Source organism: Mesorhizobium hawassense, from assembly GCF_003289945.1.
GTDB classification, from domain to species: Bacteria; Pseudomonadota; Alphaproteobacteria; order Rhizobiales; family Rhizobiaceae; genus Mesorhizobium; species Mesorhizobium hawassense.
This window is the reverse complement of record NZ_QMBP01000009.1, coordinates 173,015-284,406: the sequence shown is the minus strand read 5'-3', so window position 1 is coordinate 284,406 and position 111,392 is coordinate 173,015. Positions and strand designations below refer to the sequence as shown.

The 111,392-nt window shown below is 64.4% G+C and carries 109 protein-coding genes and 2 pseudogenes (2 of these 111 running past the window's edge); 43 read left to right on the top strand and 68 right to left on the bottom strand.

Going from position 1 to position 111,392, the window contains the following annotated elements:
- Positions 1–297, bottom strand: the beginning of a protein-coding gene (locus DPM33_RS20115) for an alpha/beta hydrolase (protein WP_112099169.1). 666 nt of this gene lie to the left of the window's left edge; only the first 297 of its 963 coding nucleotides appear in the window; it begins with the start codon at positions 295–297; its stop codon lies beyond the left edge, outside the window.
- Positions 298–530: 233 nt separating this feature from the next.
- Positions 531–716, bottom strand: a complete 186-nt coding sequence (locus DPM33_RS20110; RefSeq protein WP_112099168.1) for a hypothetical protein — start codon at positions 714–716, stop codon at positions 531–533.
- A gap of 291 nt (positions 717–1,007) precedes the next feature.
- Between DPM33_RS20110 and DPM33_RS20105 the strand changes: the two genes are divergently transcribed.
- A complete protein-coding gene (locus DPM33_RS20105; RefSeq protein ID WP_245442268.1) occupies positions 1,008–2,030 on the top strand; it encodes an acyltransferase family protein in 1,023 nt (340 codons plus the stop codon).
- Between the two features lie 23 nt (positions 2,031–2,053).
- Here DPM33_RS20105 and DPM33_RS20100 read toward each other — a convergent pair whose 3' ends face one another.
- The gene (locus DPM33_RS20100) at positions 2,054–4,123 is read right to left on the bottom strand and encodes an ASKHA domain-containing protein (RefSeq protein ID WP_112099167.1); all 2,070 of its coding nucleotides are present in this window, start codon (positions 4,121–4,123) and stop codon (positions 2,054–2,056) included.
- Between the two features lie 89 nt (positions 4,124–4,212).
- Here DPM33_RS20100 and DPM33_RS20095 point away from each other — a divergent pair, with 89 nt between their 5' ends.
- Positions 4,213–4,455 (top strand): hypothetical protein, encoded by a 243-nt coding sequence (locus DPM33_RS20095; RefSeq protein ID WP_245442266.1) that lies wholly within the window; start codon positions 4,213–4,215, stop codon positions 4,453–4,455.
- A gap of 79 nt (positions 4,456–4,534) precedes the next feature.
- Here the strand turns inward: DPM33_RS20095 and DPM33_RS20090 are convergent, their stop codons facing one another.
- From DPM33_RS20090 to DPM33_RS20065, 6 genes are all read right to left on the bottom strand, one after another.
- Positions 4,535–5,509 (bottom strand): methyltetrahydrofolate cobalamin methyltransferase, encoded by a 975-nt coding sequence (locus tag DPM33_RS20090; protein ID WP_112099166.1) that lies wholly within the window; start codon positions 5,507–5,509, stop codon positions 4,535–4,537.
- Positions 5,510–5,589: 80 nt separating this feature from the next.
- Entirely contained in the window at positions 5,590–6,681 is a 1,092-nt protein-coding gene (locus DPM33_RS20085; protein WP_112099165.1) for a methylenetetrahydrofolate reductase, read from the bottom strand.
- Positions 6,678–7,268 (bottom strand): methylenetetrahydrofolate reductase C-terminal domain-containing protein, encoded by a 591-nt coding sequence (locus DPM33_RS20080; protein WP_112099164.1) that lies wholly within the window; start codon positions 7,266–7,268, stop codon positions 6,678–6,680. Before DPM33_RS20080 ends, DPM33_RS20085 begins: the two co-directional genes overlap by 4 nt.
- Positions 7,261–7,563 carry a virulence factor gene (locus DPM33_RS20075; protein WP_112099163.1) on the bottom strand — a complete coding sequence of 101 codons (303 nt, stop codon included), beginning with the start codon at positions 7,561–7,563 and terminating at the stop codon, positions 7,261–7,263. Before DPM33_RS20075 ends, DPM33_RS20080 begins: the two co-directional genes overlap by 8 nt.
- Before the next feature lie 135 nt (positions 7,564–7,698).
- On the bottom strand, positions 7,699–8,481 hold the full coding sequence (locus DPM33_RS20070) for a formyl transferase (protein WP_112099162.1): 783 nt from the start codon (positions 8,479–8,481) through the stop codon (positions 7,699–7,701).
- Between the two features lie 94 nt (positions 8,482–8,575).
- Positions 8,576–9,151 (bottom strand): DUF4893 domain-containing protein, encoded by a 576-nt coding sequence (locus tag DPM33_RS20065; RefSeq protein WP_112099161.1) that lies wholly within the window; start codon positions 9,149–9,151, stop codon positions 8,576–8,578.
- A 125-nt stretch (positions 9,152–9,276) separates the two neighbouring features.
- Between DPM33_RS20065 and DPM33_RS20060 the strand changes: the two genes are divergently transcribed.
- Positions 9,277–10,191 carry an NAD-dependent epimerase/dehydratase family protein gene (locus DPM33_RS20060; protein WP_112099160.1) on the top strand — a complete coding sequence of 305 codons (915 nt, stop codon included), beginning with the start codon at positions 9,277–9,279 and terminating at the stop codon, positions 10,189–10,191.
- Between the two features lie 5 nt (positions 10,192–10,196).
- On the opposite strand, the gene DPM33_RS20055 is transcribed toward DPM33_RS20060, so the two are convergent.
- The gene (locus DPM33_RS20055) at positions 10,197–10,826 is read right to left on the bottom strand and encodes a DUF1638 domain-containing protein (RefSeq protein WP_112099159.1); all 630 of its coding nucleotides are present in this window, start codon (positions 10,824–10,826) and stop codon (positions 10,197–10,199) included.
- Between the two features lie 52 nt (positions 10,827–10,878).
- Here DPM33_RS20055 and DPM33_RS20050 point away from each other — a divergent pair, with 52 nt between their 5' ends.
- Positions 10,879–11,013, top strand: a complete 135-nt coding sequence (locus DPM33_RS20050; RefSeq protein ID WP_036258641.1) for an entericidin A/B family lipoprotein — start codon at positions 10,879–10,881, stop codon at positions 11,011–11,013.
- A gap of 82 nt (positions 11,014–11,095) precedes the next feature.
- Here the strand turns inward: DPM33_RS20050 and DPM33_RS20045 are convergent, their stop codons facing one another.
- Positions 11,096–11,794 carry a corrinoid protein gene (locus tag DPM33_RS20045; RefSeq protein ID WP_112099158.1) on the bottom strand — a complete coding sequence of 233 codons (699 nt, stop codon included), beginning with the start codon at positions 11,792–11,794 and terminating at the stop codon, positions 11,096–11,098.
- A gap of 270 nt (positions 11,795–12,064) precedes the next feature.
- Between DPM33_RS20045 and DPM33_RS20040 the strand changes: the two genes are divergently transcribed.
- The 6 genes from DPM33_RS20040 (at position 12,065) to DPM33_RS20015 (ending at position 18,662) form a co-directional block, all read left to right on the top strand.
- On the top strand, positions 12,065–13,639 hold the full coding sequence (locus DPM33_RS20040) for a trimethylamine methyltransferase family protein (RefSeq protein WP_112099157.1): 1,575 nt from the start codon (positions 12,065–12,067) through the stop codon (positions 13,637–13,639).
- A gap of 92 nt (positions 13,640–13,731) precedes the next feature.
- The gene (locus tag DPM33_RS20035; protein ID WP_167449145.1) at positions 13,732–14,418 is read left to right on the top strand and encodes a 4Fe-4S dicluster domain-containing protein; all 687 of its coding nucleotides are present in this window, start codon (positions 13,732–13,734) and stop codon (positions 14,416–14,418) included.
- A 105-nt stretch (positions 14,419–14,523) separates the two neighbouring features.
- Positions 14,524–15,255 carry a dienelactone hydrolase family protein gene (locus DPM33_RS20030; protein ID WP_112099155.1) on the top strand — a complete coding sequence of 244 codons (732 nt, stop codon included), beginning with the start codon at positions 14,524–14,526 and terminating at the stop codon, positions 15,253–15,255.
- Positions 15,256–15,491: 236 nt separating this feature from the next.
- Positions 15,492–16,052, top strand: a complete 561-nt coding sequence (locus DPM33_RS20025; protein WP_112099154.1) for an RNA polymerase sigma factor — start codon at positions 15,492–15,494, stop codon at positions 16,050–16,052.
- Positions 16,053–16,054: 2 nt separating this feature from the next.
- Positions 16,055–18,244 carry a vWA domain-containing protein gene (locus DPM33_RS20020; RefSeq protein WP_112099153.1) on the top strand — a complete coding sequence of 730 codons (2,190 nt, stop codon included), beginning with the start codon at positions 16,055–16,057 and terminating at the stop codon, positions 18,242–18,244.
- Between the two features lie 121 nt (positions 18,245–18,365).
- Positions 18,366–18,662, top strand: a complete 297-nt coding sequence (locus tag DPM33_RS20015; RefSeq protein ID WP_245442265.1) for a hypothetical protein — start codon at positions 18,366–18,368, stop codon at positions 18,660–18,662.
- 10 nt (positions 18,663–18,672) lie between these two features.
- Here the strand turns inward: DPM33_RS20015 and bmt are convergent, their stop codons facing one another.
- The 3 genes from bmt to DPM33_RS20000 all read right to left on the bottom strand — a co-directional run bounded on the left by bmt (position 18,673) and on the right by DPM33_RS20000 (position 21,318).
- Positions 18,673–19,695 (bottom strand): betaine--homocysteine S-methyltransferase, encoded by a 1,023-nt coding sequence (gene bmt, locus DPM33_RS20010; protein ID WP_112099151.1) that lies wholly within the window; start codon positions 19,693–19,695, stop codon positions 18,673–18,675.
- 101 nt (positions 19,696–19,796) lie between these two features.
- Positions 19,797–20,399 carry a DUF1989 domain-containing protein gene (locus DPM33_RS20005; RefSeq protein ID WP_112099150.1) on the bottom strand — a complete coding sequence of 201 codons (603 nt, stop codon included), beginning with the start codon at positions 20,397–20,399 and terminating at the stop codon, positions 19,797–19,799.
- Positions 20,400–20,460: 61 nt separating this feature from the next.
- Positions 20,461–21,318 (bottom strand): helix-turn-helix domain-containing protein, encoded by an 858-nt coding sequence (locus tag DPM33_RS20000; protein WP_112099149.1) that lies wholly within the window; start codon positions 21,316–21,318, stop codon positions 20,461–20,463.
- Between the two features lie 249 nt (positions 21,319–21,567).
- Here DPM33_RS20000 and DPM33_RS19995 point away from each other — a divergent pair, with 249 nt between their 5' ends.
- Entirely contained in the window at positions 21,568–22,569 is a 1,002-nt protein-coding gene (locus DPM33_RS19995) for a fatty acid desaturase (RefSeq protein ID WP_208648429.1), read from the top strand.
- Between the two features lie 77 nt (positions 22,570–22,646).
- Entirely contained in the window at positions 22,647–23,486 is an 840-nt protein-coding gene (locus DPM33_RS19990) for a phosphate/phosphite/phosphonate ABC transporter substrate-binding protein (RefSeq protein WP_112099148.1), read from the top strand.
- Here DPM33_RS19990 and DPM33_RS19985 read toward each other — a convergent pair.
- From DPM33_RS19985 to DPM33_RS19965, 5 genes are all read right to left on the bottom strand, one after another.
- Entirely contained in the window at positions 23,454–24,791 is a 1,338-nt protein-coding gene (locus DPM33_RS19985) for a M24 family metallopeptidase (RefSeq protein WP_112099147.1), read from the bottom strand. The genes DPM33_RS19990 and DPM33_RS19985 overlap by 33 nt on opposite strands.
- 16 nt (positions 24,792–24,807) lie before the next feature.
- Positions 24,808–26,370, bottom strand: coding sequence for an ArnT family glycosyltransferase (locus DPM33_RS19980; RefSeq protein ID WP_112099146.1), 1,563 nt, complete (start codon positions 26,368–26,370; stop codon positions 24,808–24,810).
- Positions 26,371–26,403: 33 nt separating this feature from the next.
- A complete protein-coding gene (locus tag DPM33_RS19975) occupies positions 26,404–28,974 on the bottom strand; it encodes a GcvT family protein (RefSeq protein WP_112099145.1) in 2,571 nt (856 codons plus the stop codon).
- Entirely contained in the window at positions 28,971–29,456 is a 486-nt protein-coding gene (locus DPM33_RS19970; protein ID WP_112099144.1) for an endonuclease domain-containing protein, read from the bottom strand. The genes DPM33_RS19975 and DPM33_RS19970 overlap by 4 nt, the downstream gene beginning before the upstream one ends.
- Before the next feature lie 78 nt (positions 29,457–29,534).
- Positions 29,535–31,112, bottom strand: a complete 1,578-nt coding sequence (locus tag DPM33_RS19965; RefSeq protein ID WP_112099143.1) for a trimethylamine methyltransferase family protein — start codon at positions 31,110–31,112, stop codon at positions 29,535–29,537.
- 230 nt (positions 31,113–31,342) lie between these two features.
- On the opposite strand from DPM33_RS19965, the pseudogene DPM33_RS19960 reads away from it, so the two are divergent.
- Together DPM33_RS19960 and DPM33_RS19955 are read left to right on the top strand one after the other, a co-directional pair.
- Positions 31,343–31,646 (top strand): annotated as a pseudogene (locus DPM33_RS19960) (MFS transporter); the annotation flags it as partial.
- Between the two features lie 16 nt (positions 31,647–31,662).
- Complete coding sequence (locus tag DPM33_RS19955) at positions 31,663–31,806, top strand: hypothetical protein (protein WP_245442277.1); 144 nt, start codon at positions 31,663–31,665, stop codon at positions 31,804–31,806.
- Positions 31,807–31,820: 14 nt separating this feature from the next.
- Here the strand turns inward: DPM33_RS19955 and DPM33_RS19950 are convergent, their stop codons facing one another.
- On the bottom strand, positions 31,821–32,447 hold the full coding sequence (locus tag DPM33_RS19950) for a hypothetical protein (RefSeq protein ID WP_245442264.1): 627 nt from the start codon (positions 32,445–32,447) through the stop codon (positions 31,821–31,823).
- 26 nt (positions 32,448–32,473) lie between these two features.
- Here DPM33_RS19950 and DPM33_RS19945 point away from each other — a divergent pair, with 26 nt between their 5' ends.
- Entirely contained in the window at positions 32,474–34,549 is a 2,076-nt protein-coding gene (locus tag DPM33_RS19945) for a prolyl oligopeptidase family serine peptidase (protein WP_112099236.1), read from the top strand.
- A gap of 214 nt (positions 34,550–34,763) precedes the next feature.
- Complete coding sequence (locus DPM33_RS19935; protein ID WP_112099140.1) at positions 34,764–36,143, top strand: aspartate aminotransferase family protein; 1,380 nt, start codon at positions 34,764–34,766, stop codon at positions 36,141–36,143.
- A gap of 337 nt (positions 36,144–36,480) precedes the next feature.
- On the opposite strand, the gene mmsB is transcribed toward DPM33_RS19935, so the two are convergent.
- From mmsB to DPM33_RS19920, 3 genes are all read right to left on the bottom strand, one after another.
- Positions 36,481–37,371, bottom strand: a complete 891-nt coding sequence (gene mmsB, locus DPM33_RS19930) for a 3-hydroxyisobutyrate dehydrogenase (protein WP_281004801.1) — start codon at positions 37,369–37,371, stop codon at positions 36,481–36,483.
- A 103-nt stretch (positions 37,372–37,474) separates the two neighbouring features.
- Positions 37,475–37,837 (bottom strand): four helix bundle protein, encoded by a 363-nt coding sequence (locus tag DPM33_RS19925; protein WP_112099138.1) that lies wholly within the window; start codon positions 37,835–37,837, stop codon positions 37,475–37,477.
- 77 nt (positions 37,838–37,914) lie between these two features.
- A complete protein-coding gene (locus DPM33_RS19920) occupies positions 37,915–39,084 on the bottom strand; it encodes an isobutyryl-CoA dehydrogenase (protein ID WP_112099137.1) in 1,170 nt (389 codons plus the stop codon).
- 139 nt (positions 39,085–39,223) lie between these two features.
- Here DPM33_RS19920 and DPM33_RS19915 point away from each other — a divergent pair, with 139 nt between their 5' ends.
- Together DPM33_RS19915 and DPM33_RS19910 are read left to right on the top strand one after the other, a co-directional pair.
- Complete coding sequence (locus DPM33_RS19915; RefSeq protein WP_112099136.1) at positions 39,224–39,829, top strand: dimethylsulfonioproprionate lyase family protein; 606 nt, start codon at positions 39,224–39,226, stop codon at positions 39,827–39,829.
- Positions 39,829–41,304 (top strand): cobyric acid synthase, encoded by a 1,476-nt coding sequence (locus DPM33_RS19910; protein WP_112099135.1) that lies wholly within the window; start codon positions 39,829–39,831, stop codon positions 41,302–41,304. The genes DPM33_RS19915 and DPM33_RS19910 overlap by 1 nt, the downstream gene beginning before the upstream one ends.
- A gap of 3 nt (positions 41,305–41,307) precedes the next feature.
- On the opposite strand, the gene DPM33_RS19905 is transcribed toward DPM33_RS19910, so the two are convergent.
- The 4 genes from DPM33_RS19905 to DPM33_RS19890 form a co-directional block, all read right to left on the bottom strand.
- Positions 41,308–41,721, bottom strand: coding sequence for a VOC family protein (locus DPM33_RS19905; protein ID WP_112099235.1), 414 nt, complete (start codon positions 41,719–41,721; stop codon positions 41,308–41,310).
- Positions 41,722–41,805: 84 nt separating this feature from the next.
- Entirely contained in the window at positions 41,806–42,639 is an 834-nt protein-coding gene (locus DPM33_RS19900; RefSeq protein ID WP_112099134.1) for a helix-turn-helix domain-containing protein, read from the bottom strand.
- Between the two features lie 138 nt (positions 42,640–42,777).
- The gene (locus tag DPM33_RS19895) at positions 42,778–42,948 is read right to left on the bottom strand and encodes a hypothetical protein (RefSeq protein WP_112099133.1); all 171 of its coding nucleotides are present in this window, start codon (positions 42,946–42,948) and stop codon (positions 42,778–42,780) included.
- Positions 42,949–42,999: 51 nt separating this feature from the next.
- Positions 43,000–43,785, bottom strand: a complete 786-nt coding sequence (locus DPM33_RS19890) for a TSUP family transporter (protein ID WP_112099132.1) — start codon at positions 43,783–43,785, stop codon at positions 43,000–43,002.
- Between the two features lie 197 nt (positions 43,786–43,982).
- On the opposite strand from DPM33_RS19890, the gene DPM33_RS19885 reads away from it, so the two are divergent.
- Positions 43,983–44,414, top strand: coding sequence for a TerB family tellurite resistance protein (locus DPM33_RS19885; protein ID WP_112099131.1), 432 nt, complete (start codon positions 43,983–43,985; stop codon positions 44,412–44,414).
- A gap of 26 nt (positions 44,415–44,440) precedes the next feature.
- On the opposite strand, the gene DPM33_RS19880 is transcribed toward DPM33_RS19885, so the two are convergent.
- The 5 genes from DPM33_RS19880 to DPM33_RS19860 all read right to left on the bottom strand — a co-directional run bounded on the left by DPM33_RS19880 (position 44,441) and on the right by DPM33_RS19860 (position 50,787).
- Complete coding sequence (locus DPM33_RS19880; protein WP_112099130.1) at positions 44,441–46,063, bottom strand: ABC transporter ATP-binding protein; 1,623 nt, start codon at positions 46,061–46,063, stop codon at positions 44,441–44,443.
- Positions 46,060–46,929 (bottom strand): ABC transporter permease, encoded by an 870-nt coding sequence (locus tag DPM33_RS19875; RefSeq protein ID WP_112099129.1) that lies wholly within the window; start codon positions 46,927–46,929, stop codon positions 46,060–46,062. The genes DPM33_RS19880 and DPM33_RS19875 overlap by 4 nt, the downstream gene beginning before the upstream one ends.
- A complete protein-coding gene (locus DPM33_RS19870) occupies positions 46,926–47,873 on the bottom strand; it encodes an ABC transporter permease (RefSeq protein ID WP_112099128.1) in 948 nt (315 codons plus the stop codon). Before DPM33_RS19870 ends, DPM33_RS19875 begins: the two co-directional genes overlap by 4 nt.
- Positions 47,874–47,901: 28 nt before the next feature.
- Positions 47,902–49,383: an ABC transporter substrate-binding protein gene (locus tag DPM33_RS19865; protein ID WP_112099127.1), complete on the bottom strand. Its 1,482-nt coding sequence runs from the start codon at positions 49,381–49,383 to the stop codon at positions 47,902–47,904.
- A gap of 126 nt (positions 49,384–49,509) precedes the next feature.
- Positions 49,510–50,787: an acetylornithine deacetylase/succinyl-diaminopimelate desuccinylase family protein gene (locus DPM33_RS19860; protein ID WP_112099126.1), complete on the bottom strand. Its 1,278-nt coding sequence runs from the start codon at positions 50,785–50,787 to the stop codon at positions 49,510–49,512.
- A 263-nt stretch (positions 50,788–51,050) separates the two neighbouring features.
- Between DPM33_RS19860 and DPM33_RS19855 the strand changes: the two genes are divergently transcribed.
- Positions 51,051–51,482, top strand: coding sequence for a L,D-transpeptidase (locus DPM33_RS19855; RefSeq protein WP_112099125.1), 432 nt, complete (start codon positions 51,051–51,053; stop codon positions 51,480–51,482).
- Between the two features lie 22 nt (positions 51,483–51,504).
- Here the strand turns inward: DPM33_RS19855 and DPM33_RS19850 are convergent, their stop codons facing one another.
- The 6 genes from DPM33_RS19850 to DPM33_RS19825 form a co-directional block, all read right to left on the bottom strand.
- Entirely contained in the window at positions 51,505–52,497 is a 993-nt protein-coding gene (locus DPM33_RS19850) for a lipid A biosynthesis lauroyl acyltransferase (protein ID WP_112099124.1), read from the bottom strand.
- A 19-nt stretch (positions 52,498–52,516) separates the two neighbouring features.
- Positions 52,517–53,545, bottom strand: a complete 1,029-nt coding sequence (locus DPM33_RS19845; RefSeq protein WP_112099123.1) for a zinc-binding dehydrogenase — start codon at positions 53,543–53,545, stop codon at positions 52,517–52,519.
- 36 nt (positions 53,546–53,581) lie between these two features.
- The gene (locus DPM33_RS19840; protein ID WP_112099122.1) at positions 53,582–54,853 is read right to left on the bottom strand and encodes a beta-ketoacyl-ACP synthase; all 1,272 of its coding nucleotides are present in this window, start codon (positions 54,851–54,853) and stop codon (positions 53,582–53,584) included.
- A 78-nt stretch (positions 54,854–54,931) separates the two neighbouring features.
- Positions 54,932–56,119, bottom strand: a complete 1,188-nt coding sequence (locus DPM33_RS19835) for a beta-ketoacyl-ACP synthase (protein WP_112099121.1) — start codon at positions 56,117–56,119, stop codon at positions 54,932–54,934.
- Between the two features lie 115 nt (positions 56,120–56,234).
- A complete protein-coding gene (locus DPM33_RS19830) occupies positions 56,235–56,516 on the bottom strand; it encodes an acyl carrier protein (RefSeq protein WP_040981809.1) in 282 nt (93 codons plus the stop codon).
- 223 nt (positions 56,517–56,739) lie between these two features.
- Entirely contained in the window at positions 56,740–57,288 is a 549-nt protein-coding gene (locus DPM33_RS19825) for a histidine phosphatase family protein (RefSeq protein WP_112099120.1), read from the bottom strand.
- 162 nt (positions 57,289–57,450) lie between these two features.
- Here DPM33_RS19825 and DPM33_RS19820 point away from each other — a divergent pair, with 162 nt between their 5' ends.
- From DPM33_RS19820 to DPM33_RS19810, 3 genes are all read left to right on the top strand, one after another.
- Positions 57,451–58,401 carry an AEC family transporter gene (locus tag DPM33_RS19820; protein ID WP_112099119.1) on the top strand — a complete coding sequence of 317 codons (951 nt, stop codon included), beginning with the start codon at positions 57,451–57,453 and terminating at the stop codon, positions 58,399–58,401.
- Between the two features lie 179 nt (positions 58,402–58,580).
- Complete coding sequence (locus DPM33_RS19815; protein ID WP_112099118.1) at positions 58,581–60,038, top strand: NAD-dependent succinate-semialdehyde dehydrogenase; 1,458 nt, start codon at positions 58,581–58,583, stop codon at positions 60,036–60,038.
- A gap of 187 nt (positions 60,039–60,225) precedes the next feature.
- Positions 60,226–61,251, top strand: a complete 1,026-nt coding sequence (locus tag DPM33_RS19810) for an aldose epimerase family protein (RefSeq protein ID WP_112099117.1) — start codon at positions 60,226–60,228, stop codon at positions 61,249–61,251.
- 45 nt (positions 61,252–61,296) lie between these two features.
- Here the strand turns inward: DPM33_RS19810 and DPM33_RS19805 are convergent, their stop codons facing one another.
- Positions 61,297–62,217, bottom strand: coding sequence for a sugar kinase (locus DPM33_RS19805; RefSeq protein ID WP_112099116.1), 921 nt, complete (start codon positions 62,215–62,217; stop codon positions 61,297–61,299).
- Between the two features lie 215 nt (positions 62,218–62,432).
- Between DPM33_RS19805 and DPM33_RS19800 the strand changes: the two genes are divergently transcribed.
- Both DPM33_RS19800 and DPM33_RS19795 read left to right on the top strand, forming a co-directional pair.
- Positions 62,433–62,876 carry a FixH family protein gene (locus DPM33_RS19800; RefSeq protein WP_112099115.1) on the top strand — a complete coding sequence of 148 codons (444 nt, stop codon included), beginning with the start codon at positions 62,433–62,435 and terminating at the stop codon, positions 62,874–62,876.
- A gap of 109 nt (positions 62,877–62,985) precedes the next feature.
- Complete coding sequence (locus tag DPM33_RS19795) at positions 62,986–64,194, top strand: cytochrome-c peroxidase (protein WP_112099114.1); 1,209 nt, start codon at positions 62,986–62,988, stop codon at positions 64,192–64,194.
- Here DPM33_RS19795 and DPM33_RS19790 read toward each other — a convergent pair.
- Complete coding sequence (locus tag DPM33_RS19790; protein ID WP_112099113.1) at positions 64,191–64,643, bottom strand: Lrp/AsnC family transcriptional regulator; 453 nt, start codon at positions 64,641–64,643, stop codon at positions 64,191–64,193. The genes DPM33_RS19795 and DPM33_RS19790 overlap by 4 nt on opposite strands.
- 164 nt (positions 64,644–64,807) lie before the next feature.
- Here DPM33_RS19790 and putA point away from each other — a divergent pair, with 164 nt between their 5' ends.
- Positions 64,808–68,416: a bifunctional proline dehydrogenase/L-glutamate gamma-semialdehyde dehydrogenase PutA gene (gene putA, locus DPM33_RS19785; RefSeq protein WP_112099112.1), complete on the top strand. Its 3,609-nt coding sequence runs from the start codon at positions 64,808–64,810 to the stop codon at positions 68,414–68,416.
- Between the two features lie 35 nt (positions 68,417–68,451).
- On the opposite strand, the pseudogene hmuQ reads toward putA, so the two are convergent.
- The 4 genes and pseudogenes from hmuQ to DPM33_RS19765 form a co-directional block, all read right to left on the bottom strand.
- Positions 68,452–68,765 (bottom strand): annotated as a pseudogene (gene hmuQ / locus DPM33_RS19780) (heme-degrading protein HmuQ).
- A 54-nt stretch (positions 68,766–68,819) separates the two neighbouring features.
- Positions 68,820–69,899 (bottom strand): energy transducer TonB family protein, encoded by a 1,080-nt coding sequence (locus DPM33_RS19775; RefSeq protein WP_245442261.1) that lies wholly within the window; start codon positions 69,897–69,899, stop codon positions 68,820–68,822.
- Positions 69,900–69,968: 69 nt separating this feature from the next.
- Positions 69,969–70,433 carry a hypothetical protein gene (locus DPM33_RS19770; RefSeq protein ID WP_112099111.1) on the bottom strand — a complete coding sequence of 155 codons (465 nt, stop codon included), beginning with the start codon at positions 70,431–70,433 and terminating at the stop codon, positions 69,969–69,971.
- Positions 70,434–70,440: 7 nt separating this feature from the next.
- A complete protein-coding gene (locus DPM33_RS19765; RefSeq protein ID WP_167449144.1) occupies positions 70,441–72,654 on the bottom strand; it encodes a TonB-dependent hemoglobin/transferrin/lactoferrin family receptor in 2,214 nt (737 codons plus the stop codon).
- A gap of 199 nt (positions 72,655–72,853) precedes the next feature.
- Here DPM33_RS19765 and hemP point away from each other — a divergent pair, with 199 nt between their 5' ends.
- From hemP to DPM33_RS19740, 5 genes are read left to right on the top strand one after another with little or no spacing between them, the layout of a single operon-like run.
- Positions 72,854–73,060, top strand: a complete 207-nt coding sequence (gene hemP, locus DPM33_RS19760; RefSeq protein ID WP_112099110.1) for a hemin uptake protein HemP — start codon at positions 72,854–72,856, stop codon at positions 73,058–73,060.
- A gap of 46 nt (positions 73,061–73,106) precedes the next feature.
- Positions 73,107–74,168 (top strand): hemin-degrading factor, encoded by a 1,062-nt coding sequence (locus tag DPM33_RS19755; protein ID WP_112099109.1) that lies wholly within the window; start codon positions 73,107–73,109, stop codon positions 74,166–74,168.
- Between the two features lie 11 nt (positions 74,169–74,179).
- The gene (locus DPM33_RS19750) at positions 74,180–75,073 is read left to right on the top strand and encodes a heme/hemin ABC transporter substrate-binding protein (RefSeq protein WP_112099108.1); all 894 of its coding nucleotides are present in this window, start codon (positions 74,180–74,182) and stop codon (positions 75,071–75,073) included.
- 8 nt (positions 75,074–75,081) lie between these two features.
- The gene (locus DPM33_RS19745) at positions 75,082–76,182 is read left to right on the top strand and encodes a FecCD family ABC transporter permease (RefSeq protein WP_112099107.1); all 1,101 of its coding nucleotides are present in this window, start codon (positions 75,082–75,084) and stop codon (positions 76,180–76,182) included.
- A gap of 7 nt (positions 76,183–76,189) precedes the next feature.
- Positions 76,190–76,978: a heme ABC transporter ATP-binding protein gene (locus DPM33_RS19740; protein WP_112099106.1), complete on the top strand. Its 789-nt coding sequence runs from the start codon at positions 76,190–76,192 to the stop codon at positions 76,976–76,978.
- Positions 76,979–77,012: 34 nt separating this feature from the next.
- Here the strand turns inward: DPM33_RS19740 and rirA are convergent, their stop codons facing one another.
- Complete coding sequence (rirA, locus tag DPM33_RS19735; RefSeq protein ID WP_112099105.1) at positions 77,013–77,474, bottom strand: iron-responsive transcriptional regulator RirA; 462 nt, start codon at positions 77,472–77,474, stop codon at positions 77,013–77,015.
- Positions 77,475–77,686: 212 nt separating this feature from the next.
- On the opposite strand from rirA, the gene DPM33_RS19730 reads away from it, so the two are divergent.
- The 3 genes from DPM33_RS19730 to DPM33_RS19720 all read left to right on the top strand — a co-directional run bounded on the left by DPM33_RS19730 (position 77,687) and on the right by DPM33_RS19720 (position 80,254).
- On the top strand, positions 77,687–78,982 hold the full coding sequence (locus DPM33_RS19730; protein WP_112099104.1) for a DUF445 domain-containing protein: 1,296 nt from the start codon (positions 77,687–77,689) through the stop codon (positions 78,980–78,982).
- Between the two features lie 166 nt (positions 78,983–79,148).
- Positions 79,149–79,577, top strand: a complete 429-nt coding sequence (locus DPM33_RS19725; protein ID WP_112099103.1) for a phasin family protein — start codon at positions 79,149–79,151, stop codon at positions 79,575–79,577.
- Between the two features lie 179 nt (positions 79,578–79,756).
- On the top strand, positions 79,757–80,254 hold the full coding sequence (locus tag DPM33_RS19720) for a MaoC family dehydratase (protein WP_112099102.1): 498 nt from the start codon (positions 79,757–79,759) through the stop codon (positions 80,252–80,254).
- Positions 80,255–80,405: 151 nt separating this feature from the next.
- Here the strand turns inward: DPM33_RS19720 and DPM33_RS19715 are convergent, their stop codons facing one another.
- The 3 genes from DPM33_RS19715 to DPM33_RS19705 form a co-directional block, all read right to left on the bottom strand.
- Positions 80,406–81,242: an EamA family transporter gene (locus DPM33_RS19715; RefSeq protein ID WP_112099101.1), complete on the bottom strand. Its 837-nt coding sequence runs from the start codon at positions 81,240–81,242 to the stop codon at positions 80,406–80,408.
- Positions 81,239–81,820, bottom strand: coding sequence for a TetR/AcrR family transcriptional regulator (locus DPM33_RS19710; RefSeq protein ID WP_112099100.1), 582 nt, complete (start codon positions 81,818–81,820; stop codon positions 81,239–81,241). The genes DPM33_RS19715 and DPM33_RS19710 overlap by 4 nt, the downstream gene beginning before the upstream one ends.
- Before the next feature lie 115 nt (positions 81,821–81,935).
- Positions 81,936–83,357 carry an aminotransferase-like domain-containing protein gene (locus tag DPM33_RS19705; RefSeq protein WP_112099099.1) on the bottom strand — a complete coding sequence of 474 codons (1,422 nt, stop codon included), beginning with the start codon at positions 83,355–83,357 and terminating at the stop codon, positions 81,936–81,938.
- A gap of 105 nt (positions 83,358–83,462) precedes the next feature.
- Here DPM33_RS19705 and DPM33_RS19700 point away from each other — a divergent pair, with 105 nt between their 5' ends.
- Positions 83,463–84,326 carry a DMT family transporter gene (locus tag DPM33_RS19700; protein WP_112099098.1) on the top strand — a complete coding sequence of 288 codons (864 nt, stop codon included), beginning with the start codon at positions 83,463–83,465 and terminating at the stop codon, positions 84,324–84,326.
- 65 nt (positions 84,327–84,391) lie between these two features.
- Here DPM33_RS19700 and DPM33_RS19695 read toward each other — a convergent pair whose 3' ends face one another.
- From DPM33_RS19695 to DPM33_RS19685, 3 genes are all read right to left on the bottom strand, one after another.
- Positions 84,392–85,432: a zinc-dependent alcohol dehydrogenase family protein gene (locus tag DPM33_RS19695; protein WP_112099097.1), complete on the bottom strand. Its 1,041-nt coding sequence runs from the start codon at positions 85,430–85,432 to the stop codon at positions 84,392–84,394.
- Positions 85,433–85,570: 138 nt separating this feature from the next.
- Positions 85,571–86,221 carry a maleylacetoacetate isomerase gene (gene maiA / locus DPM33_RS19690; protein WP_112099096.1) on the bottom strand — a complete coding sequence of 217 codons (651 nt, stop codon included), beginning with the start codon at positions 86,219–86,221 and terminating at the stop codon, positions 85,571–85,573.
- Positions 86,218–86,916 carry a fumarylacetoacetate hydrolase family protein gene (locus DPM33_RS19685; RefSeq protein WP_112099095.1) on the bottom strand — a complete coding sequence of 233 codons (699 nt, stop codon included), beginning with the start codon at positions 86,914–86,916 and terminating at the stop codon, positions 86,218–86,220. Before DPM33_RS19685 ends, maiA begins: the two co-directional genes overlap by 4 nt.
- 209 nt (positions 86,917–87,125) lie before the next feature.
- On the opposite strand from DPM33_RS19685, the gene DPM33_RS19680 reads away from it, so the two are divergent.
- Positions 87,126–87,809, top strand: a complete 684-nt coding sequence (locus DPM33_RS19680; RefSeq protein ID WP_112099094.1) for a response regulator — start codon at positions 87,126–87,128, stop codon at positions 87,807–87,809.
- A 21-nt stretch (positions 87,810–87,830) separates the two neighbouring features.
- On the opposite strand, the gene DPM33_RS19675 is transcribed toward DPM33_RS19680, so the two are convergent.
- From DPM33_RS19675 to DPM33_RS19665, 3 genes are read right to left on the bottom strand one after another with little or no spacing between them, the layout of a single operon-like run.
- A complete protein-coding gene (locus DPM33_RS19675) occupies positions 87,831–88,256 on the bottom strand; it encodes a hypothetical protein (RefSeq protein WP_146770291.1) in 426 nt (141 codons plus the stop codon).
- Positions 88,257–88,266: 10 nt separating this feature from the next.
- Positions 88,267–89,604 (bottom strand): ATP-binding response regulator, encoded by a 1,338-nt coding sequence (locus DPM33_RS19670; protein ID WP_112099092.1) that lies wholly within the window; start codon positions 89,602–89,604, stop codon positions 88,267–88,269.
- Positions 89,605–89,609: 5 nt separating this feature from the next.
- Positions 89,610–90,794 (bottom strand): FIST signal transduction protein, encoded by a 1,185-nt coding sequence (locus DPM33_RS19665; protein ID WP_245442258.1) that lies wholly within the window; start codon positions 90,792–90,794, stop codon positions 89,610–89,612.
- A 280-nt stretch (positions 90,795–91,074) separates the two neighbouring features.
- Between DPM33_RS19665 and DPM33_RS19660 the strand changes: the two genes are divergently transcribed.
- The 4 genes from DPM33_RS19660 to DPM33_RS19645 all read left to right on the top strand — a co-directional run bounded on the left by DPM33_RS19660 (position 91,075) and on the right by DPM33_RS19645 (position 96,113).
- Positions 91,075–91,575, top strand: coding sequence for a (2Fe-2S)-binding protein (locus DPM33_RS19660; RefSeq protein WP_112099091.1), 501 nt, complete (start codon positions 91,075–91,077; stop codon positions 91,573–91,575).
- Positions 91,576–91,687: 112 nt separating this feature from the next.
- Entirely contained in the window at positions 91,688–94,036 is a 2,349-nt protein-coding gene (locus DPM33_RS19655) for a xanthine dehydrogenase family protein molybdopterin-binding subunit (RefSeq protein WP_112099090.1), read from the top strand.
- A 12-nt stretch (positions 94,037–94,048) separates the two neighbouring features.
- On the top strand, positions 94,049–94,846 hold the full coding sequence (locus DPM33_RS19650) for an FAD binding domain-containing protein (protein ID WP_112099089.1): 798 nt from the start codon (positions 94,049–94,051) through the stop codon (positions 94,844–94,846).
- Between the two features lie 244 nt (positions 94,847–95,090).
- Entirely contained in the window at positions 95,091–96,113 is a 1,023-nt protein-coding gene (locus DPM33_RS19645) for an acyltransferase family protein (RefSeq protein ID WP_112099088.1), read from the top strand.
- Positions 96,114–96,120: 7 nt separating this feature from the next.
- On the opposite strand, the gene DPM33_RS19640 is transcribed toward DPM33_RS19645, so the two are convergent.
- The 3 genes from DPM33_RS19640 to DPM33_RS19630 form a co-directional block, all read right to left on the bottom strand.
- The gene (locus DPM33_RS19640; protein ID WP_112099231.1) at positions 96,121–96,606 is read right to left on the bottom strand and encodes an SRPBCC family protein; all 486 of its coding nucleotides are present in this window, start codon (positions 96,604–96,606) and stop codon (positions 96,121–96,123) included.
- A 77-nt stretch (positions 96,607–96,683) separates the two neighbouring features.
- The gene (locus DPM33_RS19635) at positions 96,684–97,193 is read right to left on the bottom strand and encodes a GNAT family N-acetyltransferase (RefSeq protein WP_425373543.1); all 510 of its coding nucleotides are present in this window, start codon (positions 97,191–97,193) and stop codon (positions 96,684–96,686) included.
- Positions 97,193–97,948, bottom strand: a complete 756-nt coding sequence (locus DPM33_RS19630) for a copper homeostasis protein CutC (RefSeq protein WP_112099087.1) — start codon at positions 97,946–97,948, stop codon at positions 97,193–97,195. The genes DPM33_RS19635 and DPM33_RS19630 overlap by 1 nt, the downstream gene beginning before the upstream one ends.
- 191 nt (positions 97,949–98,139) lie before the next feature.
- Here DPM33_RS19630 and DPM33_RS19625 point away from each other — a divergent pair, with 191 nt between their 5' ends.
- Positions 98,140–98,595 carry a carboxymuconolactone decarboxylase family protein gene (locus DPM33_RS19625; protein ID WP_112099086.1) on the top strand — a complete coding sequence of 152 codons (456 nt, stop codon included), beginning with the start codon at positions 98,140–98,142 and terminating at the stop codon, positions 98,593–98,595.
- 38 nt (positions 98,596–98,633) lie between these two features.
- Here the strand turns inward: DPM33_RS19625 and DPM33_RS19620 are convergent, their stop codons facing one another.
- The 5 genes from DPM33_RS19620 to DPM33_RS19600 all read right to left on the bottom strand — a co-directional run bounded on the left by DPM33_RS19620 (position 98,634) and on the right by DPM33_RS19600 (position 103,290).
- On the bottom strand, positions 98,634–99,065 hold the full coding sequence (locus DPM33_RS19620) for a cupin domain-containing protein (protein WP_112099085.1): 432 nt from the start codon (positions 99,063–99,065) through the stop codon (positions 98,634–98,636).
- A 68-nt stretch (positions 99,066–99,133) separates the two neighbouring features.
- Positions 99,134–99,325: a hypothetical protein gene (locus DPM33_RS19615; protein ID WP_208648428.1), complete on the bottom strand. Its 192-nt coding sequence runs from the start codon at positions 99,323–99,325 to the stop codon at positions 99,134–99,136.
- Positions 99,322–100,554 carry a Zn-dependent hydrolase gene (locus DPM33_RS19610; RefSeq protein ID WP_112099084.1) on the bottom strand — a complete coding sequence of 411 codons (1,233 nt, stop codon included), beginning with the start codon at positions 100,552–100,554 and terminating at the stop codon, positions 99,322–99,324. Before DPM33_RS19610 ends, DPM33_RS19615 begins: the two co-directional genes overlap by 4 nt.
- Entirely contained in the window at positions 100,555–101,961 is a 1,407-nt protein-coding gene (locus tag DPM33_RS19605; protein WP_112099083.1) for a dihydroorotase, read from the bottom strand.
- Positions 101,962–102,099: 138 nt separating this feature from the next.
- Positions 102,100–103,290, bottom strand: a complete 1,191-nt coding sequence (locus DPM33_RS19600) for a LysR family transcriptional regulator (protein WP_112099082.1) — start codon at positions 103,288–103,290, stop codon at positions 102,100–102,102.
- A 110-nt stretch (positions 103,291–103,400) separates the two neighbouring features.
- Here DPM33_RS19600 and DPM33_RS19595 point away from each other — a divergent pair, with 110 nt between their 5' ends.
- Both DPM33_RS19595 and DPM33_RS19590 read left to right on the top strand, forming a co-directional pair.
- A complete protein-coding gene (locus DPM33_RS19595) occupies positions 103,401–104,768 on the top strand; it encodes a UbiD family decarboxylase (RefSeq protein WP_112099081.1) in 1,368 nt (455 codons plus the stop codon).
- On the top strand, positions 104,768–105,352 hold the full coding sequence (locus DPM33_RS19590; protein ID WP_112099080.1) for a UbiX family flavin prenyltransferase: 585 nt from the start codon (positions 104,768–104,770) through the stop codon (positions 105,350–105,352). The genes DPM33_RS19595 and DPM33_RS19590 overlap by 1 nt, the downstream gene beginning before the upstream one ends.
- Before the next feature lie 66 nt (positions 105,353–105,418).
- Here the strand turns inward: DPM33_RS19590 and DPM33_RS19585 are convergent, their stop codons facing one another.
- The 6 genes in view from DPM33_RS19585 to DPM33_RS19560 are tightly spaced (at most 30 nt apart) and all read right to left on the bottom strand, a layout consistent with a single transcriptional unit that may run on beyond the window.
- Positions 105,419–106,192 (bottom strand): SDR family NAD(P)-dependent oxidoreductase, encoded by a 774-nt coding sequence (locus DPM33_RS19585; RefSeq protein WP_112099079.1) that lies wholly within the window; start codon positions 106,190–106,192, stop codon positions 105,419–105,421.
- Positions 106,193–106,197: 5 nt separating this feature from the next.
- Positions 106,198–107,532 (bottom strand): dihydroorotase, encoded by a 1,335-nt coding sequence (locus DPM33_RS19580; protein ID WP_112099078.1) that lies wholly within the window; start codon positions 107,530–107,532, stop codon positions 106,198–106,200.
- A gap of 14 nt (positions 107,533–107,546) precedes the next feature.
- Positions 107,547–108,479 carry a polysaccharide deacetylase family protein gene (locus tag DPM33_RS19575; protein WP_112099077.1) on the bottom strand — a complete coding sequence of 311 codons (933 nt, stop codon included), beginning with the start codon at positions 108,477–108,479 and terminating at the stop codon, positions 107,547–107,549.
- Between the two features lie 28 nt (positions 108,480–108,507).
- Entirely contained in the window at positions 108,508–109,530 is a 1,023-nt protein-coding gene (locus DPM33_RS19570; protein ID WP_112099076.1) for an NAD-dependent epimerase/dehydratase family protein, read from the bottom strand.
- Positions 109,531–109,560: 30 nt separating this feature from the next.
- Positions 109,561–110,325, bottom strand: coding sequence for an SDR family NAD(P)-dependent oxidoreductase (locus DPM33_RS19565; protein WP_112099075.1), 765 nt, complete (start codon positions 110,323–110,325; stop codon positions 109,561–109,563).
- A protein-coding gene (locus tag DPM33_RS19560) for an MFS transporter (RefSeq protein ID WP_167449143.1) crosses the window boundary here: on the bottom strand, positions 110,325–111,392 show its 3' portion. Its footprint extends 186 nt past the window's final position; only the last 1,068 of its 1,254 coding nucleotides appear in the window; its start codon lies off the right edge, out of view; it ends in the stop codon at positions 110,325–110,327. The genes DPM33_RS19565 and DPM33_RS19560 overlap by 1 nt, the downstream gene beginning before the upstream one ends.

The window sequence follows — 111,392 nt, the reverse complement described above, 5'->3', positions numbered from 1 at the left end:
GGCCATCTCGGCGATCAGCCCCCAATGGTAGGACGTGATCTGAAAGACATAGGCGCCGCCATGCATGTAGAGGATGCGCCGGCGCTCGCCCGCTTTCGGGGCGATCTCATAGACGGGAAAGCCGTCGATTTCCGTCTCGGTGATGGCCAACCGCGCCTTGAGCAAGGCAGGCGGATGATGGTCCTCGGTCTTGCGGGCGTAAGCGATCCAGCGCTGCAGGTTTTCGGGACTGGAAAAGGCCTTCTTGCGGCTGTGCCGCAGAACGAATGAAACGAGATGGCTTTTCAAACTGGGCATACGGATACACGGATCTCGGCGGAGCCGACTAAGAGAAATCCCCTGCTATCCGAAGATTGTATGTCAGTTAAAAATTTCAAGATTTTGCCGCTGGCACATCGGCGTGATCCGATGGGGCCAGCGTCAGCGCCGCTTCGGCAGCAGCGCTGAGCGCAATTTGTTGTCGGCGGTTGCCGAGGCCGCGTTCTGGCTCCGGCGCTTGCCGAGCAACTTGCATTTGTCGGCGAAGGTCATCAGCGCGGCATGCCCAGAAGCAGCTTGTGAAGGGCTGCCTGCGGGTCGCTCGGCGGCGAGGCCGGCCAACCGATGTCCTTCTGGACATGCGCCGGCAGGCTGTTCAACTGACGGATCGCCTTGTTATTGGCATGCGCATGCCTGATGGTCACACCGAAGCGGCTGAGATTATCGAACATCGACATTTTCATCTCCCTTTGAGAGCAGCGGCGGCCGAGCTATCCCGGCCGCCATGCGATGTCCGTTAAATGCGTCACGCATGTATCGGATCGATTTCACGAAAACAGTGTTTCGGTTTCCGGATCGCGCGATTCCGGAAACATTTGCATACAAACGAATTCGACCATTGGGCATTCCGGCTCTATCCAGATAGTTGCCTCGAGCGGGGTTGACAGCAACGGACAGCTGCATTGTTATTGTGCAATGCGATATCGACTGCATGCAATGCAGCGTAGCTCGGTTTGGACCCGAGCATCGTGACCAGCATCCACAGTATTCAATATCTGCGGGCGCTCGCCGCATGCGCGGTGGTTTTCTTTCACGTCAGCGAGCAGTTCGGCGGACCGTTCGACGTCGGAGCAGCCGGCGTCGACATCTTTTTCGTCATCAGCGGCTTCATCATGTGGGTGACGACGGCGGGCCGGCCGGCCGATCCCTGGCGTTTCATGAGCCGCCGCATCACCCGCATCGTGCCTTTGTACTGGATCGTCACGCTGCTGACCGCGGCGGGCGTCCTCATCAAGCCGCAGTTCTTCTACGGCCATTTCCTCAGTGCCGCGAATTTCGCCGGCTCGCTGTTCTTCGTGCCGGTTCTGCAGGACGACGCGCTGCATCCCGTCGTCATACAGGGTTGGACGCTCTGCTATGAAATGATGTTCTATGTCGTCTTCAGCCTGGTCCTGTTCCTTGGCGAGCGCTGGCGGTTCGGCGTTCTGGTGGGCGCCCTGGTGGCCATCGTCGTGCTGCATTTCGCGTTCCCCCCGGGGCGTGCGCGTGCCTTTACGGATCCTGTCGTGCTCGAGTTCGCGGCCGGCGTCGTCGTCGGTCGTTGGTGGCTCCAGGGCGCCAGGCTTCCGTTCGGAGCGGCGCTTGCGATGGCCGGCGCGGGATTTCTTATGCTTGCGGCCAGCCCGCTGGTCGAAGCCGACATGCCTCGAGTCCTGTGCTGGGGGCTTCCGGCCACACTGATCGTGGCGAGCGCGGTCTTTGCCGAGCAGGCTCGGCCATTCAGGCCAGCTGCCTTGCCCAGCTTTCTCGGCGATGCGTCCTATTCGATCTATCTATGGCATGTCGTGGTCGGCGTCCTGACGACGGGTGTCGTCTTGCGGATCGGACTCCCGGTGGTCTTCCAGCCGGCGACGATCCTGGTCGGCACGATTGCGTTCTCGGCGGTGCTTTATCTGGTCGTCGAAAAGCCGCTGGTCGCGCTGCTGCACCCGCAACGCCCCAAGGGCGTTGTGAAAACAAGAAGCGCCGCAGCCGCAGGGGCCGCGGAATGAGCTCGCTGTTCGTTTGACCTGCCTTAGTCGCGGCCGCGCCTTGCCGCGCGTTCCTCGCGCGAGCGCCGGCGCGGGGTCGCGTCGCCGGCAGTGCCGTCCTCGCTCATTGCCTTGCGCGGCGGCAGCTTCACCGCAGCCGCCAGCTTCGGGAAGGGGTCGACCTTGTTCGGCAGCGCCATGGCGTAGACGAAATGCTCCTGGAATTTCGGTTCTAGCGCCGTCTCGATCTTCTCGATCCTGCTCACGGTCTCCTCGATCTCACGCCGGTAGCCGCGATTGAGCAGCGCCATACGGGCGCCGGCGCCGGCGGCGTTGCCCACGGCCGAGACCTTGTCGAGGTCGCAGTCGGGGATCAGGCCGAGCACCATGGCATATTTCGGATCGATGAAGGAGCCGAACGCGCCGGCGAAATGGATGCGGTCGACATGGTCGGTGTGCTGCTTTTCCATCAACAGCTTGGTGCCGGCATAGAGAGCCGCCTTGGCGAGCTGGATGGCGCGCACGTCGTTCTGGGTGATGGTGATCTTCGGCTCGCCTTCCTTCAGCACGTAGGAGAAGGTGCGGCCGTTGGGCACGATGCGCGGCGAGCGCATGCCGAGCGATCCGTCGACGACGCCGTCTTCGGAAATGATGCCGGCGAGATACATCTCCGCCACCACCTCGATGATGCCGGAGCCGCAGATACCGGTGACGCCGGTCGCCTGCACGCTCTCGATGAAGCCCGGCTGGTCTGACCACAGCTCCGAACCGATGACGCGGTATTTCGGCTCCAGAGTATTCGGGTCGATGCGCACGCGCTCGATGGCGCCTGGCGCGGCGCGTTGGCCGCCGGAGATTTCAGCGCCTTCGAAGGCCGGGCCGGTGGGGGAGGAGGCCGCGACCACACGCATCGAGTTACCGAGCACGATCTCGGCATTGGTGCCGACGTCGACGATCAGCATCATCTCGTCCTGGCGATGCGGGCCTTCCGACAGGGTGACGGCAGCGGCATCGGCGCCGACATGGCCGGCGATGCAGGGCAGCATATACAGGCGGGCGCCCTGGTTGAGCTTCAGGCCGATGTCGGAGGCCTTGATACGCACGGCGCCGGACACGGCGAGGGCGAAGGGCGCGCCGCCGAGCTCGGTCGGATCGATGCCGAGGAACAAATGATGCATGATCGGATTGCCGACAAAGACGGAATCCAGGATGTCGTTGCGCTGGACGTTGCCTTCCACGCAGACCTTGTCGACGAGGCCGGATATGGCCTCGCGCACGGCAACGGTCATGCCTTCGCGGCCGTCCGGGTTCATCATCACATAGGAGACACGGCTCATCAGATCCTCGCCGAAGCGGATCTGCGGATTTGACGTGCCTGAGGATGCCGCGACGCGGCCCGACAGCAGCGACACCAGATGCATGGCGATGGTGGTCGAGCCGATGTCGCAGGCAAGGCCGTAGGCCTCGTTCTTCAGGCCGGGCCACAGCGCGATGACGCGCGCGATATCGCTGTCGGCATCCTTGTGGATAGCGGCCGTGGCTGCCCAGTTGCCCTTGCGCAGGATGCCCTGCACCTGCGGCATCAGGTAGAAGTCGAATTCGAGATTCTTGAGGCCCCAATCCTTCATCAGGGCGATCTTGAGCCGGTCGAGATCGCCGAGCGGCTTGTGCATGTCGGGCTCTTCGATCTCGACATAGCACATGCGGATCGCCGTATCGCGGGCGATCACCCTGGTGTCGGCGTCCTTGCGGATGGTCTGGGCGTTGATGACCGTGTCCTGCGGCACGTCGATGACGAGATCGCCGAGGATCTGGGCCGAACAGGAGAGGCGACGGCGCTCAGGCAGGCCGCGCACGCGTTCATAGCGCTCCTCCTTGGCGCCCTTGGGCGAGATGTGGTCGTTGGAGGAGACGATCTTGTGCTTGGCGAAATTGCCTTCCTGCACCTCGATCTGGCAGCGGCCGCAGGTGGCGCGGCCGCCGCAAACGCTTTCGACATAGACGCCGAGCTGGCGCGCGGCATCGAGCACCGGCGTTCCGACCGGAAAGCGCCCGCGCTTGCCGGACGGCATGAACAGCACGAGCGGATCGGTGATGTTGGGCGGAGGATTCATGCTGGCACGCGTCTCGATGGCAATTGCCGATGCCGTTTAACGGATCGTTTTACAGTTGGGTGGAGAGTCTGCTGGTCCAGGGGCCAACCATGTCGGATCTGCTGCTCTCCGCCGTCCTCACCGCGTTCACCATGGTGCGCGTGATCAAGGGCTCGTGGCTGCGCAATCCGCAATACCTTGCCACCGGGATTCTCGGCGCGATCGTCGGCGCGCTGGTGCTGCACGCCTACTGGCCCGCGTATGACGATGATTTCATCATCGGTGGCGTGACCGGCATCTTCGGATCGTGGGCGGGCATGGCGCTGTTCGACGCCATACTGGGCGCGGCCTGAACGCAAAGCAGAGCTGTCCGACCGCATCCACGATGCGATCGGACCCGCGCTGTTTGCGATGCGGCTCACGATTGCGCGCTTATCCCCTGGCCATGCGGGCTTCACGACCACCGCGGCGGCGGCCGCCGGCGGCAGCGCCGTCACCAGGCGCGGTCACCGCGACCGGAGCGGCAACGGGATGGCCGCCTTCGGCCGGCTTGTAATCCTTGTAGGTGCGGATCCAGTTGGTGCAGTTCTCGTCGGTGCCGTTCAGCACATTGGCGCCGCGCACGGCTTCCATTTCCTGCGGACGCACCGGGTTCATGATGGCCGAGGTCATGCCGGCGCCGATCACCATCGGGATGAAGGCGGCGTTGATGCCGTGGCGGTGCGGCAGGCCGAAGGAGATGTTGGAGAGGCCGCAGGTGGTGTTGACCTTGAGCTCTTCGCGCAGGCGACGCAGCAGCGCGAACACCTGGCGGCCGGCATCGCCCAGCGCGCCGATCGGCATAACCAGCGGGTCGACGACGACGTCGTGCGCCGGGATGCCATGGTCGGCGCAACGCTCGACGATCTTCTTGGCGACGGCGAAGCGGACGTCCGGGTCCATCGAGATGCCGGTCTCGTCGTTCGAGATGGCGACGACCGGGACGTTGTATTTCTTGACCAGCGGCAGGATGGCCTCGAGCTTCTCCTCCTCGCCGGTTACGGAGTTGACCAGCGGGCGGCCTTTGGCAACCCTCAGACCGGCCTCGATCGCGGCGGTGACGGAAGAGTCGATCGACAGCGGCAGGTCGACCAGTCCCTGCACGATCTCCAGCGTCTGAACCAGCAGGCCCGGCTCCGTCTCATTCGGGTTGACCGAGGTGACGCCGGCATTGACGTCGAGCATGGTGGCGCCGCAGGCGGCCTGCTCCAGCGCGTCCTTGATGACGGTCTCGAAATTGCCGGCCACCATTTCGGCGGCGAGCTTCTTGCGGCCGGTCGGGTTGATGCGTTCGCCGATCACGCAGAAGGGCTGATCGAAGCCGATGACGATTTCTCGGGTCGCCGAGGCGACGATGGTGCGGGTCATGCGATCTCTCCGTCGGGGATATAAAGAGTTCTTTATATCGTTATCTGATTTCGTTCAAGCAGATCGTGCCGACCGCGCTGTCAATGCGCGGTCTTCACCATGTCCACCTGGGTTTCGGTAATCTCGTCGTGCAGAATATGGTCGAGCCGCTCGGCGACGATCTGGTCGTCGCGGCGGATCTCACGTTGCCAGGGCTGGCGGCCTTTCAGCACGCCTGATTCATCGACGATCTCGGCGACATACTCCTCCTGGCGGTAGGCCATCACATGGATGCCCGCCACGCCCGGGATTTCCTTCACCTCGTTGATGATGTCGATGCAGAGCTGCTTGCCTTCCTTCTTCTGATCCTGCGCGCCTTCCAGCCGCTTGATCACCGCATCGGGGATATGGATGCCCGGCACGTTGGAGCGGATCCATTTCGCCGTCTTGGCGGAAGCGAGCGGACCGACGCCGCAGAGCAGGAAAAGCTTTTCGGTGTGGCCGAGATCGCGGGCCTTCTGCATGAAAGTCCTGAACATCGGCACGTCGAAACAGTACTGCGTCTGCGCGAACTGCGCGCCGGCGGCGATCTTCTTGCCGAGATGGATCGGGCGGAAGTCGTAAGGCGGCGCGAAAGGATTGACCGCGCAACCGAGGAAAACCTGCGGCGGCGTCGTCAGCTTGCGGCCGGACAGGAACTTGCCGTTGTCGCGCATGATGCGGATGGTTTCGAGCAGCGACATGGAATCGAGGTCGAATACCGGCTTGGCGCCCGGCTGGTCGCCGGCCTGCACGCCGTCGCCGGTGAGGCACAGCATGTTGGCGACGCCCATCGCGGCGCCGCCCAGCACGTCGCCCTGGATGGCGATGCGGTTCTTGTCGCGGCAGGCGATCTGCATGATTGGCGCATAGCCCATGCGGGTGAGCAGGGCGCAGATGCCGACCGACGACATGTGGCAGTTGGCGCCCGAGGCGTCGACCGCGTTTATGGCGTCGACCCAGCCGTCGAAGATTTTGGCGCGGTTGTAGACGTCTTCCGGGTCGGCGCTGTCGGGCGGGTTGAGCTCGGTCGTCACCGCGAACTCGCCGCGGCGCAGCACGCGCTCCAGCCGGCCTCGCGAAGTATGGCCGGGCAGGGAATCGAGCGGCAGGTGGATGCCGGCGGGGTTCTCGTCGCGCTGGCGAGCGGTCATGCCGAAGCTCCGGGGTTCTGGGCCGTCTCGCGCGCCGCGGCGGACTGCGCGGTCACCCGCAGCCAGGCCGAGGTTTCGCGCAGCGACTGATCGACCGGCTTCTGCACGGTCAGGATTTTGTCGCCATGCACCATGTTGCGCGAGCCTTCCCAGGCCTTGACCCAGACGCAGGGCATGTCCGGCTCGACCTCGCAATTGCCGTTGGCGCGGACGCCGCCGCACGGGCCGTTGCGCAACTGCTTGGGGCAGTTCATCGGGCACGACATGCCGGTGGAGGAGAGCACGCACTGGCCGCACATGCGGCAGTCGAACATGAAGCCCTTGACGCGCTTCTCGACGAATTTCACCGGAGCTTCGACGCGACCGTAGCCGATGCCTTTCCACAGTGGGTGCAAGAGCAGGAAGGCGTCGGCGAACCTGCTGTAGAACCATTCGAGCAGTCGCGAGTGCCGGATAGACCAGAGTCTCACGGCAAACGTGCGCTGGACGCGGCGCTGCGGCGACACGTCGGCGGGCTTGTAATCGGATTTCGGCGCCGCCTTCTTGACCAAAGTGGCCTGGGTAACAGTCGGCTGCTTGTCAGACATTTTCTTTCCCGCCAGCCTTGACCAGAGCGACCAGCCGCTCGCGGTCGTATTTCGCGTCGAGTTCCTGAAAAGCCTTCTCGACCTCGGCCTCGATGTCGTCGCCGACAGGGATCGGGTCGGCCTTGCGCCATTCCGCCAGATAGTCGTCGGTGCCGCCGGCGCCGGTGCGCATGGCGCACATGTCGATCGCCTCGGTGAAGCGCAGCGGCAGTTCGCGCTTGGCGTTCTGCCGGCCCTTCTTGACGATGACCTGGGCGGGTATGTCGCGCCAATAGACGACGATCAGATCGGCCATGAATTCTCAACTCCTCGAAGTTCTGGAGCATTGCCGCAAGCGCCGTTGGACCGCTTGTTATGGGACGACGCGCGCGCCTTCAAAAGCGACGCTGTCGATGACGCAAAGCGAATGCTGAAATCCGTTGCCGGCTGATCACCAAACGCGCTTGGTCAGGCCGGTCCAGAGGTAGAACCAGATCGTCGGGTGGTACCATTGCTTGGACGGCAGCCCGGGATCGATCGTTTCCAGCCTGCCGGCCAGCGCGTTGCCGACCGCCTCGACGCAGATATCGCGAGAAAAGGCTGCCTGCCGCAGCGCGTAGCTGGCGATGGTGTCGCCCGTCTTGGGTTTGCCGCGCGCCTGCTTCAGCACGCCGCCGGTGTCGACGCCGGCATCGACCAGATGCACCGTGGTGCCGAAGTTCTGCGCGTCTCCGGAGGCCAGCGCCCAGTAGCCGCCATTCATGCCGCGATATTTCGGGGCGATGCCGGCATGATAGTTGAGCACCGGCCAAGGCATCTTTGCCAGCATGCCCTTCGACAGCAGCCTGCAGCCGGCGAGCAGGACGACGCCCGGTTCGATGTCCGTGATTTCCTTCAGGCATTCCGGCCCGTTGGCCGAGGGCACAGGGATGATCGACTGGCCTTGCCGCGGTTCGGTCGCGAGCTTCTCCTCGCCGATCAGCCGCTCGGCGTGGCCGGCAAGGAAGCGCTTGCCGAGCCTGGTCAGCACCATGGTGCCGACCTGGCCGATGGCCGAGACCCAGCCCTGGCGCCGCGCGCGGCCCATGAGCAGGCGCTTTTTGGACTCGGGGGCTTCGAGAATGACGCTCACCGGGCCGACGCGATCGGCAAGCGCATTGACGATGGCCCAGATATGCGGACCACCTTCGGTGACGACCACGATCGGTCGCGTACTCGATTCCGACGCCGCCATGGCAAGCACCCGCTCTTGAGACCGGCGGATGCTATTCGGCGCGGGTTAATCCTTGGTGTGCCGAAGGCTTTCCGTCAGGCGCCAAAGGTTCGGCTCAGCGCTTGAACTCCATGATGTCGAGTTTCGATTCGTAATAGGGCGAGGGGAATTCGATCCGCCATTCGGTGGCGCTGTTGCGGAAGGCGTAGCCGACCTGGTCGCTTTCGGGGCCGCTGCCATAGGGCTTGGCCTTGTCGTCATTGACCGAGAACGAGCCGAGATAGATGGCGCGCTTCTCGCCGTCGTCGAAGAAGCGGCCGGCGGTGCGCTGCGAGCCGCTGATCTTCGCAAGCCGCCAGCCGGAGCCGTCGTCGGTCACCTTGCATTTGAACCAGCCATAGATGATCAGCGGGCTTAACCCACCCGCCTTGATGGTGCGGCACTTCCAGTTGCCGGTGAGATCCTTGTCGGAGAAGGCGACGAGCGGCTTGAGAAGGAGCGCATCCAGTTGCTTGACCTCCGCCGGATCGCCAGCCTTGGCTTCGTCGAGGGCCGCCTTGCGCGTCTCGCCATACCTGTTCAGCCGCGTCTTGTCGGCTGATGTGATCAGCTTCTGCACCTCGCCGTCGGCATGGGCTGGCAAGGTGAGGGCGACGAGGCCGAGGGCGGCAAAGAGCAGGCGCGGGGTCATAAAATCTGTTTCCTCAATCAATGGCTGGAACAGTTCTTTCCATCACTGCCGCACAACTTACCGGTTCGCCACCGCCTGTCATCCATGCTTAACAACGGCAGCTCGGAAAAATGGAGGTTCGATCGATGCGGATCTTGCTCACGGGGTCGTCCGGGTGGCTGGGCAGCGGGCTTGAGCCAAGGCTAAAGGCGCTCGGCCATGAAATCATCGGCCTCGATCCGGTTGCCTCGGCTCGCACGCAGATCGTCGGCTCGATCGCGGATCGCGACCTTGTCCTGAAGACCGTTCGGGAGAATCGCATCGAGGCCATCATCCACAGCGGGGCGCTGCACAAGCCGAACATCGAGCATTACGAGAACGGCGTCTTCGTCGCCACGAACGTGCAAGGTACGCTCAACCTGCTCGATGCCGCCGTGGCCTGTGGCGTGCAGCGCTTCGTCTTCACTTCGACGACATCGCTGATGATCTCGCAGACGATCCGCGCCGGTTTTGAGGGCGGCGCGCGCAAGGCGGCCTGGCTGACCGAGGAGATGTCGCCGGAGCCGCGCAACATCTACGGCGTGACGAAGCTCTCGGCCGAGCATCTGTGCCGCTTCTATCATATCGAGCATGGGCTGCCGGTGGTGGTGCTGCGCACTGCGCGCTTCTTTCCCGAAGCGGACGACATGGCGCACGCGATCGAGCAATCCGACGCCAACACCAAGGCGAACGAGTTGCTGTTCCGGCGGCTGACGGTGGAGGATGCGGCCGCGGCGCATGTCGCCGCGTTGGAGAAGGCTCCGCGGCTCGGATTCGACACCTTCATCATCTCGGCGCCGACACCGTTCCGGCCGCAGGATTGCGCCGAGTTGATCGCCGACGCGCCGTCCGTCGTCGCGCGCTATTTCCCGAACTATCCGCGCCTCTATGTCAGGAAGGGCTGGACGATGTTCTCGTCGATCGACCGCGTCTACGATTCGTCGCGGGCGAGGGAGCGCCTCGGCTTCGTCTGCAAGACGAGTTTTGCCGACGTGTTGGCGGCGCTCGAAGCGGAGGCGTGAAACCGTCAGGCGCGGGCCGCCGCCCGGGCCAGTTCGCTCGTCAGATCGCCATAGCCGGTCGCTCGCCGCTCATAGGCAAGGCCGAGCATAACAGCGGCTTTCTCAGCGACCTTGTCGAGCTCCGGATCATCGGTCTGGGCGAGATAGATCAGCTTCTCGTAGTTACCGAAATAATCCTTGATCAGCTCGGGGTGTCGGTCGAGGCCGAGCGGCTTGATGAAGAAGGCATCGAACTGGCGGCAGAGGAAATCGGTCATATAGAACGACATCATGTCGTCGTCGGCGACCTTCGCATAGGCGTCCATGCCCTGGTAGAAGGCAAAGCAGTGCGGGCCGGCCATGCGCTCGACGCCGTGCTTCTCGATGACGCGGTCGAGCAGGCCGCCGGTGCCGCAATCGGCATAGCCGACGAAAATCTGGTGGTAGCCTTCGGCCTTGGCCTTCTCGATCGCCTTTTCCATCGCCGGCGCAATGCGGTCCGGATAGAAATGGAACTCGGCCGGCAGGCAGGTCAGTTCGAGATGGTCGAGCCTTAGCTGTTGCTTGACGGCCAAAACTTCGCGCGCAATCATCCCGCAGGCGATGACGAGTAGCCTGTCTGTTTGATTCGGTTCCGTTTTTTGCGTCTTGACCAAGTCGGGCCGGCTTTCGCTGCGGGGCTAAAATCTGTCGAGGGAGACACCGTTCATGAAACTGCTACGCATCGCGCCGATGGCCATCCTTGCCTGCGCGCTTGCACTCACCGCCTGCGCCAACACCATTCGGGGCGTCGGCAAGGACGTCAAATCGACGGCAAGGGCGGTCAAGGACACCGTCAACTGATCTTCAGCCTCTTCCATCATCTGTGAACAAAAAAGCCGCGCTGCAAGGCGCGGCTTTTTTCGGTCCATCCTGATGCCTTGGGTCAGGCGGAAGCGCGAACGTTGTGCTTGCGCTTCATGTAGTCCTTGGCGGTCTCGACCGCCACCGCCGCGTCGCGGCAATAGGCGTCGGCGCCGACGGCCTTGCCGAATTCCTCGTTGAGCGGCGCGCCGCCGACCAGCACGACATAGTCGTCGCGGATGCCCTTTTCCTTCATCGTGTCGATGACGACCTTCATGTAGGGCATGGTGGTGGTGAGCAACGCCGACATGCCGATGATGTCGGGCTGGTGCTGTTCGATCGCATCGAGATACTTCTCGACGGCATTGTTGATGCCGAGATCGATGACGTCGAAGCCGGCGCCTTCCATCATCATGCCGACGAGGTTCTTGCCGATGTCGTGGATGTCGCCCTTGACGGTGCCGATCACCATCTTGCCCTGCTTCGGCGCGCCGGTGGCGGCGAGCAGCGGGCGCAGGATCGCCATGCCGGCCTTCATGGCGTTGGCCGACAGCAGCACTTCCGGCACGAACAGGATGCCGTCTCGGAAATCCTCGCCGACGATGCGCATGCCTTCGACCAGCGCCTCGGTCAGCACCTTGTAAGGCACCCAGCCGCGCTCGAGAAGGATATGCGTGCCTTCCTCGATTTCTTCCTTCAGACCGTCATAGAGGTCGTCGTGCATCTGCTGCACGAGCTCCTCGTCGGAAAGCTCGGAAAGGATGATCTCGTCGTCGGACATTTTTCCTCGGGCTCCTTGCTGCTCGGAATGACTGCGGCAGCCTAAAAACGATGCGCCAATACCTAACCCGCGAGGGCGAGCTAGCCATAGCTGATTTGCGACTTCCCGCAAAAGGAAAGCGACTGAAAAGTTGGCGCTTTTCTTGTCGATTTTGCGACAGGCGTTGGCGCTGGCTGGCCGTTTCCAATAGGGTGCATGGCTACGATCCGGCAAGAAGCGGCGACGATGGGCCGCCCCAGCCAATTCAGGCCAGTTATAGGAAGAACGATCATGAGCGATAACGCGGCAGTCGAGCAGGAAGCGTCGGGTGGACGACGCGGACGTGGCGCCGGCAGTGGCGCGGCGGCACGCCGTGCGGCCCGTTCGGGCGGCGGTCCGGGTACCCAGCTCACCTACATCAAGCGCAAGATCAACGTTTATGAGGTCCTCAACGAGGAAGGCCTTGCGCTGATCGAGAAGAACACCGACACCGTGCTGGAAGAGATCGGCATCATCTTCCGTGATGATGCCGAGGCGCTGGCGCTGTGGAAAGAGGCGGGCGCCGACGTCAAGGGCGAGCGCGTGCATTTCCCCAAGGGGCTCTGCCGCTCGTTGCTGAAGACCGCGCCTTCGATCTACACCCAGCATGCGCGCAATCCGGACCGTTCAGTGCAGATCGGCGGCAATGCGACGGTGTTCGCGCCGGTCTACGGTCCGCCCTTCGTGCGCGACCTCGACGGCAACCGCCGTTATGCCACGATCGAGGATTTCCAGAATTTCGTGAAGCTCGCCTATATGGCGCCGTCGATCCACCATTCGGGCGGCACGGTGTGCGAGCCGGTCGACGTGCCGGTCAACAAGCGCCATCTCGACATGGTCTACAGCCACATCAAATATTCCGACAAGCCGTTCATGGGCTCTGTCACCGCGCCGGAGCGCGCGGAAGACACGGTGGCGATGGCGAAGCTGGTGTTCGGCGACGACTTCGTCGAGAACAACACGGTGCTTACCAGCCTGATCAACGCCAATTCGCCCATGGTATTCGACGAGACCATGCTCGGCGCGCTGAAGGTCTATTCGCGTCACAACCAGGCCTGCATCGTCACGCCGTTCATCCTGGCCGGCGCGATGAGCCCGGTGACGGTTGCCGGCACGCTGACGCAGGTGCTGGCTGAAGTGCTGGCCGGCGCCTCGTTCACGCAGCTGATCCGGCCCGGCGCGCCGGTGCTCTTCGGCACATTCGCCTCGTCGATCTCGATGCAGTCCGGCGCGCCGACCTTTGGCACGCCGGAGCCGTCGCTGGTTTCCTATGGCGCGGCGCAGCTGGCCCGCCGGCTCGGTCTGCCGTTCCGCACCGGCGGCTCGCTCTGCGCCTCGAAGGTCCCCGATGCGCAAGCGGCTTATGAGAGCGCCAACACGCTCAACTCGACGATCCTTGCCGGCACCAATTTCGTCCTGCATTCGGCCGGCTGGCTCGAGGGCGGTCTCGCCTCCTGCTATGAAAAATTCATGATGGACATCGACCAGCTCGGCATGCAGCAGAAGTTTGCCGAGGGCGTCGACCTCTCGGAAAACGGCCAGGCGATGGATGCCATCCGCCAGGTCGGCCCGGGCAGCCATTATCTCGGCTGCGATCACACCCAGGCGAATTTCCAGACCGCCTTCTACCGCTCCAACATCGCCGACAACAATTCCTACGAGCAGTGGCTGGCCGAAGGCGAGAAGACCGCGCCGCAGCGCGCCAACGAGCTCGCGCGGCGCTGGCTGGACAGCTACGAGGCGCCGCATCTCGATCCGGCGATCGACGAGGCGCTAAAGGAGTTCATCGCCAAGAAGAAGGGCTCGATGCCCGACGCCTTCACTTGAAAGGAGCCCGATTCAGGCCGGGCTAAAGTGGCCAACATCATCCACAAGGAAGTCTGGCGGAGCGCATTCTCCGACCCGGACCGGAAGGGATGATGGTTGCGCGCGGCTTGGTCGAGGAGATCGCGGCCGCGCTTGCTGCCCAAGGCCTGATCCCTCGCGGCGGTTTCCGCTTTGCCGGCGACGAGGCCGCGCCTACCGGAGCTTCCGGCGGCGCCGCCATATCTGTCCTACTTGTCGGACAGGCTGGCGTTGCACCCTGGTCGCATTTCCAGCATTGGCTCGAGAGGCAGCACCTCCCCATTGTCAATCCGCTCGACACCTGGTCGCGGGAAGTGATCGGTACCGTCGCGAAGAATTTCGGCGCACGCGCCGTGTCGCCCTCCGATCGGCCCTATCTACCCTTCCAGCAATGGGCAATGCGGGCGGAAGGGCTGAAGCCGTCGCCGCTCGGCATCCTGATGCATCCGAAGTATGGGCTGTGGCACGCCTATCGTGCCGCACTGCTGTTCGAGGACGAGATCGCGCTTCCGGTCGCTGATGCAGCGATTCACCTTTGCGACGCATGCGTCGAAAAACCTTGCCTGAAATCCTGTCCGGTCGACGCTTATTCCGGGCAGGGTTTTGCACACGAAGCCTGCCTCGACCATGTACGCGGGCCTCACGGCTCGCCTTGCCGCATCGGCGGCTGCCTTGACCGCAACGCCTGTCCGTATGGCACGAGCTACCGCTATCCGCCGGAGGCGCAGGCCTTTCACATGGCGGCCTTCGCGAAACTCTAGAAAGCAGACCGCCGCACGAAATCTTGAACGAGTCGCTCCGGGATTGTCTTGCCGGAGCGGCCCAGCCCGATATCTATCGCGCGACAAGGCAACGGAGACACAGGCATGGCGGGAAAACAGATCGAGATCGAAACCCGGGACGGCAAGGCAAAGGCTGGATTGTTCCGAGCGTCCACCAAGGCCAGGGCCGGCGTCATCCTCTATATGGACGCGTTCGGGCCGCGGCCGGCGCTTGACGAGATGGCCGAGCGGCTTGCCGGCGAGGGCTATGCCGTGCTGGTGCCCGATCTCTTCTACCGCAATGCTCCCTACGGGCCGTTCGACGCCAAGACCGCCTTCACGGTGGAAGAAACCAAGACCAGACTGATGGCCTTGGTCACCGGCACGACGCAGGAGATGACCATCCGTGACGGCGCGTCCTTCCTCGATGCGCTCAAGGCCGAAGTCATTGATGGGTCGATCGGCGTCGTCGGCTATTGCATGGGCGGCGCGCGGGCACTCAATGCGGCCGCGACCTATCCCGATCGCATCGTCGCCGCCGCGAGTTTTCATGGCGGCAATCTCGCCAGCGACGCGCCCGACAGCCCGCACCGCAAGGCGATGTCGATCAAGGCGCGCGTCTATGTCGGCGTCGCCGGCGTCGACCGCAGCTTCCCGCCCGAGCAGTCGGCGCGGCTGGCGGAAGCGCTGCGCGTGGCCGAGGTCGACCATGTCATCGAGAACTATGTCGGGGTAGGGCATGGTTGGTGCGTCAAGGACCACAGCGTTTATGACGAGGTGGGCGCTGAGAGGCACTGGAAGCGGCTGACGACGTTTTTCGCTGAAACGCTGGGATAGGCGTCTGTCGCAGATTGCCGGGGGCAACTCGCAGCGCGAGCCTTCAAAGGTTCGCGCCGCCCCTCATCTGCCCTTTGGGCGTTCGTCATTCGAAAAGCCAAGCAATTGGCTTTTCGTCCGCTACGCGGACCACTCCTCACCTCCCCGTGAGACGGGGAGAAGGAAAAAGGGTGCCACAAAAAAATCTTTCCATCGCCCCAAGGATTGGCCATTAGCCTTCGTCCAACAGGCAAATGATGGCGATGATGCTGGACGACAGCGAAGCCTCCGATGCCGAATTGATCGGGCGGGCGAAGGGCGGAGACAGGGGGGCTTTCGGCAAACTGCTCGAAAGGCACTATGGCTTCGTCTATCGCGCCGCCTATCGCTGGTGTGGCAGGAAGGCGGATGCCGAGGACATCGCCCAGGACGTCTGCGTGCGGCTCGGCCGCGCCATCCGCGACTATCAGGGCAGCGGCGCCTTCACGACATGGCTCTATGCCATGACGCTGAACGCGGCGCGCGACATGATGCGCAAGCGCGCCCGCGACACCGCCAAGACCGATGCCTATGGCGCCTATGCGTCGATCGCGGGCGAAGCGCCTACGGAGGCCGACGATCCGGCCGAGGCGCTGTGGGCGGCGGTGCGGATGTTGCCGGACAAGCAGCGCGACGCGGTGCTCCTGGTTTATGGCGAAGGATTGAACCACGCGGCGGCGGCGGAGGTGATGGCGATCTCGGAGACGACGGTTTCCTGGCACATCCATGAAGCGAGGAAACGGCTGAAGGTGCTGATGCGCTCAGCCGGGGAAGTGTGACCATGGTCGACGACAACGAACTCGAAAGGCTGCGCAATCTCGCAGTGCCGGCGCCTGACGATGAGGCGAAGGCGCGCGCGCTCGCCGCCGCCATGCAGGCCTTCGACCTCGACGAAAAAATTTCGGTAGTCCCCCAAGGAACGTTCGCAGGCCTTCGTCTCACGGAGCGAGCAAGAAAGCTCTGGAGAGAAATCATGCAACGGAAACTCATTGCCACGCCGGCCATCACCGCGCTGGTCGCGCTGCCTATCGCCGGCTATGCCGCTTTTGAGATGTTGAAGGAGCAGCCCCCCGTCATCGGCGGCAAAGGCACGGTCACCGAGACGGTTGCCGACAAGCCGGCGGCGCAGAAGCCTCTGCCGGAACAGCCCGCGATCAACGAACCGCTGGCAGCGGCGCCTGCCAAGGAGAAGAAGGCGGACGCGGACGCCGAGACCCGGGCCAATTCACAAGTCGCGCCTGCAGCACCGAAATCGGCGACCGAGGTCGACAGCTTGCTCAAGCAGGAGGTGGCCCCGGAGACAACGCCTGCCCTGCAGCCTGCACCCGCCGAGAGCGGTCAACTCGCTGCCGGCGGCAAGGATGGGGCCGGGGCAATTGCGGGTTATTCGCCGAGGCAGAGCGCTGACGAGTCGGCGCGGGCTGACAAGGCGCCGGAAGGCAACGCCGCGGCCGTTCCGGCGTCTCCTCCGGCAATGGCCGATTCCAAGCTGATGGTTCAGCCTTCGCCCATGCCTTCCGACCAGATGCAGCCGCAGGAAGAGAATCGCGACCGCATCGAGACCTTCAAGACCAATCCGGTGCATGAGACCGCGCATGACCCGGTGTCGACCTTCTCGATCGATGTCGACACGGCCTCTTATTCCTTTGTGCGGCGCTCGCTGAAGGAAGGTGCGCTGCCTCAGGCCGACACGGTCCGCGTCGAGGAGATGATCAACTACTTCCCCTATGACTGGAAGGGGCCGGATTCGGCTGCGACGCCGTTCAACTCGACCGTCACCGTGATGCCGACGCCGTGGAACGAGCACACCAAGCTGATGCATGTCGCGATCAAGGGCTTCGACGTGAAGCCGGCCGAGCAGCCGAAGGCCAATCTGGTCTTCCTCATCGACGTCTCAGGTTCGATGGACGAGCCGGACAAGCTGCCGCTGCTCAAATCCGCGTTCCGCTTGCTGATCAGCAAGCTCAAGGCCGACGACACCGTCTCGATCGTCACCTATGCCGGCAATGCCGGCACGGTGCTGATGCCGACCAAGGCGGCGGAAAAGCAGAAGATCCTCGCGGCCATCGACAATCTCGAGCCCGGCGGCTCGACAGCCGGCGAGGCAGGCATCCGCGAAGCCTACAAGCTGGCGCAGCAATCCTTCGTCAAGGACGGCGTCAACCGGGTAATGCTTGCCACCGACGGCGACTTCAATGTCGGCCAGACCGATGACGACGACCTCAAGCGGCTGATCGAGACAGAGCGCAAGACCGGCGTGTTCCTGTCGGTGTTCGGCTTCGGCCACGACAATCTGAACGACCAGATGATGCAGACCATCGCCCAGAACGGTAACGGCACCGCCGCCTATATCGACACGCTTGCCGAGGCGCAGAAGGTACTGGTCGACGACGCGTCCTCGACGCTGTTCACCATCGCCAAGGACGTCAAGATCCAGGTCGAGTTCAACCCGGCGACCGTGTCGGAATATCGACTGGTCGGCTACGAGACCCGGGCGCTCAAGCGCGAGGATTTCAACAACGACCGCGTCGATGCGGGCGATATCGGCTCCGGCCATGCAGTGACGGCGGTCTACGAGATCACGCCGAAGGGCAGCGGCGGCGAGCAGGTCGATCCGCTGCGCTACGGCCAGGCAAAGGTCGACAATGGCGGGGTTGCCAATGCCGACGAATATGCCTTCGTCAAGATCCGCTACAAGCTGCCGAACGAGAACGTCTCGAAGCTGATTACAACGCCAGTGACCGCCGCCAACGAGGTCAAGTCCTTCGACGCGGCCGGTGTGGACCAGCGCTTCTCGGTCGCGGTCGCCGCCTTCGGGCAGAAGCTGCGCGACGAGGATCAGACGGCGAATTTCGGCTACGACCGGATCGCGGAGATTGCCAACGCCGCGCGCGGCGCCGATCCATTCGGCTACAGGGCGGAGTTCCTGTCGCTGGTGCGTCTGGCCGCATCGCTGGACGGCAATAAGTAGAGCGCCGAACGGTAGGGACCGAATAGCGAAGGCCGGCGGGGCAAATCCTGCCGGCCTTTTTGGCGATCGTTAAATTGCGTGGTTTTTCGGGAACATCATCGCAATGAACCTTTGTTAGTTCTTGCTGATAGAGGTTGAGGGACCGGCATTGCATATCACCACGAATTGGAACGCGACGCCGACGGCAAACACGACGCCGGCGCGTACTCCGACGCCGGAATCCACGCGCATCCGCAGCGAAGTCGACGCCGCCCGCAACACCGCGCTTTCGGCGCTCACCAACGACCGTTTCCGCGCGATGCTGGAGCAGATCAGCGACCCGGGCACGTCGGGCGCCTTGATGACGATGGGCTCCGGCAGCCAGAAGGTCGTCGATTTCAATACCGCGCTGTCGCGCTACGCCGAAAGCAGCGAATAAAGCAGGCCCGTCAGGCGCGGCCGCGCCTGCGTTCGCGCCTGCCTTCGCTGGTTTCCGGGGTGTTTGCCGTCGCCACCTTGTTGCGCATCGGGCCGATGCGTTCGACGATCGTCTCGACGGTCGGCCGCGCCGCCTTGGTGTGCGCGTCCAGCGCCTTGCGCATGGCGGCAAGGTGAGCAAACGAGGTGCCGCAGCAGCCGCCGACGATCCTGGCGCCGGCATCGACCGCCAGCCGGACGTAGTCGGACATCAGCTCCGGCGTGCCGGAATAATGGATCTCGCTGCCGCGGAATTCCGGAATGCCGCAATTGCCCTTGACGATCACGGTCGCCTCCGGCTTCGCCTCGGTCATGTCGAGCAGCGAGGCGAGGATGTCGGAAGCGCCGACGCCGCAATTGGCGCCGACACCGAGCGGAGCCTGCGACAGCCCATCGACAACGCCGTGGATGTCTTTCGGCAGCAGCCCCATCATGGTGCGGCCGGCGGTGTCGAAGGAACCGGTATAGGTGTAGGGCAGGCCGACGCGGATCGCGGCTTCGGCGGCGGCGCGGATCTCGTCCGGCGCCGACATGGTCTCGATCCAGGCGACTTCGGCGCCGCCGGCCTTCAAGCCCTCGATCTGTTCGGCAAAGGCGTCGACGGCATCGTCGTAGGTCATGGCGCCGAGCGGCACCAGCAATTCGCCGGTCGGACCGACCGAGCCGGCGACGATCACCTTGCGGCCGGCCTTGTCGGCGACGGAGCGGGCAATTTCGGCGGCGCGCTTGTTGAGGTCGTGCACGCGATCCTGCGCGTGGTGGAGCTTCAGGCGGTGGCGGGTGCCGCCGAAGGAGTTGGTCAGGATGATGTCTGCGCCGGCGTCGACGAAGTTCTGATGCAGGCTGGCAATGGTCCCGGGCGAGGTCTCATTGAGCAGTTCGGGCGCTTCGCCGGCTTCGAGACCCATCGCGAACAGATTGGTGCCGGTGGCGCCGTCGGCCAGAAGCACGCCTTTTTCGGCAAGCAGTGCGTCGATCGGATTGGTCGCGGTCATGGCCTGAGCTTTCCTGCCTAGAATGGCTTTCATGTCTCGAATTCAAATAACGATATAAAGAAGTCTTTATATCCAGTCAATGAGCTTGCGGCCAGGAAGGCTTACGAAGCCGGAGTGATCTCGACCTCGATCTCGGTGCAGGCATCGCCATTGGTCGGGTGATGATCGACCGAGCAGGCGGTGACGACAAGCAGGAGATCCTGTTCGGCGCGCAACGTTACATAGCCGCCCGGCGGATTGAGCGAGGCCTCGACCACCAAGGTCCCGTCAGGCTGGGGCATTGAGTTCTGGAAGAGATCGACCGGGTCAGGCGTGAAGGGAAGTTCGATGCCTTCTATGCCGAGCGCCTTCATCAGATTGTCGCGGCAGTTCGGGTGGTTGGGCAGGCCGGCCCGTTCGTAGAGCGCGCTGTCACAGGCCGGGTAGAGCATGTCGTGCGGTCCGGGCGAGGCGTCCTCGATCAGCGTCAGCATGATCTTGCCTGTAGCGCTGTAGAAATGGTCGCCCGGTTTGGGAAACAGCCGCTCGGTGATGTCACGGGTCTGCGACGTGCTCAGCCAGTCGAGCCTTCCTTCGGTCGAAAAAGCCCAAAGATCCGAGACCTGCTGGCCTTTGGGATCGATGATGCGGATCAGGTCGCCGCGCCTGATGCGCATCGAACGGCCCGACTGAGGAGGAACGACGAGATGACGCGGTTTTTGCATGGATTTCCCTGAAACTATGATCGGCGGCGGCCGGCCGTCAGCATGAACTCGGTGCCGGCGATCAGACAGAGCCTGACGGGAAGGACATTGCGGCCAGCTTTTGCGCGAAGCTCGCCGCCTCGTGTGCGTTGATGTCGGCGGCCCGGATCAGATTGTCGAAATGGCTGGTAAGCGTGCGGATCGGCTGGGTGGCGCTCAAGACGATATACATGTCACCAACATAGATCGCGGCGCGATAGGGGCCGAAGATCGTATAGGGGATCGAATAGCGCATGCGGCCGTCATAGAGGAACAGGCGGAAGGTCGGGTAAAGGTCGTCGAGCAGCGCCGCCATATGCAGCAATTGCTTGCGCCGCTCGGCTTCCGGGAAACGGTCCCAGACGCCGAGGCCGCGCGCAAATATCTCCAGGGTGTGGCGCGGCATGCAGACTTCCATGTCGGTCTCCGGCCGCCTTGTGTAGTCGATGCGGTATTGCGTTTCGCCGGCCTGCGCCTCGCGGCTCTTGTTGGCGATGCCGGCCTCGTAATCGATCAGCGCCTCGGTGCGCAAAAGGTCGGGAATGCCGGCGGGCACGTAGCGGATCTTGGTGCCGGCTGCCTCGGCATGCCATTTGGCGAGCAGCGTGCGGTCGAAGCCGTCCGGCGCCTCCTCGATCTCCAGGCTCTCGCGGATTTCGCCGGTAACGCCTTCGTCGTGGCTCAAGCCGAGCAGCCAGTCGAGCGACACCTTGAACTCGGCGGCGATGTTGAGAAGGGTCTCGGCGCGGGGCAGGCGGGTCGATGCACCGGACAGCAGTTGCGACAGCGCCGAGCGGTCGATGCCGACGGCCGTGGCGAAGGCCGACTGGTTCAGGTCGGACCTTGTCAAGAGCAATTTCAGCCGCTCCCGGAAGATCGTCGACAGATCGCGCTTGTCCATCAGGCTGCTCCTGCTTGCGAGAGGAAAAATTTGCGCCGAGGCCCTTCTGAACGTGGCTCAGGCGGAAATGAATCCCCATATTTGTTTACAATGTATAACATATGCCGTCAAAAATGCGCACTCGCAACAGTTTGTGCGCATTGTCGCGTTGATGTAACGGCAGGCTCCTGACACAATGCTGTCAGGAATCGAGTTGGTTCCGGCGACTGGAGGGCAGTGGTCGATAGCATGGCAAGCATGAATACTGGCATGAACAAGAGACGCAGCAGCGCACCGGCACTCGAGTGGCCGACAGCATTCCTCGCACTCTTCTGCTACGGCACATGGCTCGCCGCCGGCTTCCTGCTTTGGCCATCCCATCCCCTGATAGCGTTGATCGCCCTGGCGCTGATCCTCGCGCTGCAGTCCTCGCTGATGCACGAGGTGGTTCACGGTCATCCCACCCGCAGCGCCCGCATCAACGAAGCCTTCGTCTTCCTGCCGATCGGGCTCGTCTGGCCGTTCCGGCGCTTCAAGACCATCCACCTTCGCCACCACGCCGACGAGCGGCTGACCGATCCGCTCGACGATCCGGAGAGCTATTATCAGGCGCTCTGGATGCATGAGGAACTGCCGCCGGCGATGAAGTTCCTGCTCAAGATCAACAACACCATGGCCGGCCGCTTCGTCCTCGGCCCCTGGCTGTCCTCGGTCGGCTTCTTCATCGACGACGCCAAGCAGATCGCCGCCGGCGACAAGACGATCCGCAGGGCCTGGCTGCTGCACGCCATCGGCATTGCCATCGTGGCTCCGATCGTCACCTTCGGCTTCGGCATACCGCTGTGGCTCTACGTGCTTGTGCCGGTCTGGCTCGGACAGTCGCTGATTTCTGTGCGCACCTATGCCGAGCATCAGTGGTCCGAACATCCGGAAGGGCGCACCATCATCGTCGAACGCTCGCCGTTGTCGTTCCTGTTCCTCAACAACAACCTGCATTTCGTGCATCACAAGAGCCCGACGGTTGCCTGGTACAGATTGCCGAAGCTGTTTCGTGAGCGCCGCGAGGAATGGCTGCGCATGAACAACGGCTATGTCTACCCGAACTATCTGGCCCTGATCAAATCCTTCGCTTTCAAGGCCAAGGAGCCGGTCATCCATCCGGCGTTGCGTCGCACGCCGGAGCCGGGCCGCGCCTTCAAGCCGCGTGTCCGGGCACGCAATGTCAGCGGACTTGGCACGGCGCCGGTTCCGGCCGAGCCGCCGAAAGAGTAATCTCGACTTTACGCGATCGCTTTTTTCGCGGCGGAACACAGGCGCCGAAGATCGCCTGTCTTTGAAAGCTGTTCGATATGAGCAAGTTCGTTGCGGCCCTGCCGATGTATGACTGGCCCGAAGCGCGTGGCGAGGTCGACGCGCAATGGGTGCTGCTTCGCGACGCCATCCGGCAAAGGGGCATCGATGCGCCGGAGGCGGTCGTGCGCAGCAATCGCGAATTGCCGGCGGTGCCTGGCGGCATCCTCGACAGCGCCGGCAAGCTGATCGCGCCCGATTCAGCGACATTGCCCCCGGACGAACTCGATTTTCACCAGCTCTGGCTGAGCCCGGCGCTGCTCTTCGGCCAAACCTGCTGGGGGCCGATGGAACTCGGCCTTGCGCGGCATGTGCAGGTGATCGCCCAGCCGAACTACGATGCGTTCGAGGGCGGGCAGGGCGAGCTCTATTCCAGCGCGCTGGTGATGGCCGCGGATGGCGGGCCACCGATTGCGTCGCCGCGGGACGGCAAGGCCGTCATCCCGATCGATCTTTTGCGTGGCAGGCGCTTCACCTTCAACAATCCGGATTCGATGTCGGGGCTGATCGGGCTGACGCGCGACCTGGAAGCGATGGGCGAAAGCCTGGACATCTTCGCCTCGCGCAGCGAAAGTGGCGGCCACCGGTCGTCGATCGTCGCCGTCGCCGAGGGCAGGGCGGATATCGCGGCAATCGACTGCCAAAGCTGGGCGCTGGCGCAGCGTTTCGAGCCGGCCGCGCGGGGCGTCAAAATCGTCGGCTGGACGGCGCGGCGCAAGGGCCTGCCCTATATCACAGCCAGGATCACACCGGCCGCGGTTGTCGCGGCGATGCGCGAGGCCGTCGCGGCGGTCGAAGGCGGCGCGTCAGAGCAGCCGCTCGTCCAGAGGGTAGGCTGACAGTTTTTCGTTGCCGGTCCCGGTGATCAGGATCTGCTCCTCGATCTTGACGCCTTCGCGCCCGCCCAGCCTGCCGATATAGCTTTCTACGCAAAGCACCATGCCGGGTTCGAGCACGCCGTCGGGCGTGTCGGCGGTCCAGTCGCTTGCGTGCGGCAGCGTCGGATATTCGTCGGCCAGGCCGACGCCGTGATAGAGCACGCCGTAGCGGGTCGGGAAACAGTCGCCCGGCGGCACCGCCGAGCGTTCGACGAGGTCGCGGAAAGAGGTGCCCGGCCGCATCAGATCCGTGTTATGGGCGATCTGGTCGGTGGCGATGCGGAACAGGTCCCGCTGCTCGTTCGACGGTTGCTTGTCGCCGCAAAGCCAGGTGCGTGAAAGGTCGGCGCAGAAGCCGTAAGGGCCGATCAGGTCGGTGTCGAAGGCGACGAGGTCGCCATTCTCGATGACTCGCGCGGAACATTCCTGGAACCAGGGATTGGTGCGCGGGCCGGAAGACAGGAGCCTTGTCTCGATCCATTCGCCGCCGCGCGCGATGTTACCGCGATGCAGCTCCGCCCACAGCTCGTTCTCGGAGATGCCGGGCTTCAGCGCCGCTTCCATCTCGCCCATCGCCGCCTCGCAGGCGACGATCGAACGGCGCATGGCGAGGATCTCGTCCGACGATTTGATGAGGCGCGCATTCTCCATCACCGCCTCGCCATTGCCGACGGAAATGCGGCGGCGGGCGAGTTCTTCCACGCCTTCGGGATTGATGTGGTCGACCGCGATGCGGCGATTGCCGCCAAACTCAGCCACGAGCTCGGCGATGCCGGCTCCCCAGCGACGGACCTTCTCATCGGTCAATTCGCCGCTGTAGAGATACATCCACGACACCGCCGGCCGCACCTCGTCGACGACGCCCGAATGGTCCGACAGGTGCTCGCAGGAAAAATAGTCGAACAGCACCACCGGGCCTTCAGTGGCGACGAAGCAGTGGCGGGTCGGGTTGTGCGCCACCCAGAGCTGCATGTTGGTCGAGTCCGTCGCATATCGGATGTTGACCGGGTCGTAGAGCAGGGCGCCGGCGTAGTCGCGGCGCTTTAGTTCTGCGCGGATGCGGTCCAGCCGGTATTTGCGCATGACGGGCAGGTTGGGCGCTGCAATGCCCGCCGCCGCCCATTCGGCTTCGGCTGTCGCGCCATAGCCCAGCACATGCTGGTTGAGCGAGGCCGCCTTCTCGCGCGAGGCCTCGCGCAGCGCTTCGATCGAGCCGGGTTCGAACGGCATGATCTTGCGGTGGCGGCCGAAGCGTTGCGTGTCCATTCGTTCCCCCTGAAACTTACGGCGCGGCCTTCTTGTGCAGTCTGGTGACGATGACTTGGCGCGGCGGCAGGCCGAGCGCCTGCGGCACCTCAACACGGCGGTGTACTGTGTCCATGGTATAGCCGGCCTTCGCCATCTCCTCGAAGACATCCGAGGACGATTCCCTGTCATCGGTCAGGACAAGCACCGCCGGCTCGCGGATCAGGCGGGCGAAGTCCGGTATCTCGTCATCGAGCACGATGAGGTCGGCGTCGACCAGGCGCAGATTGCCGACCCAGAACCAGCTCGAGACCACGGTCTTGACCGGGCCATCGGCACTGATCTGGTCGTAAAGCGACCGGTAGTCCATGCGCACGATGCTGCCGCGGCTGTCGCCGCCGTTCACGTGCATGTACCAGCTCACTGGCAGCACAAGGATGGCGAGGACTGCGCCGACGAAGACGATGGTGGCTTGCGCTTTTCCGCCCCTCTCGCCGATGGCATCGAAGCGCATGGCAAGGGCTGCGGGCAAAAGGACGAATATGGGCAGCACCCAGCGATCGCGAAACTGCGTGATGCCGCCGGCCAGAACCACCACCAGCGTGACCAGCAAGGCGAGGGCGACCGTGCGCCACAGCAGCTTCTCGGGCCACCGCGCCGGCTGCGGGGTTGTCGCGGGTGTCCGTGCCGCCAGGAAGAACGCCACGGCAACGATAGCGATCGGCAGACCTGCGAAATTGAGTATCGCGTTGCCCAACCCCCGCAGGGTGAGTGCTGCCGACTCCATCAGACCGTCGCCTTGGCCAGCGCCGAAGCCACCGCTGTGCGCCAGGAAGTCATCCGGGTGCGTGATGTTCCAGTGAAGGGTCGGGAGGCAGGCGAGGATCGCCACGGCCACGCTGATCAGCAAGCGGCGGTCGAAGATCGCCGCCCGCGTTTCGCGAAGCGACAGAGCCGCGAGGAACAATGCGGCGAGGAAGATGACGATGTTGTATTTCGACAGCATGGCGGCCGCCGTCGCCAGGCCGAACAGCGCATAGGCAATGGCCGACCGCCGCTTCTCAACCTCGACCAGCGCCAAGAGCAGCACCGAGGTGAAACAGAATATGGCGACCGAGTGGGTGAGGGCGTGCTGCATCTCCCAGAAGATCTGCGGAAACAGAAGCAGCCCGAACATGCCGGCGGCAGCGGCTCGGTTCGAATAGCCGAAGCGGCGTATGGCGGTGAAATAGGCGATCAGTCCCGCAGCGAGCAGGCCGTATTTGACGATCTTGAGCGCAAGGACGCTGGTTCCAACCAGCGAGGCCGCGAGCATGGCGAGCCATGTGTACAAGGGCGGCTGCGAGCTGCCGTAGCCGGCAGCCAGGAACCGCATTTCCATCAGTTGCTCGGAATCGTCGACGCCGACGCCGGTGCCCGCGACGTGGGACAACAGCGCCATCACCACGATCTGGGTCAGGCAGTAGAGGAGGGGAAACGCGACCGCGGCGCTGAATGGACCGACCCGTTCATCGCAGAGCCAATCGGTCCATTTTTCTAGCTGCCGCAAGGGGATCGTCTTCTCATGCTGATGCGCCGGTAGCGGGCTCGACCATGCCATAACGACCGGAGCAATCCAACAATAGCGGGCGCGTCAGGTCCGCATCTTCTCGCCGCTCGGATCGAAGGGCGGCTCGACATTGATACGGGCCGGACGACGATGGCCGAGGATCTCGATCTCGAACAGGCCGCCGCTTTCGTCCTCGGCGAGAGCGGCCGGGACGTAACCCTGCGCCATCGACTTCTGGACGTAATGCGCATAGCCGCCCGAGGTCACCCAGCCGACGACGCGCCACTCGCCATCGACGATGCCGCGCACGGCGGACGCGCCTTCGGCGGCCTTGGAGCCGCGCACTTCCTTGCCTGACGTGTCGAAGCGCGGCGCGCCGTAGCCATGCGGCTTCTCCACGGTGCCGTAGTCCTTGCTGACCTTGGCCCAGATCGGCTCGTCACCCATTACATCGGCATCGGCCGAGTCGACGATGAAGGAGACGCGCCGCAGCTTCGGTCCTTCAGCGTGTTCCTTCGCCGAGGCCTCGCGACCGATGAAGTCGTTCTTCTCGAGCTTGATGAAGCGGTCCATCGAGCCTTCGAACGGTCCGTAGATCGGCCGCAACTCGCGGAACCAGGTCGGGAAGTTCTTTTCCAGGCGCATCGACAGCAGCGCGCGCATGCCGAAATCGACGATGCCGAACTCGGCACCGGCTTCCTTGATCGCCTTGTAGACCAGCCGCTGATAGGCCGGCGCCATCCAGATCTCGTAGCCGAGGTCGCCGGTATAGGTGATGCGGTTGACCATGCAGGGCGCGCCGCCGACCGCCATCTCGCGGAAGTCCATGAAGCGGAAGGCCTTGGTCGAGACGTCGACATCGACCAGCTTCTGCAAGAGGTCGCGCGATTTCGGACCGGCGATCGACAGGCCGACCAGCGTCTGGTCGAAGCGGTGGATGCGCACCGATCCGTCCTTCGGCAAGTGCTTCTCGAACCAGCGCATATGGTACTTCTGCGCGGCCGACGAACCCCAGATCATGAAGCGGTCCTCGCCCGACTTGGCGATGGTGAAGTCGCCGATCAGCTTGCCGAATTCGTTGACCATCGGGGTCAGCACGATGCGGCCGACCTTCGGCATGCGGTTGGTCATCAGCCGGTTGAGGAAGTCCTCGGCGGCAGGTCCGGAGACCTCGTATTTGGCGAAGTTGGCGATCTCGGTGACGCCGACATGCTCGCGGGTCGCACGCACTTCCTCGCCGATCGGGCCAAAATCGTTGGAGCGGTGGAAGGAGACGATGTCCTTCGGCTCCTTGCCCTTCGGTGCGAACCAGAGCGGGGTTTCCAGACCCCAGCTATCGCCCATGACGGCGTTGTTGGCGAGCATGGTGTCGTAAAGCGGCGTGGTCTGCGCCGGACGCGCGGCCGGCAGTTCCTCGTTCGGGAAGCGGATCGAGAAGCGCCGCGAATAGTTCTCGCGCACCTTGGCGTTGGTGTAGCGCAGGCTCGCCCATTCGCCGAAGCGGGCGACGTCCATGCCCCAGACGTCGAAGCCGGGATCGCCATGCACCATCCAGTTCGACAGCGCGAGGCCGACGCCGCCGCCCTGGCTGAAGCCGGCCATGACGGCGCAGGCGCACCAGAAATTGGTCAGGCCCTGCACCGGGCCGACCAGCGGGTTGCCGTCGAGCGCGAAGGTGAAGGGACCATTGATGATCTGCTTGATGCCGGCCTTCTCGATGCCGGGGAAATGCTTGAAGCCGATCTCCAGCGACGGCGCGATGCGGTCGATGTCGGGCTGCAGCAACTCATGGCCGAAATCCCAGGGCGTGTTGACCGGCGACCACGGCTTGCAGGCCTTCTCATAGGTGCCGAGCAGGATGCCGTTGCGCTCCTGGCGGGTGTAGATCTCGCCCTTGAAGTCGAGCACCCCGATCATCTCGCGGCCGGTCGACTTGTTGAATTCCTCGACCTCCGGCATCGGCTCGGTGAGCAGGTACATGTGCTCCATCGCCAGCACCGGCAGCTCGACGCCGACCATGCGGCCGATCTCGCGCGCCCACAGACCGCCGCAGTTGACGACATGCTCGGCATGGACCGTGCCTTGCTCGGTGACGACGTTCCAAGTGCCGTCCGGCTGCTGCGTCAAGTCGACGACGCGGTTGCGCAACACGATCTCGGCGCCGAGCTTTTTCGCCGCCTTGGAATAGGCAATGGTCGTGCCCGAAGGGTCGAGATGGCCTTCGACCGGATCCCACATGGCGCCGACGAAGTTCTTTTCGTCCATAAGCGGGAACATCGCCTTAGCCTCCGAAGGCGTGATCAGTTCGGTGTCCATGCCGAGATAGCGGCCCTTGGCATGGGCCAGCCGCAGGAAGTCCATGCGCTCGGGCGTATCGGCCATCATCACGCCGCCGGTGAGATGTAGCGAGCAGGACTGGCCGGAAATCTCCTCGATCTCCTTGTAGAGCTGGACCGTGTAGGCCTGCAGCTTGGCGACGTTCGGGTCGCCGTTCAGCGTATGGAAGCCGCCGGCCGCATGCCAGGACGAGCCGGAAGTGAGCTCCGACCGTTCGATCAGCATGATGTCGGTCCAGCCAGCCTTGGCGAGGTGATAGAGCACCGAGCAGCCGACGACGCCGCCGCCGATGACAACCGCTTTAACATGAGATTTCATACAGATGGGTCCGTGTTTGAAAATACTGAATCGGATGAGCGGGGTGTGAACACAAAGCGCAGATCGGAAGCGACAATGTTTTCGACCAGCCTGCCGTCAAGCGCGGCAAGGTTGGTTTCACAGACGGAGGTGCGGTGTTTCAGGACGTCGTGATTCCACACACGCAGGATGGAATAGCCTTCAGCCTGCATGAAGTCGTCGCGGCGGCGGTCACTGGAACTGTTGGCGTGTTGGTGGCCATCGACTTCGACGACGAGCCAACGCTCGCGGCAAGCGAAGTCCGCGAAATAGGGGCCGATGGAAAACTGGTGCGTGAAGCGATAGCCACCGAGCTTGCGTGCCTTCAGTTCAAGCCAAAGCAATGCTTCCGCCTGATTGCCCGCTTGCCGTAGGTTTTGTGCTCGGTGGGTTGTGCCCTGTTTGCGGCGACTGCGGGTTTGACCAGCGCCTTCCCCCACTCCGTCGCCGCTTCGCGGCGCCACCTCTCCCCCGTCGACCGGGGGAGAGGTGTCGAGCGCAGCTCGACGGAGTGGGGGTCGACCGTTCATCGACAACATTGATCAGAAGTCGGTCGGCGCGCCGCCTTCGGCGCGGCGCTTTTCGACGAAGTCGTTGAGTTCCTCGCGGATGGCCGGATCCATATAGGGCTCCTCGTAGGAGGCCAGGCGCTCCTTCCACACCTTGTTGGTGCGTTCCATCGCCGTCGGCGAGCCCGCCTCGGTCCAGGTCTCGAAGTTGCGCCAGTCGGAGACGATCGGCGAGTAGAAGGCGGTCTTGTAACGCGCCTGCGTGTGAGGGGTGCCGAAGAAATGGCCGCCAGGACCGACCGACTGGATGGCGTCGAAGCCGAGCGCGTCCTCGGACAGATCGAGCGGGGTCAGGTATTCGGCCACCATCTGCAGCAGATCGATGTCGAGGATGGTCTTTTCATAGGAGCAGCGCAGGCCGCCTTCGAGCCAGCCGGCGCCGTGCATCATCAGATTGCCGCCGCCCTGGATCGCGCCCCACAGCGAGAAGACGCTTTCATAGGCAGCCTGCGCGTCGACCGTGTTGGCGGCACAGGTGTTGGAGGTGCGATAAGGGATGTTGTAGCGGCGGGCGAGCTGGCCGCCGACGAGCTGCGCCTTCATATATTCGGGCGTGCCGAAAGCCGGCGCGCCGGACTTCATGTCGACATTGGAGGTGAAACCGCCATAGCCGACTGGCGCGCCCTTCTTCACCATCTGCGCAAAGGCGATGCCGGAGAGCGCCTCGGCGTTCTGCTGCACCAGCGCGCCGGCGACGGTGACGGGCGCCATGGCGCCCGAGAGCGTAAACGGCGTGACGATGACGACCTGGCCCATGCTCGACATCTGGATGATGCCTTCCATCATCGGCACGTCGAGCTTGAGCGGCGAATTGGTGTTGATGATGGTGAAGACCGAAGGCTCCTGCATCAACTGTTCGCGGCTGATGCCGCGGGCGATGCGGGTGATCTCGATGCCGTCGACGTTGCGCTCCTTGCCGAGCGAATAGATGTGGAAGACCTTGTCGGTCAGCATGGCGAGGTCGCGGATGCATTCGAGGTGCCGGACCGAGGGGTGGATGTCGATCGGCTCGACCGGATAGCCGCCGGTGCAGTTCAGGATGTTGTGCATCTGCGCCAGGCGCAGGAAGTTGCGGTAGTCGGCCTGATTGCCGGGCCGGCGGCCACGGTCGAGGTCGGAGCAGTTGGGCGCCGAGGCCATCATCGACAGGATGACGTTGTTGCCGCCGAAGCGCAGATTGTGCGCCGGGTTGCGGGCATGCAGCGTGAATTCCGACGGGCAGTGCGAGACGAGCTCGAGGATCATCTCGCTGTCGAAGCGCACGCGCTCTGAGCCTTCGCGCACATCCGCGCCATGCGCCTTCATGATGCGGCGGGCTTCGTCGTGCAGAACGTCGACGCCGATCTCCTTCAGCACGCGCAGCGAGGCGAGGTGGATCGATTCCAGCTCGTCGTCGGACACCAGCTTGGTTGGCGTCAGCGGGTTCTTCAGCTGCCGGAAGGCGGGCTGCTCGAAGGCGGCCGAACCGCCGGCGCGTTTTCCCGCGCGGCCGCCACGGCGGGCGCGATCGGTTGCCAACGCCGGTTCGGCGGGATGGAGGGCAGCGGTCATGACAAGCCTCGAAGGATGCGAAATTGGCCGCATAATGGACCGGCGGCAATGCAGCCGGTGAGGAGGCGGCGACCACTAGGGCGAGGGAAGCGACATGCCGGAGGGGAGGATGCTGGCTTGCCGAATTGCCTGTACTGAGGCATCCGGTTGAGTACCGCCGCTGATATGGGTGTGTGGAAAACCAGCCTGTTTGGGTGCGAAACCCGGCGCATGCTCGACCGCGAGCCACGATGACTACTCCCGTGCAGATCGCTGAAGACAGACCGCAATGGGCGGCCCTTGCCGGCGTCACGGCGGCGCTCGCCATGTTCGGCGCGGCGCAGGGGTTGAGCTCGCCGCTGTTCACGCTTTTGATGCAGAAGCAGGGGTTTTTCGCCGGGCCTGATCGGCCTGTCGGCGGCCACGATGCCGGTCGGGCTGATCCTGTCGGCGTCCTTCGTGCCGGCGGCCGTGCGGCTGGTCGGCGCGCGAAACCTGGCGGTCGGCTGCTCGCTGACCGGCGCGCTGTGCTTCCTCGGCGCTGGTCGCCGGCAACGCCGCCTTCTCGCTGATGTGGAGTCTTGGCGGCATCATCGTGCCGCCGCTGACGGGCAGCGTGATGAATGTGGTTGGCGCCGGCGGCCTGCCGGTCACGCTCGGCGCAATCTGCACGGCGCTGGCGGCGGCGACCGTTGTTCGAAGACGGGTCCTATAGGGCAGTCGGAATCCTTAGTCGCCCTGCCGTCGAAAGATTGCCCAGTGATCGCAGTCGGCGTGTCGCTCTTCCGGGTGCGTTTTGTGCAGCAGATCGTGAATTTCGACCGCGCGATCGAAGTCCTCCAGCAGCCCGACACTAGAGAGTTCCATGTTCGCGAAAACGTCCGGAAAGCCGCCGCAATTGCTTAACGCGCTGTTGCCGACGGCCTTGTCCATGAGGTCGTAGCCCAGGAACGCAAAGCCGTCCCATGTAAGCGAGCTGACATCCTCGGACGGCTTTCGGATGACGCCAAGGATGTTGAGGTCTCGCGTATCCGGCAGTTCCGAGAGGAGGAAATCCAGATCCAGGAAGAAGCCAAGCATGAAGTCCTCGTTGACGATGTGAGGCCAGTAGCTGTCCTTTATCTCGCCAAGCACGGCCGGGCAGAGCATTCCATCGAGTGTGACCACCTCGGTCAATTGCGTCAGGCGCGACCACTCGATGTATTCCTTCCATCCGGTGCCGTGGGACGGATCAAACTTCTCGGTGGCTATATAGAGACGCTGCACAGGTTCCTCACCTTGCCACGGCGATTTCGGATCGTCCTTTTTACCGGCTTCGATTGAATGTCGGTAGCGCCATGCCGATGTTTGTGGCACCGAGCATGACGAATTTCGGAGACCGCATGACCCAGTCCATCGCACAGACGCAGCCAGATTCGGCCGATAGCACCGAAGATCCCTTCCTCTGGCTGGAGGATCGCAACAGCAAACAATCGCTCGACTGGGTCCATCGCCAGAATGCGCTGACGGTCGCCGAACTGCAGGGCGATCCTTCCTATCAGGCGGCCTTCGAGACCGCGCTCGACCTGATGACGGCCGAGGACAACATGCCGGTCGGGGCGGCCCTTGCCGGCTACGTCTATAATTTCTGGCAGGATAAGACCAATGCGCTGGGCCTGTGGCGACGCACCACGGTCGCTTCCTACAAGACCGACAGGCCGGATTGGGAAACGATCATCGACTTCGACCAGCTCTCGGCGAAAGAGGGTGTGAAGTGGGTGTTCGGCGGCGCCAGCCGGCTCTATCCCGATTTCGACCGCTGCCTGCTCTCCATGTCCCCCGATGGCGGCGACGCCAGCGAGATGCGCGAGTTCGACATTGCGGCCAAATCGTTCGTCGAGGACGGGTTTCGCGCGCCGGCGTCCAAGTCGGGCTTTTCGTGGCTGGACAGGGACACGGTGCTCGTCTCAGCGGCTTTCGCGGAAGAGGATAAGACTCAGTCAGGCTATCCGCGCGTCATAAAACTCTGGCGGCGCGGCACCAAGCTCGAGGACGCGACGCCGATTTTCGAAGGCGAGAAGCATCAGCTCGCGGTCGGCGGCGGCGTGGAATATGACGGCGACAAGCGGCATGTGCTGCTCGGCAAGACGATCGACTTCTTTACCTCGCACAGTTTCCTGCGGTTGGATTCGGGCGAGAACAGGCGCATTCCGCTGCCGGACGACGCCACCGACACGGCGATCTTCAAGGGCCAGCTCGTCTTCGGCGTGCGCAGCCCTTGGACGGCGCCCGACGGCACGCAATGCCTGCCCGACGGGCTCTATTCCGTCGATTTCGACCGCTGGATCGAGAGCGGCACATTCGGTCCGTTCCAAACCGTGCTCGAGCCCGCCCGTCGCGTTTCGATCGCCGGGCTCGCCAGGACGCAGGACCGATTGTTCATCAATCTGATGGATAATGTGCGCGGCAAGGTCGTCGCCTGCGACCGCACCGCCGATGGCTGGTCGCTGGAACGGATCGCGCTGCCCGACAACGGCAATGTCGGCGTCAGCCATGTCGAGCATTTCGGCTCCAGCGTGTCCTTCTCCTTCACCGATTTCCTGACGCCGAGCTCGATCATCTGGTCGGACGACGATGGCGAGACGCTCAAGACCGTGAAGTCGCAGCCGGCCCGCTTCGATGCCTCGCCCTATGTCTCGGAGCAGTTCGAGGCGCGCTCGAAGGACGGCACGATGATCCCGTATTTCGTGGTGCGGCGGCGCGACCAGAAAGGACCGGTGCCGGCGCTGCTCTACAGCTATGGCGGCTTCGAAGTGCCGCTGCTGCCCGGCTATGCCGGCATTCGCGGCAAGCTCTGGCTGGACAGGGGCAACGCCTATGTCCAGGCCAACATCCGCGGCGGCGGCGAGTTCGGTCCGGCTTGGCACCAGGCCGCGCTCAAGGGTAAGCGCCAGAACGCCTTCGACGATTTCGCGGCGGTCGCCGAGGATGTGGTCAAGCGCGGCATCACCACGGCCGCGCAGCTCGGCATCCAAGGCGGCTCCAATGGCGGCCTGCTCATCGGCGTGTCGCTGACGCAGCGGCCGGAACTGTTCGGCGCCGTCATCATCGACGTGCCGCTGCTCGACATGCTGCGCTACACCGAATTGCCGCCCGGCGCTTCCTGGATCGCCGAATATGGCGATCCGTCGAAGCCGGAAGAGGCGGCCTGGCTCGGCGCCTATTCGCCCTATCAGCATGTCGCGGCCAATATTGCCTATCCGCCGGTGCTGTTGATGACGTCGACCGCCGACGATCGCGTCCATCCCGGCCACGCGCGCAAGATGGCGGCGCGGCTGCAGGAGGCAGGCCATGGCAGGACGATGTTCTTCGAGGAGACCGAAGGCGGCCATGGCGGGCGCGGCGATCGCCGGCCGCAGGCGGCGCAGACGGCGATGCGTTACATGTTCCTGCAGCGCGTGCTTGGCGGCATCGCCTGACGGCTTGAATTTTGGGCCCCAGGCGGCATAAGCTGTCGCCATGATCCGCTTCAGCACATCCGGCGCCTTCGGGGTCGCGGTGACCCCGTCACCGCGGACCCTTCGCGCCGAGCTGTTGCGGCTGTGCGCCCGCATCGGCTATTCGCCGCCCTGTTGCCTCTAAGAATCCGCTCCCGGCCGTTGCCGGATTGATTCAAGAGGAAAGATCAAATCCATGACCTATCAGAATTATTCGCTGAAGCAGCTTCAGCAGATCGACGCCGCGCATCACCTTCACCCGTTCACCGACCATAAGGAGCTGCGCGAGACAGGCTCCCGCATCATCACCCACGCCAACGGCCCGTTCATCTACGATGCCGACGGCACCGAAATCCTCGACGGCATGGCGGGCCTTTGGTGCGTCAATGTCGGCTATGGCCGCAACGAGCTGGCCGAGGCCGCCTACGCGCAGATGAAGGAGCTGCCCTACTACAACTCCTTCTTCAAATGCTCGACCCCGACGCCGGTGCTGTTGTCGAAGAAGCTGGCGGAGCTGGCGCCCAAGCATGTCAGCCAGGTTTTTTACGGCTCGTCCGGGTCGGAAGCCAACGACACCGCGCTCAGGCTGGTGCGCCACTATTGGGCGCTCGAGGGCAAGCCCGAGAAGAACCGCGTCATCTCGCGCAAGTCGGCCTATCATGGCTCGACGATCGCCGGCACCTCGCTGGGCGGAATGGAGCCGATGCACAAGCAGCTCGGCGGCGCTGTGCCCAACATCGTGCATGTGATGATGCCCTATGCCTACGAGCTGGCGTTGGCCGGCGAAAGCGACCGTGATTTCGGCATCCGCGCAGCGAAGGCGGTCGAGGACGCGATCCTCGAAGCCGGCGCCGACAAGGTCGCAGCCTTCATCGGCGAGCCGGTGATGGGCGCCGGCGGCGTCAAGATCCCGCCGATGAGCTACTGGCCGGAAGTGGAGCGCATCTGCCGCAAATACGATGTGCTGCTGATGCTGGACGAAGTGATAACCGGCTATGGCCGGACCGGCGAATGGTTCGCGGCGCAGACATTCGGCATCGAGCCCGACACCATCACCACCGCCAAGGCGCTGACCTCGGGCTACCAGCCGCTGTCGGCGCTGCTGGTCGGCGACCGTGTCGCCAGGACCCTGGTCGAGAAAGGCGGCGAGTTCTATCACGGCTATACCTATTCCGGTCATCCGGTGGCCTGCGCGGTGGCGCTGAAGAACCTCGAGATCATAGAGAAGGAAGGGCTGGTCGAGCGGGTCAGGAACGACACCGGACCGTATTTCGCGCAGGCGCTGCAGGAGCGGATCGCGGGCCACAGGCTGGTCGGCGAGGTGCGCTCGATCGGCCTGATGGGCGCGATCGAGATCGTCAAGGACAAGGCGACCAAGGAACGCTATCTGCCGTCGGGAAGCGCCGCCGTCGTCGTGCGCGACCACGCGATCGCGAACGGCATGATGCTGCGCGCAACCGGCGACACGATGATTCTCTCGCCGCCGCTGATCTGGACGCGCGATACGATCGACATGGCCTGCGAGCGCATCGCCAAGGCGCTCGATCTCGCGGATGCGGATTTGCGGAAACGCTAAGCGGATCTACTCCGGGCGCTCTTTGTTGGGCGTCCGGCCCAATTTCTGGAATGACGAGCCGGAGGGCCGTTCTCAAACGCAAAAACCGCGTCCCTGCGGGAACGCGGCTTTGCCAGATACACATGGCATTTCGCTACAAGAATACTTGCGAAATTTACGAAACTTACGGGCTCCGGTACGCGAGACCTGATCCGGAGCGCCGGGCAGACGCGATGTCCGCCTCGCAATCCGTTTTAAAGGCACATCGTTACCGGTGAGTTAGCGAGACCTTAAGCAAATCTAAATTTGCCGGCTTCAGACCGGCAAATTTTGAAAATAAGCTTTTAAAAGCAATAGCTTATGCTGGATTTCCGCGCAGGAAATTAATAATGCCGGAAAAGTCGGAGCCGCCGTGTCCTTGCGCGTTGAACAAGGCATAGAGCTGCGTGGCTTCGGCGCCGAGCGGGGTCACGGCGCCGGCGCTCTGCGCGGCTTCCTGCGACAATTTCAGGTCTTTCAACATCAGCGCGGCGGCAAAGCCGGGCTTGTAGCCGCGGTTGGCCGGCGAGGCGGGCACCGGGCCGGGCACCGGGCAATAGGTGGTGAGCGACCAGCATTGGCCGGACGAGGTCGAGGCGACGTCGAACAGCGCCTGGTGCGACAGGCCGAGCTTTTCGGCGAGAACGAAGGCTTCGGCGACGCCGATCATCGAGATGCCGAGGAGCATGTTGTTGCAGATCTTGGCGGCCTGGCCGGCGCCGTCGCCGCCGCAGTGGACGACGCGACCGGCCATCGGCTTCAGGATCGGCTCGGCGGTGGCGAAAGCCTCATCGGAGCCGCCGGCCATGAAGGTGAGGGTGCCGGCCGCGGCGCCGCCGGTGCCGCCGGAAACGGGCGCGTCGATCGAGGGCAGGCCATGCTTGGCGGCAATCGCATGCGCCTTTCGGGCCGATTCGACATCGATGGTCGAGGAATCGATGAACAGCGCGCCTTTCTTTGCCTTGGGCGCGATGTCCTCATAAACCGACAACACATGCTTGCCGGCAGGCAGCATGGTGATCACGACATCGGCGTCCTTCACCGCCGAGGTGGCGTTCGCCATCACCGTCACGCCGTGCTCTTTCGCAACTGTAAGGTTTTCGGGCACGAGGTCGAAGCCCAGCACCGCATGCCCCGCCTTGACTAAGTTGGCGGCCATCGGATTGCCCATGTTGCCCAAGCCGATGAAGGCGATCGTCGTCGTAGGCAGTAGGCAGTAGGCAGTAGGCAGTAGGCAGTAGGCAGTAGGCAGTAGGCAGTAGGCAGTAGGCAGTAGGCAGTAGGCAGTAGGCAGTAGGCAGTAGGCAGTAGGGCTATTCAGGTGCGAGCTTGATAATAAGCTGGCGGAGCATTTTTCCGATGGCTTCTGTGGCTGACAACATGTGATGAATTTCATGACGGGCAGCCAGGCCGATGCGTTCAGCGATTTGGAGGTGCGTCTTGAGCTCTTTTAGAGAGCCTTGAGCTATCCTGAGAAACTGCTGATAAGAGCCGGTGTTATCTCGCCCGTAACCTTCCGCGATGTTTGCAGACGTGGCTGAGCGGCGGATTTGGCTGGTCAGCCCATACAGTTCTTCTTTTGGCCATGCCTTGGTCAAGGAATAGGTCGCGACGGCCAGATCCATCGCCTGCTGCCAGACGATCAAATCCTTGTACGAGTTGATCTTGCCGGTCATCTTTTCCCTACTGCCTACTGCCTACTGCCTACTGCCTACTGCCTACTGCCTACTGCCTACTGCCTACTGCCTACTGCCTACTGCCTACCGATCAGCGTCCGCGCGATGATGACGCGCATGATCTCGTTGGTGCCTTCGAGGATCTGGTGGACGCGCAGGTCCCGCACCAGCTTCTCGATGCCGTAGTCATGCAGATAGCCATAGCCGCCATGCAGCTGCAGCGCCTGGTTGGCGATGTCGAAACCGATATCGGTGACGAAGCGCTTGGCCATCGCCGACCATTTGCCGGCGTCCGGCGCCTTGCGGTCGAGCTTGGAAGCGGCGGCGTAGAGGAAGATGCGGGCCGCCTGCAACTCCGTCTCCATGTCGGCCAGCCTGAATTGCAGCGCCTGGAACTGGTTGATCTTGGAACCGAAAGCCTTGCGTTCGGCCGTATAGGCCAGCGCCTTGTCGAGCGCCGACTGCGCGCCGCCGAGCGAACAGGCGGCGATGTTGAGCCGGCCGCCGTCGAGCCCCGCCATGGCGATGCCGAAGCCGGCGCCTTCGGCGGCAAGCAGGTTCTCGGCCGGCACCTTGCAATCCTCGAAGATGACCTGGCGGGTCGATTGCATGTGCCAGCCCATCTTGTGCTCGTTGGCGCCGAAGGAAAGGCCGGGCGCATCCTTGGGCACGACGAAGGTCGAGATGCCCTTCGGGCCGTCGGCGCCAGTGCGCGCCATCACGACATAGAGGTCGCTGTCGCCGGCGCCGGAAATGAACTGCTTGGCGCCGTTGAGCACATAGTCGCCGCCGCTCTTGACCGCGCGCGTCTTCAGCGCCGCGGCGTCCGAGCCCGAGCCGGGCTCGGTCAGGCAATAGCTCGCCAGCCACTCCATCGAGGTCAGTTTCGGCAGGAAGCGCTGGCGCTGTTCGTCGCTGCCGAAGCGGTCGATCATCGAGGCGGCCATGTTGTGGATCGAGATGAAGGAGGAGAAGGCCGGATCGGCGTGGGCCAGCGCCTCGAAGATCAGCACCGCATCCAGCCGCCCAAGCGCCGAGCCGCCGACATCGTCGCGCACATAAATGCCGCCCAGGCCGAGCGGCCCGGTCTCGCGGATGACATCGGCAGGGAAGTGCTTTGCCTTGTCCCAGTCGAGCGCATTGGGCGCAACGCGATCGGCCGCGAAGGCCTGGGCCATCTCCTGGATGGCGCGCTGTTCCTCGTTGAGTTCGAACTGGCCAGCGCCCGCATCGACTGCCGCGTCCATGGCGTGCTCCCTGTCGTTTCAGGCCTTCTGGCCTGTCGTTTTTGGCTTTGCGCGCCGCTCAATCTAGACCAATGATGCCGCCGCGCAACCCGGGCCGCTGAGAACCGGCTGTGCATGGAATGACTAACGGAGCTCGTGCGTGCCGACAATTTTCGATGAGTTGCTGGACCAGTTCCACGCCTATCTCGCCGGCGTCGACGGCGACCTGGTCGTGGATGAAGTCGTGCGCATCGGCTGGGACATGCCTGCCCGTTCTCTCGAACCGCGCGCGCTTGGCTGCCTCCGCTATCTCGATCGCATCGCCGAGCTTGCACCGGCCGACGCCAAGCCGCTGACGCGCTTCGTTGCCGACCGGCGGGCCGCGTTGCGCTGGGGGCAGACCTACACCGCCGCCGATTTCGGGCAAACTTTCATCGACAATTACGGCTGGCTGGAGGTGTTCGGCACGCGCGGGCATTTCGTCAATGAAGAGGTCGCGGCCGGCCTGCTGATCCTCGGGCCAGAGATCGTCTATCCCGACCATCACCACATCGCCGAGGAAATCTATATCCCGCTGACCGGCGGCACGGAGTGGCGGATGGGGGAAGGCGGTTTCCATAGTCGCGACGCCGGCGAGGTCATTCATCATGCCTCCAACGTCAATCACGCCATGCGCACCGGCAAGGAGCCGCTGATGGCGCTTTATCTCTGGCGCGGCGGGCCGCTGGCCCAGAAATCGACCATCGGCTCGGGAGGCAGGGGCTGATGGCAAAAGCGATCATGCTGCAGGGCACCGGCTCGGATGTCGGCAAGACCGTGCTGGTGGCGGGGCTGTGCCGGGCCGCGAAAAAGCGTGGGCTGAAGGTCAGGCCGTTCAAGCCGCAGAACATGTCGAACAATGCCGCCGTCGCGGATATTCCCGGCGACAACAGCCTCGGCGGCGGCGAGATCGGCCGCGGGCAGTGGCTGCAGGCGCTGGCCTGCAGCGTTCGGCCGACCGTGCATATGAACCCGGTGCTGCTCAAGCCGCAGAGCGATATCGGCTCGCAAGTGGTGGTGCAGGGCAAGGTCTATGGCGAGGCGCGGGCGCGCGACTACCAGGCGATGAAGGCCGGATTGATGGACGCCGTGCTCGATTCCTGGGCCAAGGTGGGCGAGGGCGCCGACCTGGTCATCGTCGAGGGCGCTGGCTCGCCCGGCGAGATCAACCTACGCAGCCGCGACATCGCCAATATGGGTTTTGCGACGCGCGCCAATGTGCCGGTGATCCTGGTCGGCGACATCGATCGCGGCGGCGTCATTGCCTCAGTCGCCGGCACGCATCTCATCCTGCCGGAGGAAGACCGGCGCATGATCGCCGGCTATCTCATCAACAAGTTCCGCGGCGATGTCTCGCTGTTCGACGACGGGATAGGCGTGATCGAAAAGTTCACCGGCTGGCGCTGCTTCGGCGTCGTGCCGTGGCTGAAGGCGGCCGGCCGGCTGCCGTCCGAGGATTCCGTCGTGCTCGAACGCCTCGCTTCCGGCGAGAAACGAGCGTTGAAGGTGGCGGTGCCGATGCTGGCGCGCATCGCCAATTTCGACGATCTCGATCCGCTGAAGGCCGAGCCGCAGGTCGAGGTCGTGTTCGTGCCGCCGGGCAGGAGGCTGCCGGAGGACGCCGGGCTGGTGGTTATTCCCGGTTCGAAGTCGACGATCGGCGATCTGTTCAAATTCCGCGAGAATGGCTGGGATCGCGATCTTCTCGCCCACCGCAAGCGCGGCGGCCATATCGTCGGCATCTGCGGCGGCTACCAGATGCTCGGCAGAAGGGTAACCGACCCGGATGGCATCGAAGGCAGCGTGACCGAGACCGAGGGCCTCGGCCTGCTCGACATCGAAACGGTGATGGAACCGGAAAAGACCGTGCGCAATTCAAGTGCGCATTCGGTGCAGTTCGGCTTGCCGCTCGAAGGCTATGAGATCCATCTCGGCCGCACCACCGGCGCGGACACGGGGCGGCCGTCGACGATCCTCAACGGTGCCGAGGACGGCGCTGTCTCCGCCGACGGCAAGGTGATCGGCACCTATCTGCACGGGCTGTTTTCCGCCGACGCTTTTCGTGCCGCCTTCCTTGCGAGCCTCGGCGTCAAGGATGGAGGCATCGACTACCGCGCCGAAGTCGAGAAGGCGCTGGACGAGGTCGCGGCCGAGTTGGAGAGGCATCTCGACTGCGACGCGATTTTTGGGCTGGCGCGCTGAGGTTTACGCCTTCTCGTCCGCCTTCGGCCAATAGGTGCCGAACGACCAGACATTGCCTTCCGGGTCGAGGCAGATGAACTCGCGGCTGCCATAGTCGCGGTCGACCAGCTCCTGGATGATTTTTGCGCCGGCCTTCTTGGCGCGAGAATAGGCGGCGTCGGCGTCATCGACGGCGATGTAGATCGACTTGCCGCCGCCACCGCCTGGCTCGCCGACCATCTTGCCGTAGTCGTCGTCGCGCGCGGTGCCCAGCATGATCATCGAGGACCCGAAGGCCAACTCGGCGTGATGGACGATGTCGCCCTCGCCATAGCGGGCGCGTATTTCGAAGCCGAAGGCCTCGCACAGCCAATCGATCATCCTGGCGGCGTTTCTATAGCGCATGGCGGGGTAGATGCGGGGCGCCTGCGTGGGCATGACGGTCTCCTTGTTCGCGTCGATCGGCCCAATGTCCATCATGGCCGTTCCGGCGTCTTGAAGAAATGTTACCTCGGCCAAGGCCTACATCGACGCCGCGAGCCCGGTCGGCGTTTCGCCGGCAAGCTGGCGGAATTCGCGCACCAGATGCGCCTGGTCGGCATAGCCGCAATCGGCGGCGATGCCGGCCCAGTCGTCGTCCTGCTGCTTCGACAGCGAGAGCGCGCAGTTGAAGCGCACGATGCGCGATAAAGTCTTCGGACCGATGCCGATCGCGTCGGTGAACTTTGCCGCCAGATGCTTGCGGCTCCAGCCGATCTCGCCGGCGAGCGCCGCAATGCGGGTGCGGCCTCCCGACGCGATGACCGTCCGGTAGGCCCAGGCGATTTCGGGCGACAGCGCATTCGCCTCCGCCAGGCGGCTGGCGATGAAGCATTCGGCTATGTCGAAGCGCGCGTCCCAATCCGACGCCTCGCCTAGTCGTTCGCGCAATGCCATGCCGTCAAGGCCCAGCGCGTCGTCCAGCCCGACCATGCGATCGCGCAGCTCGCTCATCGGCAGGCCGAAGAATCGCCTGGCGCCGAGCGGCGTGAAGTTGACTTGGACGCAGCAGGCGGCGCCGAAGGATTCGATCATGACCGGCCCGGCATAGAGGCCGGCGGCGAAGCTCGCGTAGCGGTCATTGTCGCTGGGCGTGTGGCCGAGCCCGATGGCGAAGGCTTCGGCGAAGCTGATCACCAGCGGCACGGTGAGTGAGGCATATTCGACGATGCGGAAATGGCCCGGCCTTATCTCGCGATAGCCGCAGATATCCGTGACGATGCCTGCAAGCGTACCGGCGGGCTTGCGCCGCACCATCTCGAAATGGAGGGCGGGAGAGCGATTATCCTGGCGATGGCGCTCCGTCTCGTCGGACATGGCGCGAGCCTAGCAGAACACGCTCGCAAAAATCAAAAGCGCCCGGCAGGGCCGGGCGCTCCGAGTTGCCTGAGATTGGCTATTGGCATTAACGCAATTCCGGACGGAAAACCGCTGCACACTTTTCCTGGAATTGCTTCAAGCGCCGCGCATCAAACAGCCGGCGGCGAGCACGATATAGGCGATGAGCATGATCCAAACGGACGCAAGCGGAATGAATGCAAGAACGCCAAGCGCGGCGAGAAGGCCGATGATGGCGATGACCAACGAAATAATGAACACGACCTGGGTGGGTGCACTGAGATTCATGTTTGTCCCTCCAACATGATTCGCAACACCCGGATTCTACCAGCAGGAGCCTCACACACCAATGAGCTGGCGCAGGGGATTGGCCGGGTCGGCTAACAACTTGACCGCCAGAGCCAGGCAAACGACCACCAGCAGCGGCTTGATCAGCTTCGCGCCGATGCGGATGGCGAGGCTTGCGCCGACCCGGGCGCCGATGAACTGCGCCACGCCCATCATCAGGCCGATCTTCCAGTCGATGACGCCGACGGCGGCGAAGACGATGAAGCCGCCGATGTTGGAGGCGAAATTGAGCAGCTTGGTGTGCGCCGTCGCCTTGAGAACGCCATAGCCGGCCAGGGTGACGAAGGCGAGCATGTAGAAGGAGCCGGCGCCGGGGCCGAAGACACCGTCATAGAAGCCAACCAGCGGCGGGATGATCAGCCCGAACAGGAAAGGCGACAGCCGCTCCGCGCGGTCGACGTCGTCCATGTTCGGCTTCAGCGCGAAATAGAGCGCGATGGCGATCAGAAGCAGCGGCAGCAGGGCGCGCAGGAAATCGCCGGGCACGACGGTCGCCAACAAGGCGCCGACCGCGCCGCCGACAAGCGCCAGCAGCGCCGACGGCAGCTGGCGGCGCAGGTCGACCTGGCCGTTGGCCGCATAATGGATGGTGGCCGAGCCGGACCCGAACATGCCCTGCAATTTGTTGGTGCCGAGTGCTGCGACCGGCGAAAAGCCGGCGAGCAGCAGCGCCGGGATGGTGATCAGCCCGCCGCCGCCGGCGATCGAGTCGACGAAGCCAGCGGCAAAGGCGGCGGCAATAAGGATGAGGACAGTCTGCAGGGTAAGGTCAATCATCAGGCAAGTCACGGCGGGAGGAGCCGCTGCTTGCATCACGCCCGCCCACTTTGCGCAAGGCCAATTCCACACCAGATCGGCTCGCCGTTTCACGCCGAACCGTCCTATCTTTTGTTTTGGCGCAATTCGTACGGAAACCGCTTCACACTTTTCCTGGAATTGCTCTAACAATCAGATGGAATCGCGGAGGGAGGCTGATGGCGATGGCGCTGCTCGACCAGATACGTTCGATCTTCGACGGTGACCCGGGGGTTCGCAAGGTAGCGGACGATCCGGTGCTGTCGGCGGAACTGTTGATGCTGTTCCGCATGATCCTGGCCGACGGATCTGTCTCGGAGAGCGAGATGGTCGTCTTCCGGCGCATCTGCAAGGAAGCCTTCGGCATCCCGGAGGCCTCGATCGACAGCGTCATCGAATATCTCAACGACTATGGCTACGAGACCAACGGCTCGCAGGCGATCGCGCTGTTCCGCGACCTCGATATCGAGCGGCGCAAGCTGCTGGCCCAGCATATGGCCGAGATCGCCAAGGCGGATTCCAAATTGGCCGAGAGCGAGGTCCGGCTGCTGCGCCGGACGCTCGATCTGCTCGATATCAGCCCGGTCGACGTGGTGAAGCCGGAGAGCTGAGGGCTGCTGCCCGGCGCGGTCTCTGCTTACCCCTGTTCCTGCATTTTTCGCGCAATCGCGCGGTGGAGGTCGGGCGCCGCCGCGACAAGCGCCTGCGCCGCTTCCGAGCGCGGGTGGTCGAGAACATCGGCGGCGCGGCCGCGCTCGACGATCTTGCCTTCATGCATGACCAGCACCTCGTCCGCCATGGCGCGGGCGACCGTCAAATCGTGGGTGATGAACAGGTAGGCGATGCCGAGCTTCTGGTTGAGCTCGGCGAAAAGGTCGAGGATCTGGGCGCGGATCGAGACGTCCAGCGCCGAGACCGGTTCGTCGGCCACGACGAGCTTCGGGCGGGTGATGATGGCGCGGGCGATCGACAGGCGCTGGCGCTGGCCGCCCGAGAATTCATGCGGGTATTTTTCCATGTCGCGCGGACCGAGCCCGACTTCATGCAGCGCGTGCGCGACCATCTCGCGGCGCTCGGCCGCGGCCGGCTGCTTTTCCAGAAGATGCAGCGGCTCGGCCACCAGTTTCTCCACCTTCTGGCGCGGGTCGAAGGAGCCGTAGGGATCCTGGAACACGACCTGCATGTCGCGTCGGGCCGGCTTCAGCGCCTGTTCCGGCTTGCCGGTGATGGCTTCGCCGCGAAAGCGGATCGTGCCCGCCGTCGGCTTGTCCAGCGCCAGGATCATGCGGGCAAGCGTGGACTTGCCGCAGCCCGAGCGGCCGACCAGCGCCACCGATTGCGCAGGCCCGATGGTGAGCGAGACATCGTCGACGGCGCGGATCGGCTGCGCCGGCCGGAACAGGCTTTTGCGCCGTCCCGGATAGTCCCGGCCAACGCCTTCGACTTCGAGCAAGGGTTTTGCCGAGCCGGCGAGATGCGGTTTCGGACGCGCCGGCACATGCATGGAGGCCAACGCCAGCTCGCGCGTGTAGGGGTGCTGCTGCTGCGACAGCGTGCGGGCGGTGTCGCCGGCTTCCGTCACCTCGCCGTGGCGCAGGATGGTCAGGCGATCGGCCATCTCGGTCACCACCGCGAGGTCGTGCGAGATGAGCAGCAGCCCCATGCGGTTCTCGCGGACCAGATCGCGCAGCAGGTCGAGGATCTGCGCCTGCAGCACCACGTCGAGCGCCGTCGTTGGCTCGTCGGCGATCAGCAGCTTCGGCTTCAGCGCGCAGGCGATGGCGATGACGACGCGCTGGCGCTGGCCGCCGGACAGTTCGTGCGGATAGCGCGATAGCGGGAATTTGGCTTCCGGCAGCCCGACCCGGTCGAGGATTTTTCGCGCGCGGTCCTCAGCTTCGGCGCGGCCCGCCTTGGTGTGCCAGCGAATGCCTTCGGCAACCTGCTCGCCGATGGTCTTGACCGGGTTGAGCGCCGTCATCGGCTCCTGGAAGACCATGCCGATATCGTCGCCGCGCAAGGCGCACATCTGGTCCTCGGTGGCGGCGAGGATGTCGATGCCGTCGAAGGTGACGCGGCCCTCGGCGCGCGCCAGATGCGGCAAAAGCCGCATGATGGTCAGCGCCGTCATCGACTTGCCGGAGCCGGATTCGCCGACCAGGCCGACCACCTCGCCAGGCGTGATCGTCAGCTCGACGCCTTTCAGGATCGGTGTCGCGCCGATGGCCAGCGACAGGTTCTCGATCTCGAGCAGGCTCATCGGCGCCGCCGCGATTTGGGGTCGAGGATGTCGGCGATGCCGTCGCCGAGCAGGTTCAGCCCGAGCACGGTCACGACGATCGCCATGCCGGGAAAGATCGCCATCCAGGGCGCGGTCACCATGCGCGTCTGCGCGTCGAACAGCATGCGGCCCCAGCTCGGCATCGGCGGCTGGGCGCCGAGGCCGACATAGGAAAGCCCGGCTTCGGCGAGGATGCCCAGCGCGAACTGGATCGTGCCCTGGACCAGAAGCAGCGTCGCGATGTTGGGCAGGATGTGCTCGACGGTGATCCGCGTCATGCCCTTGCCGGCGGCGCGCGCCGCGAGGATGAATTCGCGCGGCCAGATGGCCAGCGCGCCGGCGCGGGCGACGCGCGCAAAGACAGGTATGTTGAAGATGCCGATGGCGATGATGGCGTTGACGGCGCCCGGGCCGAAGATCGCGGTGATCATGATCGCCGAAAGCAGCGCCGGGAAGGCGAAGACGAGATCGTTGATGCGCATCAGCGCCTCATCCGCCATGCCGCCGCGCGCGGCGGCGAAGGCGCCGAGCGGCACGCCGATGCCCATGCCGATGCCGACCGCGACCAGCGCCACGGCGATGGAATTGCGGGCGCCGACCATGATCATCGACAGGATGTCGCGGCCGAAATGGTCTGTGCCGAACCAGTGCGTCCATGAGGGCGCCTGCGTCTTGTCGGCGATCACCAGTTTGGTCACGTCGTATGGCGTCCAGACGAAGGAGACGAGCGCGACGGTCACGACCAGCAGCGTGATAGCGAGACCGATCAGGAACGATCGATTGCCGAAGGCCTTGGCCAGCATGCCGGCGACGGTTTCCTCGGGCAGGTCGATGCGCATGGTCATTGCCGGCCTCTGAGGCGCGGATCGACGATGGCGTAGGAGAAATCGACGAGGAGGTTGATGACGATCACGGCGGCGACAAGAAGCATGACGATGCTCTCGACGACGATCAGGTCGCGCTGGGTGATGGCCTGGAAGATCAGCCGGCCGAGGCCAGGCAGGTAAAAGACATTCTCGATGATGATGGTGCCGGCAAGCAGGAAGGCGAATTGCAGGCCGAGAATGGTGAGCACCGGGATCATGGCGTTGCGCAACGCATGGCGCCACAGCACGGCGTGGTAGGGCAGGCCCTTGGCGCGGGCGGTGCGGATATAGTCTTCGTTGAGCACCTCGATCAGCGCCGAGCGGGCGACGCGCCCTAGGATCGCCGCCTGCGGCAGCGCGAGCGCGACGGCGGGCAAGATCAGGGATTTTAGCGCAACCCAGATGCCAGCATTCCACCCGGGAAAACCGCCTGCCGGCACCAGCCGGAGCCAGACGGCGAAGAGATAGATCAGCATCAGCGCGAACCAGAAATTCGGCACAGCGACGCCGAGTTGGGCTGCCCCCATGGCGAGCGTGTCACCGGCGCGGCCCTGGCGGCTGGCGGAAAACACACCGACCGGAATGGCGATGAGGGTCGAGAGCGCCAATGCGATCAAAGCCAGCGGCAGGGAAACGGCGACGCGTTCGCGCACCAGGTCGATGACGGGAACCGAATAGGTGTAGGAACGGCCGAAATCGAGGCTGAGCAAGCCACCCGCCCAATGGAGATAGCGCAGGATAAGCGGCGCGTTCAGCCCCATCTGGTTGCGCAGCACTTCAATCTGGTCGGCGCTGGCATTGAGGCCCAGCATCAGGCGCGCCGGATCTCCGGGCAGGATCTCCATGACCGCAAACACCACCATCGAGGCCAGCACCAGGGTGAGGGCCGCGATGATGAGGCGTTTGAGGAGGTAGGCGGTCATGGGAAGCGATCGGGCGATCGCGCCGCCCTCAATCCGTCCACTTCACCTTGGTCAGATCATCCGCCTCGATCGGCCAGTTCGTCCACATGCCCTGCAGCTTGGCGTCCCAGACGCCAATCTTCGGCAGCTCGAACAGGTAGACGGCAGGCACGTCGTGCGCGAGAATCTTCTGCGCCTCGCCCAGCAGCTCCAGCCTCTTGTCGTTGTCAACCGTGGTGTCGAGCTCCTTGATGAGGTCGTTGAACTTCGGATTGTCATACTGGAAATAGTAGCCGGGCCGCGAATAGATATCGATGTCGTTTGGCTCGACATGGGAAACAATGGTCAGGTCGTAGTCCTTGTTGGTGAAGACCTGGCTAAGCCACTCCGCCCATTCGACCGGAATGATCTGCAGATTGACCCCGATGTCCTTCAGTTGGGATTGAATCACCTGGCCGCCGTCGCGTGCGTAGGGCACGGGCGGCAGCTTGATCGTGGCCGAGAAGCCGTTCTCCAGCCCCGCTTCCTTCAGATACTCCTTGGCCTTGACGATGTCGTGCGGATAGACGCCGGTGAGATCGACATAGCCCGCATCGCCCGGCGAGAAATGAGAGCCGATCGGCTTTCCAAGACCGTTCGAGGCGGCTGCAATAATAGCGCCGCGATCGATCGCCGAGGCGAGCGCCTGCCGCACCGCGAGCTTGTCGAAGGGTGGCTTCTTGTTGTTGATCGACAGGATTGTCTCGCCCTCGGTCGCGCCGATCACGACGCTGAAGCGCGGATCGGACTGGACCTGCGCAAGTGCGTCCTGCGCTGGCATGTTGGCGAAAGCCTGGATGTCGCCCGAAAGCAAGGCGGGGACTGCCGCGGCGGCGTCGGGAACGATGCGGAATGTCGCCTTGTCGAGCGCGGCGGGCGTGCCCCAGTAGTCCGGGTTCTTGACTAGCGTGATCTCGGAACCCTTGGCCCAGTGATCGAGCTTGAACGGACCGGTGCCGATCGGCTTGTCCTTATTGCCGTCGGCCGATCCCTTCCCCACGATCACCGCTGCGACCAGGCCCATGTCGTAAAGGAAATTGCCCTGCGGGCCGTCGAGGGTGACCTTGACCGTCGCTGGATCGACCGCCGTGACATCGGTGATGTGCGCAAAGAGCGGCTTTTGCGGATTGAGCGAATCCTTGGCACGCGCCCGGTCCAGCGAGAATTTCACGTCGTCGGCGCTGAAGGCCGAGCCATCGTGGAACTTCACGCCGGAATGCAGCTTGAACGTGTAGATCTTGCCGTCGTCGGAGACGGCCCAGCTCTCGGCGAGAGCGGCCTGAACCTGGCCGTTGTCGTCGATGCGCGTCAGCCCTTCAAAGACGTTGGCATAGGTGACTTCGCCGATGGCCGCGGCCGCGCCGGCGGTCGGATCGAGATGCGGCGGCTCGAGCACGATGCCAAGTGTGAGGTCGGTGCGCGCGGCAAAGGCCGACGTGGCGGCGGCAAGCGACAGGGCGGCCGCGGCCAGGATGGTCTTCCACAGTTTCATCGCTGAACTCCCATTGCTTAAACGTGCTCAAGCCGGCGGATAGAAGCGTGATTTGGCGCGCGAGTAAATTGCGTTTCGTGCTGTCCGGCGGTTCCTGAAGGAATGTTTTTCCTGCCGGCGCCGCGCTCAGTCCGTCGTCCCTCTCAGCAGTATGTTGAGGCCGATCGCCATCACCTTGGCCGATTCCACCATGTCGGCGATGCCCACCCATTCGTCCGGCCTGTGGGCAAGGTCCAGTATGCCCGGGCCGTAGGCGATGCAATCATAGAGGTGGCCGATGCGCGCGACATGCTTCTGGTCGTAGGTGCCGGGAGAGATCACATAGTCGGGCTCGCGGTCGAACACCTCCATGATGCCTTTGGCGACGGCTTTCACCACCGGCGCGTCGCGCTCGGTCATCAGCGGCAGCACCTCCATCAGGTCGCGGATCTCGTAGTCGAATTTCTTGCGCTCGCGCTTCAGCCGGTCGAGGATGCCGGTGACCTCGCCTTTGACGGCCGCGATGTCCTCTTCGAGCAGGAAGCGCCGGTCGATGGTGAGCCGGCACCAGTCCGGCACGTTGGGCGAGGGAAGCCCCGGCCGGAAATCCTCGGTCTGGCCGCCATGGATGGAATTGATGTTCATGGTCGATCTGCGGGCGCCTTCCGGCACCACCGGCATGCGCGTCATCTTGCGGTCGAGCGCCGGGAACAATTCGTCCTCGAAGGCCTGCAGGACGGCGCCCATGTGGCGCACCGCATTGTCGCCGAGGAACGGCATCGAGCCATGCGCGATCTCGCCCTTGGTCTCGATCTCGGCCCACCAGACGCCACGGTGGCCAAGGCAGATGCGATCCTTGTTCAACGGCTCCGGGATGATGACGTGGTCGACCTTCGGCTTCGAGAAATAGCCGAGCCTTGCCAGATGCGCGACGCCGCCGAAACCGCCCGATTCCTCGTCCGCCGTGCCCGATATCTCGATGGCGCCGGGAAAGTCCGGGTAGACCTCCATGAAGGCTTCGACGGCGATGACCGAGGCTGCCAGGCCGCCTTTCATGTCGCAGGCGCCGCGGCCATAGACCCTGCCGTCCTTCACGACGCCGGCAAAGGGATCGACGGTCCAGCCGTCGCCGGCCTCGACCACGTCGATATGCGAGTTGAAGTGCACGCAAGGGCCGGGCGAGCGGCCGTCGAAGCGGGCGACGACATTGACGCGCGGGTAGCGGTCGCTGTCGCCCGGCGCCCCCTCGGCACGAATGAATTCGGTTTCGAAGCCGAGCTTCCTCAAGCGCGCGCCAAGGAACTCGGCGCACGGCCGGTAGGCTTCGCCTGGCGGATTGACGGTCGGGAAGCGGATCAGGTCCGCGGTCAGCGCGACAAGATCGTCGACCCGGTCCTCGACCGCCTTGAAAAGTCGTTCACTCATCCGGCGGATTGAAGAAGGAACGCGGCACTTTTGCAAGCAAGCAGTCGCGCATTGCCACACGACGATCCGGGCATGGCCCAAACGCCCGCGCCTAAACTTCAGAGGGTGCGTGTCGCGACAGCAACTATGCCGGGAAAATCGTTCAAATTCATCGGATTGGATTGGCGGATTCGTCAAGGAGTGTGTGGTACTTAACGCACCTGCCGCCGAAAAGATGGAAAAACCGCGCGAATGGCAGGGGGCAATCGAAGGGGTTTGATCGCATGAAAAAGTTCGTTCTCATGGCAACCGTGCTGGCAACCGCGTTGTTCGGCATGTCTGTCGCAGGTCGGGCAGCCAATTTGGAGGCCAATATCGACGTCTCGACGCAGACCATGACCGTCAGCAAATACGGCCAGGTGGTTTACCGCTGGAGCGTGTCGACCGCGCGCAAGGGCTACTTCACGCCACGCGGCAGCTACCGGCCGCAATGGACCGCCCGGATGTGGTACTCGCGCAAGTATGACAACTCGCCGATGCCTTATTCGGTGTTCTTCCACGGCGGCTTCGCCATTCACGGCACCGGAGCGATCAGGAATCTCGGGCGTCCGGCCTCGCATGGCTGCGTGCGCCTGCATCCGGCCAACGCCGCGACCTTCTATGCGATGGTCAAGGAAGCCGGCTTCGGCAACACGCGGATCGTCGTCACCAACTGATCCGAGCGGCAAGCTGGCTTGACTACTGGCCGGCAGCCGCCTTCGCTTGTCCGCGCTTGCGGCGGCGACCGCTGATTTCCCAGCGCTTGTGGAACCACATCCACTGGCCCGGGTCCTCACGCACCCAGCGCTCGACCACGTCGGTGAAAAGCTGGGTGGTGGAGGCGACGTCGACGCTGCCGTCTTCGGTGCGCGGCAAGGTCAGCTTGTCCTCGATTTCCAGGCGAAAGCGGTTGCCCGGCAGCCGGACGCAGCGGGCGGGGTAGACATCGCAGTCATAGTGGCGGGCCAGCATGCCAAGCATCGGATTGCTCTGGCATGGTCGGCCGAAGAAGGTCGTCTCCACGCCGCCCGAAAATTTCTGATCGACCAGCACGCCGATATTGCCGCCGTTCTCCAGGATGGCGGCAAGGGCGAAGGATGCGCCGGTTGAAGAGGGCAGCAGCGCGCCCATCGAGGAGCGGCGCGTGGAGTGGATGTAGTCCGCGAGGTAGGGGTTGTTCGGCGGGCGAAACAGCGCCGTGATCTTCATGCCGAACGTGGCGGCGGCAACCGGCAGCAGCTCGAAATTGCCGAGATGGCCGGTGAACAGGATGTGCGGTCTGTTCTCGCCGGCGATCTCGACGAAATGCTCGATGCCACGGACCTCGACCCGGCCCGGCTTCGAAGCGTTCGGATCGAAGTCGAAGAGGGCGTCGAGGAAGATGTACTCGGCCGCGAGGCGGGCCATGTTGCCCCACATGTCGAGCGCGATGGCTTCAATCTCGGCGTCGCTCTTTTCAGGATAGGCAAGGCGCAGATTGTCGACAGCGACGCGGTGGCGTCCGACCATCGGGCCGACGCGGCGGGTGACGCGGTCGGCGAAGTTGAGCGCGCTGTCCGGCGGCAACAGCCGCAGCAGCGACAGCAGCACCATGGCGAGCCTCGCGACCAGCCAGTGCTCCATCTGGCGCAGCCGCAGGCCGTAGCGGAACATGAAGTCCCGGCGGGCTTTCCTGAACACCTTGCCGACCATCCGCCTTTCCTGAAATGCCTTAGGAAACGCGCAGGATGATCTTGCCGAACACGTCGCGGCCTTCCATACGCTTCAGCGCCGCGTCGATGTCGTCGAAACCCACCTCGGTATCGATGACGGGGGCGACGAGGCCGGCGGCCATCTTCTGCATGGCGTCGGCCATGTTCTCCATACGGCAGCCAAAGGATCCGAGCAGCTTCAGCTGCTGCTGGAAGAGCTGCATCAGGTTGACCTGCGTCGACACGCCCGAGGTCGAGCCGCAGGTGACGAGGCGGCCGCCGCGCTTCAGGCACAGCATCGAGCCGGCGAAGGTGTCGGCGCCGACATGCTCGAACACGACGTCGACGCCCTTCTTCTTAGTCAGCTTGCGCACGACGCCCTCGAAGCGGTCCTCGCGGTAGTTGATGACATGGTCGGCGCCAAGCGCCTTGGCCTTGTCGATCTTGTCGTTCGAACCGACCGTGGTGATGACCGTGCAGCCCATTTTCTTGGCCAGCTGGATGGCGGCGGAGCCGATGCCGGAGCCGCCGGCGTGGACGAGAATGGTTTCGCCGGGTTCCAGCCTGGCATTGTCGAACAGCATGTGCTCGACCGTGCCGAAGGTGACCGGAGCGACCGCCGCGCCGATTTCGGTGACGCCGGGCGGAGCCGGCACCAGGAGGCGGGCCGGCAGGTTGATCTTTTCCTGGGCGAAGCCATCGAGATGGAAGCCGTGCACGCCCGAAACGTGCTCGCAGAGATTGTCGCGGCCTTCGCGGCAGGCTCGGCACAGCCCGCAGGTGCGCGCGCCATAGATCGACACCAATTGTCCCGGCAGCAGGTTGGAGACGCCGGGGCCGACCGTCTCGACCTCACCTGCGGCCTCGGCGCCGACGACCAGCGGCAGCTTGCGCTTGGCGAAGGCCATGCCGCGCCAGCCCCAGACGTCGATATGGTTGAGCGCCACCGCCTTGATGCGGAGCGTCACCTCGCCGAGCGAAGGCGGCGGGGGAGGCGGCAGGTCCACCGTTTCAAGACGGCGGTCCTCGATAAGTTGCAATGCGCGCATGGGGCCTGTCGGTTCAGTCCGGCTGAAAAAGTCCGCTTAGACCGGTTCCCGCGCCATGACAAGGCAGGTGTTCTGGCCGCCGAAACCGAAGGAATTCGACAAGACGGTGCTGACCTCGGCGTTGCGCTTCTTGTTCGGCACGACGTCGAGCACGATCGCCGGATCGGGATTGTCGTAGTTGATGGTCGGCGGAATGACGCTTTCGCGCATGGTCATCAGCGAGAAAGCGGCCTCGACGGCGCCGGCGGCCGACAGCGTGTGGCCGATCATCGACTTGTTCGACGAGATCGGCATCGAGGCGATGCGCTCGCCGAAGACAGTCGACAGCGACAGGTGCTCCATCTTGTCGTTTTCCGGCGTCGAGGTGCCGTGCGCGTTGACGTAGTCGATCTCGTCCTCACCCACGCCTGCATCGGCAAGGGCGGCGCGCACCGCCGCGATCGCGGGCGAAGCGTCGGGCTTGGAGCGGGTGCGGTGAAAGTCGTCGGCCTTCTCGCCGCAGCCGCGCATGATGCCGAGGATCGTCGCGCCGCGCGCAAGGGCCGCTTCAAGCGATTCCAGCACCAGCGCGCCGGAACCCTCGGCCAGCACGAAGCCGTCGCGGTCCTTGGAGAAGGGTTTTGACGCCTTCTCAGGGATATCGTTGTGGGTGGAGAGCGCGGAAAGCAGCGAGAAGCGGATCAGCGCCTCGGCGGTTGCCGAGCCGTCGGCGCCGATCGACAGCGCCTTGTCGCACTCGCCGCGCCGGATCGCCTCGACGCCGAGCTGGATGGCGGTGGCGCCGGATGCGCAAGCCGTGGACAGGGTGATCGGCAGGCCGCGCGTGCCGAAGCGGTCGGCCAGCCTGTCGGCAATCGAGCCGAACTGCGTGGTCTCGAAGATGTCGAGCTCCTTCAACGCGCGCGCGACCCTCAGCAGCCTTTCGGCGCCGATATCCTGCTTGTCGGAATTGTAGAGCGAGAAGCGGTCGGCCCAGTCGAGCTCGACCGGCGGCGAAGCGAGGAACAGCGGTCCGCCGAAATCGCCGGAATCGAGGCCTGCCTCCGACACCGCTTCCTGCGCCGCTGTCTCGGCCATCTCGTAGGTGAGGGGGCTGGCCCCCTTGGAGCTCGACGGCAGGAAGTCGACCATGCCGGAGATGCGGGTGTTGAGCTGATCGACCGGAAAGCGGGTGATCGGATGGATGCCGGATTTTCCCGAGGTCAGTGCCGCCCAGTTGTCGGCCTTGCCGACGCCGAGCGAGGTCACCACGCCGATGCCGGTCACGGCGACGATCGGCCTGCCCATATGATCGCGGAGATTGGCCATGTTTTATCTGCCTCGGTCCAGAGCAATTCCAGGAAAAGCCTGTCGCGGTTTTCCGTCCGGAACTGCGTAAAGAGAAATCTAGGCGGCTTTGATCAGCCCCAGGCCCTCGAATTGGTGATAGCCGACCGTCGTTGCAAGGACGGTCGTGGGAACGCCCGCGAATTGCCGCTCCGCTGTGGCATCGAAAGCAGGATAGCCGGCCTTGCGGTCGACGGCGAGCGCCGCGAGCGCCACGGCGAAGGGGAACTGCGCTTCCTTCATATGACCGGTCAGCGTCGAGAAGGCGCGCACGGCCAAGGTCGGGTTGGCGTCGAGCACCGCCTTTTCGGCAGCGGTGGCGGCGTGGGCGCCGGAGGCGGCGGAAATCGTAAGCAGGTCGCCATCGGGAAGGTGAGCCTGCTTCAGCAGCGCGGCGATCTCGGCATTCAGCTCGCCGCGCCGGCGCCTGGCGCGGCCGGAAACGACGGGGCCAAGCTCGGCGTAGATCTTGCGGCCGCGGCTCTGCGCATGCTCGCGCTGCTCGAGCACCAGGAAGGCGCCGCCGGAGCCGGTCACCACGCCGCCGCCTTCGCTGCCCTGGCGCTGCCAAACGGGCTTCCACGGGCCGCGATGCAGATAGCCGGCAAGCTCATAGCCGAGCAGCATGTCGGAATGCTCGGTCTGGAAGGCGCCGCCGACCAGGACATGGGTCGACTGTCCCGAGCGGATACGCGCGGCGGCCGTCTCGACGGCGGAAACGCCGGCGCCTTCCTCGCCCATGAAGGTGCGCGACGAACCGGTGACCTTGTGCACGATCGAGATGTTGCCGGCGAGCAGGTTGGAGAGCTGGGCGAGGAAGAGCGTCGGCCGCAATTCCGTGGTCAGCTTCTCGTTGAGCAGCACGTCGCGGTCGTTGCGGCTCTCGGAGGCCGCGAGGATCCCGGCGTCGACCGCCTCGTCGCGCTCGCCGCCGCCGGCCGCCACGACCATGTCCATGGTCGTGCAAAGCTCGTCATTGCCCTTGATGCCGGCGTCGTCCAGCGCGAGGCCGGCGACATAGGTGCCGAGCCGCTGCCAGGTCTCCATCTGGCGCTGGTCGCCGCGCTTGGCGATCTGCAGGTTCCAGTCGATCTCGGGCAGGGGATGGATGGTATAGGGCGCGAAGCGCTCAGCCTCGAGCACCGGCTGGAAACCGGGCTGCGTAAGCTTCCGCCAATGCGCGTCGGGGCCTTCTCCCAGCGAGGAGACAAGGCCGATGCCGGTGATGACGACGTCGTGGGAACTCATGGGAGGCTGTTTTGGGTCAGGCGACTTTTTGATTTTGCGCATGATCCTTTCCGAAAATCGATGCCGATTTCGAGGTCATGCGCTGAGCGCGTCAAGTTCGCGCGCCCTCTAAACATCAGGCGTTCTTGGCCGCGACCAGGGCGTCGATCTTGGCGCAGAGGTTCTTCATGACGAAGTAATCGTCGGTCGAAGCCTTGCCGTCATTGACTTCCTGCGTCCACTTCTCGAGCGGCACCTTGATGCCGAATTCCTTGTCGATGGCGAAGACGATGTCGAGGAAATCGAGGCTGTCGATGCCGAGGTCGTCGATGGTGTGGCTCTCCGGCGTGATGGTGTCGATGTCGATCTCGCTGGTGTCGGCAATGATCTTGGCGACTTTCTCGAAAGTGGTGGACAAGGGCTCTTCCTTCGGTTGCGGGCGGAATCTGTCCGCATCTTGTTTGGGCGCTGTCTAATCGGTTTTTCCCGGCAGGAAAAGGCCGAATGCGCCGGTCGCAGATGGGATACCGGCTTTGGGAACGCAATCCAAATGCCGTGCACCGGACCTCCCGAATTGCGTTTGCGACCGCCGCCGGTGGCATTTCTGCAACAAAAGCGCCTTAAAAATGGATAACCGGCAGTCAGAAAGTCACGCGTCCCAGCACTTTGAGGCCGTCTCCGTCCGGCGCCACCACCACGGCCTCGCCCTCGCGCGGCGCCACGCCAGTCAGCGCTTCGATGTCCTCGAGATGCGTGACCAGGACCAGATTGTCGGAACCGGAATAGCCGCGGATCTCCTTGACGATCGCGGCGATCTGCGCGGCTTTCTCACCAGGATCGGTTTTCAGCAGATCGAGCGGCGCGAAAGGCTGCGGCTCGGATTCGAAAGCGATGCGGGCGGTGTCGAGGCAGCGGCAATAGCGGCTGGAGAGCACGTGGTCGATGGGCGCCGCGCGGGCCGCGAACAGCGCGCCGATACGGCTTGCCAGCTGCTTGCCGCGCTCCGACAGGTTGAGCTGGGTCGCGCAATTGCCGATATCGAAATTCGCCGGGTCGGTCGCTCCGGTGACGAAGGCATGGCGAAGCAGCACGACATGGCCGCCGTCGCGCAGCAGCGCCCAGCCGGCGTCGGTCGCGTGGGCAAGGCTCGGAGCCATCAGGAGAAAAAGCGCCAGAACAATTCGCAGCATCGGAAGTCCCTGGGCGGCCCGGCGGGGCCAAAGCCGTGATTGGCCATATAGGGACCGCAAAGCCGGTCAGAAAACAAGCGCGGCAGCGAGCGAACGGCGCGCCGCGCCAATTGCATGGCGATCAGGGCTCGCCTATCACGGGAAAGTGTCTCCGCCCAAGAAATGACTCCGCTAACCGAAACCGTCCTTTTCGTCTTCAGCCTCGTCGCGCTCGGCTATCTGGCCGGGCTCACCGGCTATTTGAGGCCGGCGAGCGGCGAGGGCATTTCCGAATTCGCCGTCAACGTGGCGATGCCGCTGCTCTTGTTCCAGACCATGGTCAAGTCGGATTTCCACGGCGTCACCCCGTGGTCGCTGTGGAGCGCCTATTTCGCGGCCGTCGCCATCACCTGGGCCGCTGGCCATCTGGTTACGACGCGGCTGTTCGGGCGAGACGCACGCGCGGGCATCGTCGGCGGCGTGTCCTCGGCTTATTCCAACGTCGTGCTGCTTGGCGCGCCCTTCATACTCGGTGTTTTCGGCGCGAGCGGCTTCGAGGTGCTGTCGCTGCTGGTCTCGGTCCATCTGCCGATCATGATGATGGCCTCGATCGTGCTGTTCGAGATGTTCGGGCGCGGCAGCGGCGAGACCGTGCATCCGCTGCGCGTCGTCAAGAGCTTCCTCCGGCGGCTGTTCATCAATCCGCTGATCATCGGCATCCTGGCGGGGCTTGCCTGGCGCCTGACCGGCTTGCCGCTGCCGGACCTTGTCGAACGGCTGGTCGATACGCTCGCCGATACGGCCGGCCCCGTGGCACTGTTCGCCATGGGGCTAAGCCTGCGCCGCTTCGGCATCTCCGGCAATATCAAGCCGGCGCTGGCGCTGTCGGGGCTGAAGCTGTTCCTGATGCCGGCGCTGGTGCTGGCCTTCGTCTGGCTGCTCGGCCTGCCGCCGCTGACGGCCAAGGTCGCGGTGGTGGTTGCGGCACTCCCGTCGGGCATCAACTCCTATCTGATCGCCGTCCAGTTCAACACCGGCCAGGCGCTGGCCTCGAACCAGATGACGCTCGCCACGGCGAGCGCGGTGCTGACCACGTCGTTCTGGCTGACCGTGGTGGTGCATATTTTTGGGTAAGCCTTCAGCAGGCTGGCCCACGCTCGCCTTTGCTGGCCCAACCCCTATATGCCATCTTGTGATTGCCTGCCCGCCTTTCCCTAGGTAAGAGCAGTGCGCCGGCGTGCGGCCCTCAGAGCACGCTTCAACGGATAAACAGAAAAAACGGCGCGATCAGCGCGCCGAGCGGAGGCCAGACCATGCTTCAGAAAACCAGCCATTTCATGCGCCAGGCCAATCTCATCAACGGCGAGTGGGTGCAGGCCGACAGCGGCCAGACCATCGACGTCAACAATCCGGCGACGGGGCTGAAGATCGGCACCGTGCCGAAGGCCGGCAAGGGCGAGACGCGCCGCGCCATCGAGGCGGCGAACGAAGCTTTCAAGACCTGGCGCAAGACCACCGCGCTCGAGCGTTCGAAGCTTCTGCGCAAGCTGCACGACGCGATGATGGACAATCAGGACGTGCTGGCCGAGCTCCTCACCATCGAGCAGGGCAAGTCGCTGTTCGAGTCCAAGGGCGAAATCGGCTCCGCCGCCGCCTACATCCTATGGTTCGCCGAGGAAGGTCGCCGCACCTATGGCGACATCGTGCCGTCGCCATGGGGAGATCGCCGCATCCTGGTGACCAAGGAGCCGGTCGGCGTCATCGCCGCCATCACGCCGTGGAACTTCCCGTCCTCGATGCTGGCCCGCAAGCTCGGCCCGGCGCTGGCCGCGGGCTGCACGGCGGTGGTCAAGCCGGCGACGCAGACGCCTTATTCGGGTCTCGCCTGGGGCGCGCTCGCCGAGGAAGTCGGCTTCCCCAAGGGCGTCGTCAACATCCTGACCGGCTCGGCCGCCGAGATCGGCGACGAAATCTGCGCCAATCCGCTGGTGTCGAAGATCACCTTCACCGGTTCGACGGAGGTCGGCAAGCTTTTGATCCAGAAGTCGTCGGTGACGGTCAAGAAAGTGTCGATGGAGCTCGGCGGCAATGCGCCGTTCATCGTCTTCGACGACGCCGACATCGACCGTGCCGTGACCGGCGCCATCACCGCCAAGTACCGCAATTCCGGCCAGACCTGCGTGTGCACCAACCGCTTCCTGGTGCAGGCCGGCGTCTATGACAAGTTCGTCGAGAAGCTTGCCGCCGCCAGCGATGCGTTGAAGGTCGGTTCCGGCCTCGAGGAAGGCGTGCAGCAGGGGCCGCTGATCGATGAGAAGGCGGTGGAGAAGGTCGAGGAACTGATCGCCGATGCAACGTCGAAGGGCGGCAAGGTCGTCGCCGGCGGCAAGCGCCATGCGCTGGGCGGCTCGTTCTTCCAGCCGACGGTGATCGCCGATGCCACCCCGAAAATGCGCTTCATGAAGGAAGAGATTTTCGGGCCGGTCGCTCCGGTGTTCAAGTTCGAGACCGAGGAACAGGCGATCGCTTTGGCCAATGACACCGAATTCGGCCTTGCCTGCTATTTCTACACCGGCGATCTTGGCCGCGCCTTCCGGGTCATGGAAGGGCTGAAATACGGCATGGTCGGCGTCAATGAAGGCCTGATCACCACGCCTGAGGCGCCGTTCGGCGGCGTCAAGGAATCCGGCCTCGGCAAGGAAGGCGGACATCAGGGCATCGAAGACTATCTCGACACCAAATATGTCTGCATCGGCGGCCTCGGCCTCTGATATCCCGGCGGAACAGGGCAGTCTTCTGGAGCCGTTCATCGTTTCGATGAACGGCTCCATCTGTTTGATTTTACGCAATTCCGGACGGAAAACCGCTTCACACTTTTCCTGGAATTGCTCTGACCTGCCCTTGCCGGACGGTGCGCCGTCGGCCTAAATCGCCAAATCAGGAAATGACATTTCGGGCATGGCGATGAAAGACGGCGAGGTCTTCGGCACGACGCAGGCGGGCGAGGCCGTGCGCCGCTTTACAATCCGCGGAGGAGGCCTCACCGCCAACATCATCGGTCTCGGCGCGATCGTCCAGGATCTGCGTCTTTCCGGTCACGATGCGCCGCTGGTGCTGGGCTACGACCGCTTCGAACCCTACGAGACCGACCGCGCCTTCTTCGGCGCCGTGGTCGGCCGCTTCGCCAACCGCATCGGCGGCGGCCGTTTCACCATCGCCGGCAACCGCTACCAGACCGAGCAGAATTTTCTCGGCAAGCACACGCTGCATGGCGGCTCGGAAGGCTTTTTCCACCGGCCATGGACCGTCTCGCTGCACGGCCGCGATTTCGTGACACTGACCTTGCACGACCCGGATGGCGCGATGGGCTTTCCCGGTGCGCTCGACGTCACCTGCACCTACCGGCTCAAGATCCCCGGGACGCTCAGCATGGAGCTGACGGCGACCTGCGAGGAGCCGACGCTCTGCAACCTGGCGCAGCATTCCTATTTCAATCTGGACGATGGCGGGACGGCAGACATCCTCGACCACCGGCTGATGCTCAATGCCGGCGCCTACACGCCCGTCGATGACGAGATGATCCCGACCGGTGTGGTGAAGCCGGTCGACGGCACGCCCTTCGATTTTCGGCAGGCGCGGGCGCTGCGCATGGAAATGGAAGGCGAGCAGCTTCGCTATGACCTGAATTACTGCCTGGCCTCCAGCCGTGGTCCGCTGCACCAGGCGGCCTGGGTGCAAGGCGCCAATTCCGGTGTCGAGATGGAAGTCTGGACCACCGAGCCGGGACTGCAGCTCTATAGCGGCCAGTTCGTCGCGCCGAAATCGCCGGGGCTCGACGGCCGCCGCTACAAGGCGTTTTCGGGCCTTTGCCTCGAAGCGCAGACCTGGCCGGACGCGCCGAACCGGCCCTATTTCCCGCAGGCCACGCTGTGGCCGGGACAGATCTATCATCAGGTCACGGAATACCGGTTCCGCTTGCCCTAAGGGTTATCGATACCGAAGTGATGTCAATGTAAGCTTCGACGGCGCTTAACTGTCGAAGGCCGCCCGCAATGTTTCGAATGGGGCCAGCGCGCCGCGAACCTGCACGACCGCAGCGGCGACCTTGTGCGCGCGGCGCGCCGCGTCGGCGGGCGCATGGCCGGCGAGCCTGGCGGCGAGATAGCCGCCGTTGAAAGAGTCTCCGGCGCCGGTGGTGTCGACCGGCGCGGCGACGTGAACCGCGTCAACGGTTTGTGAAGCGCCGCTCGCGGCGATCAAGGCCGGCTGCTCGCCATTCTTGACCACGACCTCGCCGGTCAGCTTGCCCAGGCGCTTGGCAGTGCCTTCAGGCGTCTCGTCGCCGAACAACATCTGCTCGTCCGGGAAGGTCGGCAGCGCGATGTCGCAGACCTGGAGAGCTTCGGTGATCGCGGCCTGCGCCGCCTCGCGGCTTGGCCACAGACGCGGCCGGTAGTTCGGGTCGAAGGCGACAAGCGAGCCGGCCTTGCGGGCGCTCGCCACGGCTGAAAGCAGGGTTTTGCGCGCCGCCGCGTCCAGAATTGCGAGAGTAATTCCGGAAAAATAGACAAGCGCCTGGTTTTCAAGGCTTTTCGCGAGCGCCGCCGGGTCGGAGGCAAGCTGGCGCGCGGCCGCATCGCCTCGCCAATAGGTAAAGGCGCGTTCGGCTCCGGTGAGGGTGATGGCGTAAAGGCCTGGGCGTGCGCCGGCAATGACCGGACTGTTGCCGACGCCGATGCCATTCCCGGCGAAGAAAGCAATCTGGTCGCGCGAAAAGGGGTCGTCGCCGAAGGCCGAGACATAGGTCGCGGGCTGATCAGGGCTCAGCGCGTGCAATGCCCACAGCGTGTTGAACGTGTCGCCAGCAAAACCCATGCGCCAGTTGGCGCCGGTCTGGCCTGACAGTTCGATCATGCACTCGCCGATCGACGCGATACCGTTGACTGCCATGCGGCCCGTTCCTGCCGAAGTTTTTAACGCAATTCCGGATGGAAAACCGCTGCGCACTTTTCCTGGAATTGCTCCAACACTCTGTCGCTGTAGCTTTTTGCGGTGCGCAGCGCCATGCTTGGCGAAGGCTGAATTTTGCGCCAGAAGCGATTTCCCACAGGCAGGACGGGACGCGATACGCGGCCCGCGACGTTAGCAGCCGAAGAGGAACGGGTTTGGCATCGGTATGGCGTTACATTCTTGCGGGTCTCGGTCTGGCGGCTCTGCTGGTCGGCGCCGTGGCCGCCGTCTATCTGGTGCTGCCGCAACCGGCGTCCGGCCCGGACATTTCGCGTTCGAAAAAGACGGCGAACGCCCTGTTCCTCGCGAGCTTCGAGCCGGAGCGCGGCGTCGTCCGGCAGGGCGAGTTGCAGTCTTGGTTGCTGACGCTGAAGACCGCCGCCGGCGCGCCGGTGGAAGGGGCGGCGATCACCGTTTCCGGCGGCATGCCACAGCACGACCACGGCCTGCCGACCAGTCCGCAGGCGACCGATTATCTCGGCGACGGGCGCTACCGCATCGACGGCGTGAAGTTCACGATGAGCGGCTGGTGGCAATTGCGCTTCGCCATCTCGGCGGCGGCGGGTTCCGATTCCGTCGTCTTCAACATCGTGCTGTGAGCGGGCGATGAAGCGACTGGCGAGCGTCGTTAGAGCGGTTCGGCGTTTCACAGGATCGCGGAACCGCTCTAAGCCTTTGTTTTTGTGCAATTCCGGACGAAAAACCGCTATGCACTTTTCCTGGAATTGCTCTGGCCTTCTGGCCTTGGCCGCACTCGCCTTGCTGGGCGGCTGCGGCGAGCCGCAATTCAGCGACGCCGAGAAGAAGACCATCGCGTCGCTGGCGCTGAACACGCTGCCTTCGCTCAAAGTCGACACCACCAACCAGTATGCGGATGTGCCGGCAGCCGCGGCGCTCGGCTCGACGCTATTCTTCGACGGCGGCATGAGCCGTGACGGCACGGTGTCCTGCTCGACCTGCCACAAGATCGACCGCCAGTTCCAGGACGACCTGCCGCAGGCGGTCGGCGTCGGCCATACCAACCGGCGCACCATGCCGCTGGCCGGCGTGGCGCGCAATCCATGGTTCTTCTGGGACGGACGGCGCGACAGCCTGTGGGCGCAGGCGCTGACGCCGCTCGAAAATCCGCTGGAGCAGGCCGGCAACCGGGCTGCCTTCGCGCATTACATGCAAAAGCGGTTCGGCGAGCGCTATGAGCGCATCTTCGGGCCATTGCCGAACCTGTCCACCGTGCCGGCCAACGCCAGCCCGCTCGGCAGCGACGCCGAGAAGGCGGCCTGGAAAGCCATGCCGGCCAGCCAGCAAGAGGATGTCAACCGCGTCTATGCCAATATCGGCAAGGCGATCGCCGCCTTCGAGCGGTCGATCGAGCCTGAGCAGACGCGCTTCGACCGCTTTGCCATCGATCTCGCGACTGGCGCAGCGCCGCAAGGTGACGCCGCCTTCTCGCCGGAAGAAATCCTTGGGCTGAAACTGTTCATCGGCAATGCCAATTGCGTGACCTGTCACAACGGCCCGCGCTTCACCGACAATTCCTTCCACAACACCGGCGTGCCGCCGGTCGACGGCCTGCCGCTGGATCGGGGCCGGGTCGATGCGGTGGCACAGGTTCAGGCCGATCCGTTCAACTGTCTCGGCAAATTCCGCGACGGCGACGAAAGCGCCTGCCGCGAGCTGCGTTTCATGGTCAAGGACGCGCCGCAAATCCTGCGCGCCTACAAGACGCCGTCGCTCAGGGGCGCGGCGGATCGCCCGCCTTACATGCATGCCGGGCAGTTCTCGACGCTCGATGAAGTGGTGGCGCATTATTCGAAGGCGCCGCTTGCCGTCGAAGGCGTTTCGGAAGTGCATCCGCTCGATCTGTCGGATCGCGAGCGCGCGGCGCTGGTGGCGTTTCTCAAGACGCTGTCGGATTAGCGGTCCTTCACCGTCTCCATCGCCACGAAGGTCGAGGTCTGGGCGACATGGGGGAGCGCCGAGATGCGCTCGCCGAGCACGCGGCGATAGGCGGCGATGTCGGTGGTGCGGACCTTCAAAAGATAGTCGAAGCTCGATGCCATCATGTGGCATTGCTCGATCTCCGGCACGCCTTGCACTGCGCGGTTGAAGGCGTCGAGCGCCGCCGAGCGCGTGTCGGACAGCTTCACCTGGACGAAGGCGACATGGCCTTCACCCATGCGTTCGCGGTCGATGACGGCGCGGTAGCCCCTTATGTAGCCGTCCTTCTCCAGCCGCTTGACCCGCGCCTGCACCGGCGTCTTCGACAGGCCGACCTTGGAGGCCAGCTCCGACATGGAAAGCCGGCCGTCGCGCCCGAGCGCCGACAGGATGTTGCGGTCTATGCGGTCCAATTGGTCTTCGGTCATCGAATTGGCAGTCGAAATGATAGGAGATCAGCCTATATGATAGTTCAACTGGTCTGCCTTGTCGATTTCTTTGGACCGACCGGAATCTGAAGCTGTGCTAGTTTGCGCCATTCGGTCCGGTGACGGCCAGACCGCATCCCAACGTTTGCTTTCATGGATCCGACATGCCGCTCGACGCCATCCGCCAGCAGATCCGCGCCAATTATTTGCCCGACGAAGACGAGGCGGTGAAACGCCTGTCGACGGTGGCGGGCTTGTCAGCCGAGGAGCGCAAGGCGATCTCGGCGCGCGCCGCCGATCTGGTGCGCGCGGTGCGCGGCTCGACCGATCCGAGGCTGATGGAGGTTTTCCTCTCGGCCTACGGCCTGTCGACCAAGGAAGGCGTGGCGCTGATGTGCCTTGCCGAAGCCCTGCTGCGCGTGCCCGACACCGAGACGATGGACGATTTGATCGCCGACAAGATCGCGCCGCATGACTGGTCGGCGCATTCGGGCGGCTCGAGCTCGATCTTCGTCAACGCCTCGACCTGGGCGCTGATGCTGACCGGCCGCGTGCTCGACGAAGGCGAGGGCGGGATCGAAGGCACGCTGCGCGCCATGGTGCGCCGGCTGGGTGAGCCGGTGATCCGCAAGGCGGTAGCCGCGGCGATGCGCGAGATGGGCGAGCAGTTCGTGCTCGGCCGCACCATCGCCGAGGCCGTCAAGCGCGGCCGGCCGATGACGCAGAAGGGCTATCTCTATTCCTTCGACATGCTGGGCGAGGCGGCCCGCACCGAAGCCGACGCGCTGCGCTATCACCGGGCCTATGCAGATGCGATCTCGTCGCTCGACTCCGGCTCGAACGGCCCCGACATCCGCTACAATCACGGCATTTCGGTCAAGCTCTCGGCGCTGCATCCGCGCTACGAGGTGGCGCAGCGCGAGACGATGCTGCCGGTGATGGCCGAGCGGCTTCTGTCGCTGGCGCTTGCGGCGCGGCATTCGCGCATGGGCCTCAACATCGACGCCGAGGAAGCCGACCGGCTCGACCTGTCGCTGGACGTCATCGAGCGCGTGCTGGCCGAGCCGGAGCTCGCTGGCTGGGACGGCTTCGGCGTCGTCGTCCAGGCCTATGGCCCGCGCGCGGCCTTCGCCATCGACTGGCTCTATGCGCTCGCGAAGAAGTACGACCGCCGGATCATGGTGCGGCTGGTCAAGGGCGCCTATTGGGACACCGAGATCAAGCGGGCGCAGACGCTTAGCCTCACGGGCTATCCGGTGTTCACCCGCAAGGCCAACACCGACGTCTCCTACATTGCCTGCGCGAAGAAGCTGCTGTCGATGACCGACCGCATCTATCCGCAATTCGCCACGCACAACGCGCATACGGTCGCGGCCATCCTTTCGATGGCGAAGGATCGCGACAGCTTCGAATTCCAGCGCCTGCACGGCATGGGCGAAGCGCTGCATGAGACGGTGCGCAAGGCCGAAGGCACGCGCTGCCGCATCTATGCGCCGGTCGGCGCGCATTCCGACCTGCTCGCCTATCTGGTGCGGCGCCTGCTGGAAAATGGCGCCAACTCCTCCTTCGTGCATCAACTGACGGACGAGGAGGTCGAGCCGGAGGAGATCGCGCGCGATCCGCTCGAGGCTGTCGAGACGCAGGGTCCCGCCGCCAATCCGGCGATCGCGCGCCCGGCCGCCATCTTCGGCGCCGGGCGCCGCAATTCGAGGGGCTTCGACATCACCGATCCGGTGACGCTCACGGCCCTGGACAAGGCAAGGGCGGCGTTCGCCGGAGCGGACCGCTGGCATGCCAAGCCGGTGACACGCGCCGCCGGCTACGGCAAGCCACGCCAGATCGTCAACCCGGCCAAGCCCGACGAGGTCGTCGGCACCGTGCACGAGGCCGCGGCCAAGCAGGTGGCGACCGCCGTGCGCATCGCGGTCGACGCCCAGCCCGCATGGGCAAAACGCCCGGTCGCCGAGCGCGGCGCGATCCTCAACCGTGCCGCCGACCTCTATGAGGCCAATGCGGCCGAGTTCTTCGCTCTGGCCACCCGCGAGGCCGGCAAGTCGCTTGCCGACGGCGTCGCCGAGGTGCGCGAGGCGGTCGACTTCCTGCGTTACTACGCGGCCGAGGCGTCGAATGCCGAGGCCGGCACCGAGGCGCGCGGCGCGATCGTCTGCATCTCGCCGTGGAATTTCCCGCTGGCGATCTTCACCGGCCAGGTCGCGGCGGCGCTGGTCACCGGCAATTCGGTGATCGCCAAGCCGGCCGAGCAGACGCCGCTGATCGCCTTCCGCGCCGTCGAAATGCTGCGCGAGGCCGGCGTGCCGGAAGACGTCATCCAGCTTCTACCGGGCGACGGCCCGTCGGTCGGCGCGCCGCTCACCGCCGATCCGCGCATCGCCGGTGTGTGCTTCACCGGCTCGACCGAGGTCGCCAAGTTGATCGAGAAGCAATTGGCCGAGACCGCGGCGCCCGATGCCATGCTGATCGCCGAGACCGGCGGCCTCAACGCCATGATCGTCGATTCCACCGCGCTGCCGGAACAGGCGGTGCGCGATATCCTGGCGTCCGCCTTCCAGAGCGCCGGCCAGCGCTGCTCGGCGCTGCGCGTGCTCTATGTCCAGAAGGATGTCGAGAAGAAGATGCTGGAGATGCTGAAGGGCGCGATGGAAGCGCTCAGCATCGGCAATCCGTGGCTGATCTCTACCGATGTCGGGCCGGTCATCGACGACGAGGCTCAAGCCTCGATCAGCGAGTACTGCAAGAAGAAGGGGCAAGAGGGCCGGCTGATCGCCAAGCTCGAAGCGCCGACAACCGGACGCTTCGTGGCGCCGCACGTGTTCCGTGTCAAAGGCATCGAGGAAATGGAGCGCGAGGTGTTCGGCCCGGTGCTGCACGTCGCGACCTTCGACGCCGACGAGATCGACGCGGTCATCGCCGCCATCAACCGCAAGGGCTACGGCCTGACCTTCGGCCTGCACACCCGCATCGAGGGCCGCGTCCAGCATTTCGTCGACGGCATCCATGCCGGCAACATCTATGTCAACCGCAACCAGATCGGCGCCGTCGTCGGCTCGCAGCCTTTCGGCGGCGAGGGGCTGTCGGGCACCGGGCCGAAGGCCGGCGGACCGCATTATCTGCGCCGCTTCCGCAAGGGACCGGAGGCTGGCACCGAGGTTGCGGACGGCCATAAGGTGACCGCGACCGAGCTTGCCGACAATCTGCCGGATCCGACGCTGGGCGGCTGGTCGACGCGGCCGGATCGCGTCGCGATCCTGCGCAAGCATCTGCGCGGCAAGGGCGCGGCGGCGATCGCTGCCGCGGCGAGCCTCGATTTCGGCCAGGTCGACCTGCCCGGACCGACCGGCGAGGCCAACACGCTGTCGCTGTCGCCGCGCGGCCGGGTGCTGTGCCTCGGCCCCGACGCCGAGACGCTGCTTTCCCAGACGATCCAGGCACTCGCGGCCGGCAACGCCGTGCTGGCAGTGGCGCCCGGCGCGCCGGCAGCACTTTCGGCGCTGACCGGCAAGGGCCTGCCGCTGGCGGCGATCGACGGCCGGCCCGATCCGGTCGAGGCGCGCTCGCTGCGCGTCGACGTCGTCGCCTTCTCCGGTACGCCGGAAGCGGCGCGCGTGGTGCGCAAGGTGATTGCCGAGCGTTCCGGGCCGATCGTGCCGCTGGTCAGCGAGGTGCTCAACCCGGCGGCCTACGCGCATGAGCGCGCCGTCTGCGTCGACACGACGGCGGCCGGCGGTAACGCCAGCCTGCTCGCTGCGGCCTAGTTAGCTCGGTCGAGGCCGTTTGTTGGAGGCGCGTATCAGGCGCCTTCAACGACCGAAAAGCCCTCGAATTGCGGGTGTCCGAGATAGTGCACCTTCGAGCCGCCGGCGTTACGATGGGCGGCGCCGAATTCTCGGATTTCGTCCACGCGATGAAATCCTCCTGGCTTGCCCAGACGGTGTGCGAGGCAAACAGCGTATAGCCCTCGGTCTCGTTGACCGGGCCGCGAAGCAAATGGAATTCCCTGAAACCCTGCATCTCGGAAAGGCTGGAATCGCGGTTCTTCCAGACGTCTTCGAAGGCTTCCTCAGAGCCGTTCTGGACCTTGAAGCGGTTCATGGCGATGTACATGGTTATCCTTTCATGCCGATGCCGAGGGCTGACGCGTTGGGTCGTCGCGTCTATTCAAAATGGGCCAATATTGATCTCGAACTCGAAACTTGGGCTTGCGGCCTGTGGCGGGATCGGAGGGAAGGGAGCCGCCTTGCGCACCATACCGAGCGCTGCCTTGTCGAAAACCGCCGAGCCTGAGCTTTCCAGAATCCGCAACGCATCCACGTTGCCCTTCGTGCCCACGACGAATGCGACTACCGCATTGTTACGCGCGGCCAGTTGCAAGGAAGGCGGAAGCGTCCGATTGACCTTGCCGAGTTTTGCGTAGACATCGCCGCGGTAGTTGTATTCCGCGTCGCTGCCTGCCTCTTTCTGTTTCTTGCCTTTGCTGGCTGTGTCTGCCAGCTGCTCCTGGCCATCCGCCGTGCCGCGCTTGTCGCCCGTTTCGCTCGCGGCTGCAGCCGGCGGTGTCGGTCTCTGGCTGGGAATTGGAGGTGGCGCACCGGCTATGGCCGACGTCTTCGGTATTTCGGGTTCAACTACCGGCTGTGCCGGCTTTCCGGTCTCTGCCGCAACGCTCCGATCGTCATCGCGAGCAGCTTCGCTCACCAATATGTCCGGCGTCCCGGAGGCTTGTGTTTGCGGTTCAGGCACAGGCGGCGTCACCTGTTCCCTGGTCGGCTTCGGTTGCTCGACAGGCGGTTTTGGCACGACTGCGATCTGCGCAGCTGGCTGCGGCGGGTGAGGCGGCGGAGCGGGACGAGGCGGCGTCGGCCTCGGCGGTTGTGGATCAGGTACCAGGGTCACGTTGGTCGCCTGGGGTTCGGGCTCAAGAGCGGTGCCGGCCACCATGTCACCGGCCTGATCGCTGCCTTCCGGCTGTGCCGTGTCCCTGAAGTCGAACATGCCCTTCGGCGAGATCAGAAAGCCTGCCGCGAGGCCGGCATGAAGAAGGCATGACACGATGATCGCCGCCGACCATTTGCCGTTGCCGGCCGATGGTTGCGTTTCAGCAAGAGGCTTGGCCGGGGCAATGGCCAGGTCGCTGTCGCTGTCGGGGAGGGGGCCGGTTTCCTGCATGTTGCAGAGCGGAAATTGCGGCTGCCGGCTCGGGCTTGTCAAATCAAGATCGATTGCGGCAAACAGCGGCATCCGGGCGCAGCCCGGCAGGCAGCGTGCGCTCTGTCCCGGGAAGACGGGATGCAGTCCCATGGCTTGTTCTCACACCCCGAAAGCGATACCGGTCTTGGTCGACGTCTTCAGGCCCCGCATGCAGGCCGCCGGCTCGACGCCGGTACCGGCGCATTCGGTGGCGCTGTTGATCAGCACGCGGATGAGCTTGCCGCAGTCCGCACCGGCAAGGTCGAAGCGCGTGACCTTGGTCTTGCCGGCCGGCAGGTCCTTGAAGTCGAGCACGGTGAGGCGATCGACGACACCGGCCTGATTGAACAGCGCGATCTCGAAAGCTGCTTTCGACAGGTCGGTTCCGAGCGGGTTTTTGACGACGAAGGTCAGCCGGCAGCCTTTTTCCGAAGGCTGCGCGGCGTTGAGTTCGAGACTCAATGCCGAATCTGGGGCCGAACCTGGGGCCTGAGCCGGCGCGGACTGCGCCCACGCCGGCGCCGCTGCAAGCGACATCACGAACGTCGAGGTCAGCAGACGAAAGGATGCCGTCGAGCATTTCATGTCTCTCTCAGCCTCCAAAGCGCATGGTTGCCGCGAGCTTCAGCGTGACGCCGGGCTCATACAGGACGGCGGTCGTGCTTCCGTTGAGCGGGTTGGTGTATTTGACGTCGAAGAGATTGTCGGCGCGGAAGTCGAGCTTGAGATTGTCGGTCGCCTGGTAGCTGGCGAAGGCGTTGACCAGCGTGAAGTCCTTGGCCACCGGATTGCCCTTCGGCTTGCCGTTGTACTGCACCTCGCCGCCGACCGTCAGCTTGTCCTCGAGGAAGCGCAGGCCAAGCTGCGCCGTCACCTGCGAGGAGGGGATGGTGGCCAGATCGGCCCGTGCGCCTTCGTAGGAGATGGTGTGGCCGTTGATGATGGAGGCCGATAGCCCGGCATAACCCCAGCCGGCGTCGTAGACGCTTTCCAGCTCGAAGCCGTCGATCTTGGCCTTGGCGAAGTTCTGGTACTGGAAGCAGATCGGAATGCCGGGGCCGAACGGGCAGCCGCTGGTCGGGTCGAAAGGCGAGAGCGTCACGCCGTCGATGTAATTGTCGACATTGTTGTTGAAGTAGGCAGCCTTCAGACGCAGCGCGTCACCGGCCTCGATGATGTCGTTCTGCTTGTAGTTGATGCCGAACTCGATCGTCTTGCCGGTCTCGGGCTTGAGGTTCGGGTTGGGCAGGAACGGGAAGCTGACGCCGGCCGGATGATTGCCGCTGATCAGGGTCTCGGTCAGCGAGGGCGAACGATAGCCTTCCGCGTAGGTGCCGTAGAACTGGAGCCCGGCCAGGCCGGCGCTTTCGAAGGGCGAGACGCCGACGGTGATGCGTGGCGAGACCCGATCGCCGGATGTCTCGTTCCTGGAGTCCTTCAGGCTGTAATTGTCGTAGCGCAGGCCGCCAATGATTTCGAGCCACTCCCAGGTCAGCTTGTCCTGGACGTAGGCGCCGGAGACGTTGCGCTTGCCGCCAGGCGTATAGAAGTTGTCGCCGCCGGCGCTGCCGCCGGTATCGACATCGTCGCCGACCCAGTCGCCGCCATAGGTCAGTTCATGCGCGATGCCGGAGGTCTCGAAGCGTGACGTGTTCCAGATGTCGAAGCCCGTCGTGCCGACATCGAAGGTCGACAGCGAGCCTGCCGGCAGCACCACCGGCAGGCCGGTGGTCGGGTCGAAACGGTTCTGCGAGCTCAGCGTGGTCAGATCGAGCAGGGTCTTGTTGTAGGAAGCGTTGATGTGGAGGTCGAGCCGGCTCCTGGCGTCGTCGGTGATGTTGTAGCGGCCGGTGAAGGTGTTCGACTTCAGATCGGCATCGTTCGCCGGCACGCTGCCACTGGTCTCCGTCCAGCCATCCTTGGAGCCGACCCAGCCAAGCTTCAGCTCGCTGTTGTCGGTCGGGCGAATGGTGGACTTGAGCATGCCGCTCAGCACGTCGAATCCGGTGCCGGCAACAGTGTCGCCGCCGCCATTCTTGTAGTTGTGGTAGTCGCGGTAGACGATGTTGCCGAGAACGTCCCAGTTCTCATTGATCTTGTAGGCGCCGGTGGCGCTGGTGGTCCAGCCCTTGCCGTTGCTCTCATAGCGGCCGGTCAGCGATCCGGCCCAGGTCTCGTCCGGCTCGAGGAAGTCCTCGGCGTCCTTGGTGTCGAAGAAGACGACGCCGCCGATGGCGCCGGAGCCATAGGTGTTGGCGGTCGGGCCGCGGATCACATCGACCGATTTGATGAGTTCGGGATCGACATAGAAGGTCGACTGGGTACCGTGGTCCGAGCGCTGGAAATCCTGCCTTGCACCATCGACGATCACCGCGACGCGGCCGAAATCCTGCAGGCCGCGGATGTTGATGCTGGAGCTCACGCGCCGCGCGTCGGCCTGCACGGCGACGCCGGGCACGCCGAGCAGCATTTCGTTCGGCGTCGTCGCCATGCGGCGGCCGAGCTGTTCCTGGTCGACATGGCTGGCCGAGGCCAGCGACTGGATCGCCGTTTCGCCGGTGCGGCTGATGACGAGGATCTTGTCGAGAAGGGTTTCGTCGCCGGAAGCCTTCTCGTCTTTTTTCTTCATCTGGTCGGCCTGCTGGCTGGCCGCCGGCTGCGCGGCTTGCTGCGCTTGTGCGACCGGCGTACTGAGCGCGATCGCCGCCGCTCCGGCCATCAATGCGGCGATTGCCTTTGCAATCGATCGGAAGCCCGGACCCGCGCTATCGCCCAGGCCCGTCCGTCCCCAAGTCATCAACCCCATGCCCCAACTCCAGATTTTCAGGCTCGTAGCTGGCTGGCTGGTGGCTCGCTCGCATTTTTGATCATGTCCGGCGTGTTAAATGTTGACTCATTTAGTCCGGTAATGCACTGACTAGTAAACATGACTATTCGAGTCAAGAATTGAATCGGCATTTACGAGGCGGCGGCCAAGGTGGCCGTCAGAGGAAAGGACCGACCCGATGAACACGCATAATCCCAACGACTTCCGCTATCGCGTCCGCCGTTCGGACGACACACAGATGCGGTACGAAAGGGTGCCGCTGGCGGTGAGGACGCTGTCCAGCAACACGCTGTTCCAGGGCGAGCACGAGATCGGCATCGAGCACCATGGCGCGCTCTATCGTTTGAAGATCACCCGCCAGGGCAAGCTGATCCTCAACAAGTGACCGGAATCGGCGGACGAGCAGACATCAGGCATTACAGGTGGACGACATGGATCAGCGCGTGAAGCCGTCGCCGGAGGAAATCCGGCGGGTGCGGGAAGAGAATCCGGAAATACGGGAACGCGATCTCGCCGCTCAACTGGGCATTTCGGAAGCGGAACTGGTCGCGGCGCATTGCGGCGTCAGCGCGGTGCGCGTCGAGCCGCGCGTCAACGACCTTCTCACCGGCCTCGAGGCGGTCGGCGAGGTGATGGCGTTGACGCGCAACGAAAGCGCCGTGCACGAAAAGATCGGCGTCTACGACAAGGTCGTCACCGGCAGTCACAACGCCATGGTGCTTGGCGAGAACATCGACCTGCGCATCTTCCCGAAAGTCTGGGCGCATGGCTTCGCCGTCGAGAAGCGCGACGATGGCGAGATCCGCCGCAGCCTGCAGTTCTTCGATGCGGCGGGCGAGGCGGTGCACAAGGTGCATCTGCGGCCGGCGTCGAACCTCTACGCCTACCAGAAGCTGGTGGCGGCCCTTGAATCGTCGAACCAGGAACCGACCGTCGCGATCCTCCCAAGCGCGGCGGAAGGAGAGGGCGAGGCACAGGGCTCAGTTGCCTCGATCGACGATCTGCGCGACCGCTGGAGCCGGATGACCGACGTGCATCAGTTCTTCGGCATGCTGAAGACGCTGAAGCTCAGCCGCCGCGAGGCGGTGCGCATGGTCGGCCAGGACTATGCCTGGCTGCTCGACAATGACGCGGTCGGCGCCATGTTCCATCACGCGGCGAAGGGCGAAATGCCGATTATGTGCTTCGTCGGCAATCGTGGCTGCATCCAGATCCATTCCGGCCCGATCAAGTCTGTGAAGCCGATGGGACCGTGGATCAACGTCCTTGACGAGACCTTCCACCTGCATCTCAGGACCGATCACATCCACGAAGTCTGGGGGGTGCGAAAGCCGACCAAGGATGGCCACGTCACCTCGCTCGAGGCTTACGACGCCAATGGCGGCATGATCATCCAGTTCTTCGGCAAGCGCCATGAAGGCGAGAGCGAGCGCGAGGACTGGCGGTTTCTCGCCGAGAACCTGCCGCGCATTCCCAATCCGACCGCTGCATAAGGCAAGACCCAATGCGTGTTTCTTTCAGTCTCCGCGCGGCGCTTGCGCCGATGCTGGGCGTTCTGCTTGCCGTTGTCGCGCTGCCGACCAGGGCCGAGGATGGAACGACCGTCTTTTCCGACACCTCGCGGATCGTCGCCATAGGCGGCTCGATCACCGAGATCGTCTACGCGCTTGGCGAGGAGGGGCGTCTCGTCGCCCGCGATTCGACCAGCAACTACCCCGAGGCGGCGGCGAAGTTGCCGGATGTCGGCTATATGCGCGCGCTTTCGCCGGAGGGTGTCCTGTCGGTCAATCCGACCGGAATCCTGGCGCTGCAGGGCAGCGGCCCGAAGGAAGCGGTCGATGTGTTGAAGAAATCGAGAGTGCCGTATATCGAAGTGCCGGATCACTTCAACCACGAAGGCATCCTCGAAAAGATCCGCGTCGTCGGCAAGACGCTGGGGGTCGATGCCAAGGCGGAGAAGCTTGCCGCGGAGACGGATGCCAAGCTGACGGCGGCCGAGAAGCAGACGGCGTCGATCAAGGATCGCAAGCGTGTGCTGTTCGTGCTCTCGACCCAGGGCGGCAAGATCCTCGCCGCCGGCAGCGGCACAGCGGCCGATGGCATCATCAAGCTCGCTGGCGCCGTCAACGCGGTCGAGGGCTTCTCCGGTTACAAGCCGATGACGGACGAGGCGATCGTCAGCGCCAAGCCGGATTTCATCCTGACGATGAAGGGCGGCGGACCGCCGATCTCGGAAGACGAGTTGTTCGCCAACCCGGCAATCGCCTCGACCCCGGCGGGCACGAACCGCAAGATGATCAGCATGTGGGGCGGCTACCTTCTCGGCTTCGGCCCGCGCACGGCGGAAGCCATCCACGATCTTGCCGTTTCGCTCTATGGCAACCAGGTCACGGACTGAGCGGCGAGATGGCCGAACAGTCTATTGCCGGCGCCGCGGGCAGGGCGATGGCAGCCGACGGCGACCGCTCGGTGCGGGCAAGGTCCGTCATCCTGCTGTTGTGCCTGGCGCTTGCGCTCTGCGTGTTCCTGTCGCTGACATCGGGCGCTTCCGATGCGTCGGCCGTTCGCGTCATTCGCGACTGGTTCATCGGCGCCGTGCCGGCCGATGCGGTGCTGGCCGCGCGCGACCAGCTGATCGTCTACGACATCCGCATGCCACGGGTGCTGCTCGGTGTGCTCATCGGCGCCGCACTCGCCGTTTGCGGGGCGGTGATGCAGGGGCTGTTCCGCAACCCGCTTGCCGATCCCGGCCTGATCGGCGTCTCCGCCGGCTCCGGCCTCGGCGCGGTGGCGATCATCGTTTTGGGCGCCACATGGCTTGCGCCGGTCACGCTGGCGCTTGGCGCTCTGGCGTTGCCGCTGGCAGCTTTCTCCGGCGGTCTAGCGGTGACGTTGCTGCTCTATGCCATAGCCACGCGCCAGGGGCGCACATCGGTCGCCACGATGCTGCTTGCCGGCATCGCCATCAGTGCTTTGGCCATGGCGCTCACCGGCGTTCTGATCTTCATGGCCGACGATCGGCAATTGCGCGACCTGACATTCTGGCAGCTCGGCTCGCTGGCCGGCGCGACATGGGCGAAGGTCAGCACCGTCGGGCCGGTGATCGTGTTGGCGTTGTCGGCGATGCCATTCCTGTCGCGCGGCCTCAACGCGCTGGCGCTCGGCGAAGCGACAGCGGGCCATCTCGGCATCCCGGTGCAGCGCTTGAAGTACATAGCCATCGTCGGCGTGTCGGCGGCGGTCGGCGCTTCGGTCGCGGTCAGCGGCGGCATCGGTTTCATCGGCATCGTCGTGCCGCATGTCCTGCGGCTCGCGATCGGCCCGGACAATCGCTATCTGCTGCCGGCCTCGGCCCTGCTCGGCGCCACGATGCTGCTTCTCGCCGACGCGGTCGCGCGCACCATTGTGGCGCCGGCCGAGCTGCCGATCGGCATCGTCACGGCGGTCGCCGGGGCGCCGTTCTTCCTGTGGATACTGCTGCGCAACCGCGGCATCGTCGATTTGTGAGCCTGCCATGATCGAAGCGCGCGACATCTCGGTGGCGATCGGCGGCAAGCGCATCGTGTCGCATGTCGATTTCGTTGCGCGACCCGGCGAGATGTCGGCCATCGTCGGACCGAACGGGTCGGGCAAGACGACCCTGCTCAAGGCGCTGACCGGCGAGCAGGCCTATACCGGGACGGTGACACTCAATGGCCGTGACCTCTCAGCCATGAAGCCGGTGGAGGCGGCAACGCTGCGCGCGGTGCTGCCGCAATCGACGGCGCTGTCCTTTCCCTTCACCGTGCGCGAGATCGTGCGGCTCGGCCTGATCGGCGGACGCTCGGGCGTGCTGCCCGGCGAGGATCAGCGCCTGCCGGAGCGGGCGCTGGCGCGCGTCGACCTCGATGGATTTGCCGGCCGTTTCTACCAGGAGCTTTCCGGCGGCGAGCAGCAGCGCGTGCAGCTTGCCCGCGTGCTGTGCCAGGTCTGGGCGCCGGTGCTCGAGGGCAGGCCGCGCTTTCTTTTCCTCGACGAGCCGGTCTCCAGCCTCGACGTCAAGCATCAGCTCATCATCATGAACATCGCGCGCGATTTCGCTCGGCGCGGCGGCGGCGTGGTGGCGATCCTGCACGACCTCAATTTGACCGCCATGTATGCCGATCGCATTTTCGTGCTGCATCGTGGCCAACTGGCCGCCTCGGGCGCACCGATGGACGTGCTCAATGATAAGCTGATCGAGAGGGTTTTCGACTGCCACCTGAAGGTCGGCGCGCTGCCTACGGGCAGCGTGCCATTTGTTTTGCCGCAATCGGCTGCCTAAGCCGACGATGTTTCCGGCGAGGCGGCGTGCAGGTTCACGCCGCAGGGGCGCGCTGCTCCAGAAGGTCGATGCCGAGGAGATGGCGCACGTTCGGCCGCGCCGCGACGAGGTCGGCGATCGTGTAGCGGGACAGCACGGCGAAGAAGGCGTTGAGCGCCTCGCGCAGCGCCGAATTCAGGGCGCAGCTGTCGACCAGCGGGCATTCCGCCGCGTCATTCTCGAAGCATTCGGCCATCGCAAAACTCTCTTCGGTTACGCGCACGACATCGAACAGGTTGATCTGCTCGGCCGGACGACCCAGGCGTACGCCGCCATTGCGGCCGCGAACGGTCTCTACCAGGCCGGCCTCGACCAGCGGCTGCAGGATCTTGAACAGGAACAATTCCGACACTGAATAAGCGGCCGCGATCTCGGGGATGCGGCTCAGCCTCTCGGTATTCGCGGCGCAATACATCAGGATGCGCATCGCATAATTGGTCTGGCGCGTGAGCCGCATGGTGTCCTCGCGAAAATATTAGCTTGTGCCGGAATATGGCCCATAGTTTGGAACTATTCCAGACTGGACAGCCACATAGCTGAATAATCGTGTCAACTTTTTGTGCATGCCGGCGCTTATGGCGATCCGATACGCGCCTTTGCGCTTCGAGCGAGCGTTTCGCGGGCGTAGACCCTAGATAGGTGCAAGTGCAAACAGGAAACGGCCTTTCCATGTCACAGTCAGCTCCGGCTCTCGCGTCGGTTCGATTCGACGCCGACGCGCAGGCGAAGCTCTCGGCATTGCGGCGGACCAAATTCATCGCCGCCGCCGCGCTCGCGTTTTGCATTCTCGTGTTTGCGCTGGCGAAGTCGTTCCAGGCCACCTATTCGTGGCTTGGCTTCGTCGCGGCTTTCGCCGAGGCGGCGACCATCGGCGGCATCGCCGACTGGTATGCCGTGGTGGCGCTGTTTCGGCGGCCGCTCGGGCTACCGATCCCGCACACCGCCATCATCCCGGAGAACCAGCACCGCATCGCCGACAATCTCGGCCGCTTCATCGAGGCCAATTTCCTGGCGCCGGATCCGGTGCGCGAAAAGCTGGCCGAGGCCGACTTCGCCGCTCTGGTCGCCGACTGGCTGGCCGATGCCGAACGCGCCGCCGACCTGTCGCGATTCGTCGCGCGGCTGGTGCCGCAGACGCTGACGGCGGTGGAGCAGTCCGGTCTGCGCGACTTCGTCACCAGCCGCATGCTGGAGCAGGTCGAGAAAGTGCCGCTGGCGCCGCTCGCGGCAGACCTTCTGTCGGCGCTGACCGACGATCGCCGACACCAGAAGCTGTTCGACGAGTTCACTCGGGTCGTCGGGCGTTTCCTCAATGACGAGCAGGCGCTGGCGACGATGCGCGAAAAGATCCGCGAGGAATTGCCGTCGCTGTTCAACCTGTTCCGCGCCGATGCCTATCTGTTGAAGAAGATCGTCGCTTCGGCCGGATCATTGCTCGAGGAGGTGCGGGCCGATCCCGATCATCCAATGCGCGCCGAATTCGACCGCTTCACGCTTGGCTTCATCGAGCGGCTAAGGACGTCGAAGCAGTATGCAAGGCGCGCCGAGAAGCTGAAGCGCGATTTTCTCGGCCGCCCGGAGGTGAGGGCGCTGGCCGGTGATGCGTGGATAAGCCTTCGCCTGTTCATCGAGCAGGACGTCAACGCTTCGAACTCCATGATCCGCGAGCACCTCGCCAACATGTTCGTCGAGATCGGCCGGCATCTGGCTGACGATGCCCATATCAGGGCCGACATGAACCAGGGCTTCGTCGTGGCGCTGGCCTCGTTCGTCGAGAGCCAGAAGAGCGGGGTGTCGAAATTCATCGCCGATCAGGTCAAGCGCTGGGACCTGGCGCAACTGACGCGGCTGATCGAGATGAACATCGGCAAGGACCTGCAATATATCCGTTTCAACGGCATGATCATCGGCGGGCTTGCAGGCCTGGCGCTCTATACGGCGGAGCGGCTGTTTCTCGTCAATTGACGCCGGCACACGGCGCACTATTCTCCCTAGAGCGGTTCGCCGTTTCCGTGAAACGGTGAACCGCTCTATCTCTTTGCTTTACGCAATTCCGGGCGGAAAACCGTAAACACATTTCCTGGGATTGCTCTTGGGGACGCCGCGAACGCGGCAAAACGGGAGGCATAGCATGGCAAAACAACCGGAATCCGACTCGTTCCTCGACATGTTCAGCAGGTTCGGCCGCGACCTCAAGCTGCCGCATGTCGATGTCCAGGCGATCCTCGATCATCATCGCAAGAACCTGGAGGCGCTGGAAAAGTCGGCAAGGACGAGTGCGGCCGGTGCCTCCTCGGTGCTGGCGAGGCAGCATGAGATGGTGCAGAACGCCATGCACGAGGTCACCCGGATGGCGCAGAACTATCAGACGCCCGGCAATCCGCAGGAGCTGATGACCAAGCAGGCAGAATTTGCCCGCAGGTCGTTCGAGACGACGCTGAAGAATGCCAGCGAAGTGGCTGATCTCGTGCGGAAATCCAGCACCGAATCGGTCGAGATCCTGCGCGACCGGATCAGGGATGCGATGGCGGAAATCCGCGCCGGATACGAGAAGAAATAGACTGGCCGGCATTCCTGGCTTGCAATTCAGGTCGCGCTGATATGCAACCGGCTTGTGCGCCGCGCGTTCTGGCTCGCCGCGAAAGCATCAACTCTACCGGCGAAAATAGCGCGGCCACGAATTGACAAAGGCCGCCGCTTCATGGTCGGGAGACATGAGGGAGTGATGGGAAGGCAGGAATGACGGAGACACGGCCGAAAACGCCGCCGACCTTCGAACAGTTGCGCACGATGTCCGGACAGGAGCTCGGCGTGTCCGGCTGGACGACGGTCGATCAGGTGCGTATCGACCAGTTCGCCGAGTGCACGGGCGACCATCAGTGGATCCATGTCGATCCCGAGCGGGCAAAACGGCAGAGCCCGTTCCGTACCACTATCGCGCATGGCTATCTGACCCTGTCGATCATCGGGGCGCTGGCGCTGGAGATGGGCATCGTGCCGGAAAACACCCAGGCCGCCTTCAACTACGGCTTCGACAAGGTGCGCTTCCTGGCGCCGGTCAAGGCCGGCGCGCGCATCCGGCTGCGGACCACGCTGCTTTCCATGGAGGACCGCGGTCCCGGCCAGTACCTGATGAAGGCGGCCAACACCGTCGAGATCGAAGGCGAGCAGAAGCCGGCGCTGACCGCCGAGACGCTGGTGATGATGTATGAGCGCCGCAAGCGGGCAGGGGCTTAGAGGCCGTTTGGAAATTCTACTCCGGCGGCCATCTGGTGGCGTTTTCTGCGCTTCCGGTGCTCACGGACGCAGAGTCCGCTCCGCTCCGGTTCTCGAAACCCCCACCATATGACTCGCCAGAGCGAATTTCGAAACGGCCTCTCGGCTGTAGTCACCCTTGATAGCCAAGGCAGATCGCGCCCAGCGCGACGACGCCGCAGGCCGCGATGCGCTTCGGCGTCAGCGCCTCCCCAAGGAACAGCCGTCCGATCAGCGCGGCGAAAACCACGCTCGTCTCGCGGATGGCCGTGATCGGACCGGCCGGCCCGAGCGCAAAGGCCGCGACCACGGCGCCATAGGCAATCAGCGCGAAAATCCCGCCGCCAATCGCCTTAAGCGCGTCGGGCGAGCGAAAGTCCACCGTGAGCTTGCCGCGGCAGCCGATGAAGGTGACCGGCAGTAGCAAACCGTAGATCAAAAGCACCCACGCCGTGTAGGCGCCTGAGCTCTCTGCCAATCGCACGCCGATGGCGTCGACCGTCGCATAGGCCGCGATGATTGCGCCAGTGACGAGCGCTAAGAGGATCGATGTCGTCGCCGCGCGCCCTTTGCCGAGCGAAAGGCTCATGATGCCGAACGCGGCAAGAATGACGCCAAGGGTTTGGTGAGTGCTCAGACGCTCGCCCGCCAGAACGAAACCGCCAAGCGTCACCAGAAGTGGCACGGAACCGCGAACGATCGGGTAGACCTGCCCCAATTCACCGTAACGGTAGGCTGCCACCAGAAAGAGGCTGTAGCCGACCTGAAGGCAGGCCGATAGCAAGATGTAGGGCCAGGCCGACGCCTCCGGCAAGGGATGGAAGATCGCCAGCGGAATGGCGACGATCGTCGCCGAAAAGCTCATGACGGTGACGGTCCAAAGCCTGTCGCTGCCGGTTCGCAGAAAGGCATTCCAGCCGGCATGCAGTATCGCGGCGAACAGTGCCAGGCCGATGACTGTCGCGCTCATTGCCGTCTCTCCGGCGTGGCGAGAATGGCCATTGCCGCCTTGCGGGCGTCGCGAATGGCGGCGTCGGGCTGTCTCATCCGGGCAATCATCGTCGCGCCTTCGAGTAGCATCAGCAGGGCGGCGGAAACGCTATCGGCGTCGTCGGCGGGCATCATCTCTTCGAGGATCAGCCGCATGCGATGCTTCAGGCTGCCTTTCTGCCGGGCGGCCGCCTGGAAGACCGGATGCGCCGGATCGCCGAACTCTGCCAGGGCATGAGCGAACAGGCAGCCGTGGAAGTCGGCGCTTTCGAACCAGCGGCCGTACCAGTCGAAGATCTTGCCTATCTTCTGCGCGGGCGTTGCTGCCCGTTCGGCGAGGCGGTCGAGCTGACGATCGAAGCGCGCGGCCCGATAGGCCAGGACCTCGACCATTAAATCGTCCTTGCTGGGAAAGTGCCGGTACATGGTCATCTTGGCCACGTCGGCTTCGGCGATGATGCGGTCGATGCCTGTGGCATGGAAGCCAACCCGCTTGAACAGCGCATAGGCCGTTTCAACGATGTGCTGGCGCTTGTCGATCTTGATGGGTTCGGTCATGACATTATCAGTAGTGAGACAGGTCTGTCTTTTTAATTGCGGGGCGAATGCATGTCAATTGCCAGCTACTTGACAGACAGGGTGCTGCAGCCGTTTGGGCAACCAGCCGTCGCGCCTATGCGGCTTTGCGACGGGACGACGTCATCGCTTGCTCGAGGGCTCTGAAAATACGTGCATCCCCGCATTGGGCGACGTTGAAGCGCATGAAGCGGCCGGCGGTGTGCGACAGGCTGAAGGCGTTGCCGGGCGCCAATACGACATTGTCCGAGAGCGCATGGCGCGCGACATCGGCGGCGTCGATGCCGTCGGGCAGACGGCACCACAGGAACATGCCGGCCGGCTGGTCGATCCACGGCGCAACGCCCATCGCCTTCAACCTGCCGGCCGTCTCGGCCATGGCGCGCGATAGGCGGGTGCGCAGCTGCTCGATATGTTTGCGGTAGCTGCCGTCCTTCAACAGCGTCAGCACCAATTCCGAGGACAGCCGGGTACCTCCGAAAGTCGTGGCGATCTTGAGATCGGTCAGGCCTTCCATCCAGTCGGGTGGTGCTGCGATGAAACCGCAGCGTACCGAGGCCGACAGGGTCTTGGAGAACGAGCCGATCTGAACGACGCGCTGCAGCCCGTCGAAGGCCGCGAGCCTTGGGGCAGAGCTATGCTCGAAGTCGGCGAAGATGTCGTCCTCGACGATGGTGAGTTCCGCTTGATCGGCGAGTTTCAGCAGCTTATGCGCGGTCACCGGCGACAGGATCGCGCCGGTCGGGTTGTGGATGCCGGAGTTGGTGATGTAGAGGCGCGGCCGGTGCTCGGCGAGCGCCTCGGCGAAGAGTTCGATGTCCGGCCCTGAAGGCGTGTAGGGCACCCCGACCACCTTGGCCTGATGAGCGCGCAGCAGCGCGTGGAAATTGAAATAGCAGGGATCGTCGACCAGGACCGCATCGCCGGGCTCGAGCAGGAAGCGGCATAGAAGGTCGATGGCCTGAGTGCCGCAATCGGTCAGCATGATCTGTTCGGGCGAGGCTTCGATGCCGTGCTCGGCCAGGCGTCGCGCCAGCAATTGGCGCAGCGGCGGCAAGCCGAGCGGCGTGCCGTAATCGGCGAGTACTGCGTCATCGGCGCGGGCAGCCGTTCTCAGCGCCCGGCGCAAGGCTGCCTGCGGCATCCAGGATGCCGGCAGCCAGCCGCAGCCGGGTTTGAGCATCTCCTCGCCGGCTTCCAGCGACTGCCGCGATACCCAGAGCGGGTCGACGGCCCGATCGAGCTTGGGACCGATCTCGGCCAGCGACAGCGGCGCAAGCTGCCCGGCGGCGTAGAAACCGGAGCCCGGCCGCGAACGGATCGTACCTTCCGCCGCAAGACGGTCATAGGCTTCGACCACGGTGGACTTCGAGACCTGCAGGGACTTGGCCAGCGCCCGGATCGACGGCAGGCGCGCTCCCGGCGTCAGCGTGCGCGCGGCAATGCGGTGGCGGATCGTCGCCATCACGCTCTCGACCAGCGTGCGCGCGCCGTCGATATCAAGAGGGGTATCCGCCATCCGTACTGCTCGCAATGCCATTACAGTTTTGCGAAATTGTATTCCATTGTCTCTGGCGAGACCATAGGCCTCCAGCCGATAGAGAGCTAAACGACGGAGCCTCGAATGGACAAGACTGCGAGCGGCTGGCTGAACGGCTTCATTGGCGTGCTGATCTTCAGCGGCTCGCTGCCGGCAACGCATGTGGCGGTGGCGGATTTCGATCCGACATTCCTGACGTCGGCTCGCGCGGCGATTGCCGGCCTGCTCGGAATTGCGATGCTGCTGGTGTTCCGCCAGAAGCGTCCGGAGCGCGGCGATCTCGCTTCGCTGGTGGTCGTGGCGCTGGGCGTCGTCGTCGGCTTTCCGCTGCTGACGGCGCTGGCGCTGAAGCATGTCACCACCGCGCATTCCATCATCTTCGTCGGCCTGCTGCCGCTGGCGACGGCGATCTTCGGCGTGCTGCGCGGCGGCGACCGTCCCCGACCGGCCTTCTGGCTGTTTTCCTGCATCGGCAGCGCTTTGGTCGCGGGCTTTGCCCTGTCGCAAGGCGTGACCGCGTCACCGGTCGGCGACGGCCTGATGCTGGGCGCTATCATCGTCTGCGGGCTGGGCTATGCGGAGGGGGCCGCGCTGTCGCGCCGGCTCGGCGGCTGGCAGGTGATCTGCTGGGCGCTGGCGCTGTCGCTGCCGGTCATGCTGGCGCTCACATTCGCGACGCTGCCGTCCTCCTTCGCCGGCGTCGGCTCCGGCGCGTGGATCGGCCTCGGCTATGTCTCGCTGTTCAGCATGCTGATCGGCTTCATCTTCTGGTATCGCGGCCTCGCGCAAGGCGGCATCGCCGCCGTCGGGCAGCTGCAACTGCTGCAGCCTTTCTTCGGCCTGGCGCTGGCGGCGAGCCTGCTGCACGAAAAGGTCAGCCCGATGATGGTGGTCGTCACGCTGGGTGTCGTGGCCTGCGTGTTCGGTGCGAAGAAATTTGCGCGGTAGGCGCGCCTGATTTGCTTTGACGCAATTCCGGACGGAAAACCGTTTCACACTTTTCCTGGAATTGCTCAGAACTTCGTCACCACCCCGATCCCAATCCCCTCGAAGCCGCCCATCGCCATCAGCGCCGCCGGCGCTTCCTCGAGGCTGATCTTCTTGCCGACCAGAAGTTCGGGCTTCAGCTTGCCGGTGCGGATCATCTCCATCATCGCGCTGTAGCGATAAGCCTGCATGCCGTGGCTGCCGAGGATTTCGAGCTCGAAGGCGATCACCTTATCCATCGGCACTTGCGGGCGGGCATGCTCGCCGAGCATCAGCCCGACCTGAACGTGGCGGCCGCGCCGGCGCAGATTGGCGATCGAGTTGAACGAGGTCGTCGGGTGCCCAAGCGCGTCCATCGACATATGCGCGCCGCCATTGGTGATCTGCTTGACCGCCTTGATCACGTTGGGCGTGGTCGAGGCGTTGATCGTCGCCACCGCGCCGATCTTCCTGGCGAATTCCAGCTTCTCGTCGGTGAGGTCGATGGCAATCACATTGGCGCCCATGGCGCTGGCGATCATGATCGCCGACAGGCCGACGCCGCCGCAGCCATGCACAGCCACCCATTCCCCGGGCGTCACCCGGCCCTGGTCCACGATGGCGCGAAACGAGGTGACGAAACGGCAGCCAAGGCTGGCGGCGGTGGCGAATTCCATTTCCTCGGGCAGGCGCACCAGATTGGTGTCGGCATGCTCGATGCCGACATATTCGGCGAACGAGCCCCATCCGGTGAAGCCCGGCTGCGTCTGGTGCTCGCAGACCTGATGATTGCCGGAGGTGCATTCGAAGCAGCGTCCGCAGCCGACGGCGAACGGTACGGTGACACGGTCGCCGGCCTTCCAGCGGCTGACCTGCTTGCCGGCGGCGACGACGACGCCCGCCAGCTCATGACCGGGGACGTGCGGCAGCGTGATGCCGTCGTCATGACCCATCCAGCCGTGCCAGTCGCTGCGGCAAAGGCCGGTCGCCTCGACCTTGATGACGACGCCATCGGCGGCCGGCTTCGGATCGCGCACGGTCTGGATGGTCGGCGCCTCACCGAATTTCTCGAAGACGACGGCTTTCATCGGCAAACTCCCACTACTGACGCGTTTTGAGGTGACGATAGCCGATTCCACTGCCGGTTGACCGGAAATCGTTTCTGCCAGTGCTGACGGCGCTCGCGTTCTGGGGCCGAGACGTTGCGGGTGGGCGGCTAAGCTGGTCTATTCGGCATCGATCTGGTTCTGCGGCGCAGCCTTCTGGAACGCCGGCAGCGCCATGCAGGCGGCATTGATGCGTGCGATCACCGGATAGGGCGCCATATCGACGCCGAAGCGGGCATTGTTGGCGACCTGCGCGGCGAGGCAGATATCGGCCAGCCCCGGCGCTTCGCCGTGGCAGAACGCGCCGGTCTCGGGCGAGGAGGCGAGAATCTTCTCAAGCGGTTTGAAACCTTCGTTCACCCAGTGCCGGAACCAATTGACGACATCCTCGTCGCCGGCGCCGAACAAGCTGCGCAGCGAGGTGAGCACGCGCAGATTGTTCACGGGGTGGATGTCGCAGGCGATCATTTGCGCCAGCATGCGGACACGGGCGCGGCCCAGCGCATCCCTGGGCAGCAGCGGCGGCTCGGGCGCGATCTCGTCGAGATATTCGATGATCGCCAGCGACTGGGTCAGCAGCCTGCCGTCGTCGAGCACAAGCGCCGGCACCAGACCTTGCGGATTGACCGCGAGATAGGCGGGCTCGAGATGCTCGCCGTGGCGCAGATGATGCGGCACATAGGTGTAGTCCAGCCCCTTCACCGCAAGCGCGATCCGCACCCGGTATGAGGTGGAGGAGCGGTAGTAGTTGTGCAGGACGAGATCGCTCATGCCCTTGGCTGTCCGATCGCCACCTCGATCGCGCCGATGCCGTCGACGCCGCCGGTGATTTTTTCTCCCGCCTGGACCGCGCCGACGCCGGCCGGCGTGCCGGTGAAGATCAGGTCGCCGGGCTGAAGCTCCACCGCCTCGCTGCAGATCGCTACGATGTCGGCGATCGGCCAGATCAGCTCGGCAAGGTCGCCGTCCTGTTTCGCTGCGCCGTTGACCGCGAGCCAGATGCGGCCTTTCTCCGGATGCCCCGTTTTCGCAGCCGGAACCAGCGGACCGCAGGGCGCGGACTGGTCGAACGCCTTCGACCAGTCCCAGGGACGCGCCGCCTTCTTGGCCTGATCCTGGAGGTCGCGGCGGGTCAGGTCGATGCCGACGCCATAGCCCCAGACATGGGCCAGCGCGTCTCCGCGCGGGATGCGGAAGCCGGCCTTGCCGATGGCGACGACCAGCTCGATCTCGTGATGCAGGTTCGCAGTCAGCGGCGGGTACGGGATCTCGGTGCCGCTGTCGATCACCGCGTCGGCGGGCTTGGTGAAGAAGAAGGGCGGGTCGCGCTCGTCATTGCCGAGCTCGCGCGCGTGTGCTGCGTAATTGCGGCCGACGCAGAAGATGCGGCGCACGGCAAAGCGCTCCGCCGAACCGGCGATGGCGACCGAGGCGATCGGCGGCGGTGGGAGGACGTAATCTGTCATTTCAGTCTCTGCTGTGGGCTACGAAGTCACCCGCACCTTCGACCGATTTCGACGCCTGGGCAAGGCGCTGCACCGACGAAAACACGGCCCTGCCGCTTCGGCGGCAACATCGCTTGTCATTGGGCGATGTACTATTTGGCAATAATCTGGACACCTTCAGGGGACTATCCTCTAGCCACCGAAACCGAACCGATGCCCGAACCCCTTTCATGACCGCCCCCAGCGATCGCGCCCGCTTCCTGATCATCGACGACCACCCGCTGTTTCGCGAGGCGCTGCACAGCGCCGTGCAGATGGCTTATCCGGATGTCGATACGGTCGAGGCGCGCTCGATCGCCGAGGCGCTGGAACTGCTTTCCGGCACAAAGCCGTTCGATCTGGCGCTGCTCGATCTGAGCATGCCCGACGTGCATGGCTTCGAAGGCCTGCTGCAGCTCAGGACCCGCTATCCGCGCCTCCCGGTGGTGATCGTGTCCGGCTATGAGGAGCCGAAGATCATTTCCGAGGCGCTTTCCTATGGCGCTGCCGGCTTCATCCCGAAATCAGCGAGGAAGAGCGATCTCGCCGCTGCCATCCGCTCGGTGATGGACGGCGCGGTCTATGTGCCGGAGAACTACGAGGGCCAGCCGCCGGACCCCGACAGCACCGACCGCGCCGACATGGTGCAGCGCCTGGCCAGGCTGACGCCGCAGCAATTGCGCGTGCTGCAGATGCTGCGCCAGGGCATGCTGAACAAGCAGATCGCCTATGAGCTGCAGGTGGGCGAGACGACGGTGAAGGCGCATGTCTCGGAGATTTTGCGCAAGCTCAACGTCTATAGCCGCACGCAAGCGGTGATCGAGGTGTCGAAGCTCGACAATGCGGAGTTGTTTCGGGATCAGGCGGGGTTTTGAGTTCTTCCGTGGTGCCCAGTCTCAAGGCGCCACATCGGCCCGCATAAGCGTTACTCGTCTTATCCTGTCGGCGTCAGGCTCGTATTCGACGTGTATCGACTGGCGGCCGTCGTCATATCGGTCCCAGGATCCATACTCGCCTAGAATGGGATCGTTATACGGCTTGCCACTTTTCGAGGGCGTGCCAAGGAAGCCATTCACTTCTTGGCGGTTGCACGAAAAGGAAATGCCGCCAAGAAATTGTCCGAAATCATCGGATGCGACGAATATGGTTGCTATTGTTTCATGCCTGTCGCACATAAAGGAGAAGTTATTCCGGTCGGCAACATAGTTTATTTCGATGTCAGGAAGATCGTCATCGACGGTTCGCTTGAAGTGCCAAGTGTTGAATGGCGGCAAGGTTAGTAGATCAGAAGCGGGTCTTCCCAGATAATCAAGAAAACGCATCGTCCTTCCTCTAGGCCAACAAATGCGCCAGCAGCGCCCTTAACTGCGCCGGCTTCAGCGGCTTGCGCATCAGCTCGATGCCGGCGGCGCGCGCGGCCTTGGCGACGGGTTCGGAGCCGTCGGCGGTGACGATCAGGGCCGGCACGGGACGGCCGAGATAGTCGCGCACTTCGGCGATGGTCGCGGTGCCGAGGTCGCCGCCGTCGAGGTGCTGGTCGGCGATGACGATGTCGGGCACCCAGGCGGTGTCGCCCAAAAGGTCCAGCGCGTCGTCGGTCGAGGTCGCGGCGCGGACCAGGCACTGCCAGCGCTCGAGCAGCGAGGTCATGGCGGAGAGCACGTCGGCGTCGTTCTCGACCAGCAGCACCTTGGTGCCGAACAGGCCGTAGCCGCGCGGGCGGTCCATGTCGGCGGCGACCGCTGCCGGCTCGGCCGCGGCCATGCCGACCGGCACGTCGATGTGGAAGATGGTGCCCCGCCCGACTTTCGAGGAGAAGGTGACCGGGTGACCGAGCGCGGCCGCCATGCGGCGCACGATGGCGAGGCCGAGGCCGAGCCCGCCGGCGAGGCCGGTATCGGCAAGCGTCGCGGTACCGCGGTGGAATTCCTCGAACACCGCCTCGCGCTGGTCCTCGGGAATGCCGCAGCCGGTGTCGGCGACATCGATGCGGATGGTGTCGCCGCGATGCCTGGTGCCGACCAGCACGCCGCCGGAGCGGGTGTAGCGCAGTGCATTGGAGAGGATGTTCTGCAGGATGCGGCGCAACAGCGTGCGGTCGGAGCGCACGACGACGTTGACCGGTCGGAATTTCAGCGACAGGCCCTTCTTTTGCGCCTCGGGCAGGAAGTCCGAGCGCAGCGAGGAAAACAGCGTCTCCAGGCTGACGTCGCCGGTTTCGGGCTGCACCACGCCGGCGTCGAGCTTGGAGATGTCGAGCAGCGTGCGCAGCAGGTCTTCCATCGTCTCCAGCGAGCGCTCGACCTGGCGCACCAGTTTTTTGCCCTCCTCGCTGGTCTGGACCTCGGCCAGCGCCGAGACCGACAGATGCGCGGCGTTGAGCGGCTGCAGCACGTCGTGGCTGGCGGCGGCGAGGAACCTGGTCTTGGAGAGGTTCGCCAGTTCGGCGCTCTCCTTGGCGGCGCTCAAGTCGATGTTCGACTGTTCCAGACGGCGCAGCGTGGCGTGCAATTCCTCGGTGCGGTTGCGCACCCGGTTTTCCAGCGAAATGGCGGCCTGGAACAGCGTGAAGGCGTTGCCCTGCTGGTCCATCGAGCGCTCGACGCGGCTGACCAGCGCCGCGTTGATCTTCTTCAACCGTTCGATGTCGTTGATGTCGCGGAGCGGCATCTGGCTCACTCGGCCGCCTGGCGTTCGCCGAAGGCGATGCCGGTGAAAGTCTGGTTGAGATGCATCGAGCGATACTGCTCGCCATAGGTGCCGAAGCCGATGACCTTGTTGGTCCGGTAAAGCTCGGAGATATCGCGGAAAACCTGGCGGTTGCGGGCGTCGAGTCGGCGCAGCACGCAGTCGAAGCCGAGGATCATGTCGATACCGCCGAGCCTGTGCTCGACATCCTGGAGAGCGTTGCGCGTCGCTTCCACCATGTTCTTGGGCTGTGCGATGGACAGCACCACGCCGTCATCGATGGCGCAGAAGAAGGACAGCGAGCCGTCGGGATGCATCCGCTGGATCGAGCGGCAGTAATACTCGCCGCCGACCTTCACCACGACGGGGTGCGACGCAAAGCTCAGCGGCGTCAGCGTCTGCGGCACGATGCCGACGGAGGCCGCATATTCCTCCGCCGCGTTGGTGGCGTTGAATTCGCGCACGACGCGATGATCCGGATCGGACGCCGTCACCACCAGCTTCTCGTCGGTCGGAATGAAATTATCCGTCTTGAAGACGTGGAAGGGGATCTCAGTGGCGACCAGCACGACGATGGCGCTGTCGGACGCGACCTTGCCGTTGGCGATCAGCCTGGTCGTCTCGAATTTCAGGTCGTCGCCGGCCGAGCCGCCGATCAGCGGAATGTCGTCCAGCCCCCAATGGATGGCCGACGTCACCGCTTCCTCGGCGTAGGACAGCCCGTCGATGAAGCAGAGCGCGAATATGTTCTTGGCCCGGTCATGGCCGGCGCGGCCGCGCAGCAGGCGCCGCAAAGCCGCGACCTCGCCGGTGATCCTGTCCATGCCGGACGAGGAAAGCTTTTCGACCATGGTGGAGACGGTCGAAAACGATGCCGACGGCAAAAGCAGGGCAAGGATATGCCCTTCCTCCAGTCCCTGCGGCGTGATTTCGCCGGCGGTCGAGCAGCCGGCATAGGCAAGCGACGGCGCATGCAGTTTAAGCGCCTGCGCCAGCGCTCCGGCGTCAACCAGGCTCTGCGAGAAGAACAGCAGCGCGAAGCCGGCGTCGACGATTGCGGCTTCGGCAGCGATGGCCCGGGCAAAGGCGTTCGGGTCGGGCTCATCCGTGGTGAGCGCCGAAAGGCCCGATGCATAGCGTGTGCTCGAACTGGCCAGCCGCCTTCTCCGCAATTTCCTCCAACGCTTTTATACGAGTCTTTTCTTATTTTGCGCGTGTCTTTTCTTATGCGTGTCAGCCGCGCTGCGTCGAAAGCATTTTTGCCGTCAATCCCTGATTTGGCAATGGGCCGGGCGGCGCGCTCAACAGCCCGCCGGCCATGACCGAAAGTACAAGGGGCGGAGCGCTGGCAGCGCTGTTTTGCGCGTTGTACGGTATCCGAATAACGCACTGCCGAAGCACAGGCACGGCACCGGCAAGGCGATAACCAAGGTTGATACCCAGGGAGGTTGCATGTCGGACGTGTCGTTGACTGTGAATGGGAAACGGGTCAGCGGGAGCGTCGAAGACCGAACGCTGCTGGTGCATTTCCTCAGGGAAAATCTCGGTCTCACCGGAACGCATGTCGGTTGCGATACCTCGCAATGCGGCACCTGCGTCGTCCATGTCGACGGCCGGGCGGTTAAGTCCTGCACCATGCTGGCCGCGCAGGCCTCGGGCTCGACCATCGTCACCATCGAAGGGCTGGCCAACGGCGCCGAGCTGCATCCTGTACAGGCCGCGTTCAAGGAGCATCACGGGCTGCAATGCGGCTTCTGCACGCCTGGCATGATCATGGCGGCGACCGACATGATCGCGCGTCACCCGCAAGGCCTCGACGAGGCGACGGTGCGCGCCGAGCTCGACGGCAATATCTGCCGCTGCACGGGCTACCACAACATCGTCAAGGCGATCCTCGCGGCATCGCAGGCTATGTCGAAGGGCGCCAAGGGCAAGGCGAAACAGGCGGCTTAGGGTGAATAGTGAATGGTGAATAGTGTGTAGGCTGGCGGCGGCTCCTGCTCCATTTCGACCATTCACCAATTCACCATTCTCTATTCACACCGAATTCCGGGAGGAATTTCCTATGGGTATCGAAGGCGTCGGCGCCCGCGTGGCGCGCAAGGAAGACAAGAGGTTCATCACCGGCGGCGGCCGCTATGTCGACGACATGGTGGTTCCCGGCATGAAGCATGCCGTGTTCGTGCGCAGCCCGCACGCGCATGCGCAGATCAAGAAGATCGACGTGAAGAAGGCGCAAGCCATGCCTGGCGTCATCGGCGTCTTGACCGGCAAGGAGCTCAAGGCCGATGGCATCGGCAATCTGATCTGCGGCTGGATGATCCACTCCAAGGACGGCTCGCCGATGAAGATGGGCGCCTGGTCGCCTTTGGCCGTCGACAAGGTGCGCTATGTCGGCGACGCGGTCGTCATCGTGGTCGCCGACACCAAGGGCCAGGCGCGCGACGCGGCGGAAGCGGTCGAGATCACCTACAAGGAACTGAAGGCCGTGGTCGACGCCACCAAGGCGATCCAGGCCGGCGCGCCGCAGATTCATGCCGAGTCCGACAACAATCTGATCTTTGACTGGGAGATCGGCGACGGCAAGGCGACCGACGCGGCGATCAAGTCGGCCGCGCATGTCACGCGCATGAAGATCGTCAATAACCGGCTGGTGCCCAACGCCATGGAGCCGCGCGCGGCTCTTGGCCATTACGACAAGGCCGAGGACCACTATACCTGCTGGACGACGTCGCAGAACCCACATGTCGCGCGGCTGGTGATGAGCGCCTTCTACAATGTCGCGCCGGAAAACAAGCTGCGCGTGATCGCGCCCGATGTCGGCGGCGGCTTCGGCTCGAAGATCTACATCTATCCGGAAGAGATCGTCTGCCTGTGGGCCTCGAAGAAGACCGGCGTGCCGGTCAAATGGGTGGCCGACCGTACCGAGAGCTTCCTTTCGGACGCGCATGGCCGCGATCATGTCTCGACGGTGGAGATGGCCTTCGACAAGGACAACCGCATCACTGGTCTCAAGGTCGACACGATCGCCAATCTCGGCGCCTACATGTCGTTGTTCTCGTCCTGCGTGCCGACCTATCTCTACGCCACGCTGCTGTCGGGCCAGTACAACATCCCGGCGATCCACGCCAATGTGCGCACCGTCTACACCAACACCGCGCCCGTCGATGCCTATCGCGGGGCAGGGCGGCCGGAGGCGACCTATCTTCTGGAGCGCACGATGGAGACCGCCGCGCGCGAACTCGGCGTGTCGCCGGCGGAGCTGAGGCGCCGGAACTTCATCACGTCCTTCCCGCACCAGACGCCGGTGATCATGAACTATGACGCCGGCGATTATAATGCCTCGCTCGATGCGGCCATGAAAGCATCCGACTATGCCGGCTTCACCAGGCGCAAGGCGGATGCCGCCAAGCGCGGCAAGCTGCGCGGTATCGGCATGAGCTGCTACATCGAGGCCTGCGGCATCGCGCCGTCAGCGGCGGTCGGCTCGCTCGGCGCCGGCGTCGGCCTGTGGGAATCGGCGGAGGTGCGGGTGAACGCTGTCGGCACCATCGAGGTGCTGACCGGCTCGCACAGCCATGGCCAGGGCCATGAGACGACCTTCGCGCAGCTGGTCAACCAGCGCTTCGGCGTGCCGATCGATTCGGTTTCGATCGTCCACGGCGACACCGACAAGGTGCAGATGGGCATGGGCACTTACGGCTCGCGCTCGGGCGCCGTCGGCATGTCGGCCATCGCCAAGGCCCTCGACAAGGTGGAGGCCAAGGCCAAGAAGATCGCGGCGCATCTGCTCGAAGCCGACGAGGGCGACATCGTCATCGAAAACGGCGAGGTCAAGGTCGCCGGCACCGACAAGAGCCTGCCCTGGTTCCAGGTGGCGCTTGCCGCCTATACGGCCCACAATCTGCCGGCCGGCATGGAGCCGGGCTTGAAGGAAACCGCCTTCTACGATCCGGCGAACTTCACCTTCCCGGCGGGCTGCTACATCAGCGAGGTGGAAATCGATCCGGAGACGGGTGTCACCGACATCATCCAGTTCGTCGCGGCGGATGATTTCGGCAACATCATCAACCCGATGATCGTCGAAGGCCAGGTGCATGGCGGCATCGCGCAAGGCATCGGCCAGGCGCTGCTCGAAGGGGCGCATTATGACGGAAGCGGGCAGCTGCTGACCGCAAGCTACATGGATTACACCATGCCGCGCGCGGGTGACCTGCCGTCGTTCAAGGTCTCGACCTCGAACACGCCGTGTCCCAGCAATCCGCTCGGCATCAAGGGCTGCGGCGAGGCCGGCGCGATCGGCTCGCCGCCGGCGATCATCAATGCCATCACCGATGCGCTCGGCGTCGTCGACATCGCCATGCCGGCGTCGCCGTCGACCGTATGGTCGGCCATCCGCGCCAAGAAGCACTGAGGAGGAGCGATCATGTATTCAGTCAACTATCACCGCGCCGTCTCGGTGGCCGACGCCGCCAAGCTGTTGAAGAACGGCGATGCCAAGCTGCTCTCCGGCGGCATGACCTTGATCCCCGCCATGAAGACGCGGCTCGCGGCGCCGTCTGACCTCGTCGACGTGTCACGGCTGAAGGACCTGCAGGGCATCAAAGTGTCCGGCAAGACGGTCACCATCGGTGCAGCGACCACGCATTACGACGTCTCGGCCGACGACAAGTTGAGGAAGGCCTGCCCGGCGCTCGCGCATATGGCATCGCTGATCGGCGACCCGGCAGTGCGCTACAAAGGCACGATCGGCGGTTCGATCGCCAACAACGATCCGGCGGCCGATTATCCGGCGGCGTTGCTGGCGCTTGGCGCGACGATCATCACCAACAAGCGCGAGATCGCAGCGGACAAGTTCTTCAAGGGCCTGTTCGAGACGGCGCTGAAAGAGGGCGAGATCATCACGGCGGTGAGCTTCACCGCTCCGGCCAAGGCGGCCTACGAAAAATTCCGCAACCCGGCCTCGCGCTACGCCATCGTCGGCGTGTTCGTGACCAAGGGCAAGGATGGGGTGAGGGCCGCGGTGACCGGGGCCGGCGAGGACGGGGTCTTCCGCTCCAGGGAAATCGAGGCGGCGCTGGCGAAGGCTTTCGACGCTTCGGCGCTCGGCGGCATCAAGGTGCCGGCAAAGGGGCTGATGAGCGATATCCACGCCTCGGCCGACTACCGCGCCAATCTCATCGCGGTGATGGCCAAGCGCGCGGTGGCCGCGGCCAACGCCTGAACGCTCAGTTTGGAGTGACATAGTTCCGGACGGAAAACTTTTCCTGGAATTGCTCTGATGTTGAAGGAAGGGGCCGTCGCGGCCCCTTTTCCTTTTGTATTCGCAACCACTTGGCGGGAATACCCGAGAATTCGCGCTTTCGCACTTGCACAATAGTATCCCGCACTGCAAAATAATTGCGGCGGGAGACGAAGCGGTTCCGGCACGGCTTAAGCGTGCGGGCCTCGAGTTGCGAAAGACGGGCATGACCGACATCTCCGCGACGGCCGGTGTCCTGCCACGGGCCACAGAGGACAAAGCGGCACGCGCAAGGCTGGCCTATCTCGACGGCTGGCGCGGCCTGTCGATCGCCCTGGTGCTGATCGGCCATTTCTTCCCGGTGCCGGGAATCAATCTCGGCGTGCTCGGTGTCGAGTTCTTCTTCGTGCTCAGCGGCCGGCTGATGGGCGAGATCCTGTTCATCGAGCGCTTTCCGCTGAAGAAATTCTTCAAGCGCCGCTTCTCGCGCATCTATCCCGCGCTGCTGGTGTTCGTGATCGCCGCCATGATCGGCCTTGCCGGGACCTTCATCGCGTTCAAATGGAAGGCGGCGCTGACGGCGCTGACCTTCACCTACAATTACGCCGGCATCTTCATCAACCGGGCCGGCGCGCTCGACCACATCTGGTCGCTCTGCGTCGAGGAACATTCCTATATCCTGCTGGCGCTGATCAGCGTGATCGTCACCGGACGGGCAAATGTCGTGCGGCTGTTGCTGGTGCTGGCGCTGCTGGCAATGGCCAACGGCGCCATCTCGTATGGGGTTCTCGGCATGAGCTACGAGACCACCTATTGGCGCACCGACGTGCACATCGCCTCGATCCTTTTGTCCGCGGCGATCTGCCTGCTCAAGGCCGACGGCCGACTGCCGGCTTTCCTGAAAAACCAGCATGTCGCGCTTGCGGCCGCGATTGGCGGCGTGCTGCTGTTTCTCGATCCGATGCCGACCCCGATCCACTATCTCGTCGCCGTGCCGCTCCTGGCGCTGGCCGTCAACACGCTGGACTTCGCCGGCGGCTATCTGACGGGGCCGTTGTCGTCGCGGCCGATGGTGATGCTCGGGCTGTGGTCCTATTCGCTCTATCTCTGGCAGCAGCCTTTCTACAAGTTCGTCTATGAGCGCGGCAGCGCGCCGCTGCCGCTGCTGGCGGCAGTGTTCGCCTGCGCGCTGGCGAGCTACTACATCGTCGAGAAACCAGCCCGCGGCTGGCTCAATCGCAATTGGTGAAGGTGGGTCAGGCCTTGCCGTTCTTCCGCGCGGCGAGATAGCGGCGAAGCCCTGCTTCGCCCCGCGGCGTGGTCCAGCGGTGGTTCCAGGCGAAAGCGGGTCTCAGCAGCGGCGCCAGAAGCTTGAGGATCGGCCTCTCGACCGTGACCTGCCAGATCAGGTCGACATGCGTGCCGGTCCCAGACGGCGACAGTTCGGCCCGCCACAGCCCGTCGAAATCGCCGAAGGTCTTCACCACCACCAGCCGCCCGGGCTCGAGCTCGGCCGCCTCGATGATGAAGTTCAGCTCATAGGGCAGGGCGCCGCGCGCTCGGGCCCTGGCGCGGGAGCCGACGACGCCCTTGCCTTTTTTGTCGAGCGGCTCGACCTCCTTATAGGCATCGCCCCACCAGAGCGGCAGCAGCTCGGCGTCCGCGAGCACGTCCCACACCTGCTGGGGCGTGCCTTCAGGGATGTCCCAGCTTTCGTCGAAGCGGAAGACATTGCTTGGCATGATGTCGCGCCCCCCAGCCAGCGGAGCGACCATATTAGCTGCGGCTCGTTTTTCTGGCCAGTGGCGGCGGGCGCTGCTCAGGCGGCGATGGGCTTTGCCCAGTAGCGCACCGATTTCTTGCCGCCATGGATGACGGCATTGCCGACTTCGGCGAAACCAAGCGCGGCGTGGAAAGCGTCCGAGGCCGGGTTGGGCGGATCGGCATTCACCTCGCAGGTGACGATGGTGTGGCCGGCGCGCCGGGCCTGCTCGAACAGGTCCTCATAAAGCCGGCGGGCATGACCGCGGCCGCGCGCCGCGGCCGCGACCACGACGCGGTCGACATAGACGAAGCGTGGATAGCGCTCGCGAAACCAGAGGAAGTTCGGGCTGTCGTAGCCGGCGTCCTGATCGAAGCACATGATGAAAGCTTCGAGCGCGCCGATGCGGCGGGTGTAGAAAGCCTCGCCGAGCAGGAATGAAAGCCGTTCCGGCTCGAGCCAGGACAGCTCGGCCGCATGCTCGTTGTTGAGCGCGAGGATGGCGGCCTCGTCGGCGGCCGAGACCTGTTCGATCGGCGGCAACGCCTTGGTCATCGTCCTGGCCATCAGGCTCTCGCGGCCGCGATCGTCGCCGCCACCAGGGCTTCGTCGGTCACCGTGTTGCGGTATTCGCGGTCGAGGTCGGCGCCACCCATGCCGACATTGGGGTTGCGATAGCGCATGGCGCTCGGCACATCCGCGAGCGCGGCGAAATGCATCTCGGTCAGCCCGGTCCGCTTGCGCACGTCGCCGATCGTGTCAGGGGCGAGGGCGCCGCAGCCGAGGATAATGATGCGCGAGCCGGCCTGGCGAACGAGCTCCGCCAGAAGCTCGACCCCCTCGAGCGCCGTGTCGCGCTGGCCGCTGGTCAGCACGCGGCCGACTTTGCAGCGGATCAAGGCTTCGAGCGCTTCGGCCGGATCGCGGGTCATGTCGAAGGCGCGGTGGCAGGTGACGTTGAGCGGGCCGGCGGCCTCGACCAGCGCGCCCATGCGCGCCTCGTCGATGGCGCCATCGGCGGTCAGGCAGCCGACGACGACGCCGGCGATGCCGAGCTCGCGAAGCGCTTCGACGTCGGCCAGCATCGAACGGTATTCGGTCTCGCTGTAGAGGAAATCGCCGCCGCGCGGCCGCACGATGACGTGAAAGGGAATGGTCGCGCTTGCGAGCGCGGCGCGCACCGTGCCGAGGCTCGGCGTGATGCCGCCCTCGACCAGGCTGGCGCAGAGCTCGACCCGGTCGGCGCCGGCGGCCTGCGCGGCAAGCAGCCCGTCAATGCCTTCGACGCAGATTTCGATCAGGGGTTTTTGCGTATCCGCCACCGGTTTCCATCCATGCTTTCGAGGAGATGTCCTGCCCTAGCATCGGGCGGGTCGCGGCGAAAGCCGCAACCATCGGTCCAGCTATGCAAGGCGCTTGACAACGCATAACTGCAAAGTTATGGATAACTCATAACTGGAAAGTTATTGATTGGTGCGGCCCTACCGGCCGCGCGAACCCGAGGAGACGGATGATGGAAGCAAGATTGAAGAACCCGGTGATGCTCATTCCCGGCGCGCTGCAGGCTCTCATGGCGCTCGACAAGTCGACCGAAGCCGGCGATGTGCCTTATGTCACACGCAAGCTCATTCATCTTCGCGCCAGCCAGATCAACGCCTGCGCCGTCTGCGTCGACATGCATGCGCGCGAGCTGAAGAAGGCCGGCGAGAAGGACGAGCGGATCTTTGCCGTATCCGCTTGGCGCGAGACGCCTTACTTCACCGACGCCGAGCGCGCCGCGCTTGCGCTCGCCGAAGCCGCGACGCGCCTGGCCGACCGTTCCGACGCGGTGCCGGACGATGTCTGGGACGAAGCCGCGCGCCACTATGACGACAAGGCGCTCGCCGCCCTGGTGATCCAGATCGCGCTGATCAACGCCTTCAACCGCCTGAATGCCACCACAAAGCAGCCGGTGGGCGCCTGGGGGTGAGCAGCAAAGGCCTCCGCTTCGAGGCGGAGGCCTTCTCGCTACTGCTTCAGGATCGTGTTCTTGGCGCCTTGCTCAACCTGGTCGATCACCAACAGCTTCACGGGATCGGCGCCGATGTTGGTGGCCTGGTGCCATTGGCCGATCATCTCGACGATGAAGTCGCCGGTCTTGTAGGTGTTGGCGACACCGGTCTCGACATTGGTAACCTTAAGCGAGCCTTGCTCGACATAGGCGTAGCGCGGGAAGGGGTGTTTGTGCACCGGGAGCGTCGCGCCCGGTGCGATCTGATAGGCGGAGACCTGAACCTCGACATGCCCTTGCGGCAGGGTGATCGGTTGGCCGGACGCGGTCGTGGTCTTCGACGCCAGTGGTGTCACCACGACCGGCGTGTTCGAACTGTCCAGAGCATTCGCGCCGGTCGTGAAAAATGCCGCCGCCAAAAGCAGCGCCGATGCCGTGATGTTGCGCATGAGGTCCCTCCAGAGCCGCCAGCTTGGCGCGGCTGACGCTGAGGCGCAAGCACCGGATGGCGGAATAGCTAACGGCTCGCCGGCGCCGGCTTCGGCGGCCTGAGCAGCAGGGCGAGCGGTACAAACACCGCCGTTGCCACCGCGCAATAGAAAAAGACATCGACATAGGCGAGCAGCGAAGCCTTCTGGCCGATCCAGCCGACGGCCTGCTGCCTGGCTTCGACCAGCGGCGAGCCATCGGCGACGAAATGGTTCGTCACCTGGCAAGGCGTCCGTCGATAGCCAATAGCGTCTCGAACAGCACGGCCGCGCCGACAGCGATGTCCTCGGGCGTTGCGCTTTCCTCGGGACAATGGCTGCGCCCATCCTTGCAGGGGACGAATATCATCGCGGCCGGAGCGGTTTTGCTGATCCACGCCGTATCGTGCCCGGCTCCGGAAACCATGCGGCGCGATTTGGCGCCGAGCTGGCGTGCGGCTGTTTCCAGTTCGAGACAGAGGCTCGGATCGCAGGGGCAGGGAGGGTTATCCGAAATCACCTGCATCGTGACGGGACGACCGGCGATCTTGGAGCGCAACCAATCCACGAAATGTGTCATGACACCGGGGTCCGAGGCGCGAGCATCGATCAGCAGTTCGGCAGCTCCAGGCACGACATTGGCGGCTCCGGGTTTGATGGTGAATTCACCGACGGTTGCCGTGAAGTGGCCGGCCTCGTCCCTGGCTCGGCGATATGCCTCGCCATGGATATCCAGGACGATGCCGGCGGCGGTCACGAGCGCGTCGTCGCGCAACCTCATCGGCGTCGTGCCGGCGTGGTCGGCGCGTCCCGTCACTCTCAGAGCGATGCGGGTGATGCCGGTGATCGAGGTCACGATGCCGATCGTTTCGCCTTCGGTCTCCAGAACCGGACCCTGCTCGATATGCAGTTCCAGTGAGGCGCGGATGTCGTTTCGCGGGCTCAGGCCGCCTGGATCGCCTCCCGCCTCGACGATCGCCTGCCGCAAGCTCCGGCCCTGATGTTCCCGCTCCAGCCAGTCCGCCGGGATCTGCCCGGTCATCGCGCGACTGCCGATGCAGGAAACTCCGAAGATCGAAACCTCTTCCGCGAGGAAATCCACGATCTCGAGATCGTGCTCCAAGGTGATGCCCGTGTCTTGAAGCGCGCGCGCGACCTCGAGCCCCGTAATGACGCCCGCAGTCCCGTCATAGCGCCCTCCATCGGGAACTGTGTCCGAATGCGAACCTATGATCAGCGTGCCGCGGCCGGGGTTCCTGCCGGACCGGCGCCCGATCAGATTGCCAGCCGCGTCGATTACAGGGTCGAGCCCGGCGTCGCGCATGCGCTCCGCCAACCACCGCCGGCCTTCGAGAAACACAGGCGTAAAGGCGCGACGGGTCCAACGGCGGTCAGGCTCAGTCAATGCAGCCAAATCGGCCAGATCTCTTGCGATCCGGGCCGCGTCGACAGGGAGATTTCCCCTGGGCATTTAAATTCTCTCCCGACCGTGAGTTCGCGGCCTCCGCGCCGGTACACCACGGCTCGCGGGCGGCGTTATGAATCGGCCTCGGCCGGGCGCGGCGATGACATTGCGGCCGTCCCACACCATTTCGCCCCGGTTCCATGTGGCGGCAACGCTCCAAGGCAGTTCCATGCCGTCATAGGGCGACCAACCCGATATGCTGTTGCCGCTCGCGGCTGTGTCGATCCGCCGTGGCTCCGGGATCAGAACGGTGATGTCTGCGTCTCGTCCCAGCGCGAGCGCGCCTTTGACGTGATCGATGCGGAAATGCCGGGCGGGGTTCTCCGCCATGAGCCGGGCAGCCCATGTCAGCGAAATCCCGCGCTTCGTGGCGCCTGCCACGAAGAGCGGCACCATGTGCTCCAGACCGGGGAGGCCAGAGGCATTGGCCAGCATATCGGGATTGGTCTTGCGCTCCAGGGACCAGCTTACGTGATCGGTCGAGACGAGAGTGACGTTGCCCGCGGCGATCTGGCGCCAGAGACCTTCGACCGACGCCCGGTCCCGTATCGGCGGATTGCACTTCGATCTTCCGGCCAGGCGCCGCGCGTCATTCTCCTCGTCGAGAACAAGGTAGTGGATGCAGCACTCGGCCGTCGCGTCATAGCCCTGTGCGCGATAGGCGGCGGCCATTTCATAGCCACGCGGCAAGGAGCAGTGAACCACGTGGGCAGGACAGCCCGTATGGACCCCGATCTCATAGATCTCGGCCATGGCCAGCAGTTCCGTCAAAGGAGGGCGCGACATTCCATGGGCACGGTAGTCGGTAACTCCGCGCGCCCGCACGGCGTCCATGGCGAAGCGGACATACTCCTCGTTCTCGTTGTGCACACCGGCCGTCAGGCCGGTTTTCGCGACCTCGGCAAAGCATTCGGCCATCAGCGGTGGGGTGATCCTGGGGAACCGCTTGGGGTCGGTGCCGAAGGTGGAGAATTTGAACGCCGCCACGCCCGCCTCGGCCTGTTCGGCTATTCTTCCGGCGCCCTCGGCCGGATCGATCGTGCCGTAGAGACCGAAGTCGACCCGGGCCTGGGTGGAGGCATGCGCGGCTTTGGCCGCAACGGCCTTCGCTGAACAGACGAGGTTGCCCTCGTCGTAGGGCATATCGATGATGGTCGTCACACCACCGGCAGCCGCGGCTCGGGTGGACCAGATGAAGTCTTCCGTTCCCTTTTGGCTCAATGAATGAACCTGCGCGTCGATCGCGCCCGGAAGGATCAGCGCATCGCCCAGCAGATGCCTATCCGATGCCGCGGGGGCGATCCCTTGTCCGATATTGGTAATCATGCCGTCGCGGATGCAGACATGCCCATTCGGAATTATTCGATCCGGCAAGACAACGGTTCCGGACAGCACGAGATCAAAGTCGGACATCTTCCACTCCGGCGTTCATGCGAAAAGGTCGTGCGGATGGCTGGAATCGGGCATCGGCAAGTTCCCTGGCAGCAGATGCGACGAACCGCACTCTAGGATCGCCGGCGTCGGCAGGGGATATGCCGAATTCTGGACAGGCTATGCGCCGCCGATCGATTGCGCGATCTGCAGGGCGATTCTGCGCGAGGCCTGCGTGCGCCGCCAGACGAGGTGAAAGCTGACCCGTGGAGCGTCCGGCAGCCTGATGATGCCGATCGGCCGGTCGAGCGCCGCCACCGCCTCCAGCGGCAGCACGGTGAGATAACCATGGTCGAGGACGAGGTTGATGATGATCGAGAGGGCATCGACCTCCACCAGTCGTGCCGCGGCATGGCCTTCGCCGCCGAGGAAGGGTTCAAGTGCTTCGCCGACCGACTGGCGCAGCCCGCTCCGCAGGCTTGGAACAGCGATGAGATGGCGATCGACCAGTGGCTGGATCGCGGCGTCCGGCGACACGATATCGGCGGAGCCCACGATCACAAGTTCGCCGGAAAAGACTTCCCGGCTCTCGAAGCGCTTGTTGCGTAGGGCTATGTCGGTCAGCGCGACGTCGAACCGACCGGCCCGCAGCCCTTCGGCCAGATCCTCGGCTGTCGTGCTGCTGACGAAAAGCCCGGGCTTGCCGTCATCGGCATGCCATGCGGCGACCAAGGCCGCCAGGCGCGCCGCCAGCCGGCTTTCATGGCCGACCGGAACGACCGTGCCGAGCTTGACGGTGCGCAGTTCACGGGCGAAGCGCTTTCTCGCCGGCCCGGTCAGGCTGGCGACCTTGTTGGTAAGCGCCAGCGCTGCCTCGCTGAATTCCAATCCCTCCGGTGTGGGCTCGCAGCCATGCATCTCGCGGATGAGCAGCCTTTGCCGGAGCACCCGTTCGAGCTCCGCCATCTGCCGCGAGAGGTTCGGTTGGCCGACGCCGAGCTCGCGCGCCGCGCGCCGGATCGAGCCGGCGCGGATCACCGCGTTGAAATTCCCGAGCACGGCCACCGAAACGGCATTCTGCGCCGCCCATGCAAGCACGCCGCTGGCATCGGCCGGCCTTTCGCCGGCGACGGTCGCAATGCGCGCGAGGACCTCGGTCAGGGCGGGAATGGATCCCGCCAGGTTCTCTCCGGCCAGGGTCAGGGAAAGTCCGCCATCGCGCCGCGATGCCAGTTTCAGCGCCAGCTCGCTCTCGAACCGTTCGAAGGCGTCGGCAACGCTCGACGGTGGACGGCCGAGCAAGGCGGCGGCGCGACGCACGGAGCTTTCCTGCATCACCGCAAGTACTGTCGCCAGTGTGGCCGTGTCCATTCCCCAACCGCGCTCCGCACTGTCTGAGGCATCTGTTGTCCGGTTTTTAGCATATCCCGGTCGCCCGGCAAGCTCACTAAGCTCCGTCAGACAATCGAGAGGAATGGCCGATGGCGGCAACGGACCAAAGCTTTCGCGGCGCGATCGAACGGCTCGAAGCCTCGGGCGATCTGCATCGCGTCGAGCGCGGCGTCGATCCAGGCTTCGAGCTTGGAGCGGTGCTCGCCCTGCGCGACAGGGAGCGGCCACAGCTTTTCACGGCCGTGAAGGCCCATGACATGCCCGTCATCGGCAACATCATGAATTCCCGCGAACGCGTCGCGAGGCTGCTGGGCGTTGAGAAACCACGCTTGCACCAGGTGATCCTCGAAGCCCTCGGCAAGCCGATCCAGCCCGTCCTGGTCGAGGAAGCGCCGGTGCAGGAAGTAGTGCACGGCAACGACATCGATCTTGGCCGCATCCTCCCCGTGCCGACCTGGTTCGAACATGAAGCCGGCCCCTACATCACAGCCGGCGTGATCGTCGCCAAGGACCCCGAGACCGGGCGCAGGAATGTCTCGATCGCGCGGTTGCGGCTCGAGGGCGGCGGCCGCGTGCTGGTCGGAATCGCCAGGAACCATCATCTCAACCTGCTGACGGAAAAGGCGCGCAAGCTCGGGCAGAAGCTGCCCATCGCGGTCGCGATCGGCAACCATCCGGCCGTCCTGCTGGGCTCCCAGATGTATCTGGGGCTGGGCGATGATGAATATGATGTCGTTGGCGGGTTGCTCGGCGAACCGCTCGAACTCGTGCGCTGCAGGACGGTGCCTCTCGAAGTGCCGGCGGGCGCCGAGATCGTGCTGGAGGGCCACATCGACAACGCGGACCCGATCGAGGAGGGCGACGTGTCCGAGTTCCACGGCTTCTATGTCCGATATGGCGCCGGCACGGGCGGTGCCATCACCTGCGTCACCCATCGTCGTGACGCCACATACCAGGCAATTCTGCCCGGATATGCCTCGGAGCACTGCCTGCTCGGCGCGCTGGCGATTGAGGCGGTGACCTGTCAGGCCCTGCGGCGCGCGATCCCGTCCGTGCGTCGGGTGCTGGTCACGGATGGCGGTATGGGTCGCCTGCATGCCATCATCAGCATGCACCGGCCGCGGCTCGGTGAAGGCAAGCGCGCCATCATCCTCGCCATGGGCCAGGTCAACCTATTCAAGCTCGTGACCGTCGTGGAAGACGACATCGATCCCGAGGATCCGACCGCGGTCGAGTGGTCTCTCGCCGCGCGCTTCCGCGGGCATGAGGACATGGTCGTCCTGCCGGGCATGAAGGCCGACCGCTGCGACCCGGTGCATGAAAATCTGACTGTCACCAAGATAGGCCTCGTCGCCTGCACTCGCCCGGGCGACGGTGAACGGAGCTCGCTCTCCGAATTCGCCCGTGCCCCCGAGGATATCCTGTCCTCGGTCCGCGCGCGGCTTCAAGAGTACTGATCGTGGCGGCGCCGAAGCGCATCATCGTCGGCGTAACCGGCGCATCGGGTTTCGACTATGCGGTCTGCCTCCTCAAGATGCTGCATGAGCAGGAGGTCGAGACCCATCTCGTCGTATCGCGCGCCGCGATGACGGCGATGGCGCATGAGACCGACATGACCTTCGGCCAGATGAAGGCGCTGGCCGACCATTGTCACGACAACAGGGATATCGCAGCCCTCATCGCCAGCGGCAGTTTCCGCACCATGGGCATGATCGTCGCCCCCTGTTCGGCCAAGAGCCTGGCCGAAATCGCCATGGGCACCGGCTGCACGCTCGTCGCGCGGGCGGCAGATGTGGTGCTCAAGGAGCGTCGCCGCCTCGTCGTGCTCTTTCGCGAGACGCCACTGCATCTCGGCCATTGCCACAACATGCTGCGACTGTCCGAGATGGGCGGCATCGTGATGCCGCCGGTCCCCGCCTTCTACCCGAGGCCGAAAACCATCGAGGAAATGGTGACCTACACGGCGGCTCGCGTGCTCGATCTCTTCGACATCGATGTCGAGGTCGAGGGTCGGTGGAAGGCCAGTCAGGCCAGGGAATAGCGCGTTCAACCCAGTCAAAATAGCCATCGGGCGAATGAAATGGGTTGGCGGCGCCCGCGGGCTCTGTCAGCCCGCCATCCAGCCGCCGTCCACCATCAGGTTGACGCCGGTGACGTAGCTGGCCATGTCGCTGGCGAGGAACAGCGCCGCGCCAGCGACGTCGTTGGGATGCCCGAGCCGTGGCCAGGGCGTGCGGCGGCGCGAATAGTCGAGCGCCTCGGGATCGTTGGCGACGCCGGGCTTTCCGGTGATGATCTTGCCCGGGGCGATGGCGTTGCAGACGATCAGGTCGTCGGCATGATCGACCGCGATCTGCCGCGTCATCTGCACGATGCCGCCCTTGCTCACCGAATAGGGCAGGTCGCCGGGGCAGGCGACCATGCCATGTTGCGAGGAGATGTTGATGACGCGCCCGCGCACGTCGTTGACCGGCGCCTGGGTCAGCATCTGCGTGATGGCGCGTTTGTTACAGTAGAAGAAACCGGTCAGGTTGACGCCGATGACGCGGTTCCACTGTTCCGGCGTGGTTTCGACCAGATTGGTGCTGGTGTAGATCGCGGCATTGTTGACCATCACGTCGAGCCGGCCGAAGCGATCGACCGTCGCGCCGACAAGTGCATCGACAGCGCTCCAGTCCGAAATGTCGGTCCTGACGTAGACGGCGGCGCCGCCGGCCGAACGGATCATATCGACGGTGACCTGGCCGCCCTCGATCGGCTGCTCCACCGTGTCGGCGACGACGATGTGGGCGCCTTCGGCCGCGAATTTCAACGCGATTGCGCGGCCGATGCCGGAACTCGCTCCGGTGACGATGGCGGTTTTGTCTGCGAGCAAGGCCATGGTGATCAGCTCTCCCGGGTGACGATCTTTCCCTGTGCCGCGCCGACCGGCCTGCCTTCGCGCACGATCTCGCGGCCGCGCAGGAAGACGTTGGTCAGGCGCGCTTTCACCTTCCAGCCGTCGAAAGGCGTGCAGCCCGCCCGCGAGAGCTGATCGGCATTGGCGATGGTGCTGGATTGGCGCGGATCGAGGATCAGCAGGTCGGCATCGTAGCCGACGGCGACGCGACCCTTGCGCCGGCCGAGACCGAAGCGCTCGGCCGGATTGGTTGAGCACATGCGCACGAGGTCTGGAAGGACGATGAGCCCTTCCTCCACCAGCCTCAGCATGGTCTGAAGGAGCGTCTGCAATCCGGGCATGCCGCCCGGAATGTCGGCGAAAGCGGTGTAGGGCGCTGCCTTCTCGACCGGCGCGTGCGGTGCGTGATCGGTGGCGACGATGTCGATCAATCCCGCGCCCAGCGCGGCGCGCAACGCATCAACGTCGTGCGGCGACCGCAAGGGTGGCGAGGCCTTCAGATTGGCGCCTTGCGCTTCGTAATCGTCAGCGGTGAAGAACAGGTTTTGCGGCGTGGTCTCGACGCTGGCGTCGGCCATGCCGCGTAACCGGTTCCAGGTCTCGACACCCAGTTCGGAATTGATCTGCCGGACATGGATTCTTGCCTCGGCCGAGGCGGCGGCGATAACCGCGCGGGCGATGCCATTGGCCTCGGCGAGCGGCGGCCGGCTATCCAAGAAGGCGGCGATGCTGCCTGAGCGATCGCGCGCGGTGGCGCCGGTGAGGATCGATTGGTCGCCGGGTGAGATGCCGATCAGCGTCTCGGCGCCAGCAAAAGCTTTGAGCGCCTCGGCGACGGCATCGAGCGTTGCGAACAGGAAGGCGTCCGGCACGTCGGCGGTGAACAATTCGAACGAGACCGGCGCACGGTCGAGCAGGCGAGGGACGAGCGACAGGTCGCGGCTGACCACGGCCTGCAGGCCGACATCGACATGGATGCGGCCTTCGGCCATCGCCATCTTGTCGGCGAGTTGCTCGGAAGTAGCCGTCCACGGCTCGTCGGTCGGCATATCGAGCACGGTCGTCACGCCGCCAAGCGCTGCGGCATGGGTGCCTGAGGAAAAATCCTCCTTTTGCGTCAGCCCGGGCTCGCGCAGATGCGCGTGCGCATCGACAAGGCCGGGAAGCAGGAAGCTGCCAGACGCATTGATGACCGTCCCGGCTTCGGCTGCTTCGCCGGGCGCGATCAAAGCCGCGACCTTGCCAGCGGCAATGCCGATATCGCCGCGGCTGAGGCCATCGGCGTTCACCACCGTTGCGCCGCGGATCAGCGTCTCGAACAAGTCGTTGCTCTCCTTCAGCCGCGCTGCTCGAAACGCGCATGGCTGGCGAGCCAGAAACGGGCGATATCCTCGCGGCGCATGAAGGCGGCGCCGTCGCTGTTCTGCACGTGCTCGATCACTTCGCGCAGGCCGGAGGCGCGGTTGGGCTGACCCATCCAGCGGGCGTGGATGCCGATGGTCAGCATGCGGCCGCCGGTCTCGTCGGCTTCGCCGAGCATATAGTCGATCGCCGAGCGGCAATCCTCGGCGAAGTCGCGCGGATTGCTGTAGCCGGGCGCGACGAGATAGCGGCTGTCGTTGAGCGTCTTGGAGTAGGGTACCACCAGGATCTCGGCGCCCCGGTGATCGAGGAAATAGGGCAGGTCATCGTTGCAGGGATCGGAGTGGTAGAGGAAGCCGCCTTCCTCGACCAATAGGTCGCGCGTGTTGACGCTCGGCAGCGAGCGGCAATTCCAGCCTAAGGGCCGTTTGCCCAGCAGTTTTTCATAGAGCGCAATCGCTTCTCGCAAATGGCGTTCTTCCTCGCCGCGCTCCATCGTGGTGTAGTCGATCCAGCGCAGGCCGTGGCCCATCAGGTCATGCCGGCGGCTCTTCATCCACTCGACCAAAGGCGGATTGCGCTCCAGCGCAACGGCGCAGGCGGAAAAGGTTACCGGGATGTCGTAGCGGTCGAAGAGGCGCGCCAGGCGCCAGACGCCGGCGCGGCTGCCATATTCGAAATGCGTCTCGGTGCCGAGGTCGCGCACCGGCGGGCTGGAGGTGAGATTGTACTCGCCCCAATTGTCGTTGCGGCCGTCATCCAGCCAGTTGTATTCCGAGCCTTCCTCGTAGTTGAGCACGAGGTTGACAGCGAGCTTGATGCCGCCCGGCCAGACGACGAAGGGCGGATGCGGGCCGTAGCCGACAAAGTCACGCGGCTGCAAGGCGTGCTGCGGATCGGTCGGCATCGGTCGTCCTCCTTCGGCCTGGTTTGGCTCAGCTTTCGTTGGCGATAATCCAGTCCATGTAGGCGTGGAAGGCGTCCTTGCCGGGACGCGGCCGCCAGTCGGTGTCGCGCAGGATGCGGGCGATGTCATAGGCGCCCCACATGCCGCCCTTCAGCCTGACGTCCTGGACGATATTGGCGTCTTCTCCAGTCGTCACCTCGGCCTTCAGGCCCGGCACGCGCTCCCGTGCCCAGCCGATGATCTCGCCAATGGTCTGGCTGGAGCCGCACCCGATGTTGTAGTGGCGGTAATTGAGGCGCGGCGCGTCGATCAGCGCCAGGATCGCGGCGGCAACGTCGGTCGAGGTCATGTAATCGCCAACGGGTTCGAGGCTGTTCGGCCTGATCGTCTCGCCGGCCAAAGCCATATGCGCGACGCGGTTGGGAACATGGCGGAAGTTGCGGCTCTCGGTGGCGCGGTCCATCGGGCCGTAGACGGAAGCAAGCCGCACCGAGATTGCCGACAGGCCGAACAGATCGGCATAGCGGTTGGTGACCATCTCGGAAGCGAATTTCGAAATGCCGTAGAGCGTCAGCGGCGCGACATAGCCGTCTTCCGGCAGCGGTTCGCTGCTCCAGTCAGGCCCGTTGTGGCGGTAGACGGAACCGGAGCTGACATAGATGAAGCGCTTGAGATCCGGTCTCGTGCGCGCCCAGTCCAGCATCCGCACGGTGCCCATGAGATTGACGTCGACGATGCGGGCCGGGTCCTCGGCCTCCGGCTGGCGTTTTGCCTCGGAGGCGCTGCCGCGCGAGATCGGCGTGATCGTCGCGCCATGCACGATCGCGGTGATGCCGTGCTTGTCGAGCGTCGCGGACCAGGCCTGAGGGTCGAGGATGTCAGCGGAAATCACCGCGAGCCGGTCGTGCACCGGAGCGAAATGCTTTTCGGCCGCCGCGTCGAGGCCGGAGCGGTCGAGGATCACGGCGCGGGCTTGCGGATCGCGGTCGAGCCATGCGCGCGCGACCACGCTCATGACAAAGCCGGTGCCGCCGGTGACGAGCAGGGTCATGCGAACTCCTTTGAAAAAGCGGTTCGGGCATCAGCGCGTCGCATAGCCGCCGTCCACGAGCATGTCGGATCCGGTGACGAAGGACGCGTCGGAGGAAAGCAGGAAGGCAGCCGCCGCGGCTATCTCTTCAGGATTGGCGATGCGGCCGAGCAGATGCGCGGGTCCGAGGCCGGCATTGGCCGCCTCGAAATCCGCAAATCTGCGCAGCAGACGGGTCGTCGCCACGGCGCCTGGCGACAGGCTGTTGACGCGTATCTTGTCGGGCGCGTGGTCGACGGCCATCGCCTTGGCGAGGTGGATCAGGCCGGCCTTGGCGGCGCAATAGGCGACGGCCCTGGTGGTGGCGACGCGTCCGAATTGCGATCCGATGAAGACGACCGAACCGCCGCCGCCGGCGGCGATCAGCGGCACGGCGAACTTGCTCATCAGGAAGGCCCCGGTCAGGCCGACATCGATCTCGTGCCGCCACGCGCTTTCATCGAGATTGACGACGGTGGCGCTGGTCGAAGGCGCGGCGGCATTGTGCACCAGCCCGTCGAGCCGGCCGAATTTCTGGCGCGCGAATTCGACCGCCGCCCGGGCGGAATCCGCCTTCGTCACATCGCATTGGCAAGCGGCCGCGGAAGGGCCGAGCGTTTCGGCAAGCTCGGCCGCCGGCTGGAGGCCATAATCGGCGCAGACAATTTTTGCGCCTTCGTCAACACAGCGGCGAGCAATTGCCGCGCCGATTCCGCTCGCCGCGCCCGCGATCAGAATGACGCTGCCTTCGAGGCGGTTCGTGGGTTTATCCGTCATCACGCCTGCTCCTCGACCGCTTGCATGGCCGTCGCGCCGACCGGCCGGCGCAGCAGATTGTAGCAGGCGGCTAAAGTCACCAGCACGGCGCCGCCGCCCAAAAGCAGGAACATGGCCGGTGCGCCCATATGCTGCATCAAGCCAGCGGAAATGCCGGGCGTCGCGACATTGCCGATCGAATAGAGCAGGAGCAGCGTGCCGGAAGCGCCGACCATATGCCGGGTATGCAATTGCGAGGCGCCGAACGCCATCGCCACCGGATAGACGGTCAGTGCGGTGCAGCCATAGAGGAAGAACAGCACGAAGAGCAGCGGCATCGAAAAATTGCCGACCCAGGCGATCGCGGCGCAGAGCGTGACGGACAGGACGCCCTGGACGAGCAGTATGATGCGTCGTTCAAATCGATCCGACAGCCAGCCGACGGGCGTCTGCGCGAGCATGCCGGCGATGCTCACGGTCGTAACGAGCCCGACCGTGGTGCCCGCCGACAGTCCGATCTGGGTGCCGTAGATCGGCGTCAGCACGAAGATGTTCATGTTGGTGATGCCGCCCTGAAAGATGGCGACCACGGTCACCGGCGCCAGCCGGAACAGCGCCAAGGGGCCGAGACGTTTGACCGGTCTCGCCGTGCCGGCATGGTCTGGATCGGCAGGTGCGGCCGGCAGCGCCGGCCAGCGCCCGCCGATGAATTTGGAGATCAGCGCCAGCAAGACCGTTACGGCCGCGACCGGAAACAGATGCGGCGATTGCGGGCCGACCAGGCCGACGAGGAGTTGTCCGAGCAGCACCGCAATCGCCGTGGTCAGCATGTAGAGCGAGAACAGCGCGCCGCGATTGTGCTGTTCGGCGTAGAGATTGATCCAGCTTTCGCAGACCACGAACAACGACGCCATCGCCATGCCGCCGAGCAGGCGAAAGCAGATCCAGCTCGGCAGGAAATCGGTGAAGACGAAACCGCAAGCCGCCAGCAGCGCAACGACGAGAATGGCGACGAATGTGCGCTCGTGGCCGTAGTGGGCGACGGCCGGGCGGGTGACCAGGCATCCGATCAGGAAGCCCACGGGATA

Coding starts and splice junctions, on each gene's coding strand:
- DPM33_RS20110 (WP_112099168.1), bottom strand. CDS start 716: ATGTCGATGTTCGATAATCTCAGCCGCTTCGGTGTGACCATCAGGCAT.
- DPM33_RS20100 (WP_112099167.1), bottom strand. CDS start 4,123: ATGAATCCTCCGCCCAACATCACCGATCCGCTCGTGCTGTTCATGCCG.
- DPM33_RS20095 (WP_245442266.1), top strand. CDS start 4,213: ATGTCGGATCTGCTGCTCTCCGCCGTCCTCACCGCGTTCACCATGGTG.
- DPM33_RS20090 (WP_112099166.1), bottom strand. CDS start 5,509: ATGACCCGCACCATCGTCGCCTCGGCGACCCGAGAAATCGTCATCGGC.
- DPM33_RS20085 (WP_112099165.1), bottom strand. CDS start 6,681: ATGACCGCTCGCCAGCGCGACGAGAACCCCGCCGGCATCCACCTGCCG.
- DPM33_RS20080 (WP_112099164.1), bottom strand. CDS start 7,268: ATGTCTGACAAGCAGCCGACTGTTACCCAGGCCACTTTGGTCAAGAAG.
- DPM33_RS20075 (WP_112099163.1), bottom strand. CDS start 7,563: ATGGCCGATCTGATCGTCGTCTATTGGCGCGACATACCCGCCCAGGTC.
- DPM33_RS20070 (WP_112099162.1), bottom strand. CDS start 8,481: ATGGCGGCGTCGGAATCGAGTACGCGACCGATCGTGGTCGTCACCGAA.
- DPM33_RS20065 (WP_112099161.1), bottom strand. CDS start 9,151: ATGACCCCGCGCCTGCTCTTTGCCGCCCTCGGCCTCGTCGCCCTCACC.
- DPM33_RS20060 (WP_112099160.1), top strand. CDS start 9,277: ATGCGGATCTTGCTCACGGGGTCGTCCGGGTGGCTGGGCAGCGGGCTT.
- DPM33_RS20050 (WP_036258641.1), top strand. CDS start 10,879: ATGAAACTGCTACGCATCGCGCCGATGGCCATCCTTGCCTGCGCGCTT.
- DPM33_RS20045 (WP_112099158.1), bottom strand. CDS start 11,794: ATGTCCGACGACGAGATCATCCTTTCCGAGCTTTCCGACGAGGAGCTC.
- DPM33_RS20040 (WP_112099157.1), top strand. CDS start 12,065: ATGAGCGATAACGCGGCAGTCGAGCAGGAAGCGTCGGGTGGACGACGC.
- DPM33_RS20035 (WP_167449145.1), top strand. CDS start 13,732: ATGGTTGCGCGCGGCTTGGTCGAGGAGATCGCGGCCGCGCTTGCTGCC.
- DPM33_RS20030 (WP_112099155.1), top strand. CDS start 14,524: ATGGCGGGAAAACAGATCGAGATCGAAACCCGGGACGGCAAGGCAAAG.
- DPM33_RS20025 (WP_112099154.1), top strand. CDS start 15,492: ATGGCGATGATGCTGGACGACAGCGAAGCCTCCGATGCCGAATTGATC.
- DPM33_RS20020 (WP_112099153.1), top strand. CDS start 16,055: ATGGTCGACGACAACGAACTCGAAAGGCTGCGCAATCTCGCAGTGCCG.
- bmt (WP_112099151.1), bottom strand. CDS start 19,695: ATGACCGCGACCAATCCGATCGACGCACTGCTTGCCGAAAAAGGCGTG.
- DPM33_RS20005 (WP_112099150.1), bottom strand. CDS start 20,399: ATGCAAAAACCGCGTCATCTCGTCGTTCCTCCTCAGTCGGGCCGTTCG.
- DPM33_RS20000 (WP_112099149.1), bottom strand. CDS start 21,318: ATGGACAAGCGCGATCTGTCGACGATCTTCCGGGAGCGGCTGAAATTG.
- DPM33_RS19995 (WP_208648429.1), top strand. CDS start 21,568: ATGAACAAGAGACGCAGCAGCGCACCGGCACTCGAGTGGCCGACAGCA.
- DPM33_RS19990 (WP_112099148.1), top strand. CDS start 22,647: ATGAGCAAGTTCGTTGCGGCCCTGCCGATGTATGACTGGCCCGAAGCG.
- DPM33_RS19985 (WP_112099147.1), bottom strand. CDS start 24,791: ATGGACACGCAACGCTTCGGCCGCCACCGCAAGATCATGCCGTTCGAA.
- DPM33_RS19980 (WP_112099146.1), bottom strand. CDS start 26,370: ATGGCATGGTCGAGCCCGCTACCGGCGCATCAGCATGAGAAGACGATC.
- DPM33_RS19975 (WP_112099145.1), bottom strand. CDS start 28,974: ATGAAATCTCATGTTAAAGCGGTTGTCATCGGCGGCGGCGTCGTCGGC.
- DPM33_RS19965 (WP_112099143.1), bottom strand. CDS start 31,112: ATGACCGCTGCCCTCCATCCCGCCGAACCGGCGTTGGCAACCGATCGC.
- DPM33_RS19955 (WP_245442277.1), top strand. CDS start 31,663: ATGTGGAGTCTTGGCGGCATCATCGTGCCGCCGCTGACGGGCAGCGTG.
- DPM33_RS19945 (WP_112099236.1), top strand. CDS start 32,474: ATGACCCAGTCCATCGCACAGACGCAGCCAGATTCGGCCGATAGCACC.
- DPM33_RS19935 (WP_112099140.1), top strand. CDS start 34,764: ATGACCTATCAGAATTATTCGCTGAAGCAGCTTCAGCAGATCGACGCC.
- DPM33_RS19925 (WP_112099138.1), bottom strand. CDS start 37,837: ATGACCGGCAAGATCAACTCGTACAAGGATTTGATCGTCTGGCAGCAG.
- DPM33_RS19920 (WP_112099137.1), bottom strand. CDS start 39,084: ATGGACGCGGCAGTCGATGCGGGCGCTGGCCAGTTCGAACTCAACGAG.
- DPM33_RS19910 (WP_112099135.1), top strand. CDS start 39,829: ATGGCAAAAGCGATCATGCTGCAGGGCACCGGCTCGGATGTCGGCAAG.
- DPM33_RS19905 (WP_112099235.1), bottom strand. CDS start 41,721: ATGCCCACGCAGGCGCCCCGCATCTACCCCGCCATGCGCTATAGAAAC.
- DPM33_RS19900 (WP_112099134.1), bottom strand. CDS start 42,639: ATGTCCGACGAGACGGAGCGCCATCGCCAGGATAATCGCTCTCCCGCC.
- DPM33_RS19895 (WP_112099133.1), bottom strand. CDS start 42,948: ATGAATCTCAGTGCACCCACCCAGGTCGTGTTCATTATTTCGTTGGTC.
- DPM33_RS19890 (WP_112099132.1), bottom strand. CDS start 43,785: ATGATTGACCTTACCCTGCAGACTGTCCTCATCCTTATTGCCGCCGCC.
- DPM33_RS19885 (WP_112099131.1), top strand. CDS start 43,983: ATGGCGATGGCGCTGCTCGACCAGATACGTTCGATCTTCGACGGTGAC.
- DPM33_RS19880 (WP_112099130.1), bottom strand. CDS start 46,063: ATGAGCCTGCTCGAGATCGAGAACCTGTCGCTGGCCATCGGCGCGACA.
- DPM33_RS19875 (WP_112099129.1), bottom strand. CDS start 46,929: ATGACCATGCGCATCGACCTGCCCGAGGAAACCGTCGCCGGCATGCTG.
- DPM33_RS19870 (WP_112099128.1), bottom strand. CDS start 47,873: ATGACCGCCTACCTCCTCAAACGCCTCATCATCGCGGCCCTCACCCTG.
- DPM33_RS19865 (WP_112099127.1), bottom strand. CDS start 49,383: ATGAAACTGTGGAAGACCATCCTGGCCGCGGCCGCCCTGTCGCTTGCC.
- DPM33_RS19860 (WP_112099126.1), bottom strand. CDS start 50,787: ATGAGTGAACGACTTTTCAAGGCGGTCGAGGACCGGGTCGACGATCTT.
- DPM33_RS19855 (WP_112099125.1), top strand. CDS start 51,051: ATGAAAAAGTTCGTTCTCATGGCAACCGTGCTGGCAACCGCGTTGTTC.
- DPM33_RS19850 (WP_112099124.1), bottom strand. CDS start 52,497: ATGGTCGGCAAGGTGTTCAGGAAAGCCCGCCGGGACTTCATGTTCCGC.
- DPM33_RS19845 (WP_112099123.1), bottom strand. CDS start 53,545: ATGCGCGCATTGCAACTTATCGAGGACCGCCGTCTTGAAACGGTGGAC.
- DPM33_RS19840 (WP_112099122.1), bottom strand. CDS start 54,853: ATGGCCAATCTCCGCGATCATATGGGCAGGCCGATCGTCGCCGTGACC.
- DPM33_RS19835 (WP_112099121.1), bottom strand. CDS start 56,119: ATGAGTTCCCACGACGTCGTCATCACCGGCATCGGCCTTGTCTCCTCG.
- DPM33_RS19825 (WP_112099120.1), bottom strand. CDS start 57,288: ATGCTGCGAATTGTTCTGGCGCTTTTTCTCCTGATGGCTCCGAGCCTT.
- DPM33_RS19820 (WP_112099119.1), top strand. CDS start 57,451: ATGACTCCGCTAACCGAAACCGTCCTTTTCGTCTTCAGCCTCGTCGCG.
- DPM33_RS19815 (WP_112099118.1), top strand. CDS start 58,581: ATGCTTCAGAAAACCAGCCATTTCATGCGCCAGGCCAATCTCATCAAC.
- DPM33_RS19810 (WP_112099117.1), top strand. CDS start 60,226: ATGGCGATGAAAGACGGCGAGGTCTTCGGCACGACGCAGGCGGGCGAG.
- DPM33_RS19805 (WP_112099116.1), bottom strand. CDS start 62,217: ATGGCAGTCAACGGTATCGCGTCGATCGGCGAGTGCATGATCGAACTG.
- DPM33_RS19795 (WP_112099114.1), top strand. CDS start 62,986: ATGCACTTTTCCTGGAATTGCTCTGGCCTTCTGGCCTTGGCCGCACTC.
- DPM33_RS19790 (WP_112099113.1), bottom strand. CDS start 64,643: ATGACCGAAGACCAATTGGACCGCATAGACCGCAACATCCTGTCGGCG.
- putA (WP_112099112.1), top strand. CDS start 64,808: ATGCCGCTCGACGCCATCCGCCAGCAGATCCGCGCCAATTATTTGCCC.
- DPM33_RS19775 (WP_245442261.1), bottom strand. CDS start 69,899: ATGCCGCTGTTTGCCGCAATCGATCTTGATTTGACAAGCCCGAGCCGG.
- DPM33_RS19770 (WP_112099111.1), bottom strand. CDS start 70,433: ATGAAATGCTCGACGGCATCCTTTCGTCTGCTGACCTCGACGTTCGTG.
- DPM33_RS19765 (WP_167449144.1), bottom strand. CDS start 72,654: ATGGGGTTGATGACTTGGGGACGGACGGGCCTGGGCGATAGCGCGGGT.
- hemP (WP_112099110.1), top strand. CDS start 72,854: ATGAACACGCATAATCCCAACGACTTCCGCTATCGCGTCCGCCGTTCG.
- DPM33_RS19755 (WP_112099109.1), top strand. CDS start 73,107: ATGGATCAGCGCGTGAAGCCGTCGCCGGAGGAAATCCGGCGGGTGCGG.
- DPM33_RS19750 (WP_112099108.1), top strand. CDS start 74,180: ATGCGTGTTTCTTTCAGTCTCCGCGCGGCGCTTGCGCCGATGCTGGGC.
- DPM33_RS19745 (WP_112099107.1), top strand. CDS start 75,082: ATGGCCGAACAGTCTATTGCCGGCGCCGCGGGCAGGGCGATGGCAGCC.
- DPM33_RS19740 (WP_112099106.1), top strand. CDS start 76,190: ATGATCGAAGCGCGCGACATCTCGGTGGCGATCGGCGGCAAGCGCATC.
- rirA (WP_112099105.1), bottom strand. CDS start 77,474: ATGCGGCTCACGCGCCAGACCAATTATGCGATGCGCATCCTGATGTAT.
- DPM33_RS19730 (WP_112099104.1), top strand. CDS start 77,687: ATGTCACAGTCAGCTCCGGCTCTCGCGTCGGTTCGATTCGACGCCGAC.
- DPM33_RS19725 (WP_112099103.1), top strand. CDS start 79,149: ATGGCAAAACAACCGGAATCCGACTCGTTCCTCGACATGTTCAGCAGG.
- DPM33_RS19720 (WP_112099102.1), top strand. CDS start 79,757: ATGACGGAGACACGGCCGAAAACGCCGCCGACCTTCGAACAGTTGCGC.
- DPM33_RS19715 (WP_112099101.1), bottom strand. CDS start 81,242: ATGAGCGCGACAGTCATCGGCCTGGCACTGTTCGCCGCGATACTGCAT.
- DPM33_RS19710 (WP_112099100.1), bottom strand. CDS start 81,820: ATGACCGAACCCATCAAGATCGACAAGCGCCAGCACATCGTTGAAACG.
- DPM33_RS19705 (WP_112099099.1), bottom strand. CDS start 83,357: ATGGCGGATACCCCTCTTGATATCGACGGCGCGCGCACGCTGGTCGAG.
- DPM33_RS19700 (WP_112099098.1), top strand. CDS start 83,463: ATGGACAAGACTGCGAGCGGCTGGCTGAACGGCTTCATTGGCGTGCTG.
- DPM33_RS19695 (WP_112099097.1), bottom strand. CDS start 85,432: ATGAAAGCCGTCGTCTTCGAGAAATTCGGTGAGGCGCCGACCATCCAG.
- maiA (WP_112099096.1), bottom strand. CDS start 86,221: ATGAGCGATCTCGTCCTGCACAACTACTACCGCTCCTCCACCTCATAC.
- DPM33_RS19685 (WP_112099095.1), bottom strand. CDS start 86,916: ATGACAGATTACGTCCTCCCACCGCCGCCGATCGCCTCGGTCGCCATC.
- DPM33_RS19680 (WP_112099094.1), top strand. CDS start 87,126: ATGACCGCCCCCAGCGATCGCGCCCGCTTCCTGATCATCGACGACCAC.
- DPM33_RS19675 (WP_146770291.1), bottom strand. CDS start 88,256: ATGCGTTTTCTTGATTATCTGGGAAGACCCGCTTCTGATCTACTAACC.
- DPM33_RS19670 (WP_112099092.1), bottom strand. CDS start 89,604: ATGCCGCTCCGCGACATCAACGACATCGAACGGTTGAAGAAGATCAAC.
- DPM33_RS19660 (WP_112099091.1), top strand. CDS start 91,075: ATGTCGGACGTGTCGTTGACTGTGAATGGGAAACGGGTCAGCGGGAGC.
- DPM33_RS19655 (WP_112099090.1), top strand. CDS start 91,688: ATGGGTATCGAAGGCGTCGGCGCCCGCGTGGCGCGCAAGGAAGACAAG.
- DPM33_RS19650 (WP_112099089.1), top strand. CDS start 94,049: ATGTATTCAGTCAACTATCACCGCGCCGTCTCGGTGGCCGACGCCGCC.
- DPM33_RS19645 (WP_112099088.1), top strand. CDS start 95,091: ATGACCGACATCTCCGCGACGGCCGGTGTCCTGCCACGGGCCACAGAG.
- DPM33_RS19640 (WP_112099231.1), bottom strand. CDS start 96,606: ATGCCAAGCAATGTCTTCCGCTTCGACGAAAGCTGGGACATCCCTGAA.
- DPM33_RS19635 (WP_425373543.1), bottom strand. CDS start 97,193: ATGGCCAGGACGATGACCAAGGCGTTGCCGCCGATCGAACAGGTCTCG.
- DPM33_RS19625 (WP_112099086.1), top strand. CDS start 98,140: ATGGAAGCAAGATTGAAGAACCCGGTGATGCTCATTCCCGGCGCGCTG.
- DPM33_RS19620 (WP_112099085.1), bottom strand. CDS start 99,065: ATGCGCAACATCACGGCATCGGCGCTGCTTTTGGCGGCGGCATTTTTC.
- DPM33_RS19610 (WP_112099084.1), bottom strand. CDS start 100,554: ATGCCCAGGGGAAATCTCCCTGTCGACGCGGCCCGGATCGCAAGAGAT.
- DPM33_RS19605 (WP_112099083.1), bottom strand. CDS start 101,961: ATGTCCGACTTTGATCTCGTGCTGTCCGGAACCGTTGTCTTGCCGGAT.
- DPM33_RS19600 (WP_112099082.1), bottom strand. CDS start 103,290: ATGGACACGGCCACACTGGCGACAGTACTTGCGGTGATGCAGGAAAGC.
- DPM33_RS19595 (WP_112099081.1), top strand. CDS start 103,401: ATGGCGGCAACGGACCAAAGCTTTCGCGGCGCGATCGAACGGCTCGAA.
- DPM33_RS19585 (WP_112099079.1), bottom strand. CDS start 106,192: ATGGCCTTGCTCGCAGACAAAACCGCCATCGTCACCGGAGCGAGTTCC.
- DPM33_RS19575 (WP_112099077.1), bottom strand. CDS start 108,479: ATGCCGACCGATCCGCAGCACGCCTTGCAGCCGCGTGACTTTGTCGGC.
- DPM33_RS19570 (WP_112099076.1), bottom strand. CDS start 109,530: ATGACCCTGCTCGTCACCGGCGGCACCGGCTTTGTCATGAGCGTGGTC.
- DPM33_RS19565 (WP_112099075.1), bottom strand. CDS start 110,325: ATGACGGATAAACCCACGAACCGCCTCGAAGGCAGCGTCATTCTGATC.